The organism is Paenarthrobacter sp. NPDC089714 (assembly GCF_044748905.1).
GTDB lineage: Bacteria > Actinomycetota > Actinomycetes > Actinomycetales > Micrococcaceae > Arthrobacter.
The window spans coordinates 1-87,985 of record NZ_JBIVGX010000006.1 but is presented as its reverse complement, the minus strand read 5'-3'; the positions used below and the strand labels follow the sequence as shown (position 1 = coordinate 87,985).

Genomic DNA, 87,985 nt, shown 5'->3' with positions numbered 1-87,985 from the left:
AACAAACAAGTTGCCTTGTTTTGGTGGGCGATACTGGGATCGAACCAGTGACCTCTTCCGTGTCAGGGAAGCGCGCTACCGCTGCGCCAATCGCCCATGCATCCAGAATGACCTGGAAGGCATGGTTTTCACCGAGGTGGGTACGGGATTCGAACCCGTGTATACGGCTTTGCAGGCCGCTGCCTCGCCTCTCGGCCAACCCACCGTGTAAGCAGGATTCCGGGGAATTCATGCCTGACAGTGCCTTGCGAGCGGACGACGAGATTCGAACTCGCGACATCCACCTTGGCAAGGTGGTGCTCTACCAGCTGAGCTACGTCCGCATCGTGGTTCGCTCCGGACCGCCCTTCAGGCATTCCGTCGCTTTCCGACGAGTAAAAACTCTATAGGAGGTTCCAGCAAACTCCAAATCGAGCTCGGTGATTTCCCGACCATGGGGGCTGGATCCCTGAATTTGCGCGGAATATGCAGACTTCCACGCCTGTAATTCCACGCCTGTAGTTCGTGCTGGCCGACCCGTTTTGCATTCCCGGCAGCGTGGGCTAGTCTTCTATATGCACCGGGCAGTTGATGCACGATCACCCGGGCGATTGGCGCAGTGGTAGCGCGCTTCGTTCACACCGAAGAGGTCACTGGTTCGAACCCAGTATCGCCCACCAACAGAACCCCGCCGGACTGGATCCAGTCCGGCGGGGTTCTTTCGTTTCTCCGGGCAGGTTCCCCGGCCGGGGGCGCATTCTGTCGGTGCTCTGTGTCAGAGTCTTTGTATGACCGCTCCACTGCTTGCCCACGCTACTGACTACGGCCGAATGTATGCCCGTTCCACTACGGAACAGTTTTCGGTGCCTTCCATAACAACTGTCATTGCGCAGCAGGCGCACTCCCTTGACGGCTGGTTCAGTTTCATGGGAGCAAGCAGCCTGGCGGCCGATCCGGAATTGCCCGCGCTTATCGGGAGCCCCGCCCGGATCAGGCAGGCAGTGAACAAGGCGTCGAAGGCCGCCGAAACGTACCGGGACGAGGCTGCCGCACGCGGGGACCGCGTGCATACCTATTGTGAGCAGGTGGCACTGCGCGCCCTTGGACGCCCGCACCGCATGGCGGAGTGCAGGGACGAACTCGCGGCCAACGGTGAGCAGGCCTTTGCCGCAAGATTCGACGAATGGTGGGAGATGTACGGCGTTGAGCCCCTTGCCCCGGAAATCACCGTGTGGAACAAGAGTGTGGGCTACGCCGGAACATTGGACCTGGTGGCCCGGATCAACGGCCGCATTTGCCTGATTGACTACAAGACCAAGGGAACCTCCCGGGACGGCACCGTGAAAGCCCTCGATGACAAGGTAGTCATGCAGTTGGTGGCGGGCATGAAGGCTGAGGAAAGCCTGGTGGATCCCGTGGCGGGGGAGTGGGAACAATGGAGGTTTGGTGAGAACCCCATGCTCCTGGCTGTCGCAATCGGCGAAACGGAGGTACGTCCGCAGCGGGCCAACCCTGAGGTGCTGAAGCACCATTGGTGGAAGTTCTGCGCTTTGCGGCGGGTGTGGGAAATGTCCGCCGATGTCTCGGCCGCCGGGCAGGCCCTCCTGCCGATCGCCCCGCCACCCCTTGCCGCCTCGGGGGTCAGGATCGGTGCCGGCGCCGCAGGAAACTAACCCGGGCCAAGCCCCTGATCCTTCCTCTCAACTAAACTGGCTAAGGCTCCGCAGCATCCGGACCAGAGACAGACGATCGTGAGGACTGACAGCAGATGGCAATTTTGAGTATCCGAATCATCGGGGATCCGGTGTTGCGCACCGTGGCGGATCCCGTCACCGACTTCGGACCGGAACTCGCCAAGCTGGTAGCCGACATGATGGACACCATGGAAGATGTTGACGGTGCAGGCCTGGCAGCCCCGCAAGTGGGCGTGAGCCAGCGCGTTTTTACTTACCGCATCGGCGGGGCAGAAGGACACATCATCAATCCTGTCCTGGACAACAGCGAAGACTTCCAACCGGATGAGGTTGAAGGGTGCCTGTCCATTCCAGGACTTGGCTTCCCGGTTCGCCGCCACCGGGCCACCACGGTCACTGGCGTGGATCTCAACGGCAATCCGGTGACGGTGGAGGCCGAGGGAATGCTGGCGCGGTGCTTCCAACATGAGAACGACCATCTGGACGGAGTCCTGTACACCGACCGTTTGGAAGGTGAGGACCGCAAGTCCGCACTGCGTGCCATCCGCAATGGCAACTACCACGCGGTTACTGAACAGACCACGTCCAAGCGGGCCACTTCAGTGGGTTCCAGTTTTGGTGGCGGCAGCTTCGGGATTCCGGAGTGAGGGTACTGTTCGCCGGAACGCCGGCGGTTGCTGTTCCTTCCCTTAACGCTTTGGTGAACGCGGGATTCGATGTTGTAGCCGTACTGACCCGGCCGGACGCGCCGCTGGGACGCAAGCGGGTGCTTACCCCCTCGCCCGTGGCGGCCCGTGCTGAAGAACTGGGTATCGAGGTGATCCGTGCGGCAAAAGTGGACGCTGAGGTCACGGCGAGAATAGCCGGCATCGCACCGGACGTCGCCGCCATCGTGGCCTACGGCGGCATTGTTCCGCGCGCAGCCTTGGACGTTCCAACCCATGGTTGGGTGAACCTCCACTTCTCGCTGCTCCCGGCGTGGCGGGGCGCGGCGCCGGTACAGCGCTCCATCATCGCGGGCGATGATGTCACCGGTGCGGCCACCTTCCGCCTGGAGGAGGGGCTGGACACCGGACCGGTCTTCGGAACCCTGACTGAAACGGTTCGCGATGACGATACTGCCGGTGATCTCCTGAACCGGCTTTCTGACAGCGGTGCGGTGCTGTTATGCCAGACCCTGTCTGCTATCGACGCCGGCCAGGCAGCCCCGCAGGCGCAATCAGGCGACATCTCCTTGGCGCCAAAGCTCACCCTCGAGGACGGCAGGCTGGACTGGCAGCAGCCAGCCCTTGCATTGCAGCGGCGGTCCCGTGGGGTCACCCCCGAGCCAGGCGCGTGGACCATCCTGGAAGGGCAGCGGATCAAGCTGGAACCGGTGTCCTTGCGTCCTGACGTCAAGGACCTGGATCCCGGCATGGTCCGGGCTGAAGGTAAGTCTGTATTGGTAGGTACGGGCTCCCATGCCGTGGAGCTGGGCCGCATCCAGCCCGCAGGAAAGAAAATGATGCCGCCGGCCGACTGGGCCCGCGGCTTGGCAGCAGCCGGGAAAGTGGTTTTTGAATGAGTGAGTCAGGCCGCCGAGGCCCCAACAGCGGCGGAAGCCGGGATGGCCGCCGGAGCCAAGCCGCATCCGGGAAACAAGGTCCCCGCGGCGACAGCAAGCGCAACGCCCAAGGCAGGGAACGGAACAGGGGCCCGCAGAAGGGATTCTCCTCCAGTGCCCCGTCACAGCGCACCAGGCGCGCGGATCCGGCCCGTTTGGTTGCCTTCGAGGTGCTTCGGGCGGTTGCTTCGGAGGACGCCTACGCCAACCTGGTTCTCCCGGCGCGCATCCGCGAGCACCGGCTGGACCGCCGGGATGCCGGCTTCGCTACCGAACTAAGTTACGGGGCCTTGCGTGGCCAAGGCACCTACGACGCCATCCTGGCCCGTTGCGTCGACCGTCCCTTGGAGCAACTCGACCCCGCCATCCTTGATGCCCTCCGGATCGGCGCCCACCAGTTGCTGTCCATGCGCGTCCCGGCCCATGCGGCCCTGGACCAGACAGTGGGCCTGGCCCGTGCCGTGATCGGCGCCGGACCGTCGTCGCTCATCAACGCCGTCCTTCGAAAAGTGACGGCCCGCTCGCTCCAGGAGTGGCTGGATGTACTGCTGGACCAGGAGGACGATGCGACCAAAGTCGCGGCACTGCGCCACGCCCACCCGGAGTGGATCGTCCGGGCCTTGCGCCAGTCCCTGGTGAACCACGGCCGGCCCGTATCCGAGATTGAAGCCTTGCTGGAGGCGGACAACGCCGCGCCGGTGGTAAACCTTGTGGCGTTGCCGGGGATTGGCAGCCTGGAAGAAGCCCTCGAGCTGGGCGCCACCCCGGGTGAACTTGTTGAAGGCTCGGCCCTTTCGTCCGGTGGAGACCTCGGCAGGCTGGAATCCGTCCGTGCAGGGACCACCCGGGTCCAGGACGTTGGTTCCCAGTTGGTTGCCCGTGCAGTAGCGGAGGCCCGTGTGGACACCGGATCGGCCGGGGGCGAGCGTTGGCTGGACCTCTGTGCAGGACCAGGCGGCAAGGCAGCGTTGTTGGCGGCGTTGGCCCACCAGGGTGGAGCAACCCTGCTGGCGAACGAACCCGCTCCCCACCGCGCAAAGCTGGTCCAACAGGCTTTGTCCGCGGTTCCCCAGGACTCGTGGACAGTCCGGACCGGAGACGGCAGGGAAGTGGGCTCCGAACAGCCGGAGTCCTTTGACCGGGTGCTGGTGGACGTTCCTTGCAGCGGCCTGGGCGCCCTTCGCCGGCGCCCCGAGTCCCGTTGGCGCCGTGCCCCCAAGGATGTGGCCGATTTGGGTCCGCTCCAGCGGGAACTCCTGAACTCGGCCATCGACGCCGTGAAGCCCGGCGGAGTGGTGGGGTACGTCACGTGCTCGCCGCACCCCGCGGAAACAACCGCCGTCGTCGGGGATGTCCTGACGAAGCGCGCGGACCTTGAGTTGCTCGACGCCGGCAGGGCACTTGACGATGTGAGCCTCGGCGGTCATTTGGGCGCGGGCCACGAATTGACGGCGCAGCTTTGGCCGCACGTCCACCAGACCGACGCCATGTTCCTGGCGTTGATCCGCAAGAAGCCGTAGCAGGCTCCTGCGGGCTGCGGACTTCACCGGCTCCGCTGCCCGCACGCGTCAGTCCATTACTACATCGAAGGGGAAATTCCTTGTCCCAGTGCTGTATCAACCCGAGCATCCTCTCCGCGGACTTCGTCAACCTTGAGACCGAACTCCAGCGCATCGGCACCGCGGACGCAGTGCACGTGGATGTCATGGACAACCACTTTGTTCCCAACCTGACACTGGGCCTGCCCGTGGTGCAGCGCATCCAAGCTGTCAGCCCCGTGCCGCTGGACGCTCACCTGATGATTTCCGACGCCGACCGCTGGGCACCTGCCTACGCGGACGCCGGTGTTGCCTCAGTGACCTTCCACGCCGAGGCAGCGATGGCCCCGGTGAAGCTCGCGCGCGAACTGCGTGCCCGCGGGGCAAAGGCAGGCATGGCGCTGCGGCCCGCCACGCCGGTGGAGCCGTACTTGGACATGCTCAGTGAACTGGACATGCTCCTGATCATGACCGTGGAACCGGGGTTTGGCGGCCAGGCCTTCCTGGACGTCACCCTGCCGAAGATCCGCCGTGCCCGCGCTGCCGTTGACGGCTCGGGCCTGGGCGTCGCCATCCAGGTTGATGGCGGCATCACGGAGGAGACCATTGTGCGCGCTGCCGAAGCAGGAGCGAATGTCTTCGTAGCAGGTTCGGCCGTCTACGGCCACGAAGATCCGGCTGCTGCCATTGACCGGCTCCGGACAGCTGGCTCAAAGGCCGGCCAAGCCACTCGGTGACGTCCGCTTCCGGATGTTACGAAGATGGCCGGGAATAGTCCGGCCATCTTCAAGGTTGTGGCAGAATATCAACACACATATACGTGCTCCGGGGTCGGTGTAAGTCCGAACCGGCGGTCATAGTCCGCGACCCGCGCGCCAAGGGAATCCAGCAATGGATGCCGGAGGCAGACGGTTGAACCGGTGGAATTCCGGTACCGACAGTTAAAGTCTGGATGGGAGAAGCACGTACAGTCACGCCGTGTGCGTCCAACAGGACGTTCCGGTCGTGCTCTGTCGTACACCCCCGGAGCCATCGCGGCTGACTGGGAAGGAACGGCATGGATTTTCTGCGATGGCTCTTCGAAGCACAGATACCTGTTGGAGGATCTGCGCTTGTACTACGCGAAGTGCTTGGCAATATTTTTGGGCTCGCAAGCGCCCTCGGCGGAATGCGCCGTAAAGTCTGGGCTTGGCCCGTGGGCATTCTCGGCAACATCCTGCTGCTGACCGTGTTCCTCGGCAACGTCTTCGGCGCAGCGGCGCCGGCTACCCTGTGGGGACAGGCCGCCCGCCAATTGATGTTCATCGCCGTGGCCGTTTATGGCTGGTACCGGTGGCAGCAAGGCCGCAGCTCCGGCAGTGCCGGACGCGCCATTGTTCCTGGTTGGGCCACCCCTAAAGTCCGCATCGCCTTGATCGGTGCGATGGTTGCCGGGACGGCAGCGCTGACCCCCTTGTTCGATGCCCTGGGTTCGTACCCGCCTGTTTGGGCCGATGCCTGGACCTTCATGGGATCCCTCCTGGCAACCTATGGCATGGCCCGCGGCTGGACCGAGTTCTGGCTGATCTGGGTTGCGGTGGACATTGTCGGTGTGCCCCTGCTGTTCAGCGCGGGTTACTACGCAAGCGCCGTGATGTACCTGTTCTATGGCTTCTTCACCCTGGCCGGATTCTTCGTCTGGTGGCGGGCTGACAAGCGTGAACGTCCAGCAGCGCCGAGGATCCAGTCGACGGCGGGAGCGGTGTCATGACCGGTTCCCTGGATTTCAGCGCCGCCGAGCACGCCGCCATGGACGCTGCCCTGGCCGCGGCCTTGGCGGGTCCCCGGGGAGCCAATCCCTTGGTGGGTGCCGTCATCCTCAGCCCGGCGGGAGAGCAGTTGGCTGTTGGCTACCACCGTGGTGCCGGCACCGCGCATGCCGAGGCGGATGCCATCCATGAAGCCCGCAAGCAGGGAGTGGACCTGGCCGGAACCACCATGGTGGTCACCCTGGAACCGTGCAACCACGTAGGACGTACCGGACCGTGCGCCCAGGCGATCATCGCGGCCGGCATTGCCCGGGTTATCTATGCCGTCGACGATCCCCATGATCCCGCCGCCGGCGGCGCCCGGACGCTTCGCTCCGCCGGAGTGGAGGTTGGTTCCGGGCTGGCAGAGGCCGAGGCGCTCCATCTCAACAGGGAATGGTTCGACGCCGTTGCCGCCAAGCGTCCTTTCGTCACCCTGCACATCGCACAGACCTTGGACAGCCGCATTGCGGCGGTGGACGGAACCAGCCAGTGGATTTCGAGCCCGGAATCCCTGGCCGACAACCACGGCCTGCGGGGACTGATTGATGCGATCCTCGTGGGCACCGGCACGGTCCTGATCGACAACCCCCGCCTCACCGCCCGCGATCCCGACGGTGGCCTCTCCGGCCGCCAACCCCTTCGGGTGGTCATGGGACAACGGGATGTTCCGGAAGACGCGGCGGTCCGGGGGACGGATGGACGGTTCCTCCACCTTCCGACCCGCGACCCCGCCGAAGCCCTCTCCCTGCTGTTCGAACAAGGCGTGCGACACGTCATGGTGGAAGGCGGATCGAGCATCCTGAGCACCTTCCTGGCGGCGGGACTGGTGGACGAACTGATCGTCTACCTGGCCCCCACCCTGTTGGGCTCCGGTACGCCGGCCCTTCACGACCTGGGCATCTCCACGCTGGCCGACGCCCAGCACTGGGCATGGGACGAGGCCGGACGCGGCTCCGTCCGTACCTTGGGCAACGACCTGCGGCTGCACTTGCGGCCAACCCGGCCTCAAGCCAGCACAACCCCGAATTCCCGTCCCGGCAGTGAAGCCGCGGAATATGTCTCAGGAGGACACTGATGTTTACCGGAATCGTCGCCGAGCAGGGCACTGTCCTGGCCATTGAACACGAAGGCGAAACCAGCGCCACCCTGCGCCTGAAAGCGCCAAGCACGGCCGACGGCCTGCCGTTGGGCGGCTCCATCGCCGTCAACGGCGTGTGCCTCACGGCGACGCAGATTGAGGGCCAGGAGTTCAGCGTGGACGTCATGGGGGAGACCCTGGTCCGAACCACGATCGGACAGTTGGCGCCGGGCGACTCCGTCAACCTTGAACGCTGCGTCCCGGCAGGAGGCCGCCTCGACGGACACGTTGTCCAAGGGCACGTGGACGGCGTCGGGGAACTTCGGGAACGTGAAGCGCAGGGCAATTGGGACCGCCTGCGCTTTGGCGTCCCGGCCCCCCTGGCCCGGTACATCGCCGAAAAGGGTTCGATCGCCGTCGACGGTGTTTCGCTGACCGTCACCGCTGTCAGCCCTGCCGCGGCAGCGGAACCGTGGTTCGAAGTAGGGCTGATCCCCACCACGCTTGAGGAAACCGGCCTCGGCGCGAAGGCCCTCGGGGCGAACGTGAACCTGGAAGTGGACGTACTGGCCAAGTACACCGAGCGCCTGCTCTCCTTTGCCCCGCAGGGAAACCCCGCGCACCGTGCCGGAGATGACACCATCACAGCAGCAACACAGGAGGCAGCGCGATGAGCACGCCAGCCAAGACCACCCCGGACACCATCCACCGCCAGGGCCTGGATCCCGTCGAGGCAGCCATCGTGGCCATGGCCGCGGGCAAGGCCGTGATCGTGGTGGATAACGAAGACCGCGAGAACGAAGGCGACATCATCTTCGCGGCCCAGCACGCCACTCCTGCCCTGATGGGATGGACTATCCGCTATTCGTCCGGCGTGATCTGCGTGCCGCTTGAAGGCGCTCGGGCCGATGCTCTGGCGCTACCGCAGATGGTGGCCGTCAACGAGGACGCGAAGGGTACGGCATACACGGTTTCGTGCGATGCCGCCCAAGGCGTGAGCACCGGCATTTCGGCCACGGACCGCGCATTGACGGCCAGGATCCTCGCGGATCCGGGCAGTACGCCGGCCGCCATAACCCGTCCCGGGCATATTTTCCCCCTCCGCGCGGTTAAGGGAGGAGTGCGTGAACGCCCCGGTCACACGGAAGCGGCAGTGGACTTGTGCCGACTCGCCGGCCTGGCTCCCGTGGGTGTGATCGCTGAGTTGGTACACGACGATGGCGAAATGATGCGCTTGGACAGCCTGCGCGACTTCGCCGCCGAGCACGGATGTCCCCTCATTTCGATCGAGGACCTGGTGGCATACGTGGAGGCGGTAGAGTCCGAAGGGGCACAGAATCCCAACGCACACATTTCGGTGGCAGACGAGGAGAAGCGATGACGGCATCCACGACGCGACGCAGCAGCGATTCGGAGCGCACACCCCATCCGGTTTCCGGTGGGCCGATTGTGCAATTGCCCACCGCTTTCGGTGATTTCGTAGCCCAGGCATGGACGGACCACGAGACCGGTGTTGAACACCTCGCCGTCAGCTCGCCCAACCCTCCCAAGGACGGACGCGCACCTTTGGTCCGGCTGCATTCGGAATGCCTGACCGGTGACGTGTTCGGGTCCTACCGCTGCGATTGCGGGGAGCAATTGGCGTTTGCCCTGGAGCTGATCCATGCCGAAGGCGGCACGCTCCTGTACCTGCGCGGCCAGGAAGGCCGTGGCATTGGCCTGGCCAACAAGATCAAGGCCTACGCCCTGCAGGAAGCCGGATTCGACACTGTGGAGGCCAATGAACAGCTGGGCCTGCCCGTTGACGCCCGTTCGTACAACGCTGCTGCCCAGATCCTGGCAGAAATGGGCCTCCATGAGGTCCGGCTCCTCAGCAACAACCCGGACAAGCAGAACCGGCTGGCCCAGGCCGGCGTCACTGTGGTGGAAATGGTCCCCACCGAGGTGCCGTCCCGCGAGCAGAACCTGCGCTACCTGCAGACCAAGAAGGACCGGATGGACCACCTGCTGACGCTTGAAACCGAGCCTGCAGGAAACGGCAACAAACCCCACACTTTCGACAACAAACAAGACTGAACGGATTTCCAGGAAACAATGAGCGGACACGGCGCGCCCACCATCGACCTCACTACCCTCAACCCCGAGGAAACCTCGGAACTGAAGCTGGCCATCGTTGCGGCCAGCTGGCACACCCAGATCATGGATGGCCTCCTGGATGGCGCCCTCCGCGCCGCCAAGGAAGCCGGCATCGCCGAACCCGCGGTGCTGCGGGTTCCCGGGAGTTTCGAACTCCCCGTGGCAGCAGCCCGGCTGGCCCCGCATTTTGACGCCGTAGTAGCTCTCGGTGTGGTCATCCGCGGTGGCACACCGCACTTCGACTACGTCTGCCAGGCGGCCACCTCCGGGCTGACCGACGTGAGCGTACGCACCGGCGTGCCGGTAGGTTTCGGGGTCCTCACGTGCGACACCGAACAGCAGGGCCTGGACCGCGCCGGGCTTCCCGGTTCAACCGAGGACAAGGGCCACGAAGCAGTCTCTGCGGCCCTGGCCACGGCGGTCACCCTCAAGCAGTTCAGCTAGCCTGGTTGCTTGCAGGGAGGGGATGTGGGTGTGTGTTCACTCACATCCCCTTCGTCATGCAACGCCCCAACAAGCGGGGCCAGCCACGAAGCAAGTAGTCTGTAGGGCGTGAAGAATTTCGAGACGCTGTTCGCAGAACTGAGTGAGAAAGCAGCGACCCGCCCGGCAGGTTCGCGCACGGTCGCTGAACTGGACTCCGGAATCCACGGCATCGGCAAGAAAGTCGTCGAAGAAGCCGCCGAAGTCTGGATGGCCGCGGAGTACGAATCCGACGAAGCCGCTGCCGAGGAAATCTCCCAGCTGCTGTACCACCTGCAGGTCCTCATGCTCGCCAAGGGCCTCAGCCTGGAGGACGTTTACAAGCATCTCTAGCCACGCCACTCCGCCTGCTTCGCCCGTCCCTTCAATGGGTGGGGCAGCCCAGCCGGAGCCTTCCGCGTGGCCGTGTGCCTGAAACCTCCCTTCCAAACAGAAAGTCTTTCCCATGCTCCGTGTAGCAGTCCCGAACAAGGGATCCCTGTCAGAAGCCGCCTCCGCCATGTTGTCCGAGGCCGGCTACCGCCAGCGCCGCGACAGCCGTGAACTGGTGATGGTTGATCCCGACAACGACATCGAGTTCTTCTTCCTGCGCCCCCGCGACATCGCCGTGTATGTGGGACAGGGAACCCTTGATGTAGGCATTACCGGCCGCGACCTCCTGCTTGATGCCAAGGTGGAAGCCGAAGAGTTGCTTCCCCTGGGCTTTGCCCCCTCCACGTTCCGGTTCGCCGGTCCCGTTGGTGACTTCTCCGGCGTCGAGCAACTCGAGGGCAAGCGTTTGGCCACCAGCTATGACGGCCTGCTGCGGGACTACCTCGCCGAACGTGGCGTCAACGCCAAGGTGGTCCGCCTTGACGGCGCCGTCGAATCGTCGGTGCGCCTCGGCGTGGCCGATGCGATCGCCGACGTCGTGGAAACGGGCAACACCCTCAAGGCTGCGGGCATGGAAATCTTCGGCGATCCGATCCTGCGTTCCGAGGCTGTCCTGATCCGCCGCACAGGACCCGGTGGCGCCGCAAACGGCACCGCCAAGGAAATCGACGTTCTGATCCGTCGCCTGCAGGGTGTCCTCGTGGCCCGCCAGTATGTCCTGATGGACTATGACATCCGCAAGGACCTGGTGGAAGACGCTGCTGCGCTGACCCCCGGGCTGGAGTCGCCCACCGTTTCGCCGTTGCGTGACTCCGAATGGGTGGCTGTCCGGTCCATGGTTCCCAAGAAGGAAACCAACCGGATCATGGATGAGCTTTACGACCTCGGCGCCCGCGCCATCCTGGTCAGCAGCATCCACGCCTGCCGTATCTGACCCGGCCCCGATCTCCAGAGGAGCAACACATGGCTGTAGCCGTACGCGTTATTCCCTGCCTCGACGTTGACGCCGGCCGCGTGGTCAAGGGCGTCAACTTCGAAGGCCTGCGCGACGCCGGGGACCCGGTTGAGCTGGCCCACCGCTATGACAACGGGGGAGCCGACGAGCTGACGTTCCTCGACGTCACGGCTTCCTCCGGCAACCGGGAAACGACTTTCGATGTTGTGCGCAGGACTGCCGAGGAAGTCTTCATTCCGCTCACCGTCGGTGGCGGCGTACGTGGCGTGGCCGAAGTGGACAAGCTGCTCCGCTTCGGCGCGGACAAAGCGTCCATCAACACCGCTGCCGTGGCACGTCCCGAGGTCATCGGTGAGATCACCCGCCACTTCGGTTCGCAGGTGCTGGTGTTGTCTGTGGACGCGCGCCGTACCCGCGAAGGCGACGTCCCGACATCGTCCGGTTTTGAGGTAACCACCCACGGTGGCCGCACGGGAACCGGAATCGACGCCATCGCCTGGGCCAAGGAAGCCGCGGACCGTGGAGTCGGCGAGATCCTGTTGAACTCGATCGATGCGGACGGTACCAAAGATGGCTTCGACCTGGAGCTCATCCGCCTGGTCCGTGCCGCGGTCAATATTCCGATCATCGCTTCCGGCGGCGCCGGCGAGCCAGCGCACTTCCCGCCCGCCGTGGAAGCCGGAGCCGACGCCGTGCTGGCCGCCTCCGTATTCCACTTCGGTCCGGATGACATGATTGCGCAGGTAAAGACCGCCATCCGCGCGGCGGGCTTCGAAGTGCGCTAAGCATCAGACAGCAACGCGGGGTCACTTCCGGCCCATCATCCCTGGTGGGATGGGCCGGAAGTGACCCCGCGTTGGTGCTTAAAGTCCGATGTCGGCCGACTGCAAGAGGGCGACGGCGTCCGGCTGGCCTTCGAAGGTGACCAAGGCCTGGTTGGTCCGGCCATGGGCGTGCATCAGCAACTCCCCAGGATCGCCGACGATCGCCACCGAAACGGGTGCCCGTTTGGCAACGTGCCGGGGTCCCGTGGGGCGGACAAGGACTATGCCCAGGTCCACGCCGCGGTACAAGTAGGCAGCCCGCTTGATCAGTTCATCCCACAGGGCATCCGAGTAGGCCTCGTCCAGGGCGCGGGGTGCCCAGCGGTCCCCGGCGCGGCGGATGTCCTCCGTGTGCACGAAATATTCGATGAGGTTGGACGTTTCGTCGAGGGCCTTGATCTTCAGGGGGGAGAGTGCCGGAGGGCCTGCCCTGAACGTCTTGACCAACTCGGCGTAGTCGTCCGTGCTCTTCAACCTGGCCGCCAGCTTGGAGGTGGCCTTGTCCGAGGCCTTGCCGAGGCTGGGGATCAGCAGGCCCAGCCCTACTGCCGCCTTGCGTTCACGCAGGTAGAGGTGCGCGGCAAGATCCCGGGTGAGCCACCCTTCGCAGAGCGTGGGGGAGTCAGGCCCGGCCGCCATCAGTGTTTCGGCCAGTACTTCACGGGAAGGATCGACGAAATGCATCACTTGTGAAACTAGCACGATCAGGGCTCTGTTGCTTAGTGGAACCGCCGCATAAACCGGGGTCTCCCGAAGGCACTAGACTTGATCTGATGTCAGAGCAGTCCGCACCCAGTCCAACTCCTGCCGTGGAGTTCCCCAGCGACCCCGCAGTGACCCTTCCAGAGGCGATCTCGAGCGCCCTTAAACGCGATTCCGCCGGTCTTGTAGCCGCCATCATCCAGCAGCACGACACCAACGAGGTCCTCATGCTGGGCTGGATGGATGACGAAGCACTCCGCCGCACCATGACCACGGGACGGGTGACGTTCTACTCCCGTTCGCGCCAGGAGTACTGGCGCAAGGGCGACACTTCCGGACACGTTCAGTTCGTGAAGTCAGTCGCCCTTGACTGCGACGGCGATGCCCTGCTGGTCCGCGTGGACCAGGTTGGCGCGGCCTGCCACACCGGGACCCGGACCTGCTTCGACGGGCGCGACTTTACGGTCGTCACGGGTCACCGCGACTAGGCACCCATCCTTTTACTGACGCACCACCTCATACCGAAGGCGGAAAGAATAGCCATGCAGGACCTTGGAATCATCAGCCCGGGCCTGGAAGAGTTCCGCGAACTCGCCGTCCACAGCCGTGTCATCCCCGTCCGACTCAAAGTCCTGGCCGATGCCGAGACGCCGATCGGGCTGTACCGCAAGCTGGCCAAGGGCCAGCCGGGTACCTTCCTCCTGGAATCCGCGGCTGTGGGAGGTGCCTGGTCCCGCTACTCGTTCATCGGCGCGAAGTCACGTGCCACCCTGACCACCAAGGACGGACAGGCGCACTGGATCGGTGAACCGCCCGTCGGGGTCCCCGTGGGCGGCAACCCTGTTGAAGCGGTGCGCGACACCATCGCTGCCCTGCAGACAGACCGTTTTGAAGGCCTTCCGCCCTTCACGTCCGGCCTGGTTGGATTCCTGGGCTGGGAGGCCGTGCGCCACTGGGAACGCCTGACGACGCCGCCGGAAGACGACCTGCACCTGCCGGAAATGGCCCTGAACCTGGTCACGGACATGGCCGTCCATGACAACGTGGACGGTACGGTGCTGCTCATTGCCAACGCCATCAACTTCGACAACAGCACCGAGCGCGTGGATGAGGCGTGGCATGACGCCGTGGCGCGCGTGAAGTCCCTGTTGGATCAGGTCAGCACACCCGTGGCCCAGCCGGTCTCCGTCCTTGAAGCAGCTGCGTTGGACTTCGCGTCCAGCGTGCAGGAACGCTGGGACGAGAACCAGTACTTGGAGGCGATCGACCGTGGCAAGGAAGCGATCGTTGACGGGGAAGTGTTCCAGGTGGTGATTTCGCGGCGTTTCGAAATGGAATGCGCCGCCGACCCGCTGGATGTCTACCGGGTACTGCGCAACACCAACCCGAGCCCTTACATGTACGTCTTCAGCCTGGCTGATGCCGATGGCCGGGAATACTCGATAGTGGGATCCTCTCCGGAGGCACTTGTCACCGTCACCGGCGGCGAAGTCATCACCCACCCCATCGCCGGGTCGCGTCCCCGTGGCAAGACGGTGGAAGCGGACAAGGCCTTGGCAACCGAGCTCCTCGCGGACCAGAAGGAACGCGCCGAACATCTGATGCTCGTGGATCTTTCCCGCAACGACCTCTCCAAGGTCTGCGTCGCTGGAACGGTGGACGTCACCCAGTTCATGGAAGTTGAGCGCTTCAGCCACATCATGCACCTGGTCTCCACGGTGGTTGGTGAATTGGCGCCTGACGCAAAGGCATACGACGTCCTCAAGGCGACCTTCCCCGCGGGCACCCTCTCCGGCGCTCCGAAGCCGCGGGCCCTGCGCCTGCTGGATGAACTCGAACCGCACCGCCGCGGCATCTACGGTGGCGTAGTTGGCTACCTGGACTTCGCCGGCGACATGGACATGGCAATCGCCATCCGTTCGGCACTTCTGCGTGAGGGTCGCGCCTATGTGCAGGCGGGCGGAGGGATCGTGGCCGATTCCCACAAGCCATCCGAGGCGCTGGAAACTGTCAACAAGGCCGCGGCCCCGCTGCGGGCGGTGCACACGGCCGGTTCGTTGCAGAACATTGCGGCCAAAACCGTCCCCGACGCTGGAACAACGAACGGTGGAACCTTCGACGGCGGGACGCCCGCCTCATGACGGCCAAGGCACCCGTCAAAGCGGCTTCCACCCAACCACGTTGGGCCAGTAAATCCACGCTGGTACTGACGACGACCCTGCTGGCCTTCGCAGTGTTTGGTACCACCACGCAGACCTGGATCACTGTCCATCTGGATCCTGCCACGGCCTCCACTGCCGATCTGCAGGTTCAGGGAAACAAGGCTGCCACGGCCGTGACTGCGCTTGCCCTGGTCTCCCTGGCAGGTGGGCTGGCGGCGTCCATTGCGGGCCGCATTGCCCGGTGGATCATTGCTGCCATCATCGCGTTGTCGGCCGTGGGCATCATCTTGGCCGCCGTGACGGTACTGGGCGACCCACTCGGTGCCGCGCAGGGATCCATCGCAGGCGCAACAGGCGTGTCGGGCGGCCAGGCAGAGGTGGCCACGACGTTGTTCCCGGTAGTGGCAATCGTGGCCGGGGCCTTCCTGGGGGTGTGCGCCGTGATGCTGCCGCTTTCCGGACGTTACTGGAAGAGCCGCACCAAGTACGACAAGGCGGGCAGCGGCGTAGCCGGTGGCAGTGGGCCGGTTGACGAGATCGACAGTTGGGACAGCCTCTCCCGCGGGGAAGACCCCACGTAAGCCATCCGCCATCCTTGCGGGCCGGCGTCGTGCAATAAAAGAGCACACGCTCGCCCTGACGTCGGACGATGTCCCGGCCGCCGTCAATAAATGGCAGAATGTAAGCAGTATTCATCCCGAGGAGATTTCACATGAGCAAAACCACCGTGTCCGCAAACCAAGCAGAGTCCAAGATGGCCAGCCACGCTGACGCCATTGGTCACGGCAACAGCCCGGCTGCCTGGACCTGCGTCATTGTGATGCTCGTTGGCGCCCTGATTTCTTCCATTGCCTTCGTCATCGCCAGCACCCCGATCTTCATTGGCGGAATCGTGGTCATGGTCATCGGCCTCATTGTTGGTTGGGCCATGCGCAAGGCGGGCTACGGAGTAGGCGGCAGCAAGCTGCAGAACAACGGCCACTGATCGTGACCGTTCTTGATGACATCATTGTTGGCGTCAAAGAGGACATGGAGGCCCGTCGCCGGCTGGTGTCCCCGGTAGAGATCAAGGACCGCATCGCAGCAGCGAAACCGGCCCGTGATGCATGGGCCGCCCTGGGTGGTCCGTCTGCCAGCCGCGATGAACTCAAGGTCATCGCCGAGATCAAACGCCGCAGTCCCTCCAAGGGGGACCTGGCGCCGATCTCCGATCCCGCATCCCTTGCGGTCCAGTATGCGGATGGCGGAGCCTCCGTGATCAGCGTGCTGACCGAGCAGCGCCGCTTCGGCGGTTCCCTGGCCGACCTCGATGCTGTTCGGGCCGCCGTCGATGTCCCTCTGCTGCGCAAGGACTTCACGGTGGACGAGTACCAGATCCACGAAGCACGTGCCCACGGCGCGGACCTTATCCTCCTGATCGTTGCTGCGCTGTCCGATGCCCAACTGGCGGACTACAGCGCCCTGAGCCACGAACTCGGCATGAACGTGCTCGTGGAGACGCATACGGAACAGGAAATCGAACGCGCCATCGCGGCTGAGGCCCGGATCATTGGGGTCAACGTCCGCAACCTCAAGACGCTCGACGTCGACCGTTCGGTTTTCGGGACGCTGGCGGGACTCATCCCGGCTGAGGCGGTTGTGGTCGCCGAATCCGGCGTGCGCACCGCCGAGGACGTCAGCGATTACGCCGCCAGCGGCGCGAACGCCATCCTGGTGGGCGAGGCTTTGGTCAGCGACCAGACGCCCCGCGAACGCATTTCTGAATTCAAGGCAGCTGGAGCTGCCGCCATCGCCGTCAGGAACTGAGGCAGTACCTGAAGCAAGGCGACAGCCATGAGGCAGCCCGGGCAATCGCCCGAGGCTGCCTTGTGGTACGTGAACTACCCAACTAACTGGAACAGGACGGTGAGACTGATGGTGGACGCGCCAACAGCCGGCTCGGAGCAGAATGCGGCCGACGCATTCCTGGCAGGTGGCACCTCGCTGCGCAATGCCGCTGGGCCCTACTTCGGCAAGTACGGTGGCCGTTGGATGCCCGAGTCCCTCATCGCCGCCCTCGACGAGGTCCAGGACACGTTCGAGAAGGCAAAGGCCGATCCCGGGTTCCTCGCCCAGCTGAAGGACCTCAACAAGAACTACTCCGGCCGTCCGTCGTTGCTCACCGAGGCCAGGAACTTCTCGAAGCACGCCGGTGGGGCAAGGATTTTCCTTAAGCGGGAAGACCTCAACCACACCGGATCCCACAAAATCAACAACGTCCTTGGCCAGGCGCTCCTGGCCAAGCGCATGGGCAAGACCCGCGTCATTGCCGAGACCGGTGCTGGACAACACGGCGTAGCCAGTGCCACTGCGGCGGCCCTCCTTGGCCTCGAATGCGTTGTCTACATGGGAGCGGAGGACTGCCGCCGCCAGGCGCTCAACGTTGCCCGGATGCAGCTTCTTGGTGCAACGGTGGTGCCGGTAACCAACGGTTCCCAGACGCTGAAGGACGCCATCAACGACGCCCTCCGCGACTGGGTCTCCAACGTGGAGAACACCCACTACCTCCTCGGCACAGCCGCTGGAGCCCACCCGTTCCCGGCCATGGTCCGGTTCTTCCACGAGGTCATCGGCGAAGAGGCCCGCGCCCAGATCCTGGAGCAGACCGGGAAGCTCCCGGACGCCATCTGCGCGTGCATCGGCGGCGGATCCAACGCAATCGGCCTGTTCCACAGCTTCCTGGATGACGCATCCGTGAAGATCTACGGCTTCGAAGCCGGCGGCGAGGGCGTGGAAACCGGCCGGCACGCCGCAGCCATTTCCTTGGGCCGCCCGGGTGTGCTCCACGGTGCCCGCTCCTACCTCATGCAGGACGAGGATGGACAGACGATTGAGTCGCACTCCATCTCGGCGGGCCTGGACTACCCCAGCGTTGGCCCGGAACACTCCTACCTTGCCGACATCGGACGGGTCACCTACGAGCCCATTACCGACACCGAAGCAATGGACGCCTTCAGCCTCTTGTGCCGTACGGAAGGCATCATCCCTGCCATCGAGTCCTCCCACGCCCTGGCCGGAGCCATCAAGGTGGGGCAGCGCCTCACCGAAGGCAAAGAGAATCCCGCCGAGGTTTCCGTGATCGTGAACCTGTCCGGCCGTGGCGACAAGGATGTGGAAACCGCGGCAGCCTGGTTCAACATGCTCGACGACGAGGGGCACGTGCGGGGGACCACCCTGTCCACACGCAAGCCCAAAGGCCCGTCGGAGCGATCTTCCGAGGCAACTGCTGACGTGAACGGGGACCAGGACTAATGACTGAACAATTTGCCAGCAAGTCTGCTGCCGCCATCGACCGCGCCAAGACCGAAGGACGGGCCGCCCTGATCGGCTACCTGCCCGCCGGATACCCTACCGTGCAGGAAAGCATCGATGCCGGCATTGCCCTGGCGCGCAACGGCGCCGACCTCATCGAGATCGGCATTCCGTACTCTGATCCCGTGATGGATGGCCCCGTTATCCAGGCAGCCACCACGGAAGCCATTGCCAACGGTTTCCGTGTTTCCAACGTCTTCGACGTCGTAGCCGGGATCACCGCGGTCACGGATGCGGCAGTGCTGGTCATGACGTACTGGAATCCGGTGATGCGGATGGGCGTGGGCGAGTTCTCGCGGCGCCTGGCTGAAGCCGGGGGAGCGGGCCTCATCACTCCGGACCTGATCCCGGACGAGGCCGCCGAATGGTTCGAAGCGTCGGACAAGTACGGTCTGGACCGTGTCTTCCTGGTGGCGCCCTCCTCGACACCTGAACGCCTGGACATGACCGTGAAGGCCAGCCGTGGATTTGTCTACGGCGTGTCCATCATGGGTGTCACCGGTGCACGCCAGTCGGTCAGCAGCAGCGCCGAGGACGTTGTGGCCCGTGCACACGCAGCAGGGGCCGAGCGGGTATGCGTCGGCCTGGGTGTTTCCAACCCGGACCACGTCCGCGAAATCGCCGCCTACGCCGATGGCGTGATCGTTGGAACCGCCCTCGTGGCGGCGCTCCGCGATGGCGGCGTCGATGCCGTCGGGCAACTCACCAAGAACCTCAGCGCCGGCCTGGGCCGCGCAGCTGCAGACGCCTAGGAAAAGGAACAGCAAAGCCCCATGCAGACCGTCCTCCACGCAGCGGCAATGGTCCCCTTGAGTATTCCGAGCCCCTCGTGGTCCGGTTTCGACATTCCGCTGCCGTGGGGGACGTTGCGCATCCATGCGTATGCGCTCTGCATCCTTACGGGCATCATCGTTGGCCTGTGGCTGACGTCCGTCCGCTGGAAGCGCCGAGGCGCTCCCGAGGGCAGCCTGTGGGACATCGCCATATGGGCCATTCCGTTTGGCATCATCGGCGGGCGCCTGTACCACGTGTTTTCGTCACCGGACGCGTACTTCGGTCCTGGCTTCGATGGCACCGGTGACCTGTCCCTGATCCCACAGATCCAGCGCGGTGGCCTCGGCATTTGGGGTGCTGTGGTCCTGGGGGCAGTTGGCGCCTGGATTGGTTGCCGCCGTGCCGGGCTGAAACTGACGGCTTTCCTCGACGTGGCGGCTCCGGGCCTCCTGCTCGCCCAGGCGATCGGACGATGGGGCAACTGGTTCAACCAGGAGCTGTTCGGGGCGCCCACCACGCTTCCCTGGGGGCTGCAGATAGATCCTGCCAATGCGAACTTCCCGGCCGGAATGCCTGCCGACACGCTGTTCCACCCGACATTCCTCTATGAGTCCTTATGGAACCTGGCGGGTGTGGCCCTGCTCCTGGTCTTGGACCGCAGGTTCCACTTCCGCCGCGGCCGCCTCTTCTGGCTCTACGCCATGTACTACACCGTTGGCCGCGTGTGGATCGAAGCGCTAAGGATAGACGACGCCGAGCAAATCACCCTCTTCGGGATCACCACCCGGCTTAATGTTTGGACGAGCATCCTGGTGTTCGTGGTGGCCCTGGCGATCTTCCTGGTCCTGGGACGCGGTGGCCGACCGGTGCCTGATACCCCGTATTTGGCGGGGCGGGAGCCCGAGGCGGCATCCCCCAAAGATGACACTTCGGTGACGAGCGTCACGAGTCATGATGTGGAACGATCTGTCTCAGATAGTGGTTCCCGTGATAATCTCCCTGATAACCAAAGCGATCCGGGCCACGTTGACGAGCCGCAGGAAGCAGCAGGGGATTCCGGCAAGGCGGCTCAGGCCACGCCGGTATCTGGAACTGCCGCGACTGCCGCGAGGAAGGCCCCCGGATCTACGCCGAAGGCTGACGACACCAAGTAGTCGCTTTCGGTAAAGGGGCAACAGAGTCACCGCTCGTAGGGCCCAGTCCACAGCGTCGTGGCACCCCGGAATCCGGATCGCAACATACCGATGTTCACCGGTCTCGCCGGGGCCAGTGGTCTGCGTAACTGTTAGTTTCGCAAGGCTGGCTGGCCTACAATTTCCAATAACTAGCGCTTTGTTGTGCCCATCACAGGCAAGCAAGGTGGGGCCAACGTTGTCCCTTCCATACGCACGATCACGAGGAAGGACGTCTCCCATGACCCATCTTCATAACCCCGGTTGGTCCGAAAACATCGAACCCCAGGGTGCCATGTCTCCGTTCAAGCGCTTCGCTGCGCTTCCGGAGGCCCAGGGGCTTTACAACCCCGATGCGGAGAAGGACGCCTGCGGCCTGGCCATTATTGCCACGCTCCGCGGGGAACCGGGATACGACATCGTGGAAGCGGCACTGACTGCCCTCCGCAATCTCGAACACCGCGGTGCCGTTGGCGCCGATGAGGGCACCGGTGACGGCGCAGGCCTGCTCATGCAGGTACCGGACGAGTTCTTCCGTGCCGTCACTGAATTCGAACTGCCGGCTCCCGGACAGTACGTAGTGGGTACGGCATTCCTGCCTGCCGAGTCGCGGGAAGCTGCCACGGCCAAGGCGGGCATCGAGTCGTTGGCTGCTGACGAGGGACTGACGGTCCTGGGCTGGCGCGAAGTTCCCGTGGTGGCAGACCTGGTTGGTGCCATGGCCCGTGCCTGCATGCCCTACTTCTCCCAGCCGTTCTTTGCTTCGGCCACTGGCGAGCAGCTTGAGCGGAACGAACTCGACTCCCGCGCCTGGCGGATCCGCAAGCGTGCCCAGAACAAGTTCGGCGTGTACTTCCCCTCGCTGTCCTCCCGCACCATTGTGTACAAGGGCATGCTGACCACGGCACAGCTGGAGCCGTTCTACCCGGACCTCTCGGACAAGCGCTTCAAGACCAAGCTGGCGATCGTCCACTCGCGCTTCTCCACCAACACCTTCCCGTCCTGGCCGTTGGCCCAGCCCTTCCGCACCATCGCCCACAACGGCGAGATCAACACGGTCAAGGGCAATCGGAACTGGATGCGTGCGCGTCAGTCGCAGCTCGCCAGCCCGCTCCTTGGCGATACCCCGGAAGAGCTGTACCCGATCTGCACCCCGGGCGCTTCCGACTCCGCGTCCTTCGACGAAGTAGCCGAGCTCCTGTGGCTTTCCGGGCGACCCATCACGCACTCGATCATGATGATGATCCCGGAAGCGTGGGAGAACCATGCCACCATGGATCCGGCACGGCGCGCCTTCTACGAATACCACTCGCTGCTCATGGAACCGTGGGACGGTCCTGCAGCTGTTTCCTTTACTGACGGCAACCTTGTGGGTGCCACCCTGGACCGCAACGGCCTGCGTCCCGGCCGCTACTGGATCACCGAAGACGGCCTGATCGTCTTCGCGTCCGAAGTCGGCGTGATCGAGGTCGAGCCAGCCAACGTGGTCAAGAAGGGCCGCGTTGCCCCGGGCAAGATGTTCCTGGTCGACACAGAGGCGGGCCGCATCATCGACGATGCCGAGGTCAAGGCCGAGGTTGCTGCAGCCAACCCGTGGGCCGAGTGGCTCAAGGACAACCTGATCGACATCAACGAACTCCCCGAGCGTGAGCACGTGCTCCACACGGCTGCCTCGGTGAACATCCGGCAGCGGACCTTCGGCTACACCACCGAAGAACTGAAGATCCTGCTTGGACCGATGGCCCGTACGGGTGCCGAGCCCCTGGGCGCCATGGGATCTGACACTCCCGTTGCCGTGCTCTCCAAGCGCCCCCGCTTGCTGTTCGACTACTTCGTGCAGTCCTTCGCGCAGGTCACCAACCCGCCGTTGGACGCCATCCGCGAGGAACTCGTAACGTCACTGAAGTGCGCCATCGGTCCCAACGGCAACCTTCTGGACGGCAAGCAGGTCCGCCAGCCGCAGATCTCCCTGCCGTTCCCCGTGATCAACAACGACCAGCTCGCCAAGATCGCGAACATCGAAAACGCCGACGGCGACCGCATCGCCATGAAGGTACGCGGGCTCTACCGCCCCGAAGGTGGAGAAGCAGCCCTGCGTGCCCGCCTGACCGAAATCTGCGAGCAGGTTTCCGGCGCCATCAACCGTGGCGTGCAGTACATCGTGCTGTCCGATCGTGACTCGAACGCTCAGTGGGCGCCCATCCCGTCGCTCCTTCTGGTCAGCGCCGTGCACCACCACCTGCTCCGGAGTGCAAACCGGACCAAGACCGCCCTGGTGGTCGAGGCCGGCGACGTCCGCGAGACGCACCATGTGGCCGTGCTGATCGGTTACGGTGCTTCCGCCGTCAACCCGTACTTGGCCATGGAATCGGTGGAGCAGCTGATCTCCAACGGCGACGTGGTGGGCGTGACTCCGGAAGACGGCGTCTACAACCTCATCAAGGGCCTGGGCAAGGGCGTCCTGAAGATCATGTCCAAGATGGGCATCTCGACGGTTGCTTCCTACACCGGCGCACAAACCTTCGAAGCCCTGGGCCTGTCCCAGGAACTCGTTGACGAATTCTTCTCCGGTACCCACTCGCAGTTGGGCGGCGTCGGCCTGGAAGTCATCGCGGCCGAGGTTTCGGCCCGCCACCAGATGGCCTACCCCGAGGGTGGCATCGAGCACCCGCACCGCCCGCTCCTGGGTGGCGGCGAGTACCAGTGGCGCCGCGACGGCGAGCCGCACCTCTTCAACCCGGAGACCGTGTTCCGCCTGCAGCACGCCACGCGCGAACGCCGCTACGACATCTTCAAGCAGTACACCAAGGGTGTTGACGACCAGTCCGAAAACCTCATGACCTTGCGCGGCCTGCTCAAGTTCAAGGACGGTATCCGCCCTGCGGTCCCGCTCGAGGAAGTGGAGCCGGTCTCCAGCATCGTCAAGCGTTTCTCCACGGGCGCCATGAGCTACGGCTCCATTTCCAAGGAAGCGCACGAGACGCTGGCCATTGCCATGAACCGTTTGGGTGCCAAGTCCAACACGGGTGAAGGCGGCGAGGATGTGGACCGCCTGCTGGATCCGGAGCGCCGCTCCGCCATCAAGCAGATCGCTTCCGGCCGTTTCGGTGTCACCAGCCTGTACCTGACCAACGCCGACGACATCCAGATCAAGATGGCCCAGGGCGCCAAGCCCGGCGAGGGTGGCCAGCTGATGGCGCAAAAGGTCTACCCCTGGGTGGCGAGGACCCGCCACTCGACCCCTGGCGTCGGTCTGATCTCCCCACCGCCGCACCACGACATCTACTCGATCGAAGACCTGGCGCAGCTCATCTACGATGCCAAGCGCGCCAACCCTTCGGCACGAGTGCACGTGAAGCTGGTTTCGGAAGTCGGGATCGGCACTGTGGCGTCCGGCGTGACCAAGGCGAAAGCCGACGTCGTGCTTGTCTCAGGTCACGACGGCGGTACCGGCGCCTCGCCGCTGAACTCGCTGAAGCATGCGGGTGTGCCGTGGGAACTCGGTCTCGCCGAGACGCAGCAGACCCTGATGCTCAACGGCCTGCGCGACCGTGTGGTGGTCCAGGTTGACGGCCAGCTCAAGACCGGACGCGACGTAGTCATTGCCGCCCTGCTGGGTGGCGAAGAGTTCGGTTTCGCTACGGCTCCGCTGGTGGTCGAAGGCTGCATCATGATGCGCGTCTGCCACCTGGACACCTGCCCGGTGGGCGTTGCCACGCAGAACCCCGAGCTCCGTGCCCGGTTCTCCGGCAAGCCCGAATTCGTGGTCAACTTCTTCGAGTTCCTCGCAGAAGAAGTCCGCGAAATCCTTGCCGACCTTGGCTTCCGCAGCATTGAAGAGGCGATCGGCCACGCCGAGGTGCTGGACACCCGCGACGCGATCGACCACTGGAAGGCCGACGGGCTGGATCTTGATCCGATCCTGCACGGCCTCGAGTTCGACGACGACGTTCCGCTGCGCAACATGGTGGGCCAGAACCACGAACTGGACAAGCACTTCGACCAGCGGCTCATCACCATGGCGCAGGAAGCACTCAGCGACCGCATGCCTGTCAAGATCACCCTGGACGTCATCAACACGGACCGTTCCGTGGGTACCATGCTGGGCCACGTGGTGACCAAGACCTTCGGCACCGATGTTCTGGCGACGGACACGATCGACGTCACGCTCAACGGCACGGCCGGCCAGTCCTTGGGAGCCTTCCTGCCCGCAGGCATCACCTTGCGCATGTTCGGCGACTCCAATGACTACGTTGGCAAGGGCCTCTCCGGTGGACGCATCATTGTCCGCCCGGACCGCACCAACGTATTCCAGGCCGAGCGCAACGTCATTGCAGGCAACGTCATCGGTTACGGTGCCACCAGCGGTGAGCTCTTCCTCCGTGGCCAGGTGGGCGAACGCTTCCTGGTCCGCAACTCCGGTGCCACCGCTGTCGTCGAAGGTATTGGCGACCACGGTTGCGAGTACATGACCGGTGGCCAGACGGTGATCATCGGCCGCACGGGCCGCAACTTCGGTGCCGGCATGTCCGGCGGTACGGCCTACGTGCTGGACCTGCAACCCGAGCGCGTCAACAAGGACGCCCTGGACTCCGGCGAGCTTCAGCTCCTTGAACTGGACGCCGAAGACCGCGACATTGTGCACGGCCTCCTCGTCAAGCACGTCGAGGAGACCGAATCCGTCCTGGCCGGCCGCTTGCTCGAAAACTTCGACGACACTGCTGCCCGCATCACCAAGGTACTGCCGCGCGACTACGCTGCAGTCCTGCAAACCCGCCTCAACGCCATCGAAGAGGGCCTCGACCCCGATGGCGAAGAAGTATGGTCCCGAATCCTGGAGGTAACCGGTGGCTGATCCACGCGGATTTCTGAAAGTCCGGCAGCGCGAGACGCAGCCACGCCGTCCCGTTCCGGTCCGCATCATGGACTGGAAAGAAGTCTACGAGGCCCAGGAGAAGGGCGTCCTGAAGAGCCAGGCCGGCCGCTGCATGGACTGCGGCGTTCCGTTCTGCCACCAGGGGTGTCCGCTGGGCAACCTCATTCCCGAGTGGAACGACCTCGTTTGGCGGGACAAGGGCGAGGAGGCCATTGAGCGCCTCCATGCCACGAACAACTTCCCTGAGTGGACCGGTCGCCTCTGCCCGGCTCCCTGTGAAGCGTCCTGCGTACTGGGCATCAACCAGCCTGCCGTGACCATCAAGCAGGTTGAAGTTTCCATCATCGATGAAGCCTTCGACAACGACTGGGTCCAGCCGCTTCCGCCGACGCGCCTCACCGGCAAGACGGTAGCCGTGGTTGGCTCGGGTCCCGCCGGCCTCGCTGCCGCACAGCAGTTGACGCGCGTTGGTCACACGGTTGCCGTGTACGAACGCGACGACAAGATCGGCGGCCTGCTCCGCTACGGCATCCCCGACTTCAAGATGGAGAAGGACCAGGTGGATCGCCGCCTGGACCAAATGAAGGCTGAAGGCACCCGCTTCCGCACCGGCGTCGCCGTCGGTACGGACGTGACGTGGGAGCAACTGCGGCGCCGCTACGACGCCGTGGTGATCGCCACCGGCGCCACCGTTCCGCGCGACCTCCCCATCCCCGGCCGCGATCTCGATGGCGTCCACTTCGCCATGGACTACCTTGTGCCTTCCAACCGTGTGGTTGCGGGGGAGAACCCCGAAAACCACATCGACGCCCGTGGCAAGCATGTGGTCATCCTCGGTGGCGGCGACACCGGTGCAGACTGCATTGGTACCGCGCACCGCCACCAGGCAGCCTCGGTCACCACCCTGGCGATCGGCAAGCAGCCGCCGCTGGAACGTGCGTCGCACCAGCCGTGGCCGACGTTCCCCACCCTGTTCGAGGTGGCTAGCGCCCACGAAGAAGGCGGCGAGCGTACCTACCTTGCGTCCACCGTTGAGTTTGTTGGCGAAAACGGCAAGCTGACCGGAGTCAAGGTTGCCGAAACGGAGTTCGTCGACGGCAAGCGCCTCCCCAAGGCCGGAACCGAGCGGGTCATCCCCGCGGACCTCGTGTTCCTCAGCCTCGGCTTCACCGGCGCCGAGCCGGCAGGCATCACCGAACAAGTAAGTGCAGAGTTTGACGCCCGTGGCAACGTTGCCCGTGATGGCTACTACATGACGAATACCGAAGGCGTGTTCGTTGCCGGCGATGCCGGACGTGGCCAGTCTCTGATTGTGTGGGCCATCGCCGAAGGCCGTGCGTGCGCGGCCGCCGTCGATAAGTTCCTCATGGGAAGCACGATCCTCCCGGCACCGGTCGCCCCCACCGACCGGGCAATCGCGGTCTTATAGCGCCGGCAGGAATGTTCTTTTACTCAATCAGCAGAACACTACTTAGGGTAGGTATATGAGACGCGCGAAAATTGTGGCAACTTTCGGCCCGGCTATCTCCAGCTATGACAACACCCTCGCGGTGCTGGAGGCCGGCGTCGACGTTGCGCGTATGAACATGAGCCACGGCGATTACTCCGTGCACGACAACACCTACGAAAACGTCCGCAAGGCTTCCGCCCAGTTGCAGAAGCCGGTGGCCATCATGGCCGATCTCCAGGGGCCCAAGATCCGTCTGGGCCGCTTTGTTGACGGACCGCACGAGCTGGCTGTTGGCGACACCTTCACCATCACCACCGAAGACGTCCCCGGAACCAAGGACATCTGCTCCACCACGCTGAAGAGCCTCACCGAGGACGTCAACGTTGGCGACGCTTTGCTCATCGACGACGGCAAGGTTGCCCTGCGCGCCATTGAAGTTGACGACGTCAAAGTTGTTGCCACCGTTACCGTTGGCGGCAAGGTCTCCAACAACAAGGGCATCAACCTCCCCGGTGTTGCCGTCAACGTCCCCGCCCTGAGTGAAAAGGATGAGGACGACCTCCGTTGGGCCCTCAAGCGCGGCGTTGACCTGGTTGCCCTCTCCTTCGTCCGCGACGCTGCCGACATCAAGCGCGTCCACGAAATCATGGACGAAGAAGGCCGCCGCGTACCCGTCATCGCCAAGATCGAAAAGCCGCAGGCCGTGGACCAGCTCCACGAAATCATCGACGCGTTTGATGCCATCATGGTTGCCCGTGGCGACCTCGGTGTTGAACTGCCGCTTGAAGAGGTGCCGATCGTCCAGAAGCGTGCCATTGAACTGGCGCGCCGCTGGGCGAAGCCGGTCATCGTGGCCACCCAGGTCCTGGAATCCATGATCGACAACCCGCGTCCGACGCGTGCAGAGGCTTCCGACTGCGCCAACGCAGTGCTCGACGGCGCCGACGCTGTGATGCTGTCCGGTGAAACCTCGGTGGGGCAGTACCCGATCGAAACCGTCAAGACCATGGCCCGGATCATCGAATCCACCGAGGAGCACGGCCTGGAGCGCGTACCTCCGCTGGGCACCAAGCCCCGCACCCGCGGTGGCGCGATCACCCGTGCCGCTGTGGAAATCGCCGACCAGTTGGACGCCAAGTACATCTGTGCGTTCACGCAGTCCGGCGACTCGGCCCGCCGCCTGTCCCGCCTGCGTCCGGTCAAGCCGGTTTTCGCGTTCACTCCGGTTGAGCACGTGTGGAACCAGCTGGCACTGACCTGGGGCATCCGTCCGGTGCTGGTCTCCATGGTGGGACACACCGACGAGATGACCGCCCAGGTGGACAAGAGCCTGCTGGACATGAAGCTCGTTGAGGAAGGCGACCTGGTGGTCATCGCAGCCGGTTCCCCTCCAGGACAGGCCGGATCCACCAACTCGCTCAAGGTCCACAAGGTAGGCGACCTCGCCGATACCTCGGCCGTGGATTCCTCACGCAAGGAACCGGTTGGTCCTTGGCCAGAAAAGAAGTCCAAGGCGAAGGCGTAGTCTTCGTTCTTTCGATGGGCAGGTCCCGCCGGGTGGCGGGGCCTGCTTTTCGTTTTAAGCACGACGTCCGTTCGGCACGACGGCGGGTGGTCGGGTTTGGTGTGCTGCGCCCCGGTGAGTGCGGCGCAGCGGCGATTGCCGGCGTCGTGGTTTTGCTTCCGGAGGCGCGACGGTCGCCGGGGTGATTGCCGGCGTCGTGGTTTTTGAACGCAGAAGGGCGGCTTCCGAATCGGAAGCCGCCCTTCGTTGGCTTGGTGCTAGTTGACCTGGTTAATGATGGTCTCAGCGACCTCACGCATGCTGAGGCGGCGGTCCATGGAGGTCTTCTGGATCCAGCGGAACGCCTCGGGTTCCGTCAGGCCCATCTTGGTGGTCAGGAGGCTCTTGGCGCGCTCCACGAGCTTGCGGGTGGCGAACTGCTCCTGCAGGTCCGAAACCTCGTTCTCAAGGGCCTTGATCTCCTCGTGGCGGGAGAGGGCGATCTCGATGGCGGGGACGAGGTCAGCCGGGGTGAAGGGCTTGACGACGTAGGCCATGGCGCCGGCGTCGCGGGCACGCTCGACGAGTTCCTTTTGGCTGAAAGCCGTGAGGAGCACAACCGGTGCGATGCGTGCCTTCACGATCTTTTCGGCTGCGGAGATGCCATCCATTACGGGCATCTTGACGTCCATCAGGACAAGATCGGGCTTCAGTTCTTCGGCCAGTTCAACAGCCTTTTCGCCGTTATCTGCCTCGCCGACGACGTCGTAACCCTCACCCTTCAGGATCTCGATAATGTCCAGGCGGATGAGGGTCTCATCCTCGGCGACGACAACGCGTCGGGCCGGCTGGGCTGTGGGGGCGGACTCCGTCTGTTCGGTCACGGGATCTCCTTGCAAAGGTTCGGCGGGTTCAAGTCCATCTTAGTGTGGACGCTTCCGGGGCAGGTTTTGTTGCACCCGGCGCGCCCGGTTCTTTGAAACAGCCTATCTGCATGTAGAGTAGTTTCGCGTGCTGGGAACGGATCGCGTTGCTCACAGAAATGTAGCTGCTTTCCACCCGGTATCTCCGCGCCCGAGTGGCGGAATTGGCAGACGCGCCGCACTCAAAATGCGGTATCGAAAGGTGTGTGGGTTCGAGTCCCACCTCGGGCACTGTGTTGTCGCAGGTCAGGGGCCTATATGGCCCCTGACTGTTGACAAAACCCCCAAATCTGTTGACACGGAACTAGCATTTTCATGTGGCTAGTATCCGGAAACGCGTCAGAAAAGACGGCTCATCGTCGTTCATGGTGGTCTGGCGTGACCCCAAAATCCGGAAGCAACAGGGCATCACTGTCGACTCCGAGCACGAGGCCGAAACCCTGAAGCGGTTGCTCGATGCGAACGGCCAATCCTTCGAAATTGCGCAGCAGGCACTCCTCGACAATTCGAAGCGCGTGCCGACCGTTGCCGACGTTATCCAGGAGCACATTGACCTCCTGGTTCGGCCGTCCAGCGGCACTGTGAAGACTTACCAGACCATGCTGGATCTCCATGTGAAACTCGTCATCGGCCACGTCCCCGTCGACAAGCTGGACTACCGCATGATTGCCTACTGGGTGAAGTCGATGGTTGCCAAAGGACGCTCGCCGAAGACGATCAAGAACGTGCATGGGCTCATCTCCGCTGCGATGAGCACAGCAGAGATGCTCGGCTACATCACCCGGAATCCGTGCAGGGGAGTCCAGTTGCCGAGCGTCGAGAAAGCTGAGGACGAGATGATGTTCCTCACCCACGCCGAGTTCGGCCTGATCATGGACGGTATGGGGGAGCGGTACCGGGATTTCACGAACTTCCTCGTGATGACCGGGACGCGGTTTGGGGAAGCGACGGCGCTGACTGTCGCTGACATTGATTCGCTGGGGAAGCCGGCTACGGCTCGCATCAACAAGGCGTGGAAGCGTGATGGTCAGAATCAGTTCTACATTGGGCCCACGAAGACTGGAGCTGGGAAGCGAACGATCGGGCTGAATCCTGCGCTGGTGGATCTGTTGGTTCCGTTGGTTGCTGGGCGTCCAAGCAAGGATCTGCTCTTCTGCACGCCCAAGGGGGAGCGGATCGTGCACAAGCTGTACTGGCACCACTACTGGGTGCCGGCAGTGAAGGCTGCCCAGCTTCGTGGGCTCCGGAAGGATCCACGTATTCACGACCTTCGGCACACGCACGCGTCGTGGCTGATCCAGGATGGGGTGCCGATCTTTACGATCTCGCGGCGGTTGGGGCACGCTTCTATCAAGACAACGGAGCAGGTCTACGGACACCTCATGCCTGAGGCATTGCAGGTTGGTGCGGATGCGATGGAGCGCCAGGTCGCGGCGTTTATGCGGTGAAGCTTCTCCTTGGCCCTAGGAGACTAGGCGGTTGCGTGCCCTAGTTCCGATAAGCCTGGTGCTGGTGGGATTGGTGCCGCTGGCCGCTGGCGCCGGTTGAGAGGTAGGCGGGATCTCGCTGAGCCTGGCTATTTCTGCGATGTGCTCTGATGTAAACACGATCTTGCCCTTGCCCCAGCACGCATGGGGGAACCGGCCGGCCGCAGCGCCGTCCCGGAGCCATCCCTCACTGCAGCGCATAAGTGCGGCAGCTTCCGCTGGTTCGAAGAATTCCATGTCCATGTAGTCCGCCTTCGTTTTGTTGGCCGCGACAGTTCATTTCGGAGCCATCGGAATCAGACATGACGACGTGATCAAGCCGCACGTTTCCCCGCAGGCTCCTTGAGTCTTCCGACTTTGCCAGGTGGGACCATGGGACTGTTCTAGGGACCGTCGTCTCAAAGTGTGGCGTTTGAGGTTCTATAGCCCCTCTTAACGCGCCAATGAGCGCACCGCTCAGGACATGGATCTGATGGCCGTCGGGTCCAATGTTCGTTAGTGGCACAGCAGGCTGTTGCCTGATCGCTTAAGCCTATTGGCCCACGACGTCGTGCCCGGCATGAGGCACCAGGTCTTTCCGTCGGGACTTCACAAGCCCGTGTTGTGGGCGGGGGAGCGGGGCGGCAGGTATCGGTACAGGGTGGTTCGCGCAAGGCCGGTCTTTGCGACGATCTCGCGCATGGGCGCACCCTTCTCACGCAGCAGAAACGCGTGTTCGAGCTTGGCGGCGTCCACCACGGGAGGCCGGCCGGTTCGGCGGCCGTTGGCTGTGGCCACGGCGGGGGCGTGAACTGCCCGTTCGGCCGCGTAGGTGCGTTCCATCTCGGCGAAAAGCGCCAGCATGCCGACAACGAGCTGCGCCATGGGGCTGTCAGCGTTCGAGATGCCGATGCGCAGGGTATCGGCCAGGGTTCGGACACCGACGCCACACCCTTCGAGCTCGCGCATCAGGTTCAGGGTGTCCCTGACGGTGCGGCCAAGGCTGTCCATGGTGTGGACGACGATCACGTCGCCGTCCGAAGCGTGCTCGAGTGCAGAGTGGAGCCCGGCCGGTCCGTAGTGGCTCCGCTCCCTTTTTGTCCGCGAACACTTTGGTGATGCCGGCGGATGCAAGGGCATCGAGCTGCCGGCCAGCTCCTGTCTGGCCCTGGAGACCCGGGCGTATCCGATATCCATGCGTGCACCGAACCGGAAGTTGCTTCTGTGACGGTCCTCGTTCTCCCGGGTTTTGGTATTACATCCGGTACAAAAATTTCCTCGAAGTTATGCGGATCCGGGTGTGGGGAGTGGCCCGACCTGGTGTTTTCCACTTCTAAGGAACCGGGACAGCATCCTCGCCAGCGTACCTGTCATCATTACAAGATGACTGACTCCAGCCCAACGCTCCAGCAAGTCCTGGAGCAAGCACGAACTGCCGCGTATCAGTACATGGTTAATGGTGAGCGTTCGGGTTTGGGCTGGGATGAGGAAACCACTGCCAATGTCATGCTCGTAGAGGTCCATCCGCTTGTGCACGTCGTTCCTTTCACCAGGAATCAAGAGGGGGGTGATAAGCGATTGAACGACGGTGGAGCGGGTGTAGGGGCTGACTGGTTATGGTGGTGGGTTGGTCAGGATGGCACTTCCTTCGGCATGATTGTGCAAGCTAAGCGACTCAAGAAAGACAAGGAACAATGGACCATCGACTTTGGGTATAAGTCCGGGAAGCAGTGGCAAGATCTACACGCGACGGCGGATGCCCTCAAAGTAGCGCCGAGCTATGCGCTTTATCTTGGCCCCCCAAACTACAGGAAGCCTGTTGAATGCGGTGTGAAGGATCACCCTTCCGACTACGAGCAGTGCGACCGTTGCATCCGTAAGTCGGTTTCGTTCTACCCGTAGTGTTGGCCGACGGCATAGGAGTAGGGCCCACAGTTGCCTATAAGCAGTCCATCCCGCTGGAGAGCATCGCAGATCCACAAGCGGACACCGAAACGCCTCATGCACAAAAATGGACTTTCGGACTAACGCCGGAGCTGGCGGAATTCATGACCACCGAAGCGGCCGGTGTGCCCCAAGCTGTGGCAAAACAACTAGTGTCCAAGGCGAGGGAGAGGCGATCCTGGCAATTCGATCTTATGGAAAAGACCCTGACCGATCAGATCAGTGAGGATTTCGTGTTTGAGTCCCTGCCGCTCGACCGGGGACACCTTTCCGCGCCCTACTTTCCCCAAATATTGCGGGGGTTGCGTCGAACACCGCCAGGGTACGTTCTCAACGTTCTCAACGGACATTCACCTGTCGGACTCGACACAACATCGTTGGCCGGCCTAGTCGTTATCCGCGCTGATACCTTCAACTGACTTGTCTCCCAACTAAAGGAACTGGGGCTTGACCCTTTCACGAACGTCGTGAGCAGCAGCATCTAGTGGACGATCTCAACGTACCGACTCCAGTCGCTGTACTCCCACTCCCAGCGGCGGCATACGCGTTCTCTGGGTACCATGTCACGGATCGGATCGAGGAGCGCTAGTTGTGCGGATGATCCATCACCGATGACCAGTGCCAGAAGATAGCGAGGGGATGCGCCGACCATTACGGCCATTTCATTGTTGGTCAGTGCGAAGCGTGCGTCCTTGCCTTCGACTTTCTTGACCTCGATGTGGACATCTGCGCCGTCAGCGTTGGTGCCTGCTAGGTCATACCCGACGTTCTGGCGACTGACATCCTGAAGGCTCCATCCACGGGCGTTGAGATGTTCCATCGCGGCTATCTCTGCGGCACGCCATCGAGTGAGCGCGCCCCCGAAGCTGACCTCGGATGGGACGAGTGGCGTGCTGTTTGTCGCAGTCGAAGGGGCCTGGTTGTTGGATTGCGATGGCGCTGCTGACTGCCCAGCAAAAAGCTGTTCCCTGACGGTCAAAGGACGCCCCTCAACTCGAGCCAAATCGACGAGATGCTTGGTGAGAGCAGCCCGCGTCTCGCCGGACAATGAGTGTGGCTCAACCTTCTCAGCGATCTCCTTAGCCCGCAGGGTAGGCGCGTCGAAGATAGTGCGTAGCGCTCGAGCCTGAGACGAAGCGTCTTGTCTGTAGATGGACACTGGCGCGCCTTGAGGGAAGATCCGGGGCACGTCAGAGGACTCAAGCGGGACCTCGGAGAACGCGAAGGGCCAACTGATCGTCGCGAATGCTGACTTCATGGCTTTGAGCAGCATGCCGGATGGAGTTGATTTATCGGCCATGACTACCGTACGCAGGTCTTCGCCGGACAGGATTAGCGACCAGAGCCGATCGCAAACGGGGTTTGACGGGTCTGCGAGGATCTGGGCGAGAAGCTTTCCGATTGTCGCGATCACTGTACTGGTGCTGTCGTCACACGCTATAGCATGCGTTCGAGAAGGTTCGGTGAGAAGGTGCCCGGAAGCCACGATTGGCAGTGAAAGTTCATCTTCGAGCGGGAGAAAGCAACATAGCCGGCCATGTCGTCCGGTGATCGACTCGGCATGGGGGTTCAGCGGGACCAGGAGGATGGAGTCGCCCTCTGCAGAGCGCTCGAATTCGGCGAGGCGTCCGTCAATCTCCAGTGTGACATGGTTGGTGGAACGAATGCAGCGGATCTTCCGTTGGCCGCCTGGCCGGAGGATGGTCAGGTCGGTGACGTTGCGCAGGAACAGCATTGCAACTGGGTCGAGCACAAGCTGGTCGCGTTGGCCAGGGATGAGATTCAGCGTGAACTGTGCGCCCGCCTCGGGCTCAGTCTCCATGACAGAGGCGGGGACGCGGAGTAGCGGCACGGATTCGACTGGCGTTTGGAGCGCTGAAGCCGCAGCCTCACGGTTGAAGATGAGCCTAACGCCGACTGAAGTAACACTTACCTCTTCTGAGAGGGCAGCGACAGCTTTGAAGCCGATGCCTCGGTAGCCGATCGTATTGTGGTCCCGCTTCTTGCTCGAAGTGGCACTACGGCATAACGCCTCGATGTCCCTCTCGTTGAATGCTCTCCCGTTGTTGCGCCACGCCAGACGTGTCGGATCGCTCATGTCGGCTACGACGGTTGTGGAACCCGCATCGTCCGAATTCTGCAGGAGTTCGTACAACACTCTGGTGCGGTAGGTCTCAGCCAAGAGGGACTCGATCCGTGCCATCTCATGGAACAGCCCAGGGGCTAAGGCATGTTCCTGAATCAGCTGGGCGCGCAGGGCTCTGGCTGCACTAACGACTGGGTTCACGTCACAGCATCCTGGATGCGAATCACGACACGAGCAGGATCACCTGAAAAGTCTTGGAGATCGAAGCTGACGACCTGTATGAATGAGGGGTTGCGTTTAGGGACCGCACCGCCATTGCCGACTGTAACCCACCTGTAGTTCGAGGTCTCTCGCTGGTCTAGAAGGAAGCCTGTGGCGTCAAAGACGTCCACGAATACATCGGGAGCTTGGGCCACAAAGTCTCCGTATTGGTCCAGTCTTGCATCCGAATCGCCGTAAAATTCCTCAGAGTCTTTGTATGCCGCAAAAAGGTCTTCTGCGCTGCCCAGCGAATGGATGGCCCGCACCGAAACTTCGAGTCTCTTGCCATCCCGCACTAATGCGGAGTGTTCCTTCACGTCCATAGTGACCCCTCGCAGGGTTGTGTAGTCGACGACTTCGCACGGCATGTCACGCCAATTGAAAGATGGCCTGGAGTGCCAGCCATCTATCTCTTCCCAGTCGACGCCCCCGATCCATACATAAAGGTCTTCGGGGTCCCCCTTGCCCTTGCCTTGCCAAAGCTCCATGGAGGCAGAAACCATTTTCGGTACGCGAAGCTCCCTCTTCTTCAGCGGGAGGATCACCTCCTGATAGGACATGAGGGCCCCGCGCGAGCGTGACCGTAGCTGCCACACGATCGACGGCAGGTAGTCGCTCTCGGAGAGATTTGTCGCATCGTAGCGGACTTGCCAATCGTTAGCATGGAAGTGTACTTGGGCCGACGCTGCAACTCGGTAGAACACCTGTCTAGGGCCGTAGTCCTCCTTGACTAGGCGTGCCTGAAAGTTGGAGATTTCCCAGCCCAGCACCGAGAGTCCGACCTCGTCGATCTCGAAATTCAGCGGGGTGATTCGCTTGTTTTCCGCCACTGCCTACCCTTCCAGGAGTCCTCTAGTTTGGCGAAAGCGTATCGGAAAAAGAGCCCTTTATCGGTGAATGTCCCTGCCCGCCGTCAACGTTGCCATACTCAGGTAAGGAAAAGAGCAGCCGTTGCGGGGCAGCGTCGAAGCGTGCCAGCCGTCTGCTTAGGATGCCCGCGGAGAGATTCTCCATAGGGTACTTTCGGATCAGGCCCCAAAACGTTGAGACCCCGTGGTCATAATGACCATGGGTGCGCGGACTGATTGGACGGCATGGTTCTCGATCGGGATGGATAGGTACAGATGAACATGGACGAACATCTTCAAGGAAAGCCTCCGATTGATGCCCCAATCACCTCGTCTGCGGATGATGACCTGGGGCGGGCACCCGTTGCCCATCATTTCGCTGATTGTATCCGTGAGCTGGATGCTAGTGAGGGACTCGTTATAGGCGTCTTAGGACCGTGGGGTCATGGCAAGAGCTCGTTCATTAATCTAATGCGCGAACAGTTTGCAGAAGAACCGACGCTGACGGTTGTTGACTTCAACCCGTGGATGTTCTCAGGCTCAGATCAGCTCGTCAGTTTCTTCCTAACCGAAATCGGGGCTGGCCTCAACATCAGCAACAAGAGTCGCTTCGGTAAGACCGCGGACTGGCTCGCCCAATACGCCGGAATCCTTAAACCGGTCTCGCAGTTCATTCCGGTGGCCGGGGCCGCGGCGGTTGGAGAGGCGGCCGCGGCGGCACTCTCCGGACTGTCGGGCACCACCCACGCAGATCGGAGCGCCACGAAGCTTCGAGAAGAGATTACTGCCGAGCTACGGGGTCTTAAGCAGCCAGTGGTGGTCGTCATCGATGACATCGACCGCCTTACGACTGGTGAGATACGCGAAATCTTCAAGCTGGTACGTCTAACAGCCAGCTTTCCTAACGTCGTCTACGTGTTGGCATTCGATCGCGAACGTGTAGAGCAGGCTCTCACCGAGGACGGCGTCCCGGGGCGGGCCTATCTCGAGAAGATTGTGCAGCTGAGCTTCGACGTGCCGGCGGCCCCTGCCAAGTTGCTTAGATCCCAGGTAGTCGACGAGCTCAATCGCGTTCTGGCGCCGGTGGCTGACGCGGTGCTCGATGAAAGCCGATGGAGCGACGTCTACTGGGAAGTTATCGATCCGTTGTTCTCAAACATGCGAGATGTCACGCGATATGCGATTTCCTCAAGAGCAACGATCAAAAGCCTCGGCAAGGAGATTGACCTCGTTGATCTGCTGGCTATGGAAGCCTTACGAGTTTTCCGTCCCGAACTCACGCAGCATCTGTCCAGTCTGCGGAAGGAGCTTACGCGAACAAGCGACACCGGACGGCGCAACGGCGACCGCGCGCAGAAGTCCATCGACTCGCTCTTCGAAAGGTTTGCCGACGACTCAGAACTGATCAGGGCGCTCTTCAAAAGGATCTTTCCTGTCGCGCTAAAGTACGTGGAAAACAACCACTACGGTTCCGATTGGCTCGGTACGTGGCGAACCGCTCATCGTCTCGCTCACATCGATTTCCTCAACCTCTACTTCGACCGAGTTGCCCCTGACGAACTAGTGGCGTTCAGGAGCTCAGAGCGCGCGTTCGCCCTGCTCAACGACGAATCCCCGTTAAGGACGTACCTCACAGGGTTGGATCCAAATCAGCTTGAGACTGTGCTGGAGGGACTCACGGCATACGAAGCGAAGTTCAGCACTGACATGGTTGTTCCGGGGTCGATCACACTCCTGAACCTCATTGACGCGATCCCAGAAAACAAGAACCGGGGATTCTTCGATTTTGGCCGGCCCGAGGTTACCGTCCGCCGAGTGGTCCTCCGTCTCCTTCGCCGTGTCGACGACCAGGCCGAACGCGAAAAGCTCGTCACCGATATCCTCGCCGGAACCGAGACCTATTCCGCGCAGCTCGATCTCATTGACAGCGTCGGCCACCGGGAAGGCGTCGGACACAAATTGGTCAGCGAAAAGTTTGCGCAGACAATCGAAGCTGACTTCGTCGCGCGGCTGCAAAGAACACCCCCAGTCGCACCCTCCCGTGAGTGGGACGCATGGAGTATCTACAACGCAGTCAGACTGTCGACTGGGAAACCGCCGCTCTCGAATAAGACGGACCCGGTGCTCGCACGATCTGTGATCAGGGCTGCCAAGTTGACGGCACGTTCGCAATTCGAAGATTCACGGCAGGTCAAACGCGAGGATAGCCTCGCGTGGGACCCCCTCGTCGAGGTCTTTGGTACGGAAGCAGCGATCAGGAGAGCTGTTGCGAACATAAGGAACACGCTGGGTGACGAACCCATTCTTCAGCTCGCCGATAAGTATCTATCTGGTTGGCGGCCTGAGGAACGGATCTAGACGTGGTCGCTGCTTCTCCTACGAGCCGGATTCCCTTGTTGCCGCATCATGCGAAATCGCCGAACTGCGTGAGTGAGGTGTCTGACTGGCAAGAAATGCAGAAGAAGCCGCTGTGCCGTTGGGTGGGGCAGTCCAAAAACCCTGCCTCCAGGTTCTCTACCAGCCATCGCGTCCATCCCGCTTCTCCCGGGCCCGTGTGGCCTCAAGCTGTCTACCTAGTTCTTCAGCTGCCAGGGTACAAACTTCGCCAAGCTCGGGCTGTCGTTTGTTTAGCTTTGCGAAGAACTCGAGATCACTGAGAATCGCATTCGACTCGTCACCGCTCCAGCTGCGGTTTCCGAGTGCCTCATCGACGATGCGTTGTGGAGCAATTTGTGCAGTTAAGAGAGCCGGCGCGAGGGCCTCTACGGTGTGGTCGCGATAGCCCGACAGCGATCTGAGAAGAACCTCTCCATCTACAACACCTTCAGCCAGCAGATCACTGGCAAGCTTTGCGTGGGTACCGAGCACGTCTCCTGCGTAGCCACTCTGGATTAGTGTCTCGGCACCAAGGGTCGTGACGACCTGCCGTTTTTGAGCCTCAGGGAGGTTCCTGAGCACATTAGGGAACGACCGCACTAGTCGGCGCGCCAGAGAGGAGAACCCAGGCGTTTTGGCGTTTGAGATGAACCACTCAGCGCAGAGCTCGGGATCGGTGGTAACAGAGTGCTTGAGTATCTCACCGAGGCGCCATTTCGAGTGATGTGGCAGCTGGTCGGGAGTTGCTCCGACCAATGCTGTCCGCCATGCTGGCCTGAGTTCCTCAGGCAATGCCGGCCCGCGACCTCGTGCTCCCTCCCGGAAAGTGACGGCAGCGAGGGCTCGCACTGACACGCATGGGTGGACGAGCAACGCACGCAGGATTGGGGTCAACGATTCATGGATCCACAGGTCGCCAATAGGCAGTACGTCGTCGTCGGTCAGACCGTCGAGAATAGTGTGGGCCAGATCATCCAGCTCGCCGTCTTCGTGCATGATTGCGCGCAGAACCTCGGGTCGCAGCTCAGGGACTTCAACTGCCGAAATAACCAAATCATCGATATCAGCGCCATCTGCGCGTGCCTTGGTCATCAACGGCGCAACGAGGGGACGGGCGACTGCCCTAATAGCCGCTTCCAGCCAAGTGGAAGGGTTGGTCACATGCTCGGCGAGCGTACCTCCGAAGGAAGCGCCCTCATGGTTGCCATCAAGAACTGAGGCCTCGGCCACAAGCCTGTTGTACTCAGTGACGCCTTCTGCGGCAGTTAGCTTGTCCAGCTCACAGGCAAGGGACGTCCACTGCTCGCGACGGTCGGCCATCCAAACTTCGATATCGTCATCGGGCTCCCGTACTCCAATGAAGCGGGCGAGGCGATCGTCATCGACTTGGAGCTCCGCCAACGTTGTAGGGCCGCCGTTCCACATGGAGACACGGGCGAGCTGTTTGTTGACCCGAATCGGCACCGCAGTGAAGCGTTTTGCCAGCAACGCCAGGGTGCTGAGCACCAGATCGGCTCCCCTCGCTCCTACAGCCTTGTGTTGTGTGGAGGCGGCGACCCCATTGTTGGTGACCCCAACGGCGATCGCGGACCACGAATCAAAGACTTCACAGAGTTGTGCCACTGCGTGATAGGTGATGCTTGAACCTGCCTCCCCCTGAACTCTGAAATCGATCGTGTCCCAAAGCCCGAGGAGTGACCCCATTGCCTCCGACGCCATTACGCCCTGCGACATGGTGAAGTTAAGATGGCTGCTGGGATCACTCCAGTTACCCTCAACACGGGGGTCGAAAACGTAATGTGTGACCTCTGCTAGCACCTGCCACCGAGCAGCGTCAGGATCTTCATCGAACCACTCAAGCGTGTATTTCAAAATTTGGTCGCGAAGGGTGTCCACGGGCCCTAGGTCGGGGTCGAGGTAGTGCGCCATGTCCTGGATCACGCGCATCGGGTGGTCGGGATGCTGATGCCGGGGCCGCTCGTCGGTGATTGCGAGGTCCAGAAGCCCGTGAGTGGCCTGGCGAGAGCAAGCACGGCGGAAAGCACTACGGAGAATCTTTTGCGCAGAATCGCCAAGAGGGTCGTACGTGACACCGCCGTACAGGGTCATAGGCTTCCTAGGTGTGTCAAGGATAGCGCGCGCGAGGATGGCGGCGCGGTCAGCTGAAGTCTCGTCAATGCCGCTGTAGATATGGACTAAATCAAGTGGGATTTCGTCCATTTCCATTGTCGATACGTTTTCAAACCAAGTCTTCGCCAGAGCCCGAACGCCTGTATCTCGGACGTCGTTAGCAAGTTTAAGAACAGCGCGGTCGAGTCGTTCGTCATGGGGAAACTTCGCGGTGAACGAAGCCCAACTCCTCCGCTTCCTTTCCCCGAAAAAGGTTGCTGCGGCGATCAGTGAGCGGAGTGGAGCGAGTACAGACCACTTGCCACTTGTTCGCTCCACCAGACCTCCCTGAGCGGTGACCTCCAGCCAGGCAATCAAGTCCGCGTACGGGACGCCAGCATGGCTGGCGATTATTTCGATGTCCTCCAGGGAGGCTGGATCGAGTACGGCAATGCAGGCCAACGCGTCGTTAAGTGCGGCGCTGCCTGCAATGGCGGTAGTGAGGCCGGCCACCTGGTCGATAAGCGATTGACCGGTTGCGAGGTCGTCGCCGGCCCCATTGATGACCAAACGAGAGAGTATTGCTCCCCAGCCCGGTCGGCCGTCGGACTGTTCGAGTACCAGTGAACGCGCCCGGACGCCGGTAATTCCGAGCTCTTGGATCATCTGGTCGAGTGCTGCTCGTGCTAGCCGGTCTACCTCGACCCGCGTTGGCTTGTTAAGCAGAGCCTCGACGGGTGCTTCGGATCCTGGCCACGTCGCGGCGACGATGGTGAAGCTGAATTGTTCCTTGCTGCGAAGGCTGACCAGCTGCTCAAGGAGCTCTTGGTTAAGGTGGGCATCATCTAGCACGACGGTCGTTGGTTCTATGGCGAACAGGTCGTCGGCAAGGTGATCCCGGGCAAGGCGGTCAATGAAGTGCGCACTGCCTTCCAACTCGGTTAGTAGACGACTCTTGCCAACTCCGGGAATGCCCACAAATAGGACATCGGTCATCAGCGTTACAGCGGCGCGCAGATGGTCGAGCTCCTCATCCCGTCCATACAGGTCGGTAAACGCTGATGAAGGCTCCGGTGCCTTCATCGTCAGCGCTTCAAGACGACCTTTGATCCCAGTCAACTCAACGCGTAAATCCGGGTCGCGGCGCAGGGAATCGACTAGCCACTGCCTTGCATATATGTGCGGAACCGGGAGGTTGTTGGTTCTGCAGTAGGTCTCGATGGTGCGTCGCCTCGTGTCCGAAAGGCTCCTAGAGGTAATCATTACCAGCTGGTCTACCCGGAACGTTTCGCCCGCATTCCAGAATTTTTTCCACGTTTTATGGCTGCTTTTGAGGTTACTGAGGGAGTCGCCCGTTGTTACCAGGATCCTCCCGCGAGAGTTGGGATCGTCAGCAATGGGAGCAATGATGTCGCCGTCGCGACCTCCATCACTTCCGCCTTCAATACCAACAACGTTCTCGTAGTGGTTCGCCATCAGCGCCACGGCGCACCGCTCGAATACGTCAGCGTCAATACCTGCGTCGAGCTTCTTCGTGATGCGCTCGTTTAGATTCATATACTAAGACTGCCAGTAACACCAGATGATGAAGACCTAGTCGACGTGAGTGAACAGCTGAAGGGCGGTCCCCTATCACTAGCAATGCACTGTCCAGAACACCACCCGGCGCATGAGCAACGAGAGATCTTGGCCACGCCCTTGATCAGGTCCGGGTGGAACTGGAACCCTGGGCAGTAGGTTCCCTGGTCGAGGATGAACACCCGGATGAGCTGCCGCATCACGGTATCGGGATCCGGGAACGCCGCGGCGAGGCGGTCCCGGACTTGGTCCGGGTTGGGGAGGCTGAATTCGTCCCGGATCCTGTCCCAGAGCTGCGGCGGGATGGGGGAGCGGTAGAGGCCGGCCATCAGCTGCTGGAATCTAGCAGCCCCTGCGTAGATACCGCGTTCCGGCGCAGCAAGAAGCCGCCCAGCTTTGAGCTGTGCGGAGGGCATCTGTCCACAGTGGGCACAACCCGTCCTCCACGCCGCCCGTGGGTGGTCAGGTGGCGTGGAGCTGCGGCGGGAGTTCGACGTCGTCCGGGTCCAGAACGGGCGCCCGGCCCCCGGGCCTGGTTCTTATAGGTGTGCTTGTCCTCCTGCCAGCGTCTGCCGTCCCGGCCTCACGCATGAAGCTGGTTCATCCCTGCCTCGCTTGCGGCCTGCAGGAACTCGGCTCGGGCCGCGCACGGTGGAGCGGCTCGGTCGGCGTGGTGGCTGCAGCGGGGAACGGGGTAATGGATTCCGGTGTCCGGTGCCTCGAGAAGAGGCTTCGCAGTCCCATCGGTCTTCTCGTGCCACTGCTAACGAGCCATCCCCTTAGACTCTGGACATGTCCAGAGCCGAGGCGTTCAATAGATTTTGAGGGCTCGCAGCAGGCTCAAGTAGCACCATAAGGTTGAGCTTTCTACGAGCCATAGGTAAGCGCGTCGGCGGGATGCTTATGGACAACAACACATATGTCGCAAAACAATCGCCGGCGGAACGCGCTGCGAGTGCGTTCAATTCGTTGACGCTGCCAGCGCACCTGAGCCTGCAGCGCATGGTCGGGGTGGTCGAGGGTGTCCGACGGCGGCCCATAGAGATCCAGGCAGCTGGGTTCTTAAATGGTGGATCCGTGTGCGGTCTATGGCTTTCGACAGATGAAGTAGAGGTCATCCTGCACGCAGTTAGCACGTCTGGCTTGCACCGACAGCAGTTCGTGCTTCATGAGCTGGGACACATGGTCCTGCGACACGACGAACTCGTCGTTCCGATTGACTACGTGGGCGTTCTCTTTCCGAACCTTCCGGCGGGTTTGATCCGTCGCGTCTTGGCCCGTACCAGCTTCAGTGATGAGTTGGAGGCGGCCGCGGAATCGCTCGCTGACCTCTTCGCCGCAGCGATAAGAAATAGTGCACGGGAACCACGGTCCTTCGAGAGAGTGTTCGGATGATTCAGGTTGCGGCGGCGGTGTTGATTTGGCTGCTTGTAGCCTGTCTGCTGCCAGGAACTCGTCGACGGCGAGACCACAGTGTGTTGACTGCGGCCATCACGATTGCTGTGGCACTCACGCTGAATATCGACCAGGTCTATTCGAGTCTTGACGCAGCGTTCGGCGGCCGAAACTACGTTGACCTTCTTGCAAATATCTCCATGGTCGTTGGCATCTACTTTCTCTCCAGGGCAATAATCCGGGCAGCGACTCCTGACGATGTGGGAGAGAGGCGAGACACGCCAGGCATTATTCTCCTCGGCGTCGTGGTTCTGGGGCTCTCGCTCAACTTCAGCCTCATCTCTACGCATGGAAGCTCGACACGTTTCATGGTGGACTATGGCGATCAGTTCCCAGCCGCGTTGTACTCGGCGGTCCAGTTCGTCTACATCGGTTACGTGGTCGGTGTTACCGGAGCTACATGCTTCCGGTTCCGCACCGGCATGTCGACGCCCTACTACCGGCTGGCCTTCACGTTCATCGGAATTGGATGCGCGCTGGCCGTGTTGCTTGTAACGCTTGTGCTCGTTATGGACGCCCTGCACATGCAAGGCCAGCTCGATGCCATGCGCGCAGTATCGCCTGCATACGATGCAACGGTGATTGCGGCCATGGCCTTCCTTTGCGTGGGCTTGGCCATCCCGCCTGTTGCACGGCGGATAGTCCGCCACAAAGAGTCCGAGACCCAGGATGAGTTGGTTCGCGGGCTCAGCGGAGTCTGGGAAAAGACAGCGGGGCTGAGGCAAGACGTGCGCTTGCAGCTCGGCGTCGAATCACTAAGGCAGCAGGACCCAGCACGCAAACTGCACAGGATGCTCGTGGAGGTGCAAGACGCTCTTCTCGTTGAGCCAGAATTGGCGAGTTCCTTGGATATCCGCGAGCTTAGGGTCTTGAGTGCTGCGGAGAATTATCTGGCTGGACCAATTGACCATGGAACAAGGGTGCGGAAGAGAAGAGGCGAGCGGACGTTATGACGGATGATGGTGCCAACGTCTCCGAGACGCCGCAGTCCAAGTTGGCCCGGAAGCTCAACTTGCTCCTCGATCTCTATGAAGCAGGTAGCGCAGAGACTCTGACCTACCCAAAGATCAGTAGGCACATGAGTCAGCGGGGAACCCCGCTATCGCGATCTCGTTGGGCTTACATGCGCAGTGGAGATAGTTCGCTGGCTACTGATGCCGCACTGCTAAGAAATCTGGCTGAGTTCTTCGGGGTGAACCCCGACTACCTTCTCGACGATGCAGGGGAGATTCCGCGGCTAGTGGATGCGCAGTTGGAGCTTCTTCGGGCCTTGCGGGAGTCGCGCGTGCGCAATTTCGCCGCCAGACAGCTGCAAGGGATTTCTCCCGAAACATTGGAGAAGCTCCGCCAGGTGATTGACGACCAAAGGAAGCAGAAGGGGGAGAACGGTGTCGGCGGCTTATAGGCGCCTGTCCATCGGTGCCGGGCTGACGATGGGTTTGGTCGCGTTGCTTGCGGGTCTCGGTGGATCTGCATACTTTGCGCGCAGAGTAGTCGTACCCAAGTTCAGCCGTCGCGAGGACCTTTACATTCGGTCTGTGTATGTCGGCAGCGATGGGCAACTTTGCGTTGAACTGCCGGCAACCACCCACACCAAGGCTGCTGGACGACACAGCTTATGGTTTGCGCAGGGGACCGGCCATGCGTGCTTAGGTCCAGTGCTTGAAACCAGCGAGGACAGAGGCTCACTCACCCGCGTGGTGGAGCGCGTGGACTCCGGAAACCTTGCTCAAGCGGCGGCAGGGATCTGGAGTGGTTACGTCTACTCCGAACCCGAACAACTAGGCCTGCCATACCGAAACGTTGAGATTACCGTCGACGACGGCATGGCTCCGGCCTGGAGGTTCGACTCGCCTCCTTCTGACAGGGCTGGGACGTGGGCGATCCATATCCACGGAATGGGGGGCAGGAGAGCGGGTTGTCTTCGAGGCATACCAGTCGCCAGACGTCTGGGCCTGACCTCGCTGGTTGTCTCGTTCCGAAACGACGGCGACGCACCGCCGTCGTCCGATAAGCGGTACCGACTCGGCGAAACCGAGTGGCGCGACGTCGAAGCGGCTATCAATTATGCCGTTGCCGAAGGCGCTGAGCGCGTTGTGATCTTCGGGTGGTCGTTGGGCGCGGCCTTAGCCCTACAAGCGGCAGCCCTTTCAGCGCACGCTCCTCGAATAGTGGGGATGGTTCTCGACGCCCCCGTCTTTGACTGGCGTACAACGTTGCGCGCGAACGCCAAGGCCGCCCGGCTGCCACGTCCGCTCGTGCAGTTGGGGTTCGCCATCCTTCAGTCGAAAGCGCTTCGGTGGGTGACCGGCCTCGCCGAACCGATACACCTGGATGCCTTGGATTGGCTAGCGCGGGCGGGGGAGCTGAGGAAGCCGATCCTGATCCTCCATGGCAGGAAGGATGACACCACCCCATTCGAAGCATCCAAATGGGCTGCGACGGTACGGCCCGACCTCGTCAGCTTGGTGGAGTTTGAGTCAGTGGGCCACTCCCTCGAGTGGAATTTCGACCCCGATAAGTGGGAGCACTCCGTGAAGGCCTGGTTCCACGGCCTCATGTTGGCTAACGCTAGTCTCGAACAGGCGGTGGCGGGGTCCTAGGAGGCATTTGCACTGAGTATTGGTTGGCCAACTCGATGAGCTGGCTCTCAATCAGTGAGGAGCGCGCGGAGATTCGCTCACCGCCCAAATCATGAACGAGTCCGGCTAACTCGAGGAGCTTGAGATGGCGTCGAATGGTGGCCATGGAGGTCCGGAGTTCTGAGGCCAAGACCGTACGGGTGGTCGGCCCGCTCCTTATCAAGAAGCGGAGTATCTGGGTACGTGTTCGGTTCATCAAGACGGATGTCGACATGCAAACCACGGCTTGGGATGAGAAGGTTGAGAGGCTGTAGACGCGTCTACACCAACAGGATACGTCTGCCGTCATCGGCGCAACAGATTCAAGCGGCAATTGATTGTTTCCGTACGGCGCTCGCGGAATACTGATGGCGAAGGAGCCACAATAATGGGGACTTAGGCGATCGAAAGGTGGAGCATGCCGGCGAAAGACGCCAGCCGCAGCGGCGAGCTACCGCAGGCAACGCTCGCGCGGCGATTGAACCTCCTGTTGGACGTGGTTGTTGCCGAGAGGGGATCGCCGGTTACCTTCAGAGAAGTTGAGGCCGGACTCCAGGCTAGGGGTGTCAAAATCTCCCGGGCCAGGTGGTTCTACATGAAGGATGGAACTGGACGTCTGGTCAGCGATCCTCAGCTGCTCACCGCTATCTGCGAGATGTTCGACGTCGATCCTTCCTATCTGCTGAACGGCGTGGAAGGCGACATTCCAGAGCGCATAGATTCACAGTTGGAGTTTGTGAAGTCGTTGAGGGCGGCCCGAGTGAAGTCATTTGCTGTCAGGACGTTGGGGGATGTCTCCCCGGAGACGTTGCGCGCTATCTCCGAGTATCTGAACAAGGACATTGACCTCCACCCACATGGAGAAAGGGCAGCAGCTATTCCTCCAAGACATAGCGAAGGTGAGCGTCCAGCAACTCCTTGATGCGAGCGGGATTCGCTGAGTACCGGGGGGAACGGCCGTGGCGGCGCCCGGCTGGAACGTCGACGACGATAGCCCCTACCTGCTCCAGAGCAACCAGATGCTTTGCCACACTTGGTTCGCCAGCGCTGACGGAATCCACGATGTCACCCCGTGTCGCAGGGCCGAAAGTCGTGAGGAACCTCAGTATTTCGTTCCGTGCCCTGTTTCCAAAGGTGGCCACGGCTGCCTCGACGTCGGGCGACCAGGCGTCGTCGTGAGGCTGCGTAATCCGTGGCATGGCTCAATTCTTGCCGAACAACAAGAAAAAAGTAAGAATCGCACTCTTGACGATACTTAAAGTATCTTTGACAATAAATTTTAGATGCTTTGGTTTTGTGGCTGAGTTGGTTCGGCCGCGACAACGGGGCCACTTTGCGGCGGACGTTAGAGAACAGTAGCTATTCGAAGCGGTGAGGGCGATGAGCCTAAGCGACAAGATTGAGCGGGCCGAACAACTGCAGCCACGTCCCGGAACGGTGGACATCTCCCTTACTGGTCCGCCGGAACCGATGTTGTCCGTGTCCGTTGACCAGATGATGGGAGCGGTTGAAGGAGTGCGGCGCTACGTCGTTTCTCACTTGGCTCATATCGGACGGTCATGCGATGTTGACGACGTCCTGCAGGACATCCGTGTGGCTGTCTGGAATGGGGTAGCTCGGGGGAGCTACCGAGCGTTGCCTGGTGTCCCCTTTGAAGCATGGGTCCAGGGCGTGACGTCGAACATCTGCGCTGCCCACACCCGCCGTGAGCTCAACCACAAGACGCTACCTCTGTTGCTCGACCCCACGGGCGACGAGGTTTCGGGTTCATGGGGACGCCTCTCAGCAATCCTCATAGCGCAGGACAATCCCGAAAACCAAGAGATCATCGACCATGAGTGGGCGGTTATGGTCCTGCAGTTGACTCAAGAAGCTGTGTCAGCGCCGACGTGGCGGATGGCAGTTGAAAGCCTCACCGCGCCGCGCCAATATGCGCTCCCCACGCCGCACGACCGTCGTCGTTGGAACGCCGTGACTGCTGTGCGCCAGACGGCGAAGACAGTCAGCCTGGCACTTGATGTCACCTCGGGCAGCATTGGCGATATCGGCCAACTCTGCCAGCGTGCGGTTGAGTGTCTCCCAAGTGTCCTCCTTCGTGAGGTCGCCAACGCGATAGTTCTTCCCGACATTCATGGATCGGAACGGCAAGCAGCAATTGCTCGGCTGGCCCGGAAGCTGGGCGTCACCGATCGCTACGTCGCTGTCCAGATCGGAACTGCACGTCGCCTCTACCAAACCGCTTGGCGCTTAGTCCGCAGGGCGGCTTCCTTCTAATCGGCGGATGCCTTTGCTCCGCAGCTGACAACCAATGCGTCTGAGGTGGCGATCATGAGCATTCGCAAGGCCAACGGGATTCGTTCACGTTTAGGCCCGTGGGTCTTTGGACTGGCGATCATTCTCTTTGTTGGCTCATTGGCTCTGTTAATCGCACTGCCGTCCAAGGGGCCGGCCACGGAGTCGCGGCCGGAGGCTCCTCCCGTAGCTTCGGCTTCTACGCCGAGCGTGTCGGCCGCCGCTCCACGGCCCTCAGCTAAACCTTCGGGAACGACCAAGCCGTCGGCTGTATCGCCTGTGCCCGGGCCGACGGACTTCCGTGCGGTTGCCTCTACCGCTGCCGAGGCCATTTACACCTGGGATACGAGGACCGCGTCCTACTCAGAGGTCTACGGCCGGGTGCGCGATCTTTGGGTCTTGCTTCCCGATGGTTCCAATCCTTGGACCGTTCTGGTTCAGGAGTTTGAGGCAACTGGCGTGAACGCTGGATCGTTCGTCACTTTGGCGGGCCAAGGCGCCTTTCGTGAGGCGAAGTCGGAGTCGTTGACGTGTGATGGGCAGCTGGTCAAAGTGCGCGAACGGCCCGCCCCGTGGCCAGGGCTACATGTCTGCACTGTGCGGCTCTCTGTCGAGGACCACACGTCGGCAGCCACCAACTCCTACTCCGCACCCGTCAGTGTCATGGTGAATTGTCCGCCGGCTCCGACAGCGCCGGCTGATCGCTGCGTAATGGTCGCCTTCTACGCGTCATCCGGCCGAATCGTTTACTGATGCCTCATCCCGGACTTGCTGTAGTTCTCGTGCGACGACGCACCCTCGTCAGGCTGGTTGGAGCGTTCGTGGCGGTTGTCGCGCTCGCATTTGCTGTCGTTGCCAGTGCGGTGGCGATTGTTTTGGTGGGGGATCGTCCGACGGCGGCCGTCGCCTGTGTCCACGGCGCTGTTGTGGATGGGGATAACGCCGCTGAGGTGCTCGATTTGTCAGCCGGCGTTGGCGTCGTCGGGTTGTCGGCGGCCCAGACGGTTGTTGCCAAGGGCTACGTCTCAGTCGGCAAAGGGCTCGGCTTGCCTCGTGAGGCGCTGGTCATCGCCATCATGATGTCTTTGCAAGAGTCCAGTTTGAGGATGCTGGCCAATGCCAACGTTCCCGAGTCGTTCAACTTTCCGCACGACGGCGTTGGCAGCGATCACGACTCTGTAGGTTCGGCACAGCAACGTCCTGCCGCGGGGTGGGGGAGTGTCCAGGAGTTGATGGACGTCACCTACAACGCCAGAGCGTTTTATGGAGGAACGTCGGGGCCGAACCACGGAAGCCCGCGGGGGCTATTGGATGTCCCCGGGTGGGCTTCCATGAGTAAAGGACAGGCTGCACAGGCGGTGCAGGTTTCGGCCTTCCCGGAGTTGTACGACCGATGGGAGCCGCAGGCGTCTGCGATCGTGGATACTCTCTTTGGGATTGGGCCAGCTCTCTCGTGTACGGACGCTCCGTCCGCGAGTTCCGGCGTCGTCTCAGGCGTAAGTCTTAGTCAGATCCGTCAGGACATTCTTCGCTTTACCAAGATGGGGGTTGGGGGTGCCTACGTCTGGGGTGGTACGGCCTTCAAGGCATGGGACTGTTCCGGGTTCGTGCAGTGGATCTATCGACAGGTCGGAATTGAGCTGCCACGCGTAGAGCAGTGGCGTGTTGGTATCAGAACGGAGAAGCCGCAGATTGGCGATCTGGTAGTGCAGAATCCCGGAGGTCCGAACAACTGGGGACACGTTGGTATCTTTGCGGGGAATGGCATGATGTATAGCGCCCTCAATCCATCCGCTGGAACTCTGCTCCATCCAATCTCGTGGAATAGTGGCACTGCGTACTTCAACCTGCTTGGGTGAGACTATGGCCGCGTTAGTGTCTCCTTGAATTTATTGTCGTGGGGCTATCGCGGACATGGTGCCACATGATCCGCTGTAGTCCATCTCCCCGGTTGATCAGTTGCAACAAATCGTGAACTGCTTCGAGCAAGGCTAGACTCGATACGACGCGGCGCGACTTCGCTGCGGCTTGACGTTAATATGGGGAGACGCGCGCATCTATGTCCAGTCCGGTCTTCGACGAAGCTGAGTTCGACGCGTACTGCGACGAAGTTGAAGTCTACGAACAGACTTGGCACACCGAGCCCGAAGAGCCTCAGCGTAGTTACCTCAGCACGCGGCCAAAGCTCAAAGCGGAGCTGTTTCAGCGGGTGTTGGCTGGTAAGAGGACCTTCACAAACCACGTTTATGCGGAACGAGGCATCTGGTCGCCTGAACGCAAGAGTTTTCAGGCTGGTCTGTTGCCTATTGCCGATACAAGTGTGACTGGGTCGGGTACCGAAAGTATTTACTTCCTCATCGGTCTCCCAGGCTCTGGCAAGTCGTCTGCCCTTCGTCCGCTCGTTGCCACCCATAGCGGGTTGCCGTTGGAGGCCATAACAGTGAGTGACGCTGATGAGCTTCGTGTGAAATTTCCTGAGTATTCGGACGGAAAAGGATCTGGGGTGGTGCAGGACGAATGTGCCGAACTTATGTACAACCGCCAAGTAACGAAGCCAGAGCTTGGCGTCCAAGGTGCCATACTCAATGCTGGTGGTGTGACAATTGTGGACGTTATCGGTTCACCTGACCATCTGCCGCCCCTGGTCCGGCGACTTCGACGTCTTGGTCGTAAGGTTTACGTCCTGCAGGCAAAATGCGATACCGCAACATGCGTTAGCAGGGCAAAATACAGGGCGCTCGCCTCCGGACGACTTGTACCGCCGTCGCTAATACTGGCCAAGGTAGGTGTGCCGGAAAAGACTCTGGACGCCGTGAGGTCTGAAGCGAACCCAAGCGGCTGGGCGGTTGTCGATACGAGTGCACTAGAGCCTGTGATCTTGGAGAGTTCGGGTTTCGACTTCGCTACGGCTGCATGAACGGGCCCCAAACACGCAGCGGTGAACAGATCTTTATCACTGTCGATAAGCCATACTTAGACTAAGAACGGAGGTCATGGAATGAACGAGGAACGGGCAGTTGCCCTGAGCGATGCGTCTGAACGGCTCGTCTATGCCTACGTTTCGGGGAGCCCGAAGGCCATCGCCGCAGCAGAAGCGGATCTTCGACACGCTCGGGAGTCTTCGGCGGGTTCCCCTAGTCCTGCAGTTCTTTCACGCTTGATCAAGAATGATCCCGTCAACGCCGCTATCTCGGGGCTTATCACGTTGCCTGAACTACAAGAGATAGTTGTATCTGATCTGGACTCTTATCTTAGCCCAGAAGAGGCGTCCGCTGTCGCTGCGAATCCTGCGAACTTGCGCGGAGTCCTTGCTGCCAGAATTAACCAAGCAGACTTCTCAGAATCTAAAGACAAGCCTCTCTTGAATAAAAAGGACTTTGCCTTGGCGGCAAGAGGTGTTTTCAGTGGTGCCCGCGTTGTTTCTCAAGTCTTTGTTGTTTTGAATGAGAGCATCAAGAAAGTAAAGCTTGAAAGCGTTAAACACGTTAAACGGCTAGGATGACGTTGCTGAGGATATCGAGTGCCCAGCGACTAGCGGACACCATCGTTGAACGCTACGATCTGAAACCGCCTGTCGACATTGAAGCAGTTCTGTCTAAGTTCGCGGCCATTCACGATCTTGTTCGCGACATACCCAATATTGATGCTTTGTTGCTGGGACTCGATGGCGACCTGCAGGAAGTCTTTTTGAATCCGGCGCGTCTGCGACAGCGGCGCCGTTTTACAATGGCGCATGAGTTGGGTCATATACTGATCGGCTGGCACCAGGCGCATGAGCTGCTTTGTGTGGCCGACGGTGAGAGTGATGACAATGAGGAACCAGATTTGCCGGTCCGGATTTCTGGGTTCGATGTAACGTCGCAAGAAATTCGCGCCCAAGAATTGGAGGCTGATGCTTTCGCGGCTAGGGCACTTGTGCCACGGCGCTTCGTAGAGTCCATCGCAGATATGGAAGTAGCGGAAATGCTTGGATCACTTGAGGATGCTGACGTATCCGTTCCGGCTGGTATGCGTGCATTGTCTGATTCGTTGGCCCCTGGCTATGTATTTGCTCTATTGGACGACCGCAATGCAGTGATGAAAACCTGGCATTCCGGCGGCTTGCGGACTGGCGTGCCTACCATCAGTGGAGTCGTCCGGGGCGAGTTGATCGACAAGAAAAAGGCCCTGCGCACGCTGACTGACACTGGCTGGGCGTACCATTATGGCCGCCGCATTTGGTGGGGTAAGGCGGAAGTCGACCTCCCGGTCTTGGCAGTCGGCACTGACTGGAAGCCGGTTTTGAATCAAATCATCCACGACGTTTCCGCAGGTGACTCAGTGATGGAACGCTCGTTGGTTCAGACAATCTCTGGAATCTGCGGCTCTCTGGTAAATGATGTAGACGATGCCACCCTAGAGCGAATGGCAGGACTGCTTGTTCTACGGTTGAAGAGAAGATCAGAGCTCGACTCCTTCGTGGGCCACCCTGCGTTTTCGGACTTCGTCCACTCTCGAGCGATCACGCTTTACGAGGCACTACGTCGACGGGGTCCGAGGGTCTATAGCAACCTCCGGTAATGCCGACCAGTTCTGTTTGACCTGTCGGAGTCTGCTTCGGCGATCCCTTTGCGATTCTTTGCCAAGGTGACATAGGAAGTCATGTCGTTCCTTACCTGCCCATCCATGAAGTCGTGAGCTCATCAGCTCATTCCATTGGAAGACGACTGGATGGAGCACCAGATGTTTCTGGCAGCGGTGGATCCTGGGATCACACCAAACGCGGATTTTCCTTTTCTTGAATCGTTGAAGCAGATCGGCGGGGGCATCCTCGTCGGGGCCTTCATCGTCATCGCCATCGTGGCAATCATCGGAGCCGCGATGCTCCTGGCCGGGAAGCTGAGCCAGTCCTCGCGACTCGCTTCCGGCGGTGGTGTGATCTTGCTGTGGACTGGTCCTGTCGCGGCCATCCTCGGCGGGATCAACGGCTACATCCTTTGGTCACAGACGGCGTTCCCGCTCGGATTCTGATCAGCCATGCCTGTCGACTGTGACCTCAATGGTTGGTGGCCGCCAGGATGCGGACTCGTTTCCCAAGCGAACGACGGCATCCAAGGCTCCATCACATCCATCTTCGCCAACGTCCTCCAGAACATCGCATCGTGGATGTGGGGCTTCATTACGGGTGCCTTCACCGTCTCCGACGTCGACGACTCCCAGTGGACGGCCATCGGGGGACTGACCAACTGGTGGGTCATCGTCATGATGACCCCGCTCGTCGTGGTGATGATCATTCAGCTCTTGTCGGGGCTGCTCAGTCAGCAACCCAGGCGACTCCTACGTGCACTGATCGGGGGAGCGGCAGCCGTTCCTCTCGTTGCCGCCGCTGTGTACATCGTCCGTCAGCTCACCCGAGCGAGCGACCAGGCCTCGGCGGCGCTCCTGGAGTCGATCGGCACAGACCCGTACGTAGTCTTCATGCGGCTGTTCGGCTTTGAACGAGCTCCTGAGGGCTCAGGCCGAGAATGGAACGTCATCTCCCTCGCACCCGGTAACCAAGGTGGTGCGGTTGGTGGAGCTATCGTGACGGCGATGGCCGTCGTCGTGGTGTGGATACTGGCGTTCATCCTCATGTGCTCGATGATTTTCCGCACCTTCGCACTCGCAGTCCTCGCCGCAGTAGCGCCCGTCGCCCTCATGATGCTGCCGTGGGAGAAATCCAAGGTCTGGGCCGGGCGGTGGTGTGAAATCGTCGTCGCCCTCCTGCTGGCGAAACCTCTGGCCGCGACTGTTCTGGCAACCGCCATCAAGTTGTTCGCGGACTCGACATCGTTCGCGGGACTCGCTGCTGGCACTGTCGGTATGGTCCTTGCCTGCGGGGCTCCGTTGATGGCGCTCCGGCTCGTCAGCTTCGCGGGTGGGGAACTCGCCGCAGCAGCCCAGACCGCTGGCGGCGGACACGTCCTGTCGCGCGGCAACAACTTTGCCTCGCGACAAGTCAGTCGACAACTCGGCGGGCGACTAACGATCGCATCCATGATGGCCCGTTCCGCAATCTCTCGGCCAGTTCCGTCGAGCCGTCGGGACATCCCCACTAGAGCCCTTCCGCCATCCGTGCCGCTGCCGCGGAGTCTTTCAAGCACGACGCCGGTACACCGCTCGGGCGGCGACGTCGCCCTTCTGGAGGGGGCGCCGTCGGGCCGTTCCGACTCCAGCACCTCAGTCGTTAGGGGACAGGTGGTCACTGACTCAAGTGGCTCCACACCCTCGGCACCAACGAACCGCACTTCCGGCGGCACAGGCAAAGCACCATTCGCCGGTCAACGCCCAACCCCACGGGCACCCGAAGTGAGGACTCCGAACACAGCCTTGCCGGCGACTGAACTGCCGCCAATCAAGCACAAGGACACCTACAGGCCTCTACCACCGGACAAGTCCAATGAGTGATGAATTGCGGGCACTGGAACCCGTCAAATTTCCCAGGTACGAACGGCGTGGAATCTTCATGGGGCTGAAGTGGTATCAGCTAGTGCTAGTAGCCACCGGCGTTCTTGTCGCGATAATTGCCTCAGTTGCGGGCGGTCCCAGTGGCCTCGTAGTGACAGCCCCGATGTGGATGTCACTCGTGCTGCTCGGAGTCCTCCAGTACTCACGGATTCCGTATCCGATTTGGGGCAGCCTCATCGTCCTGTTCTTCGTACGGAGTGTTCTAGGGCAAACTCGCTACCTGGCTCGCCCAGAGCGCCCTGTCAAAGCAGGAAAGCTTGCGCTGCCTGGGGGCCTGGGTAACCTCAAAGTCCAACCGCTTTCCCGTGGGGAATGCGTGGTCCTCGACGCCCCGGGCAAGGAAGCCATCGTCGTGCTCCGTTGCAGCACTCGATCGTTTGCTCTGCTCGACGACGATGACAAAGCCTGGGCTGCACAGGCGTGGTCCAGGGTGCAAGCGGGGCTAGCCCAACGATCTGACGTCGCACGCATTGCGGTCCAGGACTACACCGTGCCGTACCCGTCGTCAGCGCTTCAGGATTTCTACGATCGGACTGTCACCGTTGCAGACGGCGAGCGCAGCTCGTGGGGGCAAATTGCGTATCAGGATCTGATCTCTGCGGCCGGGTCGGCGATGAGTCACGATGTTCTGCTGTCGCTCGTGGTGGACACATCGAAGTCCCGACGACGGATCAAGGAATCCGGCGGAGGGAAGAACGGGCTCGAACGCTTACTGCGTCTTGAGGTTGGCGCGATCACGACGTCGTTGGCAACTCACGGTGTCAGGGTTGATGAATGGTTGTCCGAGTCAAAGCTGCTTGGCGTCCTACGCGGAGCATTTGATCCTGAGACCCTCGCACGTGGTTCCTCAGAGCCGGAGCATCAGCCCAGAGACGAGATGCAGCCACTCCGTCACAGTTCCGGTCCGATGGCGGTCGAAGAGCACTGGTTGTACGTTCGAAGCGACTCGGGGTTCCACCAGACATTCTGGGTAGCGGAATGGCCGCGCCAGAAGGTGTACCCGGGCTTCCTGCATCCGCTTGTCTACATCGGCGACTTCAGACATACGGTTACCCAGGTGATCAGGACCGTACCGACCGTCGAAGCGCTCCGGGACATCCGCTCTGCCCAAGAAGTGCACGAAACGCGAAGGCGTATCAACGCTCGTTTCGATCGGCCGACGACGCGAGAGCAACGTGCTGAGGAAGAAGAGGTTTCTCAGCGGGAAGAGGAGATCGTCGCAGGACACGGCGATGTCAGACCCACGGCCTTCGTCACCATAACCGCCGAGTCTTTGGAAGACCTGGCCCGTCATCGCCATGAACTAGAGTCAGCGGCGGCTGGTGCGTTCGTCGAGTTGCGTCTGCTTGCCGGCCAGCAGTGGGCTGCGTTCATTGCTGGAGGACTTCCTTTGGGGCGGGGATTGCGATGAGCCTCAAGAATCAAGAGGTGACCTATACGCCGTCGGGCACTCGCTCGGAGCGGAAGGACGCCAAACGGGCGGCGGCAGCGGCGGCTCAACCCAAGAGAAAGCTCTTCCAGAAAGACGAAGACAAGGCCGCCGAACAACCAGACCGCGAGCGCCTTCGTGGTGACTGGGGGAGTCGAGAAGCCAACTCCTTGTGGGGTCCCCATCGACTGCGGCCGGCACCGCACCGAGCATCGACCATGACGTTCGCGGCCGCCTACCCGTTCATCACGGAGTCCGGCCTAGGCCACGAAGGTACCTACATCGGAACGGATGTCTTCGGCTCCGGCGCATTCTCGTATGATCCGTGGATTCTCTACGACAAGGGGATCATCAGCGGACCGTCGATCGTTGTCATCGGCACGGTGGGGACTGGTAAGTCGATGTGCGGGAAGTCGCTTGTTGCGAGGTCCATAACTTTGGGCAGGAAGGCGGCCGTGGCCTCCGATCCCAAAGGTGAGTGGGTTTCGGTAGCCAACGCTGTGGGCGGCAAGGTCATTTCTGTTGGTCCGGGTCGGTCGGCGCGTGTGAACCCGCTGGATGCTGGACCGAGGCCGAGTTTGCTGACGGACATGCAGTGGAAGGCCGTCGTGCGGCAGCGGCGCCGGCAATTACTCGTGGCTCTCGTTTCTCTCATGCGGCAGGGCACTCCGCTTCATCCGGTTGAACACACGGCTCTGGACATGGCGCTGATGGAAACGACTGCGGAGAACTCGACGCCGACACTCCCCATGGTGCTCGACCACCTGCTGCGACCGTCGCCGGAGACGCTGGCCCTGGTTGGCAGAGATGGGGGCGTTGCCGTTAGTCATTCGCTGCGGAGGACTGTTTCGGGTGACTTGGAAGGTATGTTCGATGCGCCCTCGACGGTGGCGTTCGATGCTGATGCGCCGATGATGGTGATGGACACGTCGGCTTTGATCGGTGCGTCCGAGCAGGCGCTGTCCTTGGCTGCCGCCTGCAGCGCCACCTGGCTTGAGGCGGCGGTGACAAACCCCGACGGCGTCAAACGGCTTGTGGTGTACGACGAAGGCTGGCGAATGCTCGCCGATCCCTACATGTTGGCGAAGATGAGCGAGCAGTGGAGGCTTGCGCGCACCTACGGGATCGCCAACCTGCTGATCATGCACAAGGTGGCAGACCTCAACGAGATCGGTGACAGCACGAGTGGCCATAGGCAGAAAGCGCTTGGTCTTCTGACAGAGGCGGACACTCGCATCATCTACCGGCAGAAGCACGACGCCATGCGGCTGACCAAGGAGGCCCTGGGACTCACAGAGGCTGAGTGCGACCACGTTGAGAACCTGCCCAAGGGTGTCGGGCTGTGGAAGGTGGGGAATCGGTCGTTTATCGTCGCGAACCGGGTGACGACCGATGAGCTTGAGGTCTTCGGTACTGATGATCGGATGCACCTGTGAGGACACGATCAGCAAGTCCTAATCCGATGGTCTCCGTTGGTTTGTGGGGGATTGCCGGTTATGTGGTCTTTTGCTTTCTCGCCCAGGCCGCTGCCTCATTGGCGACGCCTCGGCAGTGTGGCGGCAGGCCGCCGTCGTTCTTTAATCCGGTGGCCGGCGTCGGGCTGCTAGTAGGCCGCGTTGACTGGATCTCGCGGGAGTGTGCGCCTGACCTGGCTGCAGTCTGGTGGATCGTGGGCGGCGTGCTTGCCGTGGGAGCGGCGCTCGCCGTTGGGGGAGTGCTCGGCTGGAGGATGTGGAAACAATCAGGTGCGTGGCTCCGTCAAGACATTCTGGGTAGGGACGGCGTGGCTGGAAGGGCGGAGATTGTTCGTGACTTTGGTTCCAGAGCCGTCCGACGTCGTGGCGTGTACACGCGTCCCGGGCTGAGTCGACCGAGTATTCAAGACGTGTCGTGGACGCTTGGGCGCTCGCGGGGTGTGACCATCCACGTGTCCACAGAGGAGTCGATGGTTATTCAAGGTGCTCCGCGGTCGGGCAAGGGCCTGTATGTGGTCATCAATGCGATCCTCGATGCACCAGGGGCGGTGGTCACGACGTCAACGCGTGCAGACAACCTGGTAGTGACCATGCGGGCCCGAATGAGTGATGGGCGGCCTGTGACTGTGTTTGATCCCCAAGGCATGTCGGGGCTGCCGTCCACGCTTCGGTGGTCGCCTGTCCGGGGGTGTGGTGATCCGGATATCGCAACCCGTCGAGCCTTGGTGATTACTGCAGATACGGAGATGAAGGGTGAGAACGCGGCGTGGCAGAAGCGCTCGCTGATTGTTTTGCAGTGTCTCCTCCATGCCGCGGCTTTGTCGGGTGAGGGTATTGCTGCTTTCCGCCGTTGGTCCTCCAGCCCAGTCCTGGCACGCGAGGCTTTGGACGTCCTCGGCCGCACGGGAGCCGCGCTCGGTTGGCAGGCTGACTTGATGGGGATACTGGAGGACGATCCGCGCAATACATCGAACTCCTGGATTGGAGTCTCTGCAGCGGTTGCACCGTTGTCCTCGCCACGAGTATTGGCGGCGCTGAATCCGCAGGACGAAACCCAGGAGTTCGACCCGAAGGCCTTCATCAGACAGCGAGGGACGCTGTATTTGATAGGCACCCGGTCCGGAGCCGCGGCCGCAGGGCCCTATCTTTCCGCGCTGATTGACGACATCGACAACGCGGCCCGAGAGATGGCTTTTGTCTCTGCCGGCGGGCGGCTGGATCCGCCGCTGTCACTGATCCTCGACGAGATCGCCAACCTGTCTCCGTGGCCCGGGCTGCCCGTTGTTCTCTCTGATGGCGGAGGGATCGGCATCTCGACTCTTGTCGTCCTTCAGTCCTTATCCCAAGCACGTAGCGGATGGTCGATTGAGGAAGCGGCGACAATTTGGGACTCAGCCATCATCAAAGTCATCTTCGGCGGAGGGTCAGACGAGCGTGACCTGCGCTCGCTGGCGGGTCTGCTGGGGGAGCGCAGCCTTATCATGAACACCCGGTCCTGGTCCGCTCAAGGGCGCCAGGACGGAGAACAAATCCGGGATACTCCGGTAATCCGCCTGGACGAGATCCGTCGTCTGCCCGTTGGTACTGCCCTCATGCTCGGACGACGAACTCGACCCATACTTCTTGACCTGCGCGACTGGCACAAACGCAAGGACGCTGCTGAACTGGGCCGTTCGAAAGTTGAGACCGAGCGTGAGTTGGCTGCCGGTCACCTGACCCGGCAGGAATCGAACAGCGAGGCTGATTCATGAGTACCCAGGCGGATGATTCTGATTTCGAAGTTGGCCGCATCTCTGACCTTGACGACGAACTAACGGCGGAGCTCTTCCGCTCATCGTTTCAGTCCTCGCCCCGAACCGTAGGAGTTACTCGGCGCTGGCGGGATATGTCGCCTGAACAAGCTGAGGTTGTGTGGCAGAGCCTATTTGAATGGGTTCGATGGTTCGTCGCTACCTACCAATTGACGACCTCCGTTGTGCCGGATTGCTGGTGGCGGCATTCGGAGGTCGTCGCCGAGCTCTACGCGCTGCAGCGTGCCGAGGTGGCTTCTTTCACTCCTGAGGACTCGGGCTTCGGTCCGCTGGCCTTCCACGAGAGGCTCCCACACGCCGTCGAGCGTCTCCGAACCCACACGAGAACCGCAGGCTGTGTCGGTCTGCAGAGCCACAAGGAGCCGGTCACCAGGGTTGTACCGGCGGAACCGGCTTTCGATGACTGGAAATTGAGCGCTCATCAGTTCGGGGCCTGATCTGGTCATGGCGTCCTGGCCCGAACCGGACATGGATAGGTGATCCCTTCTCGGGGCTGACTCAGAAGTACGAAGGATGGCTGTCGTGGCCGCAGAAGCTGAACCGAACACTCACCGTTCAGGCGGGACTAACGACGGCGGGGCCGCGCCCAGCGTCCGGATGTCACCGGAGGAGCGCATCGCCAGTCTCACCGAAGGACTCCACTCTGCACTTGAGCAAGCTATTGAGTCGCCGGCTCGATGGCAGGTGTTGCTCGACGCCTCAGCCACTTTGTGGCGTTATTCAGGGGGCAACGTCGCCCTGCTGATGGCGCAGATGGCGCAGCGTGGTGCCGAGGAACCGACTCTCGTTGCTGGCTACAAAGAGTGGGCGCGCCATGGGCGGACCGTGCTGCGGGGCGAGCACGCGCTCTGGGTGATCGCACCGCGGACTGCTTCCATGCAGGAGTTGAAGATGGCCGATGGTCAGCGGAAGCTGTTGCCCGTGGCCCAGGCAGTTCCAGTTGATGCGGTCAGTCTTGGCAAGAAGAACGTCATCACGGGCTGGCGGGGACAGGCAGTCTTTGACGTTACTCAAACGGAGGGAACACCGATCCTGGTGCCGCGGGGCGCCGTTGAAACCGGGGAAAACTTGGACGAACTGTGGCAGTCCCTTTGTGATGTCGCGAAAGGACGCAGCTTCAGGGTTGAGGTGTCAGGTGTTCAATACGGCTACACGAGCGGCTATACGGACTTCGACGCTCGTCGAATCCAAGTTGGTCTGTGGATGAGCAGCGAGGAGCGGGTCGCTGTCCTTGCCCACGAACTAGGGCACGTCCTGCTGCATGGTCCCGACGACAGTGTTGGCCGCCTCTACGGCAGCAGCGCGAACCATCGCGGCTTGGCCGAAGTAGAGGCCGAATCGGTGGCTTACACCGTCCTCAGGGCTCATGGCATTGATCGTGGGCCACAGTCGGCCACTTACTTGGCCGGGTGGGCTGACGCGGTCATCAGAACCGAGAAGGAACTGCAGGAGGGGCGTGCTCCGACGTCGCGCGTGGACATCGCCAAGTCCGTGCTGGGGCGGGTAACGGCGGCAACCAAAGGCATTCTCGCTTTTTCGGATCCGCCTGGGTTTGGAGGGAAGTTCGCTGCTGTCGGTGCTTCGCCTGCAGTGACGGCTTCACCTACGTACGCTGGTGTGCCTGGACCGGACGCCTCGATGCCCGGCCCGGAGTTGGCCGGTCCCTGAACCAAAGAGATGTCCGATGGGAGAAGCCTGTCGGCGAAGGAAGGTAGATCGACCATGAACACAAAGATTCCCATCACCATTGCGGGAAACCTTGTCGCGGATCCTGAGCTCACGATCGGGGAGTCCGGAACGCCGCATGCGAAGATCCGGGTCGCCGTGAACCAGCGCATCCAGAATCCAGACGGCACCTGGCGTGACGGCGAGCCGGTCTTCCACAACGTTTCGGCCTTTCGCATGCTGGCAGAAAACGCGGCTACATCTCTCAAGAAGGGGGACCCGGTGACCGTTTCGGGCGAACTGGAATTCCGGTCGTACGACAAGGACGGCGAGCGCCGCGAGGCTCGTCGCATTATTGCGGACACGATTGGTCCTGATCTTAGGTTTGGGACTGCTACCTACCAGCGTTCTGCGCGTGCCGTCACGGAACCGGAAACCACCGTGGAGGCGACCGGTCCGGAGGCTACGACCGCGACGGGTTGGCCCGTTTACAACGTGACGACCAAAAGCCCGGTGGTGTCGTCCCCTTTCGGGGGGACGCCGGGGAATGAGATGTCGGCCTGATTCGGTCCTGCAACTCGCTGCCCACGTCGCATGTCGGTGACGTGGGCAGCTCGCTGTCTGGGGTCGAGTCCACGCGTTCGAATATATGTTCTAATCTTGATTTATGAGACCGAAGCAAGACTCCACCGCTTTCGCACGCATGGTGGCCCAGATCGAGGCCGACGACAATCACCCCAAACCGGACGACGGCAAGATCATCGAGCTCGACCTTGGTAAGCAGCCATTGGTTCGAGTGGGAGAAATCTATGGGCGGGCGACTAAGTACACGAGGTCGTTTGGGTTGGTGGAGTGGGTGGATGACCGGCGGGCCTATCACGTTCAGTGGTTCCCGGCGGGGCAGATCAAGAGGGTAGACAAGGAATCGTGGAGGGGGCGGCCGCTGTAGCTTGCTACATCAACACTGGCTTCTACACGATTTTTGTTCACAGAAGCCGCCCCTGCTCGTGGGCTCGGCTCCTAAATTGTTAGGTCTGCTCTCATCGCCTCTGTAAGTCCGTCTAAAGCGGCCTTGTTTTCTTCGTGGAGTCGGTGATATCGGTCTGGGTCATGAACGCCGTTCATGCTGTTCCGACCCCATTGAGCCAAATCGGCCAGGTAGTTTGCAACAAGAGCAAAGTCCGGTGCCAGTGCTTCGGGAAGGTGCAAATTGACTGCAGCGGACATTCGCCATATGCCTTCAGCTTCTTCACGCGTGGACAGGCTATCCGTTCGTCCCGTGTTCATGACATCCTGTGTCCAATCCAGGATCCGGCTGATCTCGTAAAAGAACAACTTGTACGCCTCGTACTTCTTCTCCCGCGTCCATATGTCGTGTTCATGTTTCTGAGCCCTGCGCCATTGTTCGGATTCTCGTTTGTGGGCAATTCCCGCGTTAATCATGGCGAAGATTCCTGCAACCACAGCACCCCCTAAGGCGCCAGCCGCCAGAGTGAGTAAGAACTTTGTAGTGTCGTCCATCCGGACACCCTACAGAACCAGCACCGGGAGCGAGCAAGGGTGACTCGTTGAGTCGAGATTGTGCGTATCCGCCACGAGAAACTTCTAGGTTCACAACTGACGCTGATTACCCGACTCAGCCACGGCCTCTCATGTGAGGGGAGCCCACGTGAGGACGTGGTCAGCTGCTATCGAGTAGGTTGCGGGCCACGGGGTGCCTGGGCGCACTTGGGAGGGATCCGGTCGGATCAGCAGTACAGAGCCGGGCCAGATGGGCTCTGGTAGCGCTTCGATCCAAGCGGGCTGGATGTAGTCGAAGCGGTTCCAGCGGATTGTGATCCAGGTTCCCGTTGGCTGTGGGCAGTCAACGCTGAGGACAGTCACTTCAGTCGTGGTCCCCGCGGTGTTCTTCAAGGATTCCAGTACTTGCCATTGGGCGTGGCTTGTAGTCTTCCACACGCGGTTGTCATGGATCCGCCTGTACCAGACGAAGGACAAGATGAGACCTGCAGCTAAGTCGACGACTAGGACCAAGCCAGTTGCGGGAAAAGCAAAGGCCATCGCAGCAAGAACGACGGTAAAGGACAGGGTCACCACGCTCGTGACGATCAGAGTGGGTGTCGCTAACTTCGGTTTGAGGACTGGATTCACTTGCATCTGTTGCTCCATGTCCAGTTTAAAGCTGCCAACCCGCGCTGGTAAGGCTTTGCTGGGTAGGCATTCCGCTGAAGGTCACGATGTCTGGCGTCTCGAGCGCCGATTCGGATGCCGCGTGAACTGCCACTTGGAGGTGTTCCCATTGCGATCGCTGTTCCCGCTCCCAGTCGTCTGGAGCCGTACCGAAAGGAATGGAGGAGTCGTGGATACCCCAGCGATCTCTGTAGACGGCAACTTCGCGAATCAAGGATGCGTTCTCGAACGCATCCGCATGTGGCCCGAGTTCCGTAATGAGGGCTGTCTTCCATTCAGGTTCCTCAAGTAGTGCTGCTTTGGCGACGAGATCTGTACGGTTCCCAATCCGCCGTCGTACTTGATTCAGAGTCTCTTTCAGATCGTCGCGCTCTAAGAAGAGCTGTTCTGACAGGGGATCGATGGATGCGTGGGGCATCGCGGAGCAGTAGCGGCGAAGGCGTGATTGGATAACTGAGGTGAGGTCATTGGCCGTGGCACCTGACCCGAGAGATTCGGAGAGCACCCGATGCGCGCCTGGGCGATTGGTGTTTGTCGCTTGGCGCCATGCAGCTACTGCCGCTCCCCATGCGGGGGAGGCCGGCAGGGTGTCAGCCAGGCCGGGCGAAAGGGTCCCGAGACTGTTTGCCAGATCGGCGCTCGCCGCTATCTGGGCCAGATAGTCATACTCGCGGTTGAGCCGCTCAAGACTGTCTGCGCGAGAGCGTTCACGTTCGCGAATCTCGTGGGCCGTTCGCTCAGCGCCTTCCGAGGCCAGGACTTCGCCAAGTACCGCCCGCCAGCTGGATCGCGCGCTCGGGTCAAGGATCTCGTCCTCGTCGGGGTCGTTCTCACTGACATAGACCGTGTTGGAGAGTCGTCCACGGGTCATGCTGACGTACAGAAGTTCACGGGTGAGTCGGCCAGGCGTGACGACGACGTGAGCGGAGTCCACCGTGATGCCCTGAGACCGGTGGGCAGTGGTGGCATAGCCAAGTTCTACCGACGACTCCAGGTATGAGGCACCGAGTTCCACCGTCGCACCGGTATCCGTCCGCTGAGCATGCAGGGATCGGTGACGTACGTTGACACCGAGTACTTCCAGGAGTGTCCCGTTCCGGATGAATGCGCCCTGGTCGTCCATAAGGGATCGATCATTCCGACGGGCAATGACGATGTCGCCGCTACCCGCCTGCAGCCCATCCCTGAGCACGAGTGTCTGTTCTACGTCGGCGTCGCCCAGGATCACCCTGTCGGCTTGGGCTCGCTGGTTGAGCATGCTGACCGTCTCGTTGTCGGGAGCGATCAGGACCGAAGCGTGCCCTGAAAGGACGTCAGCGTGCCAAGCAGCATAGGCGCGGTCCATCATGTCCAGATACATGCCGTGATTGATCCGCCCATGATGCTCGTATTCCTTGAGCGCGTAAATGTCACCTTCACGAAGACACACAGAGGCAGACGCCTCCCATGCGTGCTGGAAGCGCCAGACCGAACTCAAGCGGGCGGCTTTCCCTTGTCGGTCGAGCCAGCCAAGGACCCCGCCAGCGTCGATGGAATCAAGCTGAGCCGGATCACCGACCAACAACACCTTCGCCTGAGCCTGTTTGGCTTGTGACACGATGGCCGCGAGCTGCTGAGTTGAAACCATAGATGCCTCGTCGACCAAAACAAGCTGATTCGCCCTGAAGGTCCACAGGGCCTGCTCTGCTGCCAACCGCGTGATCCGTTGCTCGAGAAGAGACTTCGCAGCGTTCGTAGTCCCCTGTGACGTGAGTTGAGACTCTGCATCAAAGAAAGCCGAACTCCTTTGCGCCGCTCCGGTACCCACAGACTCATAAAGCCACTTGGAGACATTCTCGGTGACCATGGCCAACTCCGAGCCAAGAACCTCGGCGCTCGCAGCCGCTGGACCCAGGCCGACAACGCTGCCTGCACCGAACTGCAGTTCCCAAGTAGCTTTGATCGCGCCGAGGGTTGTGGTCTTTCCCGTGCCAGCCGGGCCAACGATGGCGTCCAGTCGATGAGAGCTCAGCAGGACTTCGGCGGCCGCGGACCTTTGGTCTTCGTGCAGCTCCGACGTGCCGTCCTTTCTGTACGAGGCGAGTGACGCCATGGCGACATTCGCGCTGACAGCCGGGCCGCCGTCGTCGTCTCTTGCCGCAAGAATCTGGTCCTCGAAGGCGAGGGTCGCCTCATCCGTGTAGACGCGTGATCCGTGAAAATCGAAGACGCTCCGGTTGGCGAAACGTAGATCGTTGGCAGCCTCGGGAGGGAGGCTGTAGCGGTAGTCGTTGAGCGGCACCGACTGGAGCTCCGCAGCGGTGGCGACGCCGTCGATCGTCGCGTTGCGGTCCTCAGGGGAGGCGCAACGGATCTCGGCGCAAACGCGCTCGGCTTCCGCAATTAGGTTCCAGCGATTCCAGGTGGAGCGCTTAGCGGCCACGCGTTGACGGGTGACACGCCCGACGGAGGCAATCCAGTCAGGGGCAATGTCGTCTATTCGGAAGGGTCGGTTGTGCGATCGGCGGATCGTAGAGGCGACGACTCGCTCAGGGTCAAAGCCTTTGCTCCGTGAGCGATCGCGCCAGGTAGCCGAAAGCTCGCGTAGGGGTGAGGGTGTGGCTTCTTTGGAGTTTCGTGTGGAGAGGGTCGCTTGTTGCCGCAGCTTGACGGTGGTTGTTGCCGATGGTCGGGTGCCGTGTTCGGCGATCCATGCGTTGACCAGCCGGTCGGTCTCGACGTCGATGAGTCTCGATCGGTTGGAGAATTCGCGGATGAGGGCGTCGTCGATGCCGGTCAGCTGTTGGCTTGGGTTGTGGGTGTTTCGGACAGGAGCGCGGATGTCCGTTTCGGTTCCGAGGTTTTGTTTCAGGGCGTCGAAGAGCAGGCCGTTGTAGTGTTCGCTGGCGGCGACCACTGCCTTGTAGAGGCTTCGCGAGTCGAGTGTGGTCCAGGCGTTGTCGGTGATGCGCTGGACGCGGTTGGCGATTACGACGTGGGTGTGGAGTTGCGGGTCGCCGGCCCGTGATTCCCAATGGTCGAAGGCGGCGGCGATGACTCCTCGTGTTCCGAGGTGGGCGATGCCGTTTCGTCCGGCGCGGGTGTTGATGACAAGGTCTTCGAGCCAGCGGAGCGTTGCTTCGACTGCCTCGTGGTGGGTTTGGAGGATCTGCTCTTGGAGTCGGCGTGGGCTGAGGGCCCAAAGTGCGGAGACTGATTTGGGGACGCTGAAGGTGAGGTCGAAGCCGGCGACGGCGTGGTTGGTGTTAGTTTGGCCGTGGTTCTTTTGGGTGATGGTGGCTTCGCCGTAAGCGCGGCCAAGGGGCGATGCTGTGTCGGGGTACTGGGCGTCCTGGAAGATTGACCTTGCGTCGGATTCCGTGACTATCTGTCCGGGCGTTCGGTTGATGCCGTCGAGTCCGCGACCGATCCAGCGGCCCTGCGGTGTGCCGGTGGCCATGTAGTAGCTGATGGTGTCCGCGGGAGTGGGGCGGGCGTCGTCGAGCATTGTCGACTTGAAGAGGTACTTCAGCCCGGACTTCACTGATAGTCGGGCGATGGACATGGTCATGCACGAAGCGCCCCGGTTCTGCTCTTCCTGGGCAGCCAGCCTCGACGGCGGAGGATGCCGACGGTCGTGGGGTCGAGGGCTACGCCCTTCACTTTTGACATATGAACCAGGGCTGCCGCCACGTGTGCGAGATCCTGTACGTTCGTACGCTGGGCTCGTTTCAGTCGGAGGACCTCGTTGTGGAGGAGGCCGTTCCGTGTGTCGAGTTCGTCGTAGATGGCGTGGAGGCGCTCGAGTTCGGTCGACTGGGAGCGCAGTTCGGTGGTTAGGCGATCAACGCGGTCCTGCCCTGCCTCCGGCTTTAGGCTTTCGGATGCTCCCACATTCTTCTTGTTCACGACCGTTCATGGTGCAGGCATCGGCCGCGTGCATGACGATTCTCCTCAAATTGGGGGCACCGGCCTTGGATGCCAGAGGTGTGAGACGACTGAAGGCCTCGCACCTCTGGGACTAGCGGTACGTTGTGACTCAGTGCCAGGACAGGGGCTGGCACTGAGTCACGAGGGACGACGGAGCAGCGCTCGGGTGCTCGAATGGTTGTCAACTTAGGGTCTATGACCTCGATACTGTGCCGTCAGGTATCGGCAAATCGAACCCAAACCTGCCGCTAATCAGCACAGAATCTGACGTCAGGTTGGGGTGTACTTCAATCATCCAAGCCAGATGGGTGAAGACTGTAGCTCGAACGCCATTTTCGTGTCACCTTCGCGGGCTGGGTGGCCCGGACGCATGGGAAGTCACGTCTCCCGGGTCGAAACCTCACCAATGATCGACGTCGAAAAACGCAGGATTCGAATCGGCTTGATGCGGGCGGTCACTTGCACCCGATTTGGATTCGTTCGTCCGGTGCAGGGTTTGGACGGTCATTGGGGATGATACAGAGCGGGTCACGTCGATGGGTGGCTGCGGTCTGAGGCGAGAACTACGCTGGCTTCGTGGACCTGATGGGTTGGTCCAGAGGATGGCCTCGTGATGGCTTCACAAAGCACGATGGCGGTTTTTTGGCCGAACTCATAGGGACGCAAATCCAGGCCCGCAGGATACGAGTCGTGAAGGTTGTCTTGGGAGCTGAGCAGCGTTGCGAGACTCACCGTTCCTGCCGGGCGGCCGAGCCGCGTCAGGGCTGCCTCCGCGCGGAGGGCGACGTCCTGCCATCCGAATAGTATTGAATCGACGTCGCCGTCCGAGAGCGCATGGGCGAGCGACGCGTCAAGTTCGCGGTTCGTTGGGAAATTGCTGACGACCTCCACAACAGGGTGGATGTTCTGGCGGGTGCACCATTGTCTGTATCCGGCCACTATTTGCCGTCCCCACGAGTATTCGTCACCGGGCTCAGGGCAGATCAGGGCGACGTGGTGGGCGCCTTGGGAGGCCATCACGTCGAGAATTTCACCGCATTTTCTTTCGTGTTCTATCTCTAGGGTCTTCCATCATGGCATCAACCAGTATGGTGCCGTCCACATGGGTCCAACCAGGCCGGCCCGCTGAGTGATCCGAAACAAGGGTGAGGTCGTATCCGTGCCTGGCGGCTTCGTCTGCGGCCCCTAAAGCGAAAGGCATGTAGAAGGACATGTTGCGTACCCGCTGCGGGACGTACAGTGCCACGGCACCTGTGGTGTTTTCGCGCAGCTGCCGGGCGGCGCGATTATGGACGTAGCCGATCTTGTTGACCGGCCGTTCTGGCTGGACACGAACCCGGAAACGGGCCGCAACATCATGAGCACTACCCTGACCGATAAAGTCACGCGCGGCACGTACCTGTTCGATAACGGCCCAGACCAACAAGCCCTGATCTGCCTGTCCTACACCTGGAACGACGACGCCCTGAAGTGGCTGCCCCTGACCCCGGAGCAGCGCGCCGAGACCATGCTGCGGGCCCTGGCCGAAATCTATCCCGAGGTAGACATCCGCAGCCACATCGTAGGGAAACCGCTAAGCATCTCCTGGGAAAACGAACCCGGATTGGCGGGCGCGTTCAAAATCAATCTCCCTGGCCACTACCGGTACCAGCGCCGACTCTACACACACTTCATGGAACAAGCACAAGGCCGCCAAGACCACGGAATCTGTGGTGAAATCGCTGCTGAACAGCACGTTGCCATTGGGTCACAGCAGGGCGTGTTGCCGGCCTTCCCAAGGGCCGCGCGGCCGGAACCGTCGGCGGGGCGGTTCCGGGGCCCGTTGTCCATCATGGAGCGGCATCACGGACCCAGCGATAGTGACGTCAATTCCTGCGGCTGGCTCGGGAGACCACCAACCCGCGACCGGGCAAGTGGTTTGCCGGCCCAGGGGTGTGGTCCCTCTCTGCTGCGGGAAACGGAACGGAACCGATCCATTCTCTTTTCACGTTTCAGAAGCCTGTTCTGAAGATTGCTCAGTCGGAAGGGAGGTGCCTGTCATGAGCCGATGGAGCGACTCTGTCCCCAGGCCAACCAGTCCTCGGGAAGGGTTCGTGCGCACAACAACTCCGCCCGGTTCTTCGGGCAACGGATCCAGGTCCACGAGCGGATCGTCTACCCATACCCACGGTCTATGGCCGGCGAACCTCTGTATGCGGCGTAGTTTGTTGAACTGGGCCGGTATGTATGGCCATGGCTTGCCGGGAAGGGATAGTGCGGGGGTGAATGCCACATGGGCGTTGGCCCCCCATTCCGAAACCCACACAATGTCGTAGCGTTCTGCAAGCTCCGAAATCAGTTCCCTGGTACCGACTGGAATCAGCACCTCCCTTGACCACTTCCCGGCCGCCGTGACGTGCTCGTTCACTGCGGGCAACGTGGCAGCTTGTTCGAGAGCGATGACTCCGCCCACACCAAGCATCAACAGAGGACGGGCTCTGTCGTCGGCTACTTCCGTCGGGGTTCTGGCTGCGCCTTCGGAGTTAGTCATCTTTGCCCGCATCGGTTGATGAGGATGAGGCAGGGACCAGGAAGTTGCCGCCCGTGATGGCGACTGTTTCCACAGCCGCGTCTCGAATGATGCCTGCGGGATCTGCCCCGGATTCGACGGCCCGGATCTGTTTGGCCATCATGCGCCTGATCATCGCCACACCTTGGTCGGTCGTTGAGAGGTGGTCATCGGCGTGGAAGGAGATGTCGCCCTGGCTCTTCTGCGCCTCGTAGTCACCGGGCATGCTCTGGTGCTCGTCGTCGGTGAGAGTTGCCCAGGGCTTTCCGTCGTGGGTGGAGCGAAGCTTGGCCAGGAATTCCGGGTCCTCACTGACTGCCAAGGTGTAGATCCGGAAGTTCGAGTCGTCCTCCGGGACGACCCAGCCGATCATGTTGGTGGTTCCGCCTGCAAGCTTCGGGCTGGGTACTACCCGAAGGTTCGGGAACATCACTTCCGTGACTCGACGGAGGACGCGGGACTCGTCGAGTACCCGGATCTGGGTCGAGCGCACACCATTGGGCGTGTATTCGTAGGAAACTTCGGGCATCAGTGCCATCTCAGCGGTGAATTGCTCGCCACTGAAACGGGCGTGCAGGATCGGTACATGGAAGGGGTCCATGACGTTTTCCCAGTGCTGGAGCCAGTTGAAGTCCAAAGCAGCAGGGCCGCCGCCGCCGACACCAGCGTCGTTGACAATCAGGTGCTCTCCGTCAGCGAGATCTTCAAAGACGTCGTAGCGGGGCAGCAGAGGCTTCTTTTCAGGCGGGCCCATGTAGGCCCAGATAAGTCCGTACCGTTCCTGCAGGGGGTACCAAGGTTGGCGGACCTTTTCGCGGTGAAGGCCAAGCCCTGGTTCGCAGGGCTGTTCAAGACATTGCCCCTCGGGTGAGAAGAGCCAGCCGTGGTAGCAGCAGCGGATGCCTTCCTCCTCGACGGCTCCGTAGAACAGGGAAGCACCCCGGTGGATGCACCGGGGGTGCAGCAAAGCGGCCGTCCCGTCTTTTCGAGTCCGGAAGAGAATCAACTCTTCGCCGAGTACCTTGATCTTGCGGGGCCTGGACGTCGCGTCACTTGAGAGGCCCACGGGGTGCCAGTAACGTCGCAAGACCTCTCCGTAGGGGGTTCCAGGGCCTACCTCGGCCAAGTGACGCAGCGGGCCGTTGGGCTTGAGACCATAGCCGGTCCCGGTATCGAATTTCTCCTGCACTGCTTCAGACATCGAGTTCCAACTCCTCAGACACGGCCCGCGAGACGCAGACCATCATGGTTTCGTTTGCTTGCTTTTCCTCTGGTGAAAGGATTGAATCGCGGTGGTCGACTTCTCCTCGAAGAACCGCGAGTTCGCAGGTCCCGCAGGCGCCTTCCCGGCAAGAGGACGGGACGGCGAGCCCCTGTCCTTCCAGTGCGTCCAGGACGCTTTCATCTGGATTAACGGTGACGGTTTTGGCTGAGCGGGCGCATACGACGTTGAAAGCACCTTCGCGCAGTGCCGGCGCCAGTTCAGCTCCACGGAACCTCTCGGTTCGAACGCGCTGCCCGGCGACCGCTGCAATCTGTTCGGCTTCGCTGATCATGCGTTCCGGCCCACAGCAGTAGATGGCGGTTGAACTATCGACACTGTGGATGTGATCGGCCAGAACCAGCCGGCTTCCTTCGTCGCTGGCGTAGACCGCGACGGTACTGCCGTATGAGGCCAGTTCATGGCCAAAGGGCATGGCATCGCGCGAGGGCACAGCGTAGGACAGTCGCCAAGGTCGTCCGTGTGCTTCGGCGAGGGTGATCATGGGCAGGAACGGCGTGATTCCGATGCCACCGGCCAAGAACAGATAAGCCTCTGCGTCCACGAACTCAAAGTTCGACTGGGGTCGGCTGAGTGTGAGGACATCACCGGCGCGGACGGACTGATGAATATGCGCCGATCCTCCACGACTGTCGGATGCAAGACCAACACTTATCCGGTAGGAAAAACGATCCCGTGGGTCGCCGCTCAGCGAGTAGGAACGGGACAGGCCCGGGGAAAGCTGCACGTCCACATGTGCCCCGGGCTGCCATTCCGGCAGGCTTTCGCCGTGCAGGGCAACCAGCACCAGGCTTACGACGGAATCAGCTTCCCATTGAATAGCGCGGACGCGCATTTGGAGCTGCTCGGACGCTTGGTCTGCGTTCACTTCATTGTCCCTTAGCAAGGTCGTGGATGCTGTTCTCATTGGGGCACCCCGGCCCCGTCACAACCCAGAAGCCGCTGTGGCGAATCGTTCATGGGCGGGTTCACCTCATCGTATTGAGCAATAAGACTAAATGGTTATAATCAATATGTCACTATAGATTCATCGCCGTGTCAACCGATGCGGTGAGAGCAAATGAAGGGCTATGACGTGGGTGAACTGCGGCTACGAAAAGAACTGAGTGTGATTCCCGACTACAAGGCAGGGAAGGCGGCGCCTTCGGCCACGGGCGGCGAGGACATGTTCAAGTTGTCCTCCAACGAGAATCCTTTTGGGCCTCTGCCATCGGTGGTGGAGGCGGTGGCAGAACACGTGGGCGCAATCAACCGTTATCCGGAGATGGCAGCCTCTGCTCTCACCGCCGCAGTGGCCGAGCGCTACGGTGTTGACCCGGCTGCCGTGGTTTTCGGAAGCGGCTCCGTTGAAGTGGTATCGCAGCTTATCCGCGCGACTGCCGGGAGCGGCGACGAAGTTCTCTTCGCGTGGCGCTCCTTTGAGGCCTACCCGCTCTTGGTTCTGGCCGCAGGTGCTACTCCGGTCCGGGTTCCCCTGAATGAGGACTTTGGGCATGACCTGGACGGATTCCTGGAGCGGATCACTGAACGCACGCGGCTGATCCTGTTGTGCAATCCCAACAACCCCACGGGAACGATGTTGGGGCACGAGGAAGTTGAGCGTTTCCTTGAGCGTGTCCCCAGCGACATTGCCGTGGTCATCGACGAAGCCTATGTGCAATTCAACCGCCGCCCCGATACGGCTGATGGGGTTCGCTTGTTCAAGAAGTTCCCGAACGTAGCCGTGGCACACACTTTCTCGAAGGCCTATGGTCTGGCCGGACTTCGGGTTGGATACGCAATTGCACCCGAGAGCTTGGCCAGTGCGCTGCGCAAGGTCGCGATTCCTTTCGGCGTGACACAACTGGCCCAGGTCGCCGCCCTGGCGTCACTACGGGCTGAAGCCGAGTTGGGGGAGCGGGTCGATTGGATCGTGGGTGAGAGGGACTTCGTCGTCGACTCCCTGAAGAAGAAGGGGTGGCGGGTACCCGATGCGGAAGGGAATTTCCTCTGGCTTCCTTTGGGGGCTGCGACGGTCGAAGCTGCGCAGATTCTTGAAGAACATGGAATCCTCGTCCGTCCGTTCGCCGGGGAAGGCTTGCGGATCTCCATCGGTGGCCCAGGCGCCGCAGACGTGATCGTCAAGGCCGTGGATGCCCTGGCTGACAAGGGCCTAACGGGTGGAGCGTTCGAGCATGCCTCTCAGGAAGCTGCACAGCGGTAAGTCTCCGCTCGTGCAAGAAGGGTTCTGCGCAACCTCACCGAGGAAGAACAACGCAGAACCCTTCTGTAATCCTAGAAGCCGGGGGTCCGGTGCGCGAGGACTGCCCGTCGAGCTTCGTCCTCATCCTGGGAGCGGATGGCTTCCACCAGGTCAAAGTGGATACGCAGGCGGACATCGGTGTCGGGCTTAAATCCGGGGACATCCAAGGAGGCAGTGGGCATCTGGAGTTGGCTGCTTTCGCCGTCGATGTAGTCGACCAGGTTCAAATAAAACGTTCTAAGAACCGCATTGGGTGAAATTTTGGCGATCCGCCGATGCAGCGTCCAGTTGCAGTGAAGCCCCCGAACGGGATCATGCCAGACCGAGGCAAGCTCGCCCATGATGCGGTCCAGGTCCTCCAGGTCCCCGGTGGTTCTGTGTTTGGCGGCATCGAAGACGACCGCTTCGTCCAGGGCATCCAGAACGGCAATGACGTCGTTCACTGGTGCGCCCTCACGACGAAGCTGCAGAACGCTGTGGGCAAGCCTGAGCAGTGGAGTCTGATTTGCCACGAACAGGCCGCCGCCAGGGCCGGGACGCGCCTCAATGACGCCTCGACCCCTAAGCACCCGCAGGGCTTCGGCGAGAGTCGCCGGCGCGACACCGAATTGTTCTGCCAGGCCTTGTTTGGTCCCAATCTTGTGACCAGAGGGCAGCTCATCACGAGCGATGATCGCTTCGATCTCCTCTACCACCGCATCAGCCACGGACGGCGCAGTCCGAAGCCGGGCCAGGGGAGTCATCACAGCGCGGGATTCGGTACCGGGATTGGCGGTCATCTTAAGTGTCCTGACTCTGCGGGGGGGCCGTAAGCGATTGCCCTACTGGCCCCATCTTATCGGCGAGGTGGCCGGAACCCTGCCGAAGCCCGGCCTGCAGCTCCGATCTTTCCGGGGCAAGAAGTTTCAATCTTGTAAAAAAGCTCTGACAGCTCTTGCCTGAAATGATTATAACCAATACATTTGATAACCGCAGCCCCTAAACACGTAGGAGAGACGAATGACACAATTGACCGGAGGCGACCTTTTGGCCGAATCCTTGGCAGCCCAGGGGGTCGACCAGATCTTTGGCATCCCAGGGGTCCAGCTGGATGCGGCGGCAGATGCACTGTTCTCGCGTACCGAGAAGATCAGCTTCACTTGCGCACGCAACGAGCAAGCTACGACGTACATGGCCGATGGGTATGCCCGCAGCACAGATAAAGAAGGCGTGGCCATGGTCGTGCCAGGTCCTGGCGTGCTCAACGCCCTTTCGGGCCTTGCGACCGCCTACTCGGCCAATTCGCCCGTATTGCTTCTGGCCGGACAGATCGATTCGAAGGCCATCGGCAGGGGACTGGGGGCTTTGCACGAGATTCCGGACCAGTCCGGTCACCTGTCCAGGTTGACCAAGTGGTCGGCTATGGCCCGGTCGGCTGACGAGATCCCGGGACTGGTGCAGGAGGCCTTCCTCCAGTTGCGTAGTGGCCGTCCGCGCCCGGTGGCGCTTGAGCTGCCGCCGGATGTCCTTGCATCCTTTGGATCAGCCCCGATTCCCGGGATTGTTTCCTTTGAGCCCACCCAGCCCGAGCAGCGACTGATTGAGCAGGCTGCGGCACTGCTGCGGCAGGCCCGTCGGCCCCTGATCTACGTTGGTGGAGGTGTCCTCGCCTCGGGAGCGTCCAAGGCGCTTCAGGCACTGGCTGAGTCGCTGGAAGCTCCGGTGTTGATGAGCGAAAATGGCCGCGGTGCCTTGGATGCCCGGCACAGGCTCGCTTTCGACGCTCTTGCATTGAGGGCTTTCCGTGAGGATGCGGATCTAGTCCTTGCAGTTGGCAGCCGGTTTGTGTCCACGTTCGGCACCGCCATGGAGACGGGCAGTGCCAAGGTCATCCTGTTGAACGCAGAAGAGGCGGATCTGACCGATCCCCGGCCGGCCGAGCTTCGCATTCATGCTGACGCCGACGCTGGCCTGAAGGCCATCACGGCCGCGTTGGGAAGCCTATCCCGCGAGTCCAGGGAGTCCGAATTCGCCTCGGTGCGTGAATGGCTTGATCTCCAGTTCCAGGACATCGCACCTCAGCGCGAGTACCTGTCCGCTATCAGGGCTTCGTTGCCTGATGACGGTGTCTTTGTCAGCGAATTCACCCAAGTCGGCTACGCCGCCAGCGCTTGCTACCCTGCCTACGCGCCCAGGACATACATCGGCCCCGGCTACCAAGGAACGCTTGGTTACGGCTTCGCGACGGCGCTCGGCGTCAAAGCAGCCGACCGGAACCGTGCCGTGGTTTCCGTCAACGGTGACGGGGGGTTCTCCTGGACCCTGCAGGAACTGTCCACGGCCAAGAGATACGGCCTCGGGCTCGTGACCATCGTCTTCAACGACGGCTTCTTCGGGAACGTCCGCCGAATCCAGAAGAACCGCTACGGGGCACGCTACTTCGCCAGCGACCTGACCAACCCGGATTACGGCGAACTGGCCGGCGCGTTCGGTATCGCACGGGCGATGGCGACAACTCCTGCCGAACTTCGCGGTGTCCTTGCTGAAGCCGTTCCTGCAAACGAACCCATTCTCATTGAGGTTCCGGTCGGAGAGTTCCCATCTCCATGGCACCTGATCCACGAAGGCATTCCGCGCCCTGCCCCTCTGGAACCGGACGCCCATCTTGTTGCAGCCGGAGCCTTGAAATGACCGGCAGCTTTGCGGACACCGCCGTCGGGCACTACATCAACGGACACTGGGGCACAGCACAGGGCCGAAACGTCATCGACGTGATCAGCCCTAGTGACGGACGCAAAGTCGGCGCCGTCGTTGCGGGCACGGACGAGGACGTCAACGACGCGGTCGAGGCGGCCTCTGCAGCATTTCCTGCCTGGGCACGAACCTTACCCGAGGAACGGATCCGTCTGGTAGAGCGCCTGATCACCGAAATCGAACGCGACAGGGACGCCCTCGCTGCGGTTCTCACCGAGGAGATGGGTTCGCCGCTGGCGTTCGCACGTGCGGCCCAGGTAGGAGTCGCTGTCGCCGACCTGCGCGAATTGGTGGCCGCAGCCCGCACCCACCATGCCGAAAGGGAAATATCCAACTCCCTGGTGATCTCCGAACCAGTCGGCGTCGTTGCAGCGATTACACCCTGGAACTTCCCGCTCCATCAGATCAGCCTTAAAGTCGGGGCTGCTCTGCTGGCCGGATGCACGGTGGTTCTGAAACCCAGCGAAGTCGCTCCGCTCAACGCAGCGATGCTCGCAGGAATGGTCGAAACAGCGGGCTTCCCGGCAGGCGTGTTCAACGTCGTCTTCGGTGACGGCAAAGGAGTCGGCGACCCCTTGGTGACTCATCCGAAGGTGGACATGGTCACCTTTACGGGATCGCGGAACGTCGGCGAACGGATCTCCATACGCGCCGCAGCGTCCATTAAGCGCGTCACCCTCGAACTCGGTGGAAAATCCGCGGCCGTCATCCTGGACGACGCACCCGTCGCCGACTCCGTCTCGGCGGTCCTCCGCTCGGCCTTCGCCAACACCGGGCAGACCTGCGCGGCTCTGACCCGCGTGTTGGTGCCATCCTCGATGCAGGAGCTCTGGGTCAAGCAGGCCCTCGAAGAAACCCACAAGTGGACCCCGGGCCGGCCGGAGGAAGAATCCACTGTCCTCGGTCCTCTGGCGTCCATTCAGCAGCTTGAACGAGTCCGGCTCCACATCGAGCAGGCCATCCAGGACGGCGCTGAAGTCGTCACGGGGGGTGTCGGCGGAGTGACTGGCTTGGAGGATGGTGCCTTCGTGCACCCAACGATCTTCACCAACGTCACCCCGGACATGCGGCTCTTTCACGAGGAAGTGTTCGGTCCCGTCCTAGCGGTTACGCCGTACGAGACCGTCGACGAAGCCATTGCTCTGGCCAACGACTCGATCTACGGGCTCTCCGGCGGCGTGTTCTCCGCCGATGAGTCACGCGCACTTGAGGTCGCCCGGCAACTGAGAACGGGAACCGTGGGCATCAACGGTGCCGGCCTCGACGTCGGCGCCCCCTTTGGCGGCTACAAGCAGTCCGGCAACGGGCGTGAATGCGGGACCTTGGGTTTCGAGGAATTCCTGGAAACCAAATCAGTCATGGGCGCACGGAAGCCCTCATAAACAGCAACTTTCCCCTCCTCCCTCTCCAACCCGGCGTGGTGCCGGGGAGAGAATCTGAATAACCGACAAGAGAGCAAAACAATGAACGCACGACCAGCGCTTGCTGTGGCAGCAGCCTCTGTAGCTTTGCTTGCTGCCTCCGGATGTGCCCCTGGCGGATCAAACAACGGTACCTCAGGGCAGGAGGCCGTCACTGGGGGACAGGCCTCCATCGCCATCGCGGCAGACCCCGGTACCCTGAACCCGTTGGCGGGGAACCCGTCTCCGTCTTCTTACCAGTTGATGGCCATGGCCTATGACCATCTGGTCGCCCGGGATGCTGACGGGAAGTTCCAGGCGAACCTTGCAACTTCCTGGGAATCCACTCCCACGAGTGCAAGGTTTGTGCTTCGCGACGATGTGAAGTGCTCCGATGGAACGGCCTTGACCCCGTCTGTGGCAGCCAAGACCTTTGCCTGGGTGCTGGACAAGAAGAACAGCTCCCCGTGGCTTGGGGCGTTCATCCCCGTTGACGCGAAGGTCACGGCCGACGATGCCAATAAGACCATCGAAGTCACCTCGGCGACTCCTTCCAGCTTCCTTCTTAACTCATTGAGTTACATGCCGATTCTTTGCGGCGCCGGCGCTGACAACCCCGCGAGCTTGGCGACGACGACGTCGGGTTCCGGCATGTTTAAGCTCACCGGGTCAACCCCGGGCCAGAGTTTCACGTTCAGCGTCCGCCCGGAGTATGCCTGGGGCCCGGGAGGGACGAAGGCCAGCGACGCCGGAGTTCCTGCCACGGTCACTGTCAAGGTTGTGGCCAACGAAGCAACCCGCGCGAACTTGCTGATCAGCGGAGACATGAACATCACCGGGCTCTCCGGCGCGGATAGGGACCGCCTAAAGAACCAGAACCTGGCCAAGATTGATATTCCCGCCAATCCGGGTCTGATCTTCTTCAACCAGGCCGCTGGACGCGTTGGTGCCGACAAATCAGTCCGAAACGCCCTCAGCCAGGCCCTGGACCTGAAGTCCATCGGTTCGGTAGCCTCCGGAGGCCGCGGGCAGGACCTGAAGTCCATCGTCACCGGCACTCCTTCGGTGTGCAGCGTCGACACCATTTCCGGAAATGTTGCCTCCTTCGACGCTGATTCCGCTGCCAAGGCCCTGGACGCAGCCGGATGGAAAGCTGGATCCGATGGCATCCGCAGCAAGGACGGAAAAGCCCTGCAGCTGAAGTTCCTCTACCCGAGCAACCGCGGCACGGAGCTGGTATCCGCAGCCGAACTCATCCAGAAGGAATTGCGGGCCGTTGGTGTGGACCTCGCCCTCGTCGGGTCGGATAACTACGCCAGCGTCCTGTTCAGCGGAGGCGACTGGGACATGGTCTGGGGCCCTTTCAGCACCGAAGACCCCAGCGTGTGGACCATTCTCGTCAACGGCGGGACCCCGCCGAACGGACGCAACTTCGCTTCCATCCAAAACGCTACGTACCAGGCCAAGACGAAAGAAGCAGTCACAAAGGCCGGAGAGGCCTCCTGCCCCATCTGGGGTGAAGCCGAAGCGGCACTGATCAAGGACAACGACATCGTGCCCGTGGTAGCAAACACGCAGACGATCTACGGCAACAAAGCCAAGTTCAACCTCGGCATCCTGGGCAGCGTCGACGCAACGTCGATCCGCATGTCCAAGTAGCAACAAGCCACTACCAGTAACAGACTCCCAACGAAAGTGAGCATCTTGTGAGTCACGAGCTCGGCATAGACCCACCGGTCGCCGCCACCCCAGAGCCCGCCACCAAACGGCAACCGGCCGAGAAAACACGCACGCACGTGTGGATCCGCTTCCTGCTCCGCAGAACGGCCCGGATGATCATTTCACTGTTCATCATCGTGACTGTTGCCTTCTTCGTTGTCCGGATGTCCGGTGGCGACCCTGTCAGGGAGGCCTTGGGGCCGACGGCGCCCCTGGCGCTTGTTGAGCAGCGACGGGCCGAACTCGGACTCGATGCTCCGCTTTTGAATCAGTACCTGCAATATCTTCTTGGCCTGCTCCAAGGAGATCTGGGGTCCTCCTTCATCACAGGGCAGTCTGTTAGCAGCGTTGTTGCCGAGCGTCTGCCCAAGACGCTGGCGCTCGGCTTCATCGCGGTAGTTGTTGTGCTCATCGTTGCCATACCGCTGGGTCTGATCGTTGCGGTCATGACCCAGAATGGACGCCGCCGTTTGACTGAGTTCAGCTTCGGGGGCATCACAGGACTGTTCCTGTCGATCCCCGAGTACTTGTTGGCCGTGGGCCTGGTGGTGCTCTTCGGCATCATGTGGCCTGTCCTGCCTATCGCCGGATCGGACTCCGCAGCTTCCTACGTCCTCCCGATCATCGCCCTGGGCGCCGCGTCATCGGCGCTGATAGCACGGATCGCACGTGTGGAAGGGCTGAAAGTACTCGGCCAGGACTACATGCGCACGGCCCGCTCAAAGCGGCTCCCAAAAACCACCCTGTACTTCAAACACGCGCTGCCAAACATGCTCACCGCAGTGCTGACCCTTGGCGGCACCACACTCGGGGGCCTGGTTGCCGCCACCGCGCTGGTCGAGCAGGTGTTCAACTGGCCAGGGCTGGGATACACCCTGATCCAATCCATTTCTGCCAGGGACTACAACGTCGTCGTCGGCGTCGCCATCGTCTACGCCACCCTCATCATCCTGATCAACCTCTTGGTTGATGTGCTCCTCGCCGCCCTTGACCGTCGAACCGCCTTAGTGGAGATGTAACCATGCGCCTACATTTTTTGAGGACCGCTTTTTCCTCACCCTTGCGGGCGTTTGCGTTCCTCGCCCTGCTGGTCCTGATCGTGATCGCACTGATCGGCCCGTCCATCTGGGGTGCCGCGGGCGATACACCAAACCCCACAGCACTCAATGCCCCACCAGGCGGGGACCACATCGCCGGCACCGACGCCCTCGGCCGGGACGTCCTGGCACGAGTGATGGCCGCCGGGCAGATCTCCCTGGTCATGGCCCTGTGCGCTACCGCGATCGGCGTGGTGCTTGGCACCCTGCTCGGCGCCTTGCCGGTCGTTCTGGGACGCCGTGCCCAGCGTTTCTTGGCCTCAGTCCTTTCGACCTGGATGGCCTTCCCCGTACTGCTGGTCGCCTTGTTCATCACCATCCTCATGGGCCCAGGCGTTGTCACCGCTGTCATCGCCATGGGTCTGACCATGACTCCGTCCTTCGGCCGATTTATGCAGACACTCGCAGCTGAGATCGAATCAGCCGACTACGTCGTGTCCGGGCGGATGCTGGGAATCAGCCGTGGACGCTTGTTCCGCCGGTACGTTCTTCCCAACATTTCTGAACCTGTGATGGTCTACGTGACGATCTCCATCGGCAACGCGCTTCTGGCAATGTCAGCCCTCAGCTTCCTCGGCCTGGGCGTGCAGGCCCCCAACTACGACTGGGGCCGGATGCTCGGGGACGCCCTCCCCAACGTGTACACCAGCCCATGGGCCGCACTGGTCCCTGGAATCGCCATCGTCTTCGCAGGAATCACCTTCGGGCTGGCAGGAGAGGCTCTGGCCTCGCTCTCCCGCAACCGTGGAGGATCCGCCCGCCCGCCCCGCGGCGTCCCCGCACCACAGAACCCCTCAGTGACCGATACCCCAGACTCCACCCGGAAAGGTACTGGCAACGAAGCCCGCCGCCGGGACTCGGACACCGACGTACGTCTGGTGCCTGGTCGGTCCCTCGACGATGAACCCCTCCTGACGGTTCGCCACCTCAGCGTCCACTACCCAACCACCGACGGATGGGTGAGCCCGGTCCGTGACATCAGCCTCACCATCAACCGCGGGGAAATTGTCGGTGTTGTCGGCGAATCAGGATCAGGCAAATCCGTGACGTCCATGGCCATCAACAGGCTGATCAGCGACCCGGGCCAGGTCCAAGCACGACAACTGTCCTTCGACGGCATCGACCTGCTGGGAATCAAAGACAAAGATCTCCGCACGAAGCTCGGTACCCGGATCGCCACCATCTTCCAGGATCCGATGACCTATCTGAACCCCGCACTGCGCATCGGCACCCAGCTCACCGAAGTTCTCGAAGGCCGCAGCACCCGCGCTCAAGCCCGGGAACGGGCCATCGCCGGGCTCAAGGAACTACGTATGACCAAGCCGGGGGAGCGGCTGAACCAGTTCCCGTCGGAACTCTCCGGCGGAATGCGGCAACGAGTCTTGATCGCCATGGCACAGATAGCCGACGCCGACCTGATCATCGCCGACGAACCAACAACGGCCCTGGACATGACGGTCCAGCACCACGTCCTGGCCGCCATCCGAAAACGCTGCCGTGAAAGCGGAAGTTCCGCATTGGTCGTCTCACACGACATCGGCGTCCTCGTCGAGCTCTGCACCCGCCTTGTCGTCATGTACGCCGGCCGGGTCGTGGAGGAAATATCGGTCGAACAGCTCCTTAAGGAAGGCCCTGCCCACCCCTATACCGAGGCCCTGCTGGCTTCCCTGCCGACACTGGAAACGCCGGTGGATAAACCACTGGCCACCCTGCCGGGACAACCGCCCCACCCCGGCGAAACATTCTCCGGCTGTGCTGTGGCACCCCGTTGCCCATTCGCCACCGATGAATGCCGAATGGTACTTCCCCAACTCGAACTCGTCCGCCCAGGAACCAGGGCAGCCTGCTTCCACCCGCGCAGCCTTGAAACCGCATCGACCAAAAGGAAGAACCTTGACATCGCTTGAGATTTCCAACGCGTGCCTGACCTTCGGCAGGGGCGTGTCGAAAACCGTTGCCCTTAACGACATAAGCTTCACCATTCCCTCCGGCGGTGCACTAGGTCTCGTCGGAGAATCCGGCTCCGGAAAATCCACGCTCGCACGCGCCGTAGCAGGGCTGAGACCACTGGACTCGGGCACGATCCGTGTCGGCGGGGTTGACATCAGGGACGTCGAACACCGCCGGCGACGGAACGTGCAAATGGTGTTCCAAGACCCCTATTCTTCGCTGAACCCTGCCATGTCAATTGGTCACAGCATCGCCGAAGTCGCCCGCACCCGCGGACACCAAGGAGCGGCCGTCGGGAACCGCGTCAACGAACTACTCGACGCAGTACGGCTTCCGGCAGTGATCCGCGACCGGTACCCTAGCCAGCTTTCCGGTGGGATGCGCCAACGGGTCGCGGTGGCGCGCGCCTTGGCAGCCGAACCGGAAATCCTGATTGCCGACGAGATAACCTCCGCCCTGGACGCGTCCGTGCAGTCGGCAGTGCTGAACCTCGTGCGTGAAATCCGGCAGGAATTCGGCCTGACGATGCTCTTTATCTCCCACAACCTGGCTGTGGTCCGCTACATCGCAGAAGTCACCGCCGTCATGTACAAAGGCCAACTGGTTGAGATCGGCTCAAGCCCCACCCTCATCAGCCACCCCACCAACGAATACACAAAAGAATTGATCGCCTCCATTCCCCGGCCCGGTGGCCTCGACGATCTGGATCCCATCGCATGAACACGCCCAACACAGTCATCGACACTTCCCTGACCCCGGACCCGCACTCCCGCCTGCGGACCAACAAGCCCCGAACAACGCATTTCGACTGGGAAGCTGCCGTTGACTTCGATACAAGCACGCTTCGGTGCAGCGTCAGGCTGCGCTTCGACAGGTCCGGCCCCGATACCGTCGACCTCGACACCCGCCGTCTGGACATCCAGGCCGTGCGCACCCCTGCCGGTCTTCCCATTCCCTTCACCGTCGGCGGCGGGGACCCCATTCTCGGGGAAGGACTGAGCTTTGTGCTCCCCGCGGACCTGGATACCGTCATCGTGGATTACCGAACGACCAGTGAGTCCACTGCCCTGCAGTGGGCAACCCCCGAACAAACAACCTCCGGAACTGGACACTTCCTCTATAGCCAATGCCAGACCATCCACGCGCGGTCAATGATCCCGCTGCATGACAGCATGTCAGCCAAGACCACCTACACGGCCAAAATCACCGTCCCGGTCGGATACACCGCCTTGATGCCTGCAGAGATGCTCGAGGAAGAAACAACAGGTGACGCCGCCGTCTTCACTTTCCACGCCCAGTCCCCCCGAGCCCCTTACCTGATGGCACTTGCCGTCGGTCACCTCGAATCCCGGGAAATCAGCCCGCGGAGCAGGATTTGGGCTGAACCCGCCCAAATCGAAGCAGCCGCGTGGGAATTCGCCGAAGTGGAAACGATGCTTGCCGCCGCTGAGGAACTCTACGGCCCCTATCAATGGGGTCGAATGGACCTGCTCATCATGCCCCAAAGCTATCCATACGGCGGGCTCGAAAACCCGGGTCTGGTCTTCCTCACCCCGACACTTATCGCCGGCGACCGATCCCTGACCGATGTTCTCATCCACGAAATCGCCCACCACTGGAGCGGCAACCTGGTGACCGGTGCCTCCATGGACCACTTCTGGATCAACGAAGGCTTCACCACCTACGGCGAACGCCGGATCACCGAAGCATTGTACGGGCGCGACCTCGCCGAACTCAGATCAGCGATAGGGCTCCTGTATCTGGAGGAAGACTTCGACTTCCTCCAGAATCGTATGGAACTCAGCCGGCTACGGATGAACCTGCGCGACCGGGACCCAGACTCCACGTCCACCTGGGTGGCACATGAAAAGGGAAGCATTTTCATCCGAGCACTTGAGGAGTCGGTCGGCCGGGAACGGTTCGACCCGTTCTTCAAAGCCTTCTTCCGGGACTTCGCCTTCGGCAGCCTGTCAACCGAAGAATTCATTGCATATGCCAAGAGCCACCTGGATTCAGGCATCGACTACGAACAATGGCTGTACGGCGAAGGACTGCCAAACACCATTCCCCACATCGAGTCAGCAGCTCTGAGGCAGATCCGGGGCATCGGTCAGTCACCCATCCAGCAAGATGTCGCTTACAACTGGGACGCTTCGATGTGGACGGTGTACCTGGGCCAGCTGGATCCGGACAACAAAACCGATGAATTCTTCCAAGACATGGAAGTTAGGTTTGACCTTCTCAACCATCAGAATATGGAGATCCAGCGGCTTTGGTTACTGCTGGGTGTCCGGGCCAACTACCAGCCGGCAATCCACGCCTCCGTCCGGTTCCTCTCCTCCACCGGTCGAATGAAGTATTTGAAACCGCTTTACGATGCCTTGGCCGCCAACACTGAAACCCAGAAGCTGGCTGTTGAATGCTACCGCCGCAACAGGGAGGGATACCATCCCATCGCCAGAGCCGTCGTCGAGTCCCGCATGACCCGGTTGGGGTTTACCCCCGAAGAACTCACCACCATTGGAACCAAGGAGTAAGACGTCATGTTTGAACTGCTCAAAGAACTGACCGAGCTGCCCGGACCGATCGGACGGGAACAACCCGTCGCGAACTACCTCCGTGACCGCTGGGCCCTGGCAGGGGCGGACGTCACGACCACCCGCGTAGGAAACGTCGTTGCCGACTTCGGAGGCAACGGCCCCCGGCTCATGATCCAGGCCCACATGGACGAAATGAGCCTCAGCGTCCGCAGCATCGATCCCAATGGCTTCGTCCGGCTGGCGACAGGAGCCCGTGGAGGAAACCTCGGCATCCTGCCCGAAGCCGTCAACCGTGAAGCCATCATCCTGACCCGTTCGGGCCCCGTGGAGGGAATCTTTGCGCGCCCCACAGGCCACCTCCGCAGCACCAACGGGGGCGAGTCCGCGGGACCCGACTGGGAAACAGTCTGGATCGACCTCGGACTCAGCAGCCGGGAAGAAGTCCAGGCGGCCGGGGTGCATGTAGGCAGCCCCGTCCTGTACAAAGCCGAAACCCGGAAGCTGGGCAGACACATCATCGGCAAGGCATTTGACGACAGGGTCGGGCTTGCCATCATGACGGCCTTCGCAGAAAGAATTGACCGCTCAAAACTCACTCACAACGTAGTCCTCGTCGGAACCGTCCAGGAGGAAACAGGTGCCATCGGCGCCTCCTCGCTGCGCGCGGACCTCGGCAACTTCGACGCCGCCATCGCTTTGGAGGTCGGACCTGCCGGTGACACACCGCTCAGCCCCCCAGGGTCGGACACCGTAGCCCTGGGACAAGGAACCTGCATCGTCCACGAAGACGCTGCCGCCCACTACGATCCCACGCTCACCGATGCCCTCATCAGCCAGGCTGAAAAGAATGACATCCCCTTCCAACACGCGCTCTTCACCGCTTTCGGAACCGACGGAGTGAACCTCATGATGCAGGGTATTCCCACCGCTCTGCTCGCCGTTCCCACCCGCTACACACACAGCGCCTTCGAAATGGTCACCGAGGAAGATGTCGACGCCACACTCCGGTTGATTGAGGCATACGCAACGTCATGAGCCCGAGGACAACCAACACCATCACGTCGGCAGTGTCAGAGGGGTTGCCGGCAACGATCGACCTACTGGCCCAGCTCGTAGCCGAACCATCCGTTGCTGGTGGGTCAGAACACGACAATCCGGCATGTGAACGGACCGCAGGCATAGTGGAGCAAGCCTTCAGAGATGTCGGCATCAGTGAGATCCGTTTGCAGGAAACACCGGACGGCTCGTACACCGTCATCGGGTCAAACACCGCTGCACCGGACGCTCCCACCGTGCTGCTGTACAGCCACTACGACATCCAACCGGTAGGGGACCGCGACGCCTGGAAGTCAGACCCTTACGTGCTAACGGAATCGGCCGGACGGCTCTACGCCAGGGGAGCGGCAGACTGCAAGGGCGGCATCGTTACGCACATCGCTGCCCTCCGCGCTCTCGGACCAACCGACCGTCTGCGCATACTGGTCGTGTGCGAAGGCTCCGAGGAACGCGGCGGCGCTGGACTGATTCAATTCATGCGCGAAAATCCGGAAGACTTTCGAAACATCGATGTCGCCCTCATCGCAGACGCGGGGAACATATCCCAGGAACGCCCGGCCCTCACCATCACCCTAAGAGGGCTTCTCGCTACAACGGTTGAAATCTCGTCAGGACAAACGCCGCTTCACTCGGGTCTCTACGGCGGGGCGGCGCCCGACGCACTGGCAGCTCTGGTTGCCGTCTTGGCCTCAATGCGCGATGCATTAGGGGATACGACTGTCGACGGACTAAGCAACGAGGGACGTTGGGATCATGCACCATACCCTGCGCAAAAATTCGCTGAAGACGCCCAGCTCCTACAAGGAGCACACCCGATTGGCGCGCACGACCCCGCATCCCAGATCTGGGCCAAACCGGCGTTGACTATCATGGGCATTGACGCCCCAAGTCTTGATGAGGCGGCGCCAGTGATTCAAGCCAAGGCAAAAGCGATCCTGAACCTGAGGCTCCCTCCCGCGGCCGATGCCCAGCAAGCGGCCAATGCACTGGAACAGCACATCCACCGTCACACCCCCTGGGGGTTGAAGGCTCGAGTTACCCATCTGGCATGCAGCAACGGCATCAGCGTGAACACGAAATCTCGACCCTTTAGAATGTTTGTCGATGCATTGGCGGCAAGCTTTGACAACGACGTCGACCTCATTGGGTCCGGAGGGTCGATTCCGTTCTGCCAAGCACTCCTAGAAATGTCACCCCACGTGGACATGTTTCTCTACGGGCCAGCGGACATGCTTTCTAGAATTCACGCGGCAGATGAAAGCGTCGGCATAGATACGCTCGAAAAGACCATAAACGCCGAAGCGGAGCTGCTACAAACACTCGCCACGAAGGACCGGCAGTAGGATCTGGGATCCCTCGGACTGGCTTTTCTCGCGCCGGGGGAAGCCAGCCGGGTGCCGCGTCTATACGCCGTACCTCGGCGGTAACACATATACGAGTTCACGCAGCTACTTCTACTCCCGTGGCTTTATCACCGATAACCGTGATTCCGTGAGCAAGGGAGCGATTGAGATCGGCGACTCATGATGGGCCGCTGCGCCAGCAGGACTTCCTTATGCACCCGCGTCAGGCTGGGGCGGGGCCTTGAGTTAACTGACAGTGACGTGCGAAGTTCATAGATCGCATCCTGACTGTTGGAGTGGGCAAGGTCAGGCAGGGGAAGCCCGATACAGGGCACTAGCCCAAGGGAACATGAACCACTTGAGTCCGCTTCTGGGTCGTCGGGCGGCCAGATTACACGGTCTGACCGCCGGGAGAAATCCCGAGATCATCAAGGGTCGCGTCTACGGGTCAAGTTTTCCCACGTCAGTGGGCCTCTATGTCAGGTTGGGGTGTACCTCAGGCTGGATAAATTCACGTCCGACATTCCAGCCAGGTGCAAAGTAATCTCGATCACCCAGCGCCGAAAGGCTCCCTGACGCCGGGAAGCGCCAAGGAGCCGATGGGGGTTGTGTGGTTAGTCGCGTCGGCTGCGGCCTTCGTTGTTGTCGTCGGCGCGTCCGGGTACTGTGTCTTCGCCGGTGGTTAGTTCGTCGGGGAGGCCTTCGACG

71 protein-coding genes, 5 tRNA genes, 1 pseudogene and 1 riboswitch are annotated in these 87,985 nt (G+C 61.4%); of the genes and pseudogenes, 59 read left to right on the top strand and 18 right to left on the bottom strand.

Going from position 1 to position 87,985, the window contains the following annotated elements; genetic code table 11:
• Positions 1-21 precede the first annotated feature (21 nt).
• The 3 genes from ACIPY3_RS12520 to ACIPY3_RS12510 form a co-directional block, all read right to left on the bottom strand.
• A tRNA-Val gene (locus ACIPY3_RS12520) sits at positions 22-96 on the bottom strand.
• A gap of 38 nt (positions 97-134) precedes the next feature.
• Positions 135-205: transfer RNA gene (locus ACIPY3_RS12515), tRNA-Cys, on the bottom strand.
• A 45-nt stretch (positions 206-250) separates the two neighbouring features.
• A tRNA-Gly gene (locus ACIPY3_RS12510) sits at positions 251-323 on the bottom strand.
• Between the two features lie 261 nt (positions 324-584).
• Here ACIPY3_RS12510 and ACIPY3_RS12505 point away from each other — a divergent pair.
• The 15 genes from ACIPY3_RS12505 (at position 585) to hisF (ending at position 12,413) form a co-directional block, all read left to right on the top strand.
• A tRNA-Val gene (locus tag ACIPY3_RS12505) sits at positions 585-659 on the top strand.
• 108 nt (positions 660-767) lie between these two features.
• Positions 768-1,652, top strand: a complete 885-nt coding sequence (locus tag ACIPY3_RS12500; RefSeq protein ID WP_400334494.1) for a cytochrome — start codon at positions 768-770, stop codon at positions 1,650-1,652.
• Positions 1,653-1,747: 95 nt separating this feature from the next.
• A complete protein-coding gene (gene def / locus ACIPY3_RS12495) occupies positions 1,748-2,320 on the top strand; it encodes a peptide deformylase (protein ID WP_400334492.1) in 573 nt (190 codons plus the stop codon).
• Positions 2,317-3,237 (top strand): methionyl-tRNA formyltransferase, encoded by a 921-nt coding sequence (gene fmt / locus ACIPY3_RS12490; protein ID WP_400334490.1) that lies wholly within the window; start codon positions 2,317-2,319, stop codon positions 3,235-3,237. The genes def and fmt overlap by 4 nt, the downstream gene beginning before the upstream one ends.
• On the top strand, positions 3,234-4,796 hold the full coding sequence (locus tag ACIPY3_RS12485; protein WP_400334489.1) for an RsmB/NOP family class I SAM-dependent RNA methyltransferase: 1,563 nt from the start codon (positions 3,234-3,236) through the stop codon (positions 4,794-4,796). The genes fmt and ACIPY3_RS12485 overlap by 4 nt, the downstream gene beginning before the upstream one ends.
• 80 nt (positions 4,797-4,876) lie before the next feature.
• Positions 4,877-5,551 carry a ribulose-phosphate 3-epimerase gene (gene rpe / locus ACIPY3_RS12480; protein ID WP_400334487.1) on the top strand — a complete coding sequence of 225 codons (675 nt, stop codon included), beginning with the start codon at positions 4,877-4,879 and terminating at the stop codon, positions 5,549-5,551.
• A 79-nt stretch (positions 5,552-5,630) separates the two neighbouring features.
• Positions 5,631-5,783, top strand: a riboswitch (FMN riboswitch).
• 88 nt (positions 5,784-5,871) lie between these two features.
• The gene (pnuC, locus tag ACIPY3_RS12475; protein ID WP_400334485.1) at positions 5,872-6,564 is read left to right on the top strand and encodes a nicotinamide riboside transporter PnuC; all 693 of its coding nucleotides are present in this window, start codon (positions 5,872-5,874) and stop codon (positions 6,562-6,564) included.
• Complete coding sequence (gene ribD / locus ACIPY3_RS12470; protein ID WP_400334483.1) at positions 6,561-7,679, top strand: bifunctional diaminohydroxyphosphoribosylaminopyrimidine deaminase/5-amino-6-(5-phosphoribosylamino)uracil reductase RibD; 1,119 nt, start codon at positions 6,561-6,563, stop codon at positions 7,677-7,679. The genes pnuC and ribD overlap by 4 nt, the downstream gene beginning before the upstream one ends.
• The gene (locus tag ACIPY3_RS12465; protein ID WP_400334481.1) at positions 7,679-8,356 is read left to right on the top strand and encodes a riboflavin synthase; all 678 of its coding nucleotides are present in this window, start codon (positions 7,679-7,681) and stop codon (positions 8,354-8,356) included. The genes ribD and ACIPY3_RS12465 overlap by 1 nt, the downstream gene beginning before the upstream one ends.
• Entirely contained in the window at positions 8,353-9,063 is a 711-nt protein-coding gene (ribB, locus tag ACIPY3_RS12460) for a 3,4-dihydroxy-2-butanone-4-phosphate synthase (protein ID WP_400273050.1), read from the top strand. The genes ACIPY3_RS12465 and ribB overlap by 4 nt, the downstream gene beginning before the upstream one ends.
• Positions 9,060-9,758, top strand: a complete 699-nt coding sequence (gene ribA / locus ACIPY3_RS12455) for a GTP cyclohydrolase II (RefSeq protein ID WP_400334479.1) — start codon at positions 9,060-9,062, stop codon at positions 9,756-9,758. Before ribB ends, ribA begins: the two co-directional genes overlap by 4 nt.
• 18 nt (positions 9,759-9,776) lie before the next feature.
• Positions 9,777-10,262: a 6,7-dimethyl-8-ribityllumazine synthase gene (gene ribH / locus ACIPY3_RS12450; protein WP_400334477.1), complete on the top strand. Its 486-nt coding sequence runs from the start codon at positions 9,777-9,779 to the stop codon at positions 10,260-10,262.
• A gap of 108 nt (positions 10,263-10,370) precedes the next feature.
• Positions 10,371-10,634, top strand: coding sequence for a phosphoribosyl-ATP diphosphatase (locus tag ACIPY3_RS12445; RefSeq protein ID WP_018778638.1), 264 nt, complete (start codon positions 10,371-10,373; stop codon positions 10,632-10,634).
• 112 nt (positions 10,635-10,746) lie between these two features.
• Complete coding sequence (gene hisG / locus ACIPY3_RS12440) at positions 10,747-11,607, top strand: ATP phosphoribosyltransferase (protein ID WP_400334475.1); 861 nt, start codon at positions 10,747-10,749, stop codon at positions 11,605-11,607.
• Positions 11,608-11,636: 29 nt separating this feature from the next.
• Positions 11,637-12,413 (top strand): imidazole glycerol phosphate synthase subunit HisF, encoded by a 777-nt coding sequence (hisF, locus tag ACIPY3_RS12435; RefSeq protein WP_400334474.1) that lies wholly within the window; start codon positions 11,637-11,639, stop codon positions 12,411-12,413.
• Positions 12,414-12,491: 78 nt separating this feature from the next.
• Here the strand turns inward: hisF and ACIPY3_RS12430 are convergent, their stop codons facing one another.
• On the bottom strand, positions 12,492-13,136 hold the full coding sequence (locus ACIPY3_RS12430) for a TIGR03085 family metal-binding protein (RefSeq protein ID WP_400334744.1): 645 nt from the start codon (positions 13,134-13,136) through the stop codon (positions 12,492-12,494).
• An 89-nt stretch (positions 13,137-13,225) separates the two neighbouring features.
• Between ACIPY3_RS12430 and hisI the strand changes: the two genes are divergently transcribed.
• From hisI to pyk, 11 genes are all read left to right on the top strand, one after another.
• Positions 13,226-13,642 (top strand): phosphoribosyl-AMP cyclohydrolase, encoded by a 417-nt coding sequence (gene hisI, locus ACIPY3_RS12425; RefSeq protein ID WP_400334472.1) that lies wholly within the window; start codon positions 13,226-13,228, stop codon positions 13,640-13,642.
• A 54-nt stretch (positions 13,643-13,696) separates the two neighbouring features.
• A complete protein-coding gene (locus ACIPY3_RS12420) occupies positions 13,697-15,295 on the top strand; it encodes an anthranilate synthase component I (protein WP_400334470.1) in 1,599 nt (532 codons plus the stop codon).
• On the top strand, positions 15,292-15,897 hold the full coding sequence (locus ACIPY3_RS12415) for a Trp biosynthesis-associated membrane protein (RefSeq protein ID WP_400334468.1): 606 nt from the start codon (positions 15,292-15,294) through the stop codon (positions 15,895-15,897). The genes ACIPY3_RS12420 and ACIPY3_RS12415 overlap by 4 nt, the downstream gene beginning before the upstream one ends.
• Before the next feature lie 131 nt (positions 15,898-16,028).
• Positions 16,029-16,301 (top strand): HGxxPAAW family protein, encoded by a 273-nt coding sequence (locus tag ACIPY3_RS12410; protein WP_387436269.1) that lies wholly within the window; start codon positions 16,029-16,031, stop codon positions 16,299-16,301.
• A gap of 2 nt (positions 16,302-16,303) precedes the next feature.
• On the top strand, positions 16,304-17,122 hold the full coding sequence (gene trpC / locus ACIPY3_RS12405; protein ID WP_400334467.1) for an indole-3-glycerol phosphate synthase TrpC: 819 nt from the start codon (positions 16,304-16,306) through the stop codon (positions 17,120-17,122).
• A gap of 108 nt (positions 17,123-17,230) precedes the next feature.
• Positions 17,231-18,607 (top strand): tryptophan synthase subunit beta, encoded by a 1,377-nt coding sequence (gene trpB / locus ACIPY3_RS12400; protein ID WP_400334742.1) that lies wholly within the window; start codon positions 17,231-17,233, stop codon positions 18,605-18,607.
• Positions 18,607-19,419: a tryptophan synthase subunit alpha gene (gene trpA, locus ACIPY3_RS12395; RefSeq protein WP_400334465.1), complete on the top strand. Its 813-nt coding sequence runs from the start codon at positions 18,607-18,609 to the stop codon at positions 19,417-19,419. Before trpB ends, trpA begins: the two co-directional genes overlap by 1 nt.
• Before the next feature lie 21 nt (positions 19,420-19,440).
• Positions 19,441-20,595 (top strand): prolipoprotein diacylglyceryl transferase, encoded by a 1,155-nt coding sequence (gene lgt, locus ACIPY3_RS12390; protein ID WP_400334464.1) that lies wholly within the window; start codon positions 19,441-19,443, stop codon positions 20,593-20,595.
• 259 nt (positions 20,596-20,854) lie between these two features.
• Entirely contained in the window at positions 20,855-25,468 is a 4,614-nt protein-coding gene (gltB, locus tag ACIPY3_RS12385) for a glutamate synthase large subunit (RefSeq protein WP_400334462.1), read from the top strand.
• Positions 25,461-26,918, top strand: a complete 1,458-nt coding sequence (locus tag ACIPY3_RS12380; protein ID WP_400334460.1) for a glutamate synthase subunit beta — start codon at positions 25,461-25,463, stop codon at positions 26,916-26,918. Before gltB ends, ACIPY3_RS12380 begins: the two co-directional genes overlap by 8 nt.
• Positions 26,919-26,973: 55 nt before the next feature.
• Complete coding sequence (pyk, locus tag ACIPY3_RS12375; protein WP_400334458.1) at positions 26,974-28,464, top strand: pyruvate kinase; 1,491 nt, start codon at positions 26,974-26,976, stop codon at positions 28,462-28,464.
• Between the two features lie 257 nt (positions 28,465-28,721).
• Here the strand turns inward: pyk and ACIPY3_RS12370 are convergent, their stop codons facing one another.
• A complete protein-coding gene (locus tag ACIPY3_RS12370) occupies positions 28,722-29,327 on the bottom strand; it encodes an ANTAR domain-containing response regulator (protein ID WP_400334456.1) in 606 nt (201 codons plus the stop codon).
• A gap of 188 nt (positions 29,328-29,515) precedes the next feature.
• Between ACIPY3_RS12370 and ACIPY3_RS12365 the strand changes: the two genes are divergently transcribed.
• Positions 29,516-29,597, top strand: a tRNA-Leu gene (locus ACIPY3_RS12365).
• Between the two features lie 134 nt (positions 29,598-29,731).
• Positions 29,732-30,814, top strand: a complete 1,083-nt coding sequence (locus tag ACIPY3_RS12360; protein ID WP_400334454.1) for a tyrosine-type recombinase/integrase — start codon at positions 29,732-29,734, stop codon at positions 30,812-30,814.
• A 627-nt stretch (positions 30,815-31,441) separates the two neighbouring features.
• Here ACIPY3_RS12360 and ACIPY3_RS12355 read toward each other — a convergent pair.
• Positions 31,442-32,029, bottom strand: coding sequence for a recombinase family protein (locus ACIPY3_RS12355; protein ID WP_400334452.1), 588 nt, complete (start codon positions 32,027-32,029; stop codon positions 31,442-31,444).
• A 186-nt stretch (positions 32,030-32,215) separates the two neighbouring features.
• Here ACIPY3_RS12355 and ACIPY3_RS12350 point away from each other — a divergent pair, with 186 nt between their 5' ends.
• A complete protein-coding gene (locus ACIPY3_RS12350; RefSeq protein WP_400334451.1) occupies positions 32,216-32,734 on the top strand; it encodes a hypothetical protein in 519 nt (172 codons plus the stop codon).
• 146 nt (positions 32,735-32,880) lie between these two features.
• A complete protein-coding gene (locus tag ACIPY3_RS12345) occupies positions 32,881-33,195 on the top strand; it encodes a hypothetical protein (protein ID WP_400334450.1) in 315 nt (104 codons plus the stop codon).
• A 62-nt stretch (positions 33,196-33,257) separates the two neighbouring features.
• Here the strand turns inward: ACIPY3_RS12345 and ACIPY3_RS12340 are convergent, their stop codons facing one another.
• Positions 33,258-35,063, bottom strand: coding sequence for a sacsin N-terminal ATP-binding-like domain-containing protein (locus tag ACIPY3_RS12340; RefSeq protein ID WP_400334448.1), 1,806 nt, complete (start codon positions 35,061-35,063; stop codon positions 33,258-33,260).
• Entirely contained in the window at positions 35,060-35,953 is an 894-nt protein-coding gene (locus ACIPY3_RS12335; protein WP_400334446.1) for a hypothetical protein, read from the bottom strand. Before ACIPY3_RS12335 ends, ACIPY3_RS12340 begins: the two co-directional genes overlap by 4 nt.
• Before the next feature lie 294 nt (positions 35,954-36,247).
• Here ACIPY3_RS12335 and ACIPY3_RS12330 point away from each other — a divergent pair, with 294 nt between their 5' ends.
• Positions 36,248-38,329, top strand: a complete 2,082-nt coding sequence (locus ACIPY3_RS12330; RefSeq protein ID WP_400334444.1) for a P-loop NTPase fold protein — start codon at positions 36,248-36,250, stop codon at positions 38,327-38,329.
• Between the two features lie 156 nt (positions 38,330-38,485).
• Here the strand turns inward: ACIPY3_RS12330 and ACIPY3_RS12325 are convergent, their stop codons facing one another.
• Entirely contained in the window at positions 38,486-42,013 is a 3,528-nt protein-coding gene (locus tag ACIPY3_RS12325; RefSeq protein WP_400334442.1) for an ATP-binding protein, read from the bottom strand.
• Between the two features lie 1,412 nt (positions 42,014-43,425).
• On the opposite strand from ACIPY3_RS12325, the gene ACIPY3_RS12320 reads away from it, so the two are divergent.
• The 3 genes from ACIPY3_RS12320 to ACIPY3_RS12310 all read left to right on the top strand — a co-directional run bounded on the left by ACIPY3_RS12320 (position 43,426) and on the right by ACIPY3_RS12310 (position 46,092).
• Positions 43,426-44,442, top strand: coding sequence for a hypothetical protein (locus tag ACIPY3_RS12320; protein WP_400334440.1), 1,017 nt, complete (start codon positions 43,426-43,428; stop codon positions 44,440-44,442).
• A complete protein-coding gene (locus ACIPY3_RS12315; RefSeq protein ID WP_400334438.1) occupies positions 44,439-44,894 on the top strand; it encodes a hypothetical protein in 456 nt (151 codons plus the stop codon). Before ACIPY3_RS12320 ends, ACIPY3_RS12315 begins: the two co-directional genes overlap by 4 nt.
• Before the next feature lie 253 nt (positions 44,895-45,147).
• A complete protein-coding gene (locus ACIPY3_RS12310; protein WP_400334436.1) occupies positions 45,148-46,092 on the top strand; it encodes an alpha/beta hydrolase family protein in 945 nt (314 codons plus the stop codon).
• Here the strand turns inward: ACIPY3_RS12310 and ACIPY3_RS12305 are convergent.
• The gene (locus ACIPY3_RS12305; RefSeq protein WP_400334740.1) at positions 46,061-46,327 is read right to left on the bottom strand and encodes a helix-turn-helix domain-containing protein; all 267 of its coding nucleotides are present in this window, start codon (positions 46,325-46,327) and stop codon (positions 46,061-46,063) included. The two genes, ACIPY3_RS12310 and ACIPY3_RS12305, sit on opposite strands and share 32 nt — an antisense overlap.
• A gap of 201 nt (positions 46,328-46,528) precedes the next feature.
• On the opposite strand from ACIPY3_RS12305, the gene ACIPY3_RS12300 reads away from it, so the two are divergent.
• From ACIPY3_RS12300 to ACIPY3_RS12235, 14 genes are all read left to right on the top strand, one after another.
• The gene (locus ACIPY3_RS12300; RefSeq protein ID WP_400334434.1) at positions 46,529-47,032 is read left to right on the top strand and encodes a hypothetical protein; all 504 of its coding nucleotides are present in this window, start codon (positions 46,529-46,531) and stop codon (positions 47,030-47,032) included.
• 458 nt (positions 47,033-47,490) lie between these two features.
• On the top strand, positions 47,491-48,384 hold the full coding sequence (locus tag ACIPY3_RS12295; protein ID WP_400334433.1) for a hypothetical protein: 894 nt from the start codon (positions 47,491-47,493) through the stop codon (positions 48,382-48,384).
• Between the two features lie 839 nt (positions 48,385-49,223).
• Complete coding sequence (locus tag ACIPY3_RS12290) at positions 49,224-50,261, top strand: C40 family peptidase (protein ID WP_400334432.1); 1,038 nt, start codon at positions 49,224-49,226, stop codon at positions 50,259-50,261.
• 200 nt (positions 50,262-50,461) lie between these two features.
• The gene (locus tag ACIPY3_RS12285) at positions 50,462-51,319 is read left to right on the top strand and encodes a zeta toxin family protein (protein WP_400334430.1); all 858 of its coding nucleotides are present in this window, start codon (positions 50,462-50,464) and stop codon (positions 51,317-51,319) included.
• Positions 51,320-51,400: 81 nt separating this feature from the next.
• A complete protein-coding gene (locus ACIPY3_RS12280; RefSeq protein WP_400334428.1) occupies positions 51,401-51,904 on the top strand; it encodes a hypothetical protein in 504 nt (167 codons plus the stop codon).
• On the top strand, positions 51,901-52,962 hold the full coding sequence (locus tag ACIPY3_RS12275) for an ImmA/IrrE family metallo-endopeptidase (RefSeq protein WP_400334426.1): 1,062 nt from the start codon (positions 51,901-51,903) through the stop codon (positions 52,960-52,962). Before ACIPY3_RS12280 ends, ACIPY3_RS12275 begins: the two co-directional genes overlap by 4 nt.
• A 162-nt stretch (positions 52,963-53,124) precedes the next feature.
• Positions 53,125-53,412, top strand: a complete 288-nt coding sequence (locus ACIPY3_RS12270) for a hypothetical protein (RefSeq protein WP_400334425.1) — start codon at positions 53,125-53,127, stop codon at positions 53,410-53,412.
• Between the two features lie 6 nt (positions 53,413-53,418).
• Positions 53,419-54,828, top strand: coding sequence for a type IV secretion system protein (locus tag ACIPY3_RS12265; protein ID WP_400334423.1), 1,410 nt, complete (start codon positions 53,419-53,421; stop codon positions 54,826-54,828).
• Complete coding sequence (locus tag ACIPY3_RS12260; RefSeq protein WP_400334421.1) at positions 54,821-56,299, top strand: SCO6880 family protein; 1,479 nt, start codon at positions 54,821-54,823, stop codon at positions 56,297-56,299. The genes ACIPY3_RS12265 and ACIPY3_RS12260 overlap by 8 nt, the downstream gene beginning before the upstream one ends.
• A complete protein-coding gene (locus ACIPY3_RS12255) occupies positions 56,296-57,753 on the top strand; it encodes an ATP-binding protein (RefSeq protein WP_400334419.1) in 1,458 nt (485 codons plus the stop codon). The genes ACIPY3_RS12260 and ACIPY3_RS12255 overlap by 4 nt, the downstream gene beginning before the upstream one ends.
• Before the next feature lie 479 nt (positions 57,754-58,232).
• Positions 58,233-59,543 (top strand): type IV secretory system conjugative DNA transfer family protein, encoded by a 1,311-nt coding sequence (locus tag ACIPY3_RS12250; protein WP_400334417.1) that lies wholly within the window; start codon positions 58,233-58,235, stop codon positions 59,541-59,543.
• A gap of 582 nt (positions 59,544-60,125) precedes the next feature.
• A complete protein-coding gene (locus ACIPY3_RS12245) occupies positions 60,126-61,271 on the top strand; it encodes an ArdC-like ssDNA-binding domain-containing protein (protein ID WP_400334416.1) in 1,146 nt (381 codons plus the stop codon).
• Between the two features lie 54 nt (positions 61,272-61,325).
• A complete protein-coding gene (locus ACIPY3_RS12240) occupies positions 61,326-61,832 on the top strand; it encodes a single-stranded DNA-binding protein (RefSeq protein ID WP_400334414.1) in 507 nt (168 codons plus the stop codon).
• A gap of 103 nt (positions 61,833-61,935) precedes the next feature.
• The gene (locus tag ACIPY3_RS12235) at positions 61,936-62,217 is read left to right on the top strand and encodes a hypothetical protein (protein WP_400334412.1); all 282 of its coding nucleotides are present in this window, start codon (positions 61,936-61,938) and stop codon (positions 62,215-62,217) included.
• A gap of 71 nt (positions 62,218-62,288) precedes the next feature.
• On the opposite strand, the gene ACIPY3_RS12230 is transcribed toward ACIPY3_RS12235, so the two are convergent.
• The 5 genes from ACIPY3_RS12230 to ACIPY3_RS12210 all read right to left on the bottom strand — a co-directional run bounded on the left by ACIPY3_RS12230 (position 62,289) and on the right by ACIPY3_RS12210 (position 68,387).
• A complete protein-coding gene (locus ACIPY3_RS12230) occupies positions 62,289-62,789 on the bottom strand; it encodes a hypothetical protein (RefSeq protein WP_400334410.1) in 501 nt (166 codons plus the stop codon).
• Positions 62,790-62,918: 129 nt separating this feature from the next.
• Positions 62,919-63,425, bottom strand: a complete 507-nt coding sequence (locus ACIPY3_RS12225; protein ID WP_400334409.1) for a hypothetical protein — start codon at positions 63,423-63,425, stop codon at positions 62,919-62,921.
• 19 nt (positions 63,426-63,444) lie between these two features.
• Positions 63,445-67,008: a MobF family relaxase gene (gene mobF, locus ACIPY3_RS12220; RefSeq protein WP_400334407.1), complete on the bottom strand. Its 3,564-nt coding sequence runs from the start codon at positions 67,006-67,008 to the stop codon at positions 63,445-63,447.
• Positions 67,005-67,346 (bottom strand): hypothetical protein, encoded by a 342-nt coding sequence (locus tag ACIPY3_RS12215; RefSeq protein WP_400334405.1) that lies wholly within the window; start codon positions 67,344-67,346, stop codon positions 67,005-67,007. Before ACIPY3_RS12215 ends, mobF begins: the two co-directional genes overlap by 4 nt.
• A 549-nt stretch (positions 67,347-67,895) precedes the next feature.
• The gene (locus ACIPY3_RS12210) at positions 67,896-68,387 is read right to left on the bottom strand and encodes a hypothetical protein (RefSeq protein ID WP_400334403.1); all 492 of its coding nucleotides are present in this window, start codon (positions 68,385-68,387) and stop codon (positions 67,896-67,898) included.
• 205 nt (positions 68,388-68,592) lie between these two features.
• On the opposite strand from ACIPY3_RS12210, the pseudogene ACIPY3_RS12205 reads away from it, so the two are divergent.
• Positions 68,593-69,075 (top strand): annotated as a pseudogene (locus tag ACIPY3_RS12205) (FAD-dependent oxidoreductase); the annotation flags it as partial.
• A gap of 814 nt (positions 69,076-69,889) precedes the next feature.
• Here ACIPY3_RS12205 and ACIPY3_RS12200 read toward each other — a convergent pair.
• Both ACIPY3_RS12200 and ACIPY3_RS12195 read right to left on the bottom strand, forming a co-directional pair.
• Complete coding sequence (locus ACIPY3_RS12200) at positions 69,890-71,116, bottom strand: Rieske 2Fe-2S domain-containing protein (protein ID WP_400334401.1); 1,227 nt, start codon at positions 71,114-71,116, stop codon at positions 69,890-69,892.
• Complete coding sequence (locus ACIPY3_RS12195; protein WP_400334399.1) at positions 71,109-72,065, bottom strand: PDR/VanB family oxidoreductase; 957 nt, start codon at positions 72,063-72,065, stop codon at positions 71,109-71,111. Before ACIPY3_RS12195 ends, ACIPY3_RS12200 begins: the two co-directional genes overlap by 8 nt.
• 192 nt (positions 72,066-72,257) lie before the next feature.
• Here ACIPY3_RS12195 and hisC point away from each other — a divergent pair, with 192 nt between their 5' ends.
• Positions 72,258-73,400: a histidinol-phosphate transaminase gene (gene hisC / locus ACIPY3_RS12190; protein ID WP_400334397.1), complete on the top strand. Its 1,143-nt coding sequence runs from the start codon at positions 72,258-72,260 to the stop codon at positions 73,398-73,400.
• Between the two features lie 71 nt (positions 73,401-73,471).
• Here the strand turns inward: hisC and ACIPY3_RS12185 are convergent, their stop codons facing one another.
• Positions 73,472-74,218 carry a FadR/GntR family transcriptional regulator gene (locus ACIPY3_RS12185; protein WP_400334395.1) on the bottom strand — a complete coding sequence of 249 codons (747 nt, stop codon included), beginning with the start codon at positions 74,216-74,218 and terminating at the stop codon, positions 73,472-73,474.
• 220 nt (positions 74,219-74,438) lie between these two features.
• On the opposite strand from ACIPY3_RS12185, the gene ACIPY3_RS12180 reads away from it, so the two are divergent.
• The 9 genes from ACIPY3_RS12180 to ACIPY3_RS12140 all read left to right on the top strand — a co-directional run bounded on the left by ACIPY3_RS12180 (position 74,439) and on the right by ACIPY3_RS12140 (position 87,277).
• The gene (locus tag ACIPY3_RS12180; RefSeq protein ID WP_400334393.1) at positions 74,439-76,109 is read left to right on the top strand and encodes a thiamine pyrophosphate-dependent enzyme; all 1,671 of its coding nucleotides are present in this window, start codon (positions 74,439-74,441) and stop codon (positions 76,107-76,109) included.
• Positions 76,106-77,554: an aldehyde dehydrogenase family protein gene (locus ACIPY3_RS12175; RefSeq protein WP_400334391.1), complete on the top strand. Its 1,449-nt coding sequence runs from the start codon at positions 76,106-76,108 to the stop codon at positions 77,552-77,554. The genes ACIPY3_RS12180 and ACIPY3_RS12175 overlap by 4 nt, the downstream gene beginning before the upstream one ends.
• Positions 77,555-77,635: 81 nt before the next feature.
• On the top strand, positions 77,636-79,231 hold the full coding sequence (locus ACIPY3_RS12170) for an ABC transporter substrate-binding protein (protein WP_400334390.1): 1,596 nt from the start codon (positions 77,636-77,638) through the stop codon (positions 79,229-79,231).
• A 47-nt stretch (positions 79,232-79,278) separates the two neighbouring features.
• The gene (locus tag ACIPY3_RS12165; RefSeq protein ID WP_400334388.1) at positions 79,279-80,310 is read left to right on the top strand and encodes an ABC transporter permease; all 1,032 of its coding nucleotides are present in this window, start codon (positions 79,279-79,281) and stop codon (positions 80,308-80,310) included.
• Positions 80,311-80,312: 2 nt separating this feature from the next.
• Positions 80,313-82,295, top strand: a complete 1,983-nt coding sequence (locus tag ACIPY3_RS12160; RefSeq protein WP_400334386.1) for a dipeptide/oligopeptide/nickel ABC transporter permease/ATP-binding protein — start codon at positions 80,313-80,315, stop codon at positions 82,293-82,295.
• The gene (locus tag ACIPY3_RS12155) at positions 82,282-83,058 is read left to right on the top strand and encodes an ABC transporter ATP-binding protein (protein ID WP_400334384.1); all 777 of its coding nucleotides are present in this window, start codon (positions 82,282-82,284) and stop codon (positions 83,056-83,058) included. Before ACIPY3_RS12160 ends, ACIPY3_RS12155 begins: the two co-directional genes overlap by 14 nt.
• Positions 83,055-84,875, top strand: coding sequence for a M1 family metallopeptidase (locus ACIPY3_RS12150; protein WP_400334382.1), 1,821 nt, complete (start codon positions 83,055-83,057; stop codon positions 84,873-84,875). The genes ACIPY3_RS12155 and ACIPY3_RS12150 overlap by 4 nt, the downstream gene beginning before the upstream one ends.
• A gap of 6 nt (positions 84,876-84,881) precedes the next feature.
• Positions 84,882-85,913, top strand: a complete 1,032-nt coding sequence (locus tag ACIPY3_RS12145) for a M42 family metallopeptidase (protein ID WP_400334380.1) — start codon at positions 84,882-84,884, stop codon at positions 85,911-85,913.
• On the top strand, positions 85,910-87,277 hold the full coding sequence (locus tag ACIPY3_RS12140; protein ID WP_400334378.1) for a M20/M25/M40 family metallo-hydrolase: 1,368 nt from the start codon (positions 85,910-85,912) through the stop codon (positions 87,275-87,277). Before ACIPY3_RS12145 ends, ACIPY3_RS12140 begins: the two co-directional genes overlap by 4 nt.
• The last annotated feature ends 708 nt before the right edge of the window (positions 87,278-87,985 follow it).

Coding starts and splice junctions, on each gene's coding strand:
- ACIPY3_RS12350 (WP_400334451.1), top strand. CDS start 32,216: ATGACTGACTCCAGCCCAACGCTCCAGCAAGTCCTGGAGCAAGCACGA.
- ACIPY3_RS12260 (WP_400334421.1), top strand. CDS start 54,821: ATGAGTGATGAATTGCGGGCACTGGAACCCGTCAAATTTCCCAGGTAC.
- ACIPY3_RS12410 (WP_387436269.1), top strand. CDS start 16,029: ATGAGCAAAACCACCGTGTCCGCAAACCAAGCAGAGTCCAAGATGGCC.
- ACIPY3_RS12430 (WP_400334744.1), bottom strand. CDS start 13,136: ATGCATTTCGTCGATCCTTCCCGTGAAGTACTGGCCGAAACACTGATG.
- ACIPY3_RS12355 (WP_400334452.1), bottom strand. CDS start 32,029: ATGGATATCGGATACGCCCGGGTCTCCAGGGCCAGACAGGAGCTGGCC.
- ACIPY3_RS12230 (WP_400334410.1), bottom strand. CDS start 62,789: ATGGACGACACTACAAAGTTCTTACTCACTCTGGCGGCTGGCGCCTTA.
- mobF (WP_400334407.1), bottom strand. CDS start 67,008: ATGACCATGTCCATCGCCCGACTATCAGTGAAGTCCGGGCTGAAGTAC.
- ribA (WP_400334479.1), top strand. CDS start 9,060: ATGACGGCATCCACGACGCGACGCAGCAGCGATTCGGAGCGCACACCC.
- ACIPY3_RS12225 (WP_400334409.1), bottom strand. CDS start 63,425: ATGCAAGTGAATCCAGTCCTCAAACCGAAGTTAGCGACACCCACTCTG.
- ribD (WP_400334483.1), top strand. CDS start 6,561: ATGACCGGTTCCCTGGATTTCAGCGCCGCCGAGCACGCCGCCATGGAC.
- ACIPY3_RS12330 (WP_400334444.1), top strand. CDS start 36,248: ATGAACATGGACGAACATCTTCAAGGAAAGCCTCCGATTGATGCCCCA.
- pnuC (WP_400334485.1), top strand. CDS start 5,872: ATGGATTTTCTGCGATGGCTCTTCGAAGCACAGATACCTGTTGGAGGA.
- ACIPY3_RS12305 (WP_400334740.1), bottom strand. CDS start 46,327: ATGAACCGAACACGTACCCAGATACTCCGCTTCTTGATAAGGAGCGGG.
- hisG (WP_400334475.1), top strand. CDS start 10,747: ATGCTCCGTGTAGCAGTCCCGAACAAGGGATCCCTGTCAGAAGCCGCC.
- ACIPY3_RS12345 (WP_400334450.1), top strand. CDS start 32,881: ATGACCACCGAAGCGGCCGGTGTGCCCCAAGCTGTGGCAAAACAACTA.
- ACIPY3_RS12285 (WP_400334430.1), top strand. CDS start 50,462: ATGTCCAGTCCGGTCTTCGACGAAGCTGAGTTCGACGCGTACTGCGAC.
- ACIPY3_RS12320 (WP_400334440.1), top strand. CDS start 43,426: ATGATTCAGGTTGCGGCGGCGGTGTTGATTTGGCTGCTTGTAGCCTGT.
- ACIPY3_RS12280 (WP_400334428.1), top strand. CDS start 51,401: ATGAACGAGGAACGGGCAGTTGCCCTGAGCGATGCGTCTGAACGGCTC.
- ACIPY3_RS12160 (WP_400334386.1), top strand. CDS start 80,313: ATGCGCCTACATTTTTTGAGGACCGCTTTTTCCTCACCCTTGCGGGCG.
- pyk (WP_400334458.1), top strand. CDS start 26,974: ATGAGACGCGCGAAAATTGTGGCAACTTTCGGCCCGGCTATCTCCAGC.
- lgt (WP_400334464.1), top strand. CDS start 19,441: ATGCAGACCGTCCTCCACGCAGCGGCAATGGTCCCCTTGAGTATTCCG.
- ribH (WP_400334477.1), top strand. CDS start 9,777: ATGAGCGGACACGGCGCGCCCACCATCGACCTCACTACCCTCAACCCC.
- ACIPY3_RS12485 (WP_400334489.1), top strand. CDS start 3,234: ATGAGTGAGTCAGGCCGCCGAGGCCCCAACAGCGGCGGAAGCCGGGAT.
- ACIPY3_RS12180 (WP_400334393.1), top strand. CDS start 74,439: ATGACACAATTGACCGGAGGCGACCTTTTGGCCGAATCCTTGGCAGCC.
- trpA (WP_400334465.1), top strand. CDS start 18,607: ATGACTGAACAATTTGCCAGCAAGTCTGCTGCCGCCATCGACCGCGCC.
- ACIPY3_RS12300 (WP_400334434.1), top strand. CDS start 46,529: ATGCCGGCGAAAGACGCCAGCCGCAGCGGCGAGCTACCGCAGGCAACG.
- trpB (WP_400334742.1), top strand. CDS start 17,231: ATGGTGGACGCGCCAACAGCCGGCTCGGAGCAGAATGCGGCCGACGCA.
- ACIPY3_RS12145 (WP_400334380.1), top strand. CDS start 84,882: ATGTTTGAACTGCTCAAAGAACTGACCGAGCTGCCCGGACCGATCGGA.
- ACIPY3_RS12255 (WP_400334419.1), top strand. CDS start 56,296: ATGAGCCTCAAGAATCAAGAGGTGACCTATACGCCGTCGGGCACTCGC.
- ACIPY3_RS12500 (WP_400334494.1), top strand. CDS start 768: ATGACCGCTCCACTGCTTGCCCACGCTACTGACTACGGCCGAATGTAT.
- ACIPY3_RS12360 (WP_400334454.1), top strand. CDS start 29,732: ATGGTGGTCTGGCGTGACCCCAAAATCCGGAAGCAACAGGGCATCACT.
- ACIPY3_RS12420 (WP_400334470.1), top strand. CDS start 13,697: ATGCAGGACCTTGGAATCATCAGCCCGGGCCTGGAAGAGTTCCGCGAA.
- ACIPY3_RS12325 (WP_400334442.1), bottom strand. CDS start 42,013: ATGAATCTAAACGAGCGCATCACGAAGAAGCTCGACGCAGGTATTGAC.
- gltB (WP_400334462.1), top strand. CDS start 20,855: ATGACCCATCTTCATAACCCCGGTTGGTCCGAAAACATCGAACCCCAG.
- ACIPY3_RS12275 (WP_400334426.1), top strand. CDS start 51,901: ATGACGTTGCTGAGGATATCGAGTGCCCAGCGACTAGCGGACACCATC.
- ACIPY3_RS12200 (WP_400334401.1), bottom strand. CDS start 71,116: ATGTCTGAAGCAGTGCAGGAGAAATTCGATACCGGGACCGGCTATGGT.
- ACIPY3_RS12185 (WP_400334395.1), bottom strand. CDS start 74,218: ATGACCGCCAATCCCGGTACCGAATCCCGCGCTGTGATGACTCCCCTG.
- ACIPY3_RS12150 (WP_400334382.1), top strand. CDS start 83,055: ATGAACACGCCCAACACAGTCATCGACACTTCCCTGACCCCGGACCCG.
- def (WP_400334492.1), top strand. CDS start 1,748: ATGGCAATTTTGAGTATCCGAATCATCGGGGATCCGGTGTTGCGCACC.
- ACIPY3_RS12465 (WP_400334481.1), top strand. CDS start 7,679: ATGTTTACCGGAATCGTCGCCGAGCAGGGCACTGTCCTGGCCATTGAA.
- ACIPY3_RS12265 (WP_400334423.1), top strand. CDS start 53,419: ATGCCTGTCGACTGTGACCTCAATGGTTGGTGGCCGCCAGGATGCGGA.
- hisI (WP_400334472.1), top strand. CDS start 13,226: ATGTCAGAGCAGTCCGCACCCAGTCCAACTCCTGCCGTGGAGTTCCCC.
- ACIPY3_RS12415 (WP_400334468.1), top strand. CDS start 15,292: ATGACGGCCAAGGCACCCGTCAAAGCGGCTTCCACCCAACCACGTTGG.
- ACIPY3_RS12140 (WP_400334378.1), top strand. CDS start 85,910: ATGAGCCCGAGGACAACCAACACCATCACGTCGGCAGTGTCAGAGGGG.
- ACIPY3_RS12175 (WP_400334391.1), top strand. CDS start 76,106: ATGACCGGCAGCTTTGCGGACACCGCCGTCGGGCACTACATCAACGGA.
- ribB (WP_400273050.1), top strand. CDS start 8,353: ATGAGCACGCCAGCCAAGACCACCCCGGACACCATCCACCGCCAGGGC.
- ACIPY3_RS12170 (WP_400334390.1), top strand. CDS start 77,636: ATGAACGCACGACCAGCGCTTGCTGTGGCAGCAGCCTCTGTAGCTTTG.
- ACIPY3_RS12295 (WP_400334433.1), top strand. CDS start 47,491: ATGAGCCTAAGCGACAAGATTGAGCGGGCCGAACAACTGCAGCCACGT.
- ACIPY3_RS12235 (WP_400334412.1), top strand. CDS start 61,936: ATGAGACCGAAGCAAGACTCCACCGCTTTCGCACGCATGGTGGCCCAG.
- hisF (WP_400334474.1), top strand. CDS start 11,637: ATGGCTGTAGCCGTACGCGTTATTCCCTGCCTCGACGTTGACGCCGGC.
- ACIPY3_RS12270 (WP_400334425.1), top strand. CDS start 53,125: ATGTTTCTGGCAGCGGTGGATCCTGGGATCACACCAAACGCGGATTTT.
- hisC (WP_400334397.1), top strand. CDS start 72,258: ATGAAGGGCTATGACGTGGGTGAACTGCGGCTACGAAAAGAACTGAGT.
- ACIPY3_RS12240 (WP_400334414.1), top strand. CDS start 61,326: ATGAACACAAAGATTCCCATCACCATTGCGGGAAACCTTGTCGCGGAT.
- ACIPY3_RS12315 (WP_400334438.1), top strand. CDS start 44,439: ATGACGGATGATGGTGCCAACGTCTCCGAGACGCCGCAGTCCAAGTTG.